120 protein-coding genes and 2 riboswitches (2 of these 122 running past the window's edge) are annotated in these 114,682 nt (G+C 45.4%); of the genes, 99 read left to right on the top strand and 21 right to left on the bottom strand.

The genetic code is table 11. The features are described from left to right. Positions 1–276: the final stretch of a PTS system mannose/fructose/sorbose family transporter subunit IID gene (locus AR1Y2_RS16760; protein WP_137329996.1), read on the top strand. 1,314 nt of this gene lie to the left of the window's left edge; 276 of the gene's 1,590 nt are visible here — the last part of the coding sequence; the start codon falls outside the window, past its left edge; it ends in the stop codon at positions 274–276. A 109-nt stretch (positions 277–385) separates the two neighbouring features. Further along, positions 386–871 (top strand): PTS sugar transporter subunit IIB, encoded by a 486-nt coding sequence (locus tag AR1Y2_RS16755; RefSeq protein ID WP_137329995.1) that lies wholly within the window; start codon positions 386–388, stop codon positions 869–871. A 334-nt stretch (positions 872–1,205) separates the two neighbouring features. On the opposite strand, the gene AR1Y2_RS16750 is transcribed toward AR1Y2_RS16755, so the two are convergent. Beyond that, positions 1,206–1,991, bottom strand: a complete 786-nt coding sequence (locus AR1Y2_RS16750; protein WP_137329994.1) for a DeoR/GlpR family DNA-binding transcription regulator — start codon at positions 1,989–1,991, stop codon at positions 1,206–1,208. Positions 1,992–2,121: 130 nt separating this feature from the next. Here AR1Y2_RS16750 and AR1Y2_RS16745 point away from each other — a divergent pair, with 130 nt between their 5' ends. From AR1Y2_RS16745 to AR1Y2_RS16660, 18 genes are all read left to right on the top strand, one after another. Then, positions 2,122–2,493, top strand: a complete 372-nt coding sequence (locus AR1Y2_RS16745; protein ID WP_137329993.1) for a hypothetical protein — start codon at positions 2,122–2,124, stop codon at positions 2,491–2,493. A gap of 15 nt (positions 2,494–2,508) precedes the next feature. Beyond that, positions 2,509–3,771, top strand: coding sequence for an aminotransferase class III-fold pyridoxal phosphate-dependent enzyme (locus AR1Y2_RS16740; RefSeq protein WP_137329992.1), 1,263 nt, complete (start codon positions 2,509–2,511; stop codon positions 3,769–3,771). Positions 3,772–4,204: 433 nt separating this feature from the next. Further along, positions 4,205–5,170 carry a sugar-binding transcriptional regulator gene (locus tag AR1Y2_RS16735; RefSeq protein ID WP_137329991.1) on the top strand — a complete coding sequence of 322 codons (966 nt, stop codon included), beginning with the start codon at positions 4,205–4,207 and terminating at the stop codon, positions 5,168–5,170. Between the two features lie 19 nt (positions 5,171–5,189). Then, positions 5,190–5,597: a transcriptional regulator GutM gene (locus tag AR1Y2_RS16730; protein ID WP_137329990.1), complete on the top strand. Its 408-nt coding sequence runs from the start codon at positions 5,190–5,192 to the stop codon at positions 5,595–5,597. A gap of 178 nt (positions 5,598–5,775) precedes the next feature. After that, the gene (srlA, locus tag AR1Y2_RS18095; RefSeq protein ID WP_137329989.1) at positions 5,776–6,297 is read left to right on the top strand and encodes a PTS glucitol/sorbitol transporter subunit IIC; all 522 of its coding nucleotides are present in this window, start codon (positions 5,776–5,778) and stop codon (positions 6,295–6,297) included. Positions 6,298–6,318: 21 nt separating this feature from the next. After that, positions 6,319–7,317 carry a PTS glucitol/sorbitol transporter subunit IIB gene (srlE, locus tag AR1Y2_RS18090; protein ID WP_137329988.1) on the top strand — a complete coding sequence of 333 codons (999 nt, stop codon included), beginning with the start codon at positions 6,319–6,321 and terminating at the stop codon, positions 7,315–7,317. Positions 7,318–7,354: 37 nt separating this feature from the next. After that, entirely contained in the window at positions 7,355–7,723 is a 369-nt protein-coding gene (locus AR1Y2_RS16715) for a PTS glucitol/sorbitol transporter subunit IIA (RefSeq protein ID WP_137329987.1), read from the top strand. A 41-nt stretch (positions 7,724–7,764) separates the two neighbouring features. Then, positions 7,765–9,084 (top strand): NAD(P)H-dependent oxidoreductase, encoded by a 1,320-nt coding sequence (locus tag AR1Y2_RS16710; protein WP_137329986.1) that lies wholly within the window; start codon positions 7,765–7,767, stop codon positions 9,082–9,084. A 96-nt stretch (positions 9,085–9,180) separates the two neighbouring features. Further along, positions 9,181–10,017 (top strand): class II fructose-bisphosphate aldolase, encoded by an 837-nt coding sequence (locus tag AR1Y2_RS16705; protein WP_137329985.1) that lies wholly within the window; start codon positions 9,181–9,183, stop codon positions 10,015–10,017. 32 nt (positions 10,018–10,049) lie between these two features. Next, entirely contained in the window at positions 10,050–10,571 is a 522-nt protein-coding gene (locus tag AR1Y2_RS16700) for a YjbQ family protein (protein ID WP_137329984.1), read from the top strand. Positions 10,572–10,587: 16 nt separating this feature from the next. Further along, positions 10,588–11,280, top strand: a complete 693-nt coding sequence (locus AR1Y2_RS16695) for a triose-phosphate isomerase (protein ID WP_137329983.1) — start codon at positions 10,588–10,590, stop codon at positions 11,278–11,280. A gap of 146 nt (positions 11,281–11,426) precedes the next feature. Beyond that, positions 11,427–12,131 carry a ComF family protein gene (locus AR1Y2_RS16690; RefSeq protein ID WP_137329982.1) on the top strand — a complete coding sequence of 235 codons (705 nt, stop codon included), beginning with the start codon at positions 11,427–11,429 and terminating at the stop codon, positions 12,129–12,131. 110 nt (positions 12,132–12,241) lie between these two features. Next, the gene (gene mutY, locus AR1Y2_RS16685) at positions 12,242–13,294 is read left to right on the top strand and encodes an A/G-specific adenine glycosylase (protein ID WP_137329981.1); all 1,053 of its coding nucleotides are present in this window, start codon (positions 12,242–12,244) and stop codon (positions 13,292–13,294) included. 50 nt (positions 13,295–13,344) lie between these two features. Continuing rightward, positions 13,345–14,160, top strand: coding sequence for a MetQ/NlpA family ABC transporter substrate-binding protein (locus tag AR1Y2_RS16680; protein WP_137329980.1), 816 nt, complete (start codon positions 13,345–13,347; stop codon positions 14,158–14,160). Positions 14,161–14,198: 38 nt separating this feature from the next. Beyond that, positions 14,199–14,978, top strand: a complete 780-nt coding sequence (locus tag AR1Y2_RS16675) for a basic amino acid ABC transporter substrate-binding protein (protein WP_137329979.1) — start codon at positions 14,199–14,201, stop codon at positions 14,976–14,978. A 24-nt stretch (positions 14,979–15,002) separates the two neighbouring features. Further along, positions 15,003–15,683 carry an amino acid ABC transporter permease gene (locus tag AR1Y2_RS16670; protein ID WP_006568355.1) on the top strand — a complete coding sequence of 227 codons (681 nt, stop codon included), beginning with the start codon at positions 15,003–15,005 and terminating at the stop codon, positions 15,681–15,683. Further along, a complete protein-coding gene (locus AR1Y2_RS16665; protein WP_137329978.1) occupies positions 15,670–16,392 on the top strand; it encodes an amino acid ABC transporter ATP-binding protein in 723 nt (240 codons plus the stop codon). Before AR1Y2_RS16670 ends, AR1Y2_RS16665 begins: the two co-directional genes overlap by 14 nt. Positions 16,393–16,540: 148 nt before the next feature. Beyond that, positions 16,541–16,783 (top strand): hypothetical protein, encoded by a 243-nt coding sequence (locus tag AR1Y2_RS16660; protein WP_137329977.1) that lies wholly within the window; start codon positions 16,541–16,543, stop codon positions 16,781–16,783. A gap of 186 nt (positions 16,784–16,969) precedes the next feature. Here AR1Y2_RS16660 and gdhA read toward each other — a convergent pair whose 3' ends face one another. Then, positions 16,970–18,304 carry an NADP-specific glutamate dehydrogenase gene (gdhA, locus tag AR1Y2_RS16655; protein ID WP_137329976.1) on the bottom strand — a complete coding sequence of 445 codons (1,335 nt, stop codon included), beginning with the start codon at positions 18,302–18,304 and terminating at the stop codon, positions 16,970–16,972. 203 nt (positions 18,305–18,507) lie between these two features. Here gdhA and AR1Y2_RS16650 point away from each other — a divergent pair, with 203 nt between their 5' ends. From AR1Y2_RS16650 to AR1Y2_RS16560, 19 genes are all read left to right on the top strand, one after another. Next, complete coding sequence (locus tag AR1Y2_RS16650) at positions 18,508–19,239, top strand: glycosyltransferase (protein WP_137329975.1); 732 nt, start codon at positions 18,508–18,510, stop codon at positions 19,237–19,239. After that, a complete protein-coding gene (locus AR1Y2_RS16645; protein WP_137329974.1) occupies positions 19,223–21,781 on the top strand; it encodes a YfhO family protein in 2,559 nt (852 codons plus the stop codon). The genes AR1Y2_RS16650 and AR1Y2_RS16645 overlap by 17 nt, the downstream gene beginning before the upstream one ends. A gap of 305 nt (positions 21,782–22,086) precedes the next feature. Next, positions 22,087–22,962, top strand: coding sequence for a DUF1002 domain-containing protein (locus tag AR1Y2_RS16640; RefSeq protein ID WP_137329973.1), 876 nt, complete (start codon positions 22,087–22,089; stop codon positions 22,960–22,962). Positions 22,963–23,025: 63 nt separating this feature from the next. Continuing rightward, on the top strand, positions 23,026–23,292 hold the full coding sequence (locus AR1Y2_RS16635) for a pro-sigmaK processing inhibitor BofA family protein (RefSeq protein WP_137329972.1): 267 nt from the start codon (positions 23,026–23,028) through the stop codon (positions 23,290–23,292). A 200-nt stretch (positions 23,293–23,492) separates the two neighbouring features. Further along, the gene (locus AR1Y2_RS16630; protein ID WP_243118789.1) at positions 23,493–25,568 is read left to right on the top strand and encodes a BglG family transcription antiterminator; all 2,076 of its coding nucleotides are present in this window, start codon (positions 23,493–23,495) and stop codon (positions 25,566–25,568) included. Next, complete coding sequence (locus AR1Y2_RS16625; RefSeq protein ID WP_137329970.1) at positions 25,562–25,837, top strand: PTS sugar transporter subunit IIB; 276 nt, start codon at positions 25,562–25,564, stop codon at positions 25,835–25,837. Before AR1Y2_RS16630 ends, AR1Y2_RS16625 begins: the two co-directional genes overlap by 7 nt. A gap of 25 nt (positions 25,838–25,862) precedes the next feature. After that, positions 25,863–27,143, top strand: a complete 1,281-nt coding sequence (locus AR1Y2_RS16620) for a PTS ascorbate transporter subunit IIC (protein ID WP_137329969.1) — start codon at positions 25,863–25,865, stop codon at positions 27,141–27,143. After that, entirely contained in the window at positions 27,144–27,860 is a 717-nt protein-coding gene (gene trpA, locus AR1Y2_RS16615) for a tryptophan synthase subunit alpha (RefSeq protein WP_137329968.1), read from the top strand. Positions 27,861–27,897: 37 nt separating this feature from the next. Next, a complete protein-coding gene (locus AR1Y2_RS16610) occupies positions 27,898–28,395 on the top strand; it encodes an A24 family peptidase (protein ID WP_137329967.1) in 498 nt (165 codons plus the stop codon). Next, positions 28,392–29,234: a hypothetical protein gene (locus AR1Y2_RS16605; protein ID WP_137329966.1), complete on the top strand. Its 843-nt coding sequence runs from the start codon at positions 28,392–28,394 to the stop codon at positions 29,232–29,234. The genes AR1Y2_RS16610 and AR1Y2_RS16605 overlap by 4 nt, the downstream gene beginning before the upstream one ends. Beyond that, on the top strand, positions 29,228–30,466 hold the full coding sequence (locus AR1Y2_RS16600; protein WP_243118788.1) for a CpaF family protein: 1,239 nt from the start codon (positions 29,228–29,230) through the stop codon (positions 30,464–30,466). Before AR1Y2_RS16605 ends, AR1Y2_RS16600 begins: the two co-directional genes overlap by 7 nt. Continuing rightward, positions 30,390–31,190: a type II secretion system F family protein gene (locus AR1Y2_RS16595; RefSeq protein ID WP_137329964.1), complete on the top strand. Its 801-nt coding sequence runs from the start codon at positions 30,390–30,392 to the stop codon at positions 31,188–31,190. Before AR1Y2_RS16600 ends, AR1Y2_RS16595 begins: the two co-directional genes overlap by 77 nt. Positions 31,191–31,192: 2 nt before the next feature. Beyond that, positions 31,193–32,494 carry a type II secretion system F family protein gene (locus tag AR1Y2_RS16590; RefSeq protein ID WP_137329963.1) on the top strand — a complete coding sequence of 434 codons (1,302 nt, stop codon included), beginning with the start codon at positions 31,193–31,195 and terminating at the stop codon, positions 32,492–32,494. Between the two features lie 36 nt (positions 32,495–32,530). Further along, the gene (locus AR1Y2_RS16585; RefSeq protein WP_137329962.1) at positions 32,531–32,692 is read left to right on the top strand and encodes a Flp1 family type IVb pilin; all 162 of its coding nucleotides are present in this window, start codon (positions 32,531–32,533) and stop codon (positions 32,690–32,692) included. Then, on the top strand, positions 32,689–34,152 hold the full coding sequence (locus AR1Y2_RS16580; RefSeq protein WP_137329961.1) for a DUF5702 domain-containing protein: 1,464 nt from the start codon (positions 32,689–32,691) through the stop codon (positions 34,150–34,152). Before AR1Y2_RS16585 ends, AR1Y2_RS16580 begins: the two co-directional genes overlap by 4 nt. A gap of 26 nt (positions 34,153–34,178) precedes the next feature. Then, positions 34,179–35,030 carry a TadE family protein gene (locus AR1Y2_RS16575; protein WP_137329960.1) on the top strand — a complete coding sequence of 284 codons (852 nt, stop codon included), beginning with the start codon at positions 34,179–34,181 and terminating at the stop codon, positions 35,028–35,030. Continuing rightward, positions 35,009–35,416 carry a hypothetical protein gene (locus AR1Y2_RS16570; RefSeq protein WP_137329959.1) on the top strand — a complete coding sequence of 136 codons (408 nt, stop codon included), beginning with the start codon at positions 35,009–35,011 and terminating at the stop codon, positions 35,414–35,416. The genes AR1Y2_RS16575 and AR1Y2_RS16570 overlap by 22 nt, the downstream gene beginning before the upstream one ends. Next, a complete protein-coding gene (locus AR1Y2_RS16565) occupies positions 35,409–36,563 on the top strand; it encodes a DUF6382 domain-containing protein (protein WP_137329958.1) in 1,155 nt (384 codons plus the stop codon). The genes AR1Y2_RS16570 and AR1Y2_RS16565 overlap by 8 nt, the downstream gene beginning before the upstream one ends. 41 nt (positions 36,564–36,604) lie before the next feature. Then, positions 36,605–37,534 carry a rhomboid family intramembrane serine protease gene (locus tag AR1Y2_RS16560; protein ID WP_137329957.1) on the top strand — a complete coding sequence of 310 codons (930 nt, stop codon included), beginning with the start codon at positions 36,605–36,607 and terminating at the stop codon, positions 37,532–37,534. On the opposite strand, the gene AR1Y2_RS16555 is transcribed toward AR1Y2_RS16560, so the two are convergent. Then, positions 37,500–38,180, bottom strand: a complete 681-nt coding sequence (locus AR1Y2_RS16555) for a sensor histidine kinase (protein WP_137329956.1) — start codon at positions 38,178–38,180, stop codon at positions 37,500–37,502. The two genes, AR1Y2_RS16560 and AR1Y2_RS16555, sit on opposite strands and share 35 nt — an antisense overlap. Before the next feature lie 166 nt (positions 38,181–38,346). Here AR1Y2_RS16555 and dnaX point away from each other — a divergent pair, with 166 nt between their 5' ends. The 15 genes from dnaX to AR1Y2_RS16485 all read left to right on the top strand — a co-directional run bounded on the left by dnaX (position 38,347) and on the right by AR1Y2_RS16485 (position 51,572). After that, on the top strand, positions 38,347–39,945 hold the full coding sequence (gene dnaX / locus AR1Y2_RS16550) for a DNA polymerase III subunit gamma/tau (protein WP_175403682.1): 1,599 nt from the start codon (positions 38,347–38,349) through the stop codon (positions 39,943–39,945). A gap of 29 nt (positions 39,946–39,974) precedes the next feature. After that, entirely contained in the window at positions 39,975–40,328 is a 354-nt protein-coding gene (locus AR1Y2_RS16545; RefSeq protein ID WP_137329955.1) for a YbaB/EbfC family nucleoid-associated protein, read from the top strand. A gap of 15 nt (positions 40,329–40,343) precedes the next feature. Continuing rightward, the gene (recR, locus tag AR1Y2_RS16540; RefSeq protein WP_137329954.1) at positions 40,344–40,940 is read left to right on the top strand and encodes a recombination mediator RecR; all 597 of its coding nucleotides are present in this window, start codon (positions 40,344–40,346) and stop codon (positions 40,938–40,940) included. Between the two features lie 828 nt (positions 40,941–41,768). Next, a complete protein-coding gene (locus tag AR1Y2_RS16535) occupies positions 41,769–42,185 on the top strand; it encodes an HIT family protein (protein ID WP_137329953.1) in 417 nt (138 codons plus the stop codon). A gap of 8 nt (positions 42,186–42,193) precedes the next feature. Then, positions 42,194–42,793: a flavin reductase family protein gene (locus AR1Y2_RS16530; protein ID WP_137329952.1), complete on the top strand. Its 600-nt coding sequence runs from the start codon at positions 42,194–42,196 to the stop codon at positions 42,791–42,793. Then, positions 42,771–43,280, top strand: a complete 510-nt coding sequence (locus AR1Y2_RS16525) for a shikimate kinase (protein WP_137329951.1) — start codon at positions 42,771–42,773, stop codon at positions 43,278–43,280. The genes AR1Y2_RS16530 and AR1Y2_RS16525 overlap by 23 nt, the downstream gene beginning before the upstream one ends. Before the next feature lie 184 nt (positions 43,281–43,464). Continuing rightward, positions 43,465–44,760, top strand: a complete 1,296-nt coding sequence (locus AR1Y2_RS16520) for a UDP-N-acetylglucosamine 1-carboxyvinyltransferase (protein ID WP_137330306.1) — start codon at positions 43,465–43,467, stop codon at positions 44,758–44,760. Between the two features lie 18 nt (positions 44,761–44,778). Then, a complete protein-coding gene (locus tag AR1Y2_RS16515; protein WP_137329950.1) occupies positions 44,779–45,417 on the top strand; it encodes a phosphate-starvation-inducible PsiE family protein in 639 nt (212 codons plus the stop codon). Positions 45,418–45,495: 78 nt separating this feature from the next. Beyond that, positions 45,496–46,686 carry a methionine adenosyltransferase gene (gene metK / locus AR1Y2_RS16510; RefSeq protein WP_137329949.1) on the top strand — a complete coding sequence of 397 codons (1,191 nt, stop codon included), beginning with the start codon at positions 45,496–45,498 and terminating at the stop codon, positions 46,684–46,686. A gap of 12 nt (positions 46,687–46,698) precedes the next feature. Beyond that, positions 46,699–48,366 carry an adenine deaminase gene (gene ade / locus AR1Y2_RS16505; RefSeq protein WP_137329948.1) on the top strand — a complete coding sequence of 556 codons (1,668 nt, stop codon included), beginning with the start codon at positions 46,699–46,701 and terminating at the stop codon, positions 48,364–48,366. A 1-nt stretch (position 48,367) separates the two neighbouring features. Further along, on the top strand, positions 48,368–49,231 hold the full coding sequence (locus AR1Y2_RS16500) for a polysaccharide deacetylase family protein (protein ID WP_137329947.1): 864 nt from the start codon (positions 48,368–48,370) through the stop codon (positions 49,229–49,231). Between the two features lie 152 nt (positions 49,232–49,383). Next, positions 49,384–49,521, top strand: a complete 138-nt coding sequence (locus tag AR1Y2_RS17915) for a hypothetical protein (protein WP_175403681.1) — start codon at positions 49,384–49,386, stop codon at positions 49,519–49,521. A 167-nt stretch (positions 49,522–49,688) separates the two neighbouring features. Beyond that, positions 49,689–50,012, top strand: a complete 324-nt coding sequence (locus tag AR1Y2_RS16495; protein ID WP_137329946.1) for a DUF4231 domain-containing protein — start codon at positions 49,689–49,691, stop codon at positions 50,010–50,012. Further along, positions 50,009–50,536, top strand: coding sequence for an N-acetylmuramoyl-L-alanine amidase (locus AR1Y2_RS16490; RefSeq protein ID WP_137329945.1), 528 nt, complete (start codon positions 50,009–50,011; stop codon positions 50,534–50,536). Before AR1Y2_RS16495 ends, AR1Y2_RS16490 begins: the two co-directional genes overlap by 4 nt. A gap of 175 nt (positions 50,537–50,711) precedes the next feature. After that, entirely contained in the window at positions 50,712–51,572 is an 861-nt protein-coding gene (locus tag AR1Y2_RS16485) for an AraC family transcriptional regulator (protein ID WP_137329944.1), read from the top strand. Positions 51,573–51,654: 82 nt separating this feature from the next. On the opposite strand, the gene AR1Y2_RS16480 is transcribed toward AR1Y2_RS16485, so the two are convergent. Continuing rightward, positions 51,655–52,698, bottom strand: a complete 1,044-nt coding sequence (locus AR1Y2_RS16480; protein WP_137329943.1) for a ribonucleotide-diphosphate reductase subunit beta — start codon at positions 52,696–52,698, stop codon at positions 51,655–51,657. 21 nt (positions 52,699–52,719) lie between these two features. Continuing rightward, the gene (locus AR1Y2_RS16475) at positions 52,720–54,918 is read right to left on the bottom strand and encodes a ribonucleoside-diphosphate reductase subunit alpha (protein ID WP_243118915.1); all 2,199 of its coding nucleotides are present in this window, start codon (positions 54,916–54,918) and stop codon (positions 52,720–52,722) included. 426 nt (positions 54,919–55,344) lie between these two features. Between AR1Y2_RS16475 and AR1Y2_RS16465 the strand changes: the two genes are divergently transcribed. The 8 genes from AR1Y2_RS16465 (at position 55,345) to AR1Y2_RS16430 (ending at position 62,262) form a co-directional block, all read left to right on the top strand. Further along, complete coding sequence (locus AR1Y2_RS16465) at positions 55,345–56,901, top strand: alpha-glucoside-specific PTS transporter subunit IIBC (RefSeq protein WP_137329941.1); 1,557 nt, start codon at positions 55,345–55,347, stop codon at positions 56,899–56,901. Between the two features lie 28 nt (positions 56,902–56,929). Then, positions 56,930–57,412 (top strand): hypothetical protein, encoded by a 483-nt coding sequence (locus AR1Y2_RS16460; RefSeq protein WP_137329940.1) that lies wholly within the window; start codon positions 56,930–56,932, stop codon positions 57,410–57,412. A 293-nt stretch (positions 57,413–57,705) separates the two neighbouring features. Then, the gene (locus tag AR1Y2_RS16455; protein ID WP_137329939.1) at positions 57,706–59,040 is read left to right on the top strand and encodes a 6-phospho-alpha-glucosidase; all 1,335 of its coding nucleotides are present in this window, start codon (positions 57,706–57,708) and stop codon (positions 59,038–59,040) included. 19 nt (positions 59,041–59,059) lie between these two features. After that, positions 59,060–59,545 (top strand): PTS sugar transporter subunit IIA, encoded by a 486-nt coding sequence (locus AR1Y2_RS16450; RefSeq protein ID WP_137329938.1) that lies wholly within the window; start codon positions 59,060–59,062, stop codon positions 59,543–59,545. Between the two features lie 139 nt (positions 59,546–59,684). Next, positions 59,685–60,482, top strand: coding sequence for a MurR/RpiR family transcriptional regulator (locus AR1Y2_RS16445; RefSeq protein ID WP_137329937.1), 798 nt, complete (start codon positions 59,685–59,687; stop codon positions 60,480–60,482). After that, positions 60,448–61,209: a MurR/RpiR family transcriptional regulator gene (locus AR1Y2_RS16440; protein ID WP_137329936.1), complete on the top strand. Its 762-nt coding sequence runs from the start codon at positions 60,448–60,450 to the stop codon at positions 61,207–61,209. The genes AR1Y2_RS16445 and AR1Y2_RS16440 overlap by 35 nt, the downstream gene beginning before the upstream one ends. A gap of 53 nt (positions 61,210–61,262) precedes the next feature. Next, positions 61,263–62,033: a DeoR/GlpR family DNA-binding transcription regulator gene (locus AR1Y2_RS16435; RefSeq protein WP_137329935.1), complete on the top strand. Its 771-nt coding sequence runs from the start codon at positions 61,263–61,265 to the stop codon at positions 62,031–62,033. A gap of 40 nt (positions 62,034–62,073) precedes the next feature. After that, positions 62,074–62,262, top strand: coding sequence for a hypothetical protein (locus AR1Y2_RS16430; protein ID WP_137329934.1), 189 nt, complete (start codon positions 62,074–62,076; stop codon positions 62,260–62,262). 21 nt (positions 62,263–62,283) lie between these two features. On the opposite strand, the gene AR1Y2_RS16425 is transcribed toward AR1Y2_RS16430, so the two are convergent. The 5 genes from AR1Y2_RS16425 to pflA form a co-directional block, all read right to left on the bottom strand. After that, on the bottom strand, positions 62,284–62,712 hold the full coding sequence (locus AR1Y2_RS16425) for a GNAT family N-acetyltransferase (RefSeq protein WP_137329933.1): 429 nt from the start codon (positions 62,710–62,712) through the stop codon (positions 62,284–62,286). Between the two features lie 180 nt (positions 62,713–62,892). Then, a complete protein-coding gene (locus tag AR1Y2_RS16420) occupies positions 62,893–64,428 on the bottom strand; it encodes an ABC-F family ATP-binding cassette domain-containing protein (protein WP_137329932.1) in 1,536 nt (511 codons plus the stop codon). A gap of 454 nt (positions 64,429–64,882) precedes the next feature. Beyond that, positions 64,883–65,518, bottom strand: coding sequence for a CatA-like O-acetyltransferase (locus tag AR1Y2_RS16415; protein WP_137329931.1), 636 nt, complete (start codon positions 65,516–65,518; stop codon positions 64,883–64,885). A 65-nt stretch (positions 65,519–65,583) separates the two neighbouring features. Then, a riboswitch (purine riboswitch) is annotated at positions 65,584–65,681 on the bottom strand. 31 nt (positions 65,682–65,712) lie between these two features. Continuing rightward, complete coding sequence (gene pflB / locus AR1Y2_RS16410) at positions 65,713–67,944, bottom strand: formate C-acetyltransferase (RefSeq protein WP_137329930.1); 2,232 nt, start codon at positions 67,942–67,944, stop codon at positions 65,713–65,715. Continuing rightward, on the bottom strand, positions 67,938–68,663 hold the full coding sequence (pflA, locus tag AR1Y2_RS16405) for a pyruvate formate-lyase-activating protein (RefSeq protein WP_137329929.1): 726 nt from the start codon (positions 68,661–68,663) through the stop codon (positions 67,938–67,940). The genes pflB and pflA overlap by 7 nt, the downstream gene beginning before the upstream one ends. Positions 68,664–68,784: 121 nt before the next feature. Next, positions 68,785–68,869: riboswitch (ZMP/ZTP riboswitch) on the bottom strand. 167 nt (positions 68,870–69,036) lie between these two features. On the opposite strand from pflA, the gene spoIIR reads away from it, so the two are divergent. The 3 genes from spoIIR (at position 69,037) to bioD (ending at position 71,655) form a co-directional block, all read left to right on the top strand. Continuing rightward, positions 69,037–69,639, top strand: coding sequence for a stage II sporulation protein R (gene spoIIR / locus AR1Y2_RS16400; protein ID WP_137329928.1), 603 nt, complete (start codon positions 69,037–69,039; stop codon positions 69,637–69,639). 790 nt (positions 69,640–70,429) lie between these two features. Continuing rightward, on the top strand, positions 70,430–70,996 hold the full coding sequence (locus AR1Y2_RS16395; protein ID WP_137329927.1) for a biotin transporter BioY: 567 nt from the start codon (positions 70,430–70,432) through the stop codon (positions 70,994–70,996). Next, positions 70,993–71,655, top strand: a complete 663-nt coding sequence (gene bioD / locus AR1Y2_RS16390; RefSeq protein ID WP_137329926.1) for a dethiobiotin synthase — start codon at positions 70,993–70,995, stop codon at positions 71,653–71,655. The genes AR1Y2_RS16395 and bioD overlap by 4 nt, the downstream gene beginning before the upstream one ends. A 42-nt stretch (positions 71,656–71,697) precedes the next feature. Here bioD and AR1Y2_RS16385 read toward each other — a convergent pair whose 3' ends face one another. Then, positions 71,698–72,330: a class I SAM-dependent methyltransferase gene (locus AR1Y2_RS16385; RefSeq protein WP_137329925.1), complete on the bottom strand. Its 633-nt coding sequence runs from the start codon at positions 72,328–72,330 to the stop codon at positions 71,698–71,700. Between the two features lie 65 nt (positions 72,331–72,395). Next, positions 72,396–73,334: an AEC family transporter gene (locus AR1Y2_RS16380; RefSeq protein ID WP_137329924.1), complete on the bottom strand. Its 939-nt coding sequence runs from the start codon at positions 73,332–73,334 to the stop codon at positions 72,396–72,398. Positions 73,335–73,512: 178 nt separating this feature from the next. Between AR1Y2_RS16380 and AR1Y2_RS16375 the strand changes: the two genes are divergently transcribed. The 17 genes from AR1Y2_RS16375 to AR1Y2_RS16295 all read left to right on the top strand — a co-directional run bounded on the left by AR1Y2_RS16375 (position 73,513) and on the right by AR1Y2_RS16295 (position 89,497). Continuing rightward, the gene (locus AR1Y2_RS16375) at positions 73,513–74,361 is read left to right on the top strand and encodes a Rossmann-like and DUF2520 domain-containing protein (protein WP_137329923.1); all 849 of its coding nucleotides are present in this window, start codon (positions 73,513–73,515) and stop codon (positions 74,359–74,361) included. Further along, positions 74,358–75,185 (top strand): 3-methyl-2-oxobutanoate hydroxymethyltransferase, encoded by an 828-nt coding sequence (gene panB, locus AR1Y2_RS16370; RefSeq protein WP_137329922.1) that lies wholly within the window; start codon positions 74,358–74,360, stop codon positions 75,183–75,185. The genes AR1Y2_RS16375 and panB overlap by 4 nt, the downstream gene beginning before the upstream one ends. Before the next feature lie 10 nt (positions 75,186–75,195). Continuing rightward, the gene (panC, locus tag AR1Y2_RS16365; RefSeq protein WP_137329921.1) at positions 75,196–76,032 is read left to right on the top strand and encodes a pantoate--beta-alanine ligase; all 837 of its coding nucleotides are present in this window, start codon (positions 75,196–75,198) and stop codon (positions 76,030–76,032) included. Between the two features lie 10 nt (positions 76,033–76,042). Then, a complete protein-coding gene (gene panD / locus AR1Y2_RS16360) occupies positions 76,043–76,432 on the top strand; it encodes an aspartate 1-decarboxylase (RefSeq protein ID WP_137329920.1) in 390 nt (129 codons plus the stop codon). A gap of 10 nt (positions 76,433–76,442) precedes the next feature. Continuing rightward, positions 76,443–77,630: a bifunctional phosphopantothenoylcysteine decarboxylase/phosphopantothenate--cysteine ligase CoaBC gene (gene coaBC, locus AR1Y2_RS16355; protein WP_137329919.1), complete on the top strand. Its 1,188-nt coding sequence runs from the start codon at positions 76,443–76,445 to the stop codon at positions 77,628–77,630. 79 nt (positions 77,631–77,709) lie between these two features. Further along, a complete protein-coding gene (locus tag AR1Y2_RS16350) occupies positions 77,710–79,203 on the top strand; it encodes a sensor histidine kinase (protein ID WP_137329918.1) in 1,494 nt (497 codons plus the stop codon). Beyond that, entirely contained in the window at positions 79,196–79,885 is a 690-nt protein-coding gene (locus AR1Y2_RS16345) for a response regulator transcription factor (protein ID WP_137329917.1), read from the top strand. The genes AR1Y2_RS16350 and AR1Y2_RS16345 overlap by 8 nt, the downstream gene beginning before the upstream one ends. An 8-nt stretch (positions 79,886–79,893) precedes the next feature. After that, positions 79,894–80,610, top strand: coding sequence for an RluA family pseudouridine synthase (locus tag AR1Y2_RS16340; protein WP_137329916.1), 717 nt, complete (start codon positions 79,894–79,896; stop codon positions 80,608–80,610). A gap of 24 nt (positions 80,611–80,634) precedes the next feature. After that, complete coding sequence (gene hisA / locus AR1Y2_RS16335; RefSeq protein ID WP_137329915.1) at positions 80,635–81,408, top strand: phosphoribosylformimino-5-aminoimidazole carboxamide ribotide isomerase; 774 nt, start codon at positions 80,635–80,637, stop codon at positions 81,406–81,408. A gap of 19 nt (positions 81,409–81,427) precedes the next feature. Beyond that, positions 81,428–81,913, top strand: coding sequence for a hypothetical protein (locus tag AR1Y2_RS16330; RefSeq protein ID WP_137329914.1), 486 nt, complete (start codon positions 81,428–81,430; stop codon positions 81,911–81,913). Positions 81,914–81,988: 75 nt separating this feature from the next. Continuing rightward, complete coding sequence (locus AR1Y2_RS16325; protein ID WP_137329913.1) at positions 81,989–83,086, top strand: carbohydrate kinase family protein; 1,098 nt, start codon at positions 81,989–81,991, stop codon at positions 83,084–83,086. 482 nt (positions 83,087–83,568) lie between these two features. Beyond that, complete coding sequence (locus AR1Y2_RS16320) at positions 83,569–84,225, top strand: class II aldolase/adducin family protein (RefSeq protein ID WP_137329912.1); 657 nt, start codon at positions 83,569–83,571, stop codon at positions 84,223–84,225. Positions 84,226–84,236: 11 nt separating this feature from the next. Continuing rightward, a complete protein-coding gene (locus AR1Y2_RS16315; protein WP_137329911.1) occupies positions 84,237–85,274 on the top strand; it encodes a zinc-binding dehydrogenase in 1,038 nt (345 codons plus the stop codon). Between the two features lie 15 nt (positions 85,275–85,289). Beyond that, positions 85,290–85,586, top strand: coding sequence for a PTS sugar transporter subunit IIB (locus tag AR1Y2_RS16310; RefSeq protein ID WP_137329910.1), 297 nt, complete (start codon positions 85,290–85,292; stop codon positions 85,584–85,586). A gap of 25 nt (positions 85,587–85,611) precedes the next feature. Further along, entirely contained in the window at positions 85,612–86,871 is a 1,260-nt protein-coding gene (locus AR1Y2_RS16305) for a PTS transporter subunit IIC (protein WP_137329909.1), read from the top strand. A 20-nt stretch (positions 86,872–86,891) separates the two neighbouring features. Continuing rightward, complete coding sequence (locus tag AR1Y2_RS16300) at positions 86,892–87,338, top strand: PTS sugar transporter subunit IIA (protein ID WP_137329908.1); 447 nt, start codon at positions 86,892–86,894, stop codon at positions 87,336–87,338. Positions 87,339–87,454: 116 nt separating this feature from the next. Further along, entirely contained in the window at positions 87,455–89,497 is a 2,043-nt protein-coding gene (locus tag AR1Y2_RS16295; RefSeq protein WP_137329907.1) for a BglG family transcription antiterminator, read from the top strand. Positions 89,498–89,543: 46 nt separating this feature from the next. On the opposite strand, the gene AR1Y2_RS16290 is transcribed toward AR1Y2_RS16295, so the two are convergent. From AR1Y2_RS16290 to AR1Y2_RS16275, 4 genes are all read right to left on the bottom strand, one after another. Beyond that, positions 89,544–90,014, bottom strand: a complete 471-nt coding sequence (locus tag AR1Y2_RS16290; RefSeq protein ID WP_137329906.1) for a hypothetical protein — start codon at positions 90,012–90,014, stop codon at positions 89,544–89,546. 79 nt (positions 90,015–90,093) lie between these two features. Continuing rightward, positions 90,094–90,831 carry a lysophospholipid acyltransferase family protein gene (locus tag AR1Y2_RS16285; protein WP_137329905.1) on the bottom strand — a complete coding sequence of 246 codons (738 nt, stop codon included), beginning with the start codon at positions 90,829–90,831 and terminating at the stop codon, positions 90,094–90,096. Positions 90,832–90,868: 37 nt separating this feature from the next. Further along, positions 90,869–92,317, bottom strand: a complete 1,449-nt coding sequence (locus tag AR1Y2_RS16280; RefSeq protein ID WP_137329904.1) for a nicotinate phosphoribosyltransferase — start codon at positions 92,315–92,317, stop codon at positions 90,869–90,871. A gap of 126 nt (positions 92,318–92,443) precedes the next feature. After that, complete coding sequence (locus AR1Y2_RS16275) at positions 92,444–92,665, bottom strand: HPr family phosphocarrier protein (RefSeq protein WP_243118787.1); 222 nt, start codon at positions 92,663–92,665, stop codon at positions 92,444–92,446. Positions 92,666–92,820: 155 nt separating this feature from the next. On the opposite strand from AR1Y2_RS16275, the gene AR1Y2_RS16270 reads away from it, so the two are divergent. The 12 genes from AR1Y2_RS16270 to AR1Y2_RS16215 all read left to right on the top strand — a co-directional run bounded on the left by AR1Y2_RS16270 (position 92,821) and on the right by AR1Y2_RS16215 (position 106,330). Further along, entirely contained in the window at positions 92,821–95,496 is a 2,676-nt protein-coding gene (locus tag AR1Y2_RS16270) for a sigma 54-interacting transcriptional regulator (RefSeq protein WP_137329903.1), read from the top strand. Positions 95,497–95,597: 101 nt separating this feature from the next. Beyond that, positions 95,598–96,014 carry a PTS sugar transporter subunit IIA gene (locus tag AR1Y2_RS16265; protein WP_137329902.1) on the top strand — a complete coding sequence of 139 codons (417 nt, stop codon included), beginning with the start codon at positions 95,598–95,600 and terminating at the stop codon, positions 96,012–96,014. Further along, entirely contained in the window at positions 96,007–96,483 is a 477-nt protein-coding gene (locus AR1Y2_RS16260; RefSeq protein ID WP_137329901.1) for a PTS sugar transporter subunit IIB, read from the top strand. The genes AR1Y2_RS16265 and AR1Y2_RS16260 overlap by 8 nt, the downstream gene beginning before the upstream one ends. Positions 96,484–96,497: 14 nt before the next feature. Further along, positions 96,498–97,262 carry a PTS sugar transporter subunit IIC gene (locus AR1Y2_RS16255; protein ID WP_137329900.1) on the top strand — a complete coding sequence of 255 codons (765 nt, stop codon included), beginning with the start codon at positions 96,498–96,500 and terminating at the stop codon, positions 97,260–97,262. Then, positions 97,255–98,097, top strand: a complete 843-nt coding sequence (locus tag AR1Y2_RS16250; protein ID WP_137329899.1) for a PTS system mannose/fructose/sorbose family transporter subunit IID — start codon at positions 97,255–97,257, stop codon at positions 98,095–98,097. Before AR1Y2_RS16255 ends, AR1Y2_RS16250 begins: the two co-directional genes overlap by 8 nt. Positions 98,098–98,124: 27 nt before the next feature. Beyond that, positions 98,125–98,925 (top strand): alpha/beta hydrolase, encoded by an 801-nt coding sequence (locus AR1Y2_RS16245; protein ID WP_243118786.1) that lies wholly within the window; start codon positions 98,125–98,127, stop codon positions 98,923–98,925. 11 nt (positions 98,926–98,936) lie between these two features. Beyond that, complete coding sequence (locus AR1Y2_RS16240; RefSeq protein WP_137329898.1) at positions 98,937–99,452, top strand: alpha/beta hydrolase family protein; 516 nt, start codon at positions 98,937–98,939, stop codon at positions 99,450–99,452. A gap of 502 nt (positions 99,453–99,954) precedes the next feature. Continuing rightward, complete coding sequence (gene ileS / locus AR1Y2_RS16235) at positions 99,955–103,071, top strand: isoleucine--tRNA ligase (RefSeq protein ID WP_137329897.1); 3,117 nt, start codon at positions 99,955–99,957, stop codon at positions 103,069–103,071. Between the two features lie 48 nt (positions 103,072–103,119). After that, on the top strand, positions 103,120–103,869 hold the full coding sequence (locus AR1Y2_RS16230) for a GNAT family N-acetyltransferase (RefSeq protein WP_137329896.1): 750 nt from the start codon (positions 103,120–103,122) through the stop codon (positions 103,867–103,869). A 365-nt stretch (positions 103,870–104,234) separates the two neighbouring features. Further along, complete coding sequence (locus AR1Y2_RS16225; protein WP_137329895.1) at positions 104,235–105,173, top strand: SpoIID/LytB domain-containing protein; 939 nt, start codon at positions 104,235–104,237, stop codon at positions 105,171–105,173. Between the two features lie 44 nt (positions 105,174–105,217). After that, positions 105,218–105,904 carry a M23 family metallopeptidase gene (locus tag AR1Y2_RS16220; protein WP_243118785.1) on the top strand — a complete coding sequence of 229 codons (687 nt, stop codon included), beginning with the start codon at positions 105,218–105,220 and terminating at the stop codon, positions 105,902–105,904. A gap of 177 nt (positions 105,905–106,081) precedes the next feature. Then, positions 106,082–106,330 carry a GIY-YIG nuclease family protein gene (locus AR1Y2_RS16215; RefSeq protein WP_137329893.1) on the top strand — a complete coding sequence of 83 codons (249 nt, stop codon included), beginning with the start codon at positions 106,082–106,084 and terminating at the stop codon, positions 106,328–106,330. Positions 106,331–106,335: 5 nt separating this feature from the next. Here AR1Y2_RS16215 and trhA read toward each other — a convergent pair whose 3' ends face one another. Further along, the gene (trhA, locus tag AR1Y2_RS16210; RefSeq protein ID WP_137329892.1) at positions 106,336–106,980 is read right to left on the bottom strand and encodes a PAQR family membrane homeostasis protein TrhA; all 645 of its coding nucleotides are present in this window, start codon (positions 106,978–106,980) and stop codon (positions 106,336–106,338) included. 214 nt (positions 106,981–107,194) lie between these two features. Here trhA and AR1Y2_RS16205 point away from each other — a divergent pair, with 214 nt between their 5' ends. The 5 genes from AR1Y2_RS16205 (at position 107,195) to AR1Y2_RS16185 (ending at position 110,838) form a co-directional block, all read left to right on the top strand. Next, positions 107,195–107,545, top strand: a complete 351-nt coding sequence (locus AR1Y2_RS16205; RefSeq protein ID WP_137329891.1) for a DUF134 domain-containing protein — start codon at positions 107,195–107,197, stop codon at positions 107,543–107,545. A gap of 1 nt (position 107,546) precedes the next feature. Further along, positions 107,547–107,933 carry a NifB/NifX family molybdenum-iron cluster-binding protein gene (locus AR1Y2_RS16200; RefSeq protein ID WP_137329890.1) on the top strand — a complete coding sequence of 129 codons (387 nt, stop codon included), beginning with the start codon at positions 107,547–107,549 and terminating at the stop codon, positions 107,931–107,933. Positions 107,934–108,076: 143 nt separating this feature from the next. Further along, positions 108,077–109,660, top strand: a complete 1,584-nt coding sequence (locus AR1Y2_RS16195) for a DEAD/DEAH box helicase (RefSeq protein WP_137329889.1) — start codon at positions 108,077–108,079, stop codon at positions 109,658–109,660. A gap of 115 nt (positions 109,661–109,775) precedes the next feature. Further along, complete coding sequence (locus AR1Y2_RS16190; protein ID WP_137329888.1) at positions 109,776–110,183, top strand: Fur family transcriptional regulator; 408 nt, start codon at positions 109,776–109,778, stop codon at positions 110,181–110,183. Positions 110,184–110,295: 112 nt separating this feature from the next. Continuing rightward, positions 110,296–110,838 (top strand): NADH peroxidase, encoded by a 543-nt coding sequence (locus AR1Y2_RS16185; protein WP_137329887.1) that lies wholly within the window; start codon positions 110,296–110,298, stop codon positions 110,836–110,838. 60 nt (positions 110,839–110,898) lie between these two features. Here AR1Y2_RS16185 and AR1Y2_RS16180 read toward each other — a convergent pair whose 3' ends face one another. The 4 genes in view from AR1Y2_RS16180 to AR1Y2_RS16165 are tightly spaced (at most 18 nt apart) and all read right to left on the bottom strand, a layout consistent with a single transcriptional unit that may run on beyond the window. Continuing rightward, entirely contained in the window at positions 110,899–111,786 is an 888-nt protein-coding gene (locus AR1Y2_RS16180; protein WP_137329886.1) for a DUF4340 domain-containing protein, read from the bottom strand. Between the two features lie 14 nt (positions 111,787–111,800). Further along, positions 111,801–113,213: a GldG family protein gene (locus tag AR1Y2_RS16175; RefSeq protein ID WP_137329885.1), complete on the bottom strand. Its 1,413-nt coding sequence runs from the start codon at positions 113,211–113,213 to the stop codon at positions 111,801–111,803. Between the two features lie 18 nt (positions 113,214–113,231). Beyond that, on the bottom strand, positions 113,232–114,098 hold the full coding sequence (locus AR1Y2_RS16170) for an ABC transporter permease (RefSeq protein ID WP_137329884.1): 867 nt from the start codon (positions 114,096–114,098) through the stop codon (positions 113,232–113,234). Further along, positions 114,082–114,682 carry the 3' portion of an ABC transporter ATP-binding protein gene (locus tag AR1Y2_RS16165; RefSeq protein ID WP_137329883.1) on the bottom strand. Its footprint extends 377 nt past the window's final position, so 601 of the gene's 978 nt are visible here — the last part of the coding sequence; its start codon lies beyond the right edge, outside the window; it ends in the stop codon at positions 114,082–114,084. Before AR1Y2_RS16165 ends, AR1Y2_RS16170 begins: the two co-directional genes overlap by 17 nt.

The raw sequence follows: 114,682 nt of genomic DNA, 5'->3' as shown, positions 1-114,682 counted from the left end.
GTCATGTCCTTCTTCACCGTCATGGGTATGTTCGTTATCGGAGGAATGATCAGCTCCCTGGTCAGCGTATCCTGCCCGCTTACGATTGCAACGGGTAAATTTTCATTTGCACTGCAAAAAGAATTGTTTGATGTGTTGATGCCGAATCTGCTGACATTCATTGCCACAATGGCCATCTTCTTTACGATCAAACGCAAAAATATGAGTGTTATCAAAGTAATCTTTGGAACTATGATTGTAGGAATTATACTTGGAGCATTGGGTATTATAGCGTAACATATTCCACATAATTTCCGTTTGACTCTTAGAATGCTTCACACCAATCATGTGGTAGATGGCATTGCCATGAGCTAGCGGAACGAGACAAAAGAAAGGTGGTTTTTATATGGGAACACTAGTATTGACCCGGATTGACAACCGTATGATCCATGGGCAGGTAGCCAGTGGTTGGATCGGAAAGTGCAGTGCCGGTAAGATTGTGGTCATCGATACGGCTACGGCAGAAAATGAAATGATGAGAGATATTCTTTCCCTTGCGGTTCCTCCGGGGATTGAATTCTCGGTTTATACAAAAGAGGACGGGGTTCTGCAGTACAAAGCAGACCAGTTCGGAAATGATAGCATAATGCTGATCTTTAAGGATATCAAGACTGCATATGAGTGCTGCAGGGAGGGCATTTCTTATCCGTCACTTCAGATCGGCGGGACCGGGGTCCGGGAGGGTGCCAAGGTCCTGGAGGGACCGATCACGGTGACGGAGCAGGAATGCAGTATGCTCAATGAACTTCAGGACAGCGGTGTGGAGATCTATCTCCAGCAGACAGTCCAGAGTAAATCAACAAAATGGAGTGATGCAAGAAAAAAGCTTTGATCGATTCTATAAGTTATTTACCACTATTTCCGTCGCGCTTTTGAAATGCGCTCCTCCAATAGTGGTAAATAACTATCGTATGTGGCGCCTTTTGTCTTGCAACAGCCATCTCCAGCAGACATTACGTCCATTTTCACCAGTTCGGAGGCCTTGCATTCGAAGGGACGTTAGTTTTTCTTCTTGAAGTAAAGACTCGTAGGCGGTGCGCATTGCGCAGTGAGGCTGTCTGAGCGTCAGCGAGTTCCGAACGGGCCGCCGGAGAGGCTTTGCTGAAAGTTAGAAAATCTTACGTCCCTGAGACAGCAAGCCGGAGAACTGGTGAAAATGTCATACATTACTCTGCAATATAAAGGCTGATCTTGTGTTCAGAAAACTGTTTGATGTCATCTTCTTGAATGCCGTTGTCAGTGATGACAGCGGTGGCATCATCCAGTTCAGCATAGTTTACATAGGACGGATGCCCGATTTTGGAGGAATCCAGGAGCACATAAGATTCTTTTGAGAGAGTCAATGCAGTGCCGGACAGTCTGGATGTATTGATGTTATCGCTGGAAAATCCGTGCTCAAATGTCATGCCGTCCGCTCCCAGAAAAGATTTGGAAAAATGAAACTGGGACAGGAAATTGACACCTAATGTACCGGCCATACTCTTGCGTTCGTCAAACAGCGTACCGCCCACCAGGATCACATTGCAGTAGGAATTCAGGATCTCAAGATTGATCAGAGAATTGGTCACTATGTTTAAACTGCTTGAAAGGGTGCTGTTCTGAAACCTAGACACAAGGGATTGGGCCATATATGCAGTGGTTGTTCCGCAGTCCATGTAGATAAAATCGGAATCTAGAATCATTTCAGCTGCATATTTGCCGATCAGCTCCTTTTCTCGTTTCATTTTCTGCTTGATGATATCGTAGTGATAGTAATTGTCAGGCTTGGCAAGAATAATGCCCCCATAGGTGCGGACTACCTTTTTCTTTTCCTCCAGCCGGCCGAAGATACGGCGGATGGTAGACTCTGAGAGGTCAAACAATTGAATGGCATCACGCGTAAGCAATTTTTCGTGAGAGCCCAGGTATTCTAGAATGCTTGACTCTATTTTCTTATTCCGTTCTTTCGACATGAGATACCTCCTTGTTCGCGAAAAGTAATTAAATCCAGTATAGCATGCGGCATAAGAAATGGCAATATCAGCCAAAAAACTGAATGAAACTGTTAATAATTGTGATGTGTCCAGAAAGGAATGAATAGTTATGACAGAAAAAGAACAAAAATTTATAGATAGAATCCGGCTGGCCGTGCAACTGGCCAATGAAGACGAAGAAGGCAGGAAACTGGCTGACCGTCTGCTGGACGGAAAGATCGTGGTGAAGATCACGGACGGGATCGCTCTGAATATTTTGATTAAAGATCATCAGCTTACATTTGTAGAATCCTCAGAACATCCGAGAGCAATTTACGAATACGGGGATGTTGATTCAGCGTTAAAGCTTCTGGACAAGAAGCTCAGTACGTATGCGGCCACGGTTCATAAGCAGCTGAAGCTCATGGGACTGTCAACATTAAACGATGCATTTGATAAAATTCTGAATCTGGCATATGAACATGCAAATGGATTGAGATAGAAGGGGGCAGTGAATATGGAAGCATATAGATATGATAAAAGCTTTGAGCTATATGACAGAGCAAATGAAGTAGTTCCATGCGGCTTGTACGGACACCTGGGGGTGGGGCGTGCCAGGCTGAATCCTATGGGCTGTTACCCGCTGTTCTCCGACCACGCTGAGGGAACCTATATCTGGGATGTGGATGGGAACCGTTTTATAGATTATGCTTGTGCATATGGACCAAATGCGCTGGGGTACCAAGATCCGGATGTGGATGCCGCCGCGCTGAGACAGAGGGAAAAAGGGAACTGTACCACCGTGGTTTCTCCGGTGATGATCGAATGTGCGGAGAAGCTGGTGGAGACCTTAAACTGCGCGGACTGGGCGTTTTTTGCCAAGAACGGCGGAGATGTGACCACTCTGGCGGTGATGACGGCCCGTCATGCCACAGGCAGGAAGAAGATCATCATGATGGAGCACGGATATCACGGAGTCTATCAATGGTGCCAGAAACCGGGTACTCCGGGAGTTCTGGATGAGGAAATTTGTAATAATCTTTATGTACCGTTTAATGACTTTGATGCCATTGAAAAGATGGTAAAGGATCATCCAGGAGAAATCGCAGGGATCCTGTCCATGCCGTATGACCACATTTCTCACTATGATAATGTGCTGCCGAAGGAGGATTATTGGCCGAAAGTCAGAAAACTCTGTGATGATCATGGCATCGTGCTGATCATTGATGATGTGCGGGCAGGCTTTCGTATGGATCTTGCAGGATCTGACCATTATTTTGGAATCAAGGCCGATCTTCTGACGCTTGGTAAGGCCATAGCCAACGGCTGGAATATGGCAGCTCTGGTTGGGCGAAAAGAGATGAGAGATGCAGTGGAGGATATGAATTATACGGGAAGCTATTGGCTGTCCGCGGTTCCTTTGGCAGCATCTGTGGCCACTCTCACAAAGATGAAAGAGATCGATGCCACAGGTATCATGAGAAAAACGGGGGAAAAACTTATATCCGGCCTGAAACAGGTAGCTGATGCCAACAAGGTAAATTTAAGCACTACCGGACTTCCGTCTCTGTTTAAAATCATTTTGAAAGATCCAGATGAATCTATGATACCCCATCAGGAGTGGATCGGTGAGATGGTGAGAAGGGGAGTTTATATTTCCCATTTCCACAACATGTTTACGAATACGGCGATGACAGACCAGGATCTGCAGTATACCTTTGACAACGCAGATGAGACTTTAAAGATGATTATAAAGAAATATCCTCAAATTTTGTTATAAAAATAAATTTCAGATATTTTATTGAACATATTGTACTATCGCAAAAAACCGGGAAGATCTTTCCGGTTTTTTTTCGTTTTTGCGGATGGTATTATCTTCTTCTGATACCAGAAAAATTTACAAAAATAAGCGAAAATTAAGGCGTATTGAACAAAGAAACGATTGAGAATGGGTTAAAAGTTTAACATATTTACAAATGAAATCGGGTTATGGGGCGATTGACTTGTGAACTAATCTGTACAAAAATATCTGTCATTTTTTTAACGAATTTTTAGAACAAATGTAAAAGTATACGTTCAGAAAAAGTCTACTTCGACATTTGTTCAACGAAATTGCATTGATAAAGATTTAAGATTTTGGTAGAGTAATTGCATGATAATTAATACAATCTAAAACATCAGGGAATGACATTAATATACACGGGAGAGAACATATGAAAAAAATAGTGGATGATTGGAGATTGATCTACAAATGCTGCAGTTTGTATTATGAGGATGATATGAAGCAGCAGGACATCAGTGATTACCTCGGGATATCCAGAGCAACCGTTTCAAGAATGCTTCAAAAAGGCAAGGAAAGCGGAATCGTAAAAGTTGAAGTCATTAATCCAGTACAATTTTCATATGGGAAGCTGGAGAAGACACTGGAGCGTAAATATGGCTTAAAGGAAGTTGTCGTGGTGGAGAGCAGTCCGCTGGACACAAAGACAGATTCCATCTCCAGGCTGTATGAGAAAGCAGCCCTGTTCCTCTCACAGTACTTTAAGGACGGGGATTATATAGGTGTATCCATGGGGTTTACGCTCCATAATGTAGCCCGGACGAACCGGGTATTCTCGAAAGAGAATCATTACCTGTTTGTTCCGATCTTGGGAGGCGTCAGTCAGGGCACAGTTTCAAAAGTAGATGTCCAGGCCAATCAGATCGCCAAGGAATTTGCCAAAAAGTTCGGCGGAACCTATACGCAGTTTCTGTCGCCGGCGGTTTTTTCCGAACGAAAGATCATGGAATATTTTTTGAAAGAAAAATCTGTTAATTATATTTTTGAAGATTTCAAGAAACTGGATACGATTGTTATGGGAGTGGGTATCCCGGAAAGCGGCGGATCTACTTTGATACAGGCAGGTTACCTCAGCAAAGAGGAGATGGATCAGTATGTAAAGCAGGGAGTCGCGGGAGACATTGCTCTTCAGTTTTTTGACAAAGAGGGGAATGCTGAACCGTTTCAGCAGTTTAATGAGAGAGTAGCAGGGATGACATTTCCGATGATTAAAAAGATCAGGAACCGCATTGCCATAGCCGGAGGCGCCAACCGTGCCGAAGCTGTAAAAGGAGCGATACGCGGGGGATATGTCAATATGCTGATCACAAATAATGAATGCGCTGAGAAGCTGCTTTGAGAAGGAGGTACATAGAAAGATGCAGGGAATTTCAGTATTTTTGTTAGTTATCTTTGTATTGTTTGTTGTGCAGGCCGTGGGCGGTTATTTTCAGGTGAAAGATTACAGAAGAGCCGTTAAGAGGGTACACCAGCTTGGAAATGTAGGCATCGGACAGAAGAAGGGAAGATTTCTTTCCGGGAATATTGTCATGATCGCATGCGATGCAGACGGAATTATCACTGGTGGAGAGATCATGGAAGGGCTGAGTTTCCTTACTAAGTTTAAACCGATCACCAAGATTCTGGATCAGGAGATGGTGGGAACCAGCATCTATGAACACCTGGACAAATTTCGGGTGATGGATAAGAAAAAGAGAAAATATTACAAAGGATACATCCGTGCTTTGGAAGCACTGGATATGAGGCTTCAGGGAACAACCCTGTAGCAGTGCTTTGGAATATATATATAGACTGGCAGGATTACAGAAAGAAGACTGACTGAACTTGTTTTGAGGGCCCAAAAGCATGTTTTAGCTTGGTTTTTCTTTTTTGGGAATTTTGTCTGACAATATTTTATATATATAGGAGAAATTGATATATTTCAATTAAGAAGGAGGAGAAAATATGGAAATCATATCTAACGCTGCCAATGGATTTATCAAGTTATTCCAAGAAGGCGGTACCACATTTATGGGATGGGTGACCGGAATCATCCCGTTGGTTGTCTGCCTGATGACAGCTGTAAACTCAGTGATCAAGCTGATCGGAGAAGAGAGGGTAGAACGCTTCGCACAGAAGCTGACCAGATTTGCAGTGCTTCGTTACACACTGCTTCCGATCATCGCGGTGCTGTTCTTAGGAAACCCGATGTGCTACACCTTCGGACGTTTCGTAGACGAGAAATATAAACCTGCTTATTATGACTCCTGTGTAAGTTTTGTACATCCTGTTACGGGACTTTTCCCACATGCGAACCCTGGCGAACTGTTCGTATACACCGGTATCTCAGCCGGAATCACAAAGCTCGGCCTGTCTGTCGGAGGACTTGCCGTAAGATACTTTATCGTCGGTGTGATCGTCATTCTGATCCGCGGAATCTTAACGGAACAGATCTACTTCAGAATGACTGGAAAAGCTAACAAATAGTCAGTGCGAGGAGGAAAAGGTATGTATAAAACAATAACGATTAAGGCCGGAGACGGCGGCTGGGGAGGACCCCTGACCATCACAGCAACTGAAAAATGCCATAAGATCCTGAGCGTGACCGGAGGAGGAATCCACCCGGTAGCACAGAAGATCGCAGACATGACCGGCGGAGAAGCGCTGGACGGATTTAAGACTACAGCACCGGATGAGGAAGTGCTGGTGGCAGTGGTAGACTGCGGAGGAACTGCAAGATGCGGAGTATATCCGAAAAAGGGTATCTTTACCGTTAACCTGATGCCGGTAGGGCAGGCGGGACCGCTTGCGCAGTACATCACACCGGAGATCTATGTATCCGCAGTCACAGAAAAGTGCATCGTGGAATCCGATTATAAAGGCGGAACAGAGACATCCAAACCAGCCGCTGCCGCAGAGGACGGACCGAAGTCCAAGGACCAGGCAAAAGAAGAGATCGCCCAGGCCAATGACGGAAAGAAACAGGGACTGATCGTCAAGATCGGTAAAGGCGTAGGTAACGTAGTCAGCAAGTTCTTCCAGGCTGGACGTGAGACCATCGAGATGATCATCAAGAACGTGCTGCCGTTCATGGCCTTCACAAGTACACTTTTGGGAATCATCAGCGCCAGCGGATTAGGAAACATCATCGCAAAGACGATCTCCCCACTGTGCAGTACCTTACCGGGAATGCTGGGAATCTCCTTTGTATGTGCGCTGCCGTTCCTGTCACCGATCCTGGGACCTGGAGCTGTTATCGCGCAGGTAGTAGGAACCCTTTTGGGAGCCCAGTTCGCGCTTGGAAACATCCCGGCCCAGTATGCGCTGCCGGCCCTGTTTGCCATCGATGCGCAGGTAGGAGCTGACTTCGTGCCGGTTGGACTGAGTCTTGGAGAATCAGAGCCGGAGACCATTGAAATGGGTGTTCCAGCTGTGCTGTTCTCAAGGATCATAACCGGACCTTTGGCAGTACTGATCGCATTCGCATTCAGTATCGGAATGTACTAAAAACAAACATACCAAAACGGAGGGATAAGGCGAACATATGAAATATCAGTCAACCATTACGGGTCTGGGACCAGACGCCCTGGCGTTTCTCTCAGATGCCGATATGAACTTTATCATTATCTTTAATGAGGATGCACCGCCCGAGCTTGCGGAACTGTCAGTCTTACATACGAAAGCAGAACTGACAGAAGAACCAGCCCCAGGAGACACCATGGTCATCTGCGGCAAAGAGTTTAAGATCAGCGCCGTGGGAAGCGAGGCACCTCATACATTAAAGGAACTTGGCCACTGTACGTTGAGTTTTAAGGGAGGAACTGAGGCAGAGCGCCCCGGATGCATCATGCTAGAAGGCAATGCATTGCTGCCGGAGGACTTGAAAGCCGGCGGCACTATTGAAATCAGGTAACAATCTAACAATCATACATAGAATTTAAGGAGATTGATGTTATGTTAAACATGGACAAAAAACTAATCAAGAGACAGGAAGAAGGAAAGATCATCAAGACTGGTATCGTAGGTGCCGGCCAGATGGGACGAGGAATGGTAACCCAGATGGTCTTAATGAACGGTATGATGCCGGCCATCGTTTCCGACATTAAAGTAGAAAACGCAGTCAACGCATTCAAATATGCAGGTGTAAAAGATGATGATATCGCAGTGGCGAAAACTCTTGCTGATGCAAACGCAGCTATGGAAGCAGGGAAATATGTAGCTTGTGAAGACGCAAACTTCGTATCCCAGGCGAACTTAGTAGAGTGTGCCATCGACGCAACTGGTGTGCCGGATGTAGGCGCAAAAGTAGCAACTGACGCGATGAAGAACAAAAAGCATGTGGTTATGCTGAACGTTGAGACTGACGTAGTCATCGGGCCTTACTTAAAGAAGATGGCAGAAAAAGAAGGGGTCATCTATACAGGGTCCGCAGGAGATGAGCCGGGAGCTGTCATGGAACTTTACAGCTTCGCAAAGGCAATGGGAATGAACGTAGAAGTCATGGGTAAAGGAAAGAACAACAAGCTTGACTACGACTGCAACCCGGACACTGTATTAGAAGAAGCAACCAGAAGAGTCATGAGCCCGAAGATGCTGTGTGCATTCAAAGACGGAACAAAGACTATGGTAGAGATGACCGCAATGTCCAACTACACAGGATTAGTGCCGGATGTGATCGGAGGACACGGACCACAGACTGCCCCTGGAACAGAAGGAATCAAAGAATTAAATGATATCTTAAAGCTGAAGAAAGACGGCGGAATCCTGAACAAACATGGAGTTGTTGAGTATGTAAACGGAGTAGCTCCTGGAGTCTTCGTGACAGTTTCTACACCGAACGAAGAGATCGCATACCAGATGGCATACCACAGCATGGGACCTGGACCGCTCTGGACCTTATACCGTCCATACCACTTATGTAACTTAGAGACACCGCTTACTGTAGCAAAAGCAGTCATTGACGGAGAAGTTACCTGCGTGCCGATCGACGGATTAGTATCAGAATGTATCACAAGAGCGAAGATCGACCTGAAAGCAGGCCAGACTATCGATGGAATCGGAGGATTCACAACACATGGATCCATCGCGGAAGCGAAAGAGTCTAACGAAAAAGGATATGTACCATTCGGACTTGTGACAAACAAGGCAGTGATGAAGAGAGACGTGAAGAAGGGCGAACTGCTTACATACGATGATGTTGAATTAGATAAGTCTACCCTGATCTATCAGTTAAGAAAAGAACAGGACGCTATGTACGGAAGAAACGTTTTATAGTCAAAGCCAAAGGCAGAACAGACTGTAGATGTGTAAGGCAGGCCGGTAAAACGGTGCCGGCTTGCCTGCACACTTAATTTAAGGAGGAAAGAGAAGATGCTGGTAACTTCAAAAGAACTGTTTAAAAAAGCGCAGGAAGGAAAATTTGCGATCCCTGCACCAAACTTCATAGACCTGGAGTCTCTCCGCTGGCATGTTGAAACAGCAGAAAGACATAATCTCCCATTAATCCTTGCATTGGCAGAGGCTCATATCGGAGAAAACATCACATTGGAAGATGCGGCTTTAGTAGGAAAGAAATATGCTGAGGAAGCAAAAGTACCGGTTGTTCTTCATTTAGATCATGGGACAACACCGGAAGTTATTAAAAAAGCAATTGATCTTGGATTTTCTTCCGTTATGATTGACGCTTCTCAGGATACTTTTGAAGAAAACGTAAGAAAGACAAAAGAAATCATTGATTATGCACATCCAAAAGGAGTGGTAGTCGAAGCAGAAATCGGCCATGTAGGAGCCGGGGAAAATTATGAGAATCATGAAACATCTGACTCTCAGTATACAACAGTAGAAGAAGCTAAGAAATTTGCGGAAGAGACAGGAGTAGACTCTCTTGCAATTTCTATCGGTACAGCTCATGGAATGTATAAGGGAATACCTGAAATCAATTTTGAAAGATTAAAAGAAATCGCTGCGGCTGTCGATACTCCGCTTGTACTTCATGGAGGATCCTCTTCAGGAGATGAAAACTTAAACCGCTGCGCAATAAATGGAATCACGAAAATTAATATCTTCTCCGACCTTCTGGTTGCGGCAAAAGAGGAGATTGACAATAATAAACCGGAAACTTATCTGGATGTAAAAGCATTGTCAAAACAGGGAATGCAGAAATGCCTGGAACACTACTATTCCGTATTTGAAACAAAAGAAGCTTAATTTCCAAACAATTAAAGGAGGAGCAATCAATCATGACTGTATATAAAGAACAAATCAGCCTGGAATCTCATGGTAAGACGCCTACATACCTTGATATTACCCCTCAGGTAAAAGAGGCGATTAAAAACAGTGGAATCAAAAGCGGAACATGTACTGTTATTTCACCGCATACAACTTGTTCAGTTTTCTTTGAAGAATTCGTCCATGACTACAACGAAGCAGGAGATGAATTCCTTCAGGAAGATTTAAACAATGTGCTGGAAAAGATCATCCCAAATCAGGATTCTAAGGATCTCTATATTTATCCAGGGGAAAAACACTACGAGGCAGTAGAGGCATGGCCGAACGCGGCAGAATATCTGCCGGACGGGGACAGAAAAGCCCTCTGGAACTGTGATGCCCACCTGAAGGCTACTATGCTCGGCTCCAGCCAGGTATTTGACGTAGAAGACGGAAAATTAGGCGTAGGATCCACAGGATATGTTTACTTTGTAGACTTTGACCGCACACGTGCCCGCACAAGAAAATGCAAGATCATTGTAATGGGCGAATAGGAAGGGATGTTTTAACATGAAGAGAGAACTTAGAGTACCATTTTTAATCGTCAATCCAAAAGCATATATTTTTGGAGAGGAATCCTTAGAGCTTGCAAAGGTCTGTGACCAGCTGGCAGAGGAATATGATATTGATATTATTTTCACCGGCCAGCATGTGGATTTAAAACAGATCGCACAGGAGACCAAAAACCTGATTGTTACCACACAGCACATGGACGGACTTGTTCCTGGAAGAGGAATGGGATTCATCCTTCCAGACGCTTTGAAGGCTGCCGGAGTAGATGCGGTGATCTTAAATCATGCAGAGCATCCGCTTCCGATCAGTGATTTGGATAAGACAATGAAACGGGCAAATGAACTGGATATGCTCACGATTGTATGCTCTGACTCTGTGGAGCAGACAAGAGCGATTGCAGAGCTTGGACCTGATGTTATGATCTGTGAGCCGACCAGCCTGATCGGTACAGGAAGCACAAGCGATGATGCTTACATTGAAGCTACAAATGAAGCTGTGAAGTCTGTGAATCCTGATATTAAGATCATCCAGGCTGCCGGAGTCAGCACCGGAGATGACGTTTACAGAGTTGTTGTGGGTGGAGCTCACGGAAGCGGCGGCACCAGCGGAATCTTAAATGCTCCTAGCCGCAAAGGCAAGATTGAAGAAATGTTAGAAGCGCTTGTGAAAGCCAAAAAAGAAATGAACTAAGATACACTATCATGTATAAATCCTCAAAAGCCGGAGAAATTGATACCTTCTCCGGCTGATTTTCTGTGCTGCGATACATTGATTGAAAAGTGTCCTAATAGTATAATGTAAAAATAAGGAATCCTTTGCTTTCGGAAAGGATCACAATGTTTTCTTTATTTTTATCCTATCTATTTCCAAGGCGCTGTCCGATCTGCCGCCATATCTTAAAAAATCCCCAAACCCTTATATGCCCGGATTGTTATAAAAAAGTGGAATTTGTCCGGGAGCCTTCCTGTTTTTCCTGTGGGAAACCTCTGGAGAGGGAGGAAACGGAGTTTTGCAGTGACTGCAGAAAACATCCAAAGACTTTTTACAGGGGAATGGCTCTGTGTCTCTATAACAATGAAGTAAGGGATTCTCTGGCTGCAGTAAAATATGAGAATCAGAGGGAGTTCACACAGTTTTATGTGGAAGAGATCAGAAGACAAAAAGCCAATCTTCTGCGAGAACTGAACATAGATCTGATCGTCCCCGTTCCCGTGCATAAGAGAAAAAGAAGACAGAGAGGGTTTAATCAGGCAACGCTGTTTGCGGAGGGGATTGGAGACATCTTAAACATTCCTGTCAGTGAGCATGTATTGACACGTATAAAGTATACAAAACCTTTAAAGGCCCTGACACCGAAAGAACGTCAAGCAGCTATGGAGCACAGCTTTTGGGCTTCCGAGGAGGTAAGAGGGAAAAGAATTCTATTGGTTGATGACATCTATACTACCGGTGCCACGGCAGAATGTTGTACCAAAGTAATGATGGAGAAGGGGGCCGAGACAGTTTACGTATTTTGTGTAGCTATAGGACATGGAGTATAAAAGGATTTTATTTTCAAGAATCTCACAGTAGAAAAATGTCGGTTTCCCTGATATAATAAACCGTCGGAGATATATGATCTTAACATCTTATTATAGAAGGGATACTGAAAATGGAATTGACAAAGGAGATCGGGAAAGCCTTGCTTTTCTGGTATGACCATAATGCAAGGATCCTGCCATGGAGAGCTGATAAGAATCCCTACCGCATATGGGTTTCTGAGATCATGCTCCAGCAGACCAGGGTAGAAGCGGTGAAGCCTTATTTTGACCGTTTCATGGAGGAACTTCCAAAGATCAAAGATTTGGCCCAGGTGGAAGAACAGAAGCTTATGAAACTTTGGGAGGGGCTTGGATATTATAACCGGGCCAGAAACCTGAAAGCTGCGGCCCAGACGATCATGGAGAAATATAACGGGGAACTACCAGCCGACTATGAACAGCTGCTTGAGTTAAAAGGCATCGGCATATACACAGCAGGCGCAATCGCTTCCATTGCGTACGATATCCCCGTCCCTGCAGTGGACGGGAATGTGCTCCGTGTGATGGCGAGACTTCTCGGTGATGATTCTGATATATTAAAAGAAAAGACAAAAAAGGACATGGCAGCCAGGGTCATGGAGATGATGCCGGATGAAAGGGCAGGTGACTTTAACCAGGCCCTGATCGAACTGGGGGCTATCGTATGTGTGCCCAACGGGGAGCCAAAATGCTGTGACTGTCCGTGGGACACAGTATGTACTGCCTATAAAAAGGACTTAATCGGGCAGCTGCCAGTGAAGAAACCAAAAAAGAAACGAAAAATTGAGAAAAGAACTGTTTTTGTTATTGAATCAGACGGTATGGTGGCGCTCCATAAAAGAGATGAAAATGGACTTTTAGCAGGACTTTGGGAATTTCCAAATGTACTTGGAAAGTGCAGCCAGGAGCTGGTGGAAGAACAGCTGGACAGCTGGGGTATGAAGGACTGTGCCTATGAATTCACCCACGAGGGGAAACATATTTTTAGCCATATTGAATGGCAGATGACAGGGGTTTTGGTATCTCTGGATGAGCCTGTGGCCTCAGACGGCCTTATGTGGGTAGAAAAGAAAGAATTAGAAGAGGAATACGCCATTCCATCGGCCTTTGAAATGTTCCGTGAGTCTTTACAATCTGCCTATTAAAGGGTACAATTACAGAAGCTATATATTATGAAAAGGTAAGGAGAGTAGCGATGAAAAAGTTAATAGCAGTGGCACTGTCTGCTGTTGTCTGTTTTGGAGTGCTTGCAGGATGCGGCAGCTCTAAAAAAGAGGACAAGACAATCGTAGTCGGTGCAAGCCCATCACCACACGCAGACATCTTAAAGGTTGCGGCAAAGGAACTGGAGAAAGACGGCTATACTCTGGAGATCAAAGAATATTCAGACTATGTACAGCCGAATAACGCATTGGGTTCAGGGGATCTTGACGCGAATTATTTCCAGCACATCACGTACCTGAAGAATTTTGCAAAGGAACACAAGCTGGACCTGACTTCAGCTGGAATGATCCACTATGAGCCATTTGGTATCTTCCCTGGAAAAGCAAAATCACTGAAGGATGTAAAAAAAGGCGCTGTAGTCGCAGTTCCCAACGACACCACAAATGAAGCGAGAGCACTTCTGCTTTTGGAAGCCCAGGGCTTGATCAAGCTGAAAGACGGGGCTACCCTGACAGCAACAAAGAAGGACATTGTGAAGAATCCGAAGAACATTGAGATCAAAGAACTGGAAGCAGCACAGCTGCCGCGTTCTCTGAAGGATGTGGATTACGCTGTCATCAACGGAAACTATGCTCTGCAGGCCGGCATGACGGTCAATAAAGATGCTCTGGCTGTGGAAGACGAAAAGTCTGTAGGCGGAGCAAAGACCTATGGCAATGTGGTTGCAGTAAAGAAAGGCAACGAGGACAAGGACTCTATTAAGGCGCTGATCAAAGCATTAAAGAGCGATGCCGTGAAGAAGTATATGGAGAAGGAATACAAAGGAGCGGTTGTACCGTTATTCTAAACCCATAATCATGAAATAAAAAGAAGAAGGAGAAGAACATGAAAAAATTTATAACCGTAGCATTAGCCGGTGTGTTAGCAGCAACCATGTTGTTTGCAGGATGCAGCAAGAAAGAAGAAGCAACGATACCTGAAAAAATCATTGTGGGAACCAATGCGGAATTCCCTCCGTTTGAGTATGTTGATGATAACAAAAAGATTGATGGTTTTGATATTGCGATGATGAAAGAAATTGCAAAACGCATGGATGTCAAGATAGAGATCAAGAATATGGAATTCAAATCTCTGATTGGCTCTCTGGAATCTAAGACAATTAATGCGGTTGCAGCCGGAATGACAAAAGATCCGGAGCGTACGGAAGCAGTCGACTTCTCTGACAGCTATTATACAAGCAGCCAGGTTATGATTGTAAAAAAAGACAGTAAGCTTAAAAAGATGACAGATCTTAAAGGAAAGAAAGTCGGTGTTCAGGAAGGAACAACAGGAGATAAGCTTGCAACGGGAGAAAACTTTGGGGAGAAACAGAAACCGGTTGTCAAAGGCGTAGACGTGAGGCGTTTTCCAAAGGGTGTGAATGCTGTTATGGATCTAAAAAACGGCGGAGTTGACGCAGTTGTCATCGATGAAAAACCTGCCATGGAGTTTGTAAAGAACAACAAGGGCTTAAAGATTGTCAGAGATAAAGCAGCAGAAGAATACTACTGCATTGCTCTTCCAAAAGGAAACGAGAAATTGGTAAAAGAGATCAATAAACAATTAAAAGCCATGAAAGAAGACGGTACATTAGACAAACTGAAGGCGAAATATATCGATAAGTAACAGGATGGAAAGGTAAGATAAATTATGAGTTTGGATTCATTTTATAAGGCATTTATCTCCGGGAAACGTTACCTGATGTACCTTGATGGTTTAAAGATGACGATTCTTGTCTCTGTACTTGCCATCCTCCTTGGTGTTGCCCTGGGAACGGTATTGGCTTTGATGCGGCTGACTGCGGAGAAAAAAGGAAAAAGTACGGTTTTATCTAAAATTGCATACGTGTACATTGACATCATAAGGGGAACACCGACTGTCACTCAGCTGATGATCATGTTCTTTGTAATCTTAAAAGGTGTGGATGGACTGATCGTGGGAACTGTGACTTTTGGTTTAAACAGTGCCGCCTATGTCTCAGAGATTATTCGCGCCGGAATCCTGGCAGTGGATCAGGGCCAGATGGAGGGCGGACGTTCTCTCGGATTGTCATATGGACAAACCATGAAAGACATTATCTTACCGCAGGCAATCAAAAATATTCTTCCCGCATTGGGAAATGAATTTATCGTATTGATCAAAGAGACAGCGATTCTGGGATATGTATCTATCGTTGATTTGAGCAAGGCAGCAGACTTTGTTATCTCCAGAACATATGAAGCGCTGACTCCGTTGATAGGGACGGCGGTCATTTATTACTTGATCGTTAAGGTACTGACCTTAGTTCTCAATGCTGTAGAGAGGAGGCTGAGACAGAGTGATAAACGTTAAAGAACTTCACAAATATTTCGGCTCCCTGGAAGTCTTAAAAGGCATTAACTGTCATATCGAAAAGGGTGAATGTGTCTGTATCATCGGCGCATCAGGATCAGGGAAGAGTACATTTTTACGCTGTCTAAATCTTCTGGAGACACCGACAAAAGGGGACATTAATATTGACGGGATCAACATAATGGAAAAAGGTTGTGACGTGGACGAGCTCCGCAGAAAAGTGGGGATGGTATTCCAGCATTTCAACCTGTTTCCTCATCTGTCTATCCTGGACAATGTGACGTTAGCGCCCATCAGGCATAAGATGATGACACCGGATGAGGCCAAGAAGAAAGCGATGGAGCTTTTGAACCGTGTTGGTGTAGGGGATAAGGCAGGAAGTTATCCGGTGCAGCTGTCCGGGGGGCAGAAACAGCGTGTGGCCATTGCAAGATCTCTTGCTCTGTCACCGGATGTCATGTTGTTCGATGAACCTACCTCAGCTTTAGACCCGGAAATGGTCGGAGAAGTTCTTGAGGTTATGAAACAGCTTGCAAAGGAAGGTATGACCATGGCCGTTGTCACCCATGAGATGGGCTTTGCAAGGGAAGTGGCTGACAGGGTTCTGTTTATGGACGGAGGGGTCATTCTGGAAGAAGGAACTCCGGAACAGATCTTTGATCATCCAAGAGAAGACAGGACAAAAGAATTTTTGAGCAAAGTTCTTTAATTCTGTTATCTCATATAGAATGTAAAACAAAAAACATGCTGTGATTTCACAGCATGTTTTTTTGTTTTACAACGAATTTGTGGTGGATGGCTGTGTACTTTCGCAAACAGTAAATATAAGGAATTTAAATATAGGAGGAATGTTATATATGAGTAAAGAAGTATTAAAGGATCTCATTAAATTTATACCGGAGGATCAACCCCTTCCTCACGAAATTCAGGCAATAGCCAGAAGTAAAAAAGAAATAGAGAATGGCGATACGGATAAGCTGAGAGAAATAATTTGTGTGCATACTGCCCATAGGGCTTTTTTATTCCATAGGGAGGTTCGCAGAGCTTTCCTATGGAACAAGAAAAGTGCCGGGAGTAAGTTTTCCCAGCACTTCTGTTAATTAAAATAGTTTTTCTCCATTGTCTCCAGTCGGCTCTGGAAAGGCCTCCTTCCGACAATGAAGAAAAAACTATCGTAGGTGGCGCCTTTTGTCTTGCAACAGCCATCCCCAGCAGACATTACGTCCATTTTCTACATGATTGGAGTGAAGCATTCTAAGAGCTGAACGGAAATCATGTGGAAAATGTCATACAATCCCCTGAGCTGTCATAGCGTCAACAACTTTTTCAAATCCTGCAATGTTTGCGCCAGCCACATAGTTACCTTCCAGACCGTAGCGTTTTGCAGCGTCATCTAAGTTGTGGAAGATATTGACCATGATGTTCTGTAATTTTCCGTCTACTTCCTCGAAGGACCAGCTTAAACGCTCGCTGTTCTGGGACATTTCCAGTGCAGATGTGGCAACACCGCCGGCGTTGGCCGCTTTACCAGGAGCAAATAAGATGTTGTTAGCCTGAAGGTATTCTGTTGCCTCCAATGTAGTAGGCATGTTGGCACCTTCCGCTACAGCATAGCATCCGTTTGCAACTAATGTCTTGGCATCTTCAATATCTAATTCGTTCTGGGTAGCGCATGGGAGAGCAACATCACAAGGGACAGTCCATACGCCTTTTCCTTCATGATACTCAGCGCTAGGGCGTGCCTTGGCATATTCTGTGAGGCGTGCGCGTTTTACTTCTTTTACGTCCTTTAATAAAGCTACATCGATACCGTCTTTGTCATAAATCCATCCTGTGGAGTCAGAGACAGTTACCACTTTGGCACCTAACTGCTGTGCTTTCTGGGTAGCGTAGATTGCTACATTTCCGGAACCGGAAATACAAACAGTGGCATCTTTCAGAGATTTACCGTTGCACTTTAGCATTTCGTCTGTAAGGTAGAGGAGACCGTATCCGGTAGCTTCTGTCCGGGCCAGGGACCCTCCGTAAGATAATCCTTTTCCTGTGAGCACACCTTCGTATACGCCGCGGATTCTCTTGTATTGTCCAAACATATAACCGATCTCTCTGGCCCCTGTACCGATATCTCCTGCAGGTACGTCTGTGTCTGCTCCGATGTATTTACAAAGCTCTGTCATGAAGCTCTGGCAGAATGCCATGACTTCTCTGTCAGATTTTCCTTTTGGATCAAAGTCAGATCCGCCTTTTCCTCCTCCGATCGGCAGACCTGTAAGGGAATTCTTAAAGATCTGTTCAAATCCTAAAAACTTGATGATACCAAGGTTTACAGACGGATGGAGTCTTAATCCGCCTTTGTAAGGCCCGATGGCACTGTTGAACTGAACACGGTAACCTGTGTTCACCTGAACCTGCCCTTTGTCATCTACCCAAGGTACACGGAATTTAAATTGGCGTTCCGGATTTACCAGACGCTCTAATAAGGCTTCTTTTTTAAACTTTTCTTCATTGGCTTCTACGACTGTGCGAAGAGATTCCAGTACTTCTTTGACTGCCTGATGGAACTCTGGTTCTGCAGGATTCTGGGCAACCACTTTCTCAATTACTTCATCAACATATGACATTGTGTATCCTCCTTAAACAATACATTAGTATTTTGCTATGCTTGGACTTTTGTCGATAACATTATACAAGAAATATTTTCAGAAAACAATAGTAAATTACTGCTTTAATGTGCTAAAGTGAATACGATGAAAGGGACAGGGAAATATTTCATGTTTTATTAAGGGTATGATATAATAACAAAATATATAGAAAGGAAAGAACTATGAAGAATTCAGTTGTCATTGCTTACTATAATGGAAAAGAGTATATAAAGGAACAGGCGGATTCTATTCTGGAGCAGCTCGGAGCCGAAGATGAGGTGATCATCTCTGTGGATTCTGACCAGGATGGTTCAGAAAAGCTGTTGAGGGATCTTGCCGAAAATGATAAAAGAGTCCAGGTCATCAAAGGGCCGGGCCAGGGCGTTGTAAAGAATTTTCAGAACGGATTGATTCACTGTACAGGAGATGTGGTCTTTTTGGCTGACCAGGATGATGTGTGGCTTCCCGAGAAAGTCCGGAAAGTCACAGCTTGTTTTGAGGACCCGTCAGTTACTGTGGTGGTGCACAATGCTTTGATTTCCGATGAAGAACTGAAAAGTTTAAATGAGACAACCTTTCAGTGGAGAGACAGCGAACCTGGATTTTGGAAGAACATAAAAAAGAATTCGTATATTGGATGCTGTATGGCTTTCCGAAGAGATCTGCTGAGCCGTCTGCTTCCGGTGCCGGACTCTATCTGGATCCATGATCAGTGGATCGGCCTGCTGTCGGAACAGCTGGGCAGATCTGTATTTATAGATGATATTCTTCTGCTATACCGCAGACATGGTGGAAATGTAACGGAACTCACCCACGGCAGTGTCATATCCATGATGAAAAAGCGATATGATATGATTATGGAAGTCAATCGGCGCATTAGGAGGTGGAAGAGAGAAGATGCCAAAAAGAAATAATTTTTACCAGCAGAACAAATATTTAATTTGGGCATTCCTTGCCCCATTCTTTATATTAGAAGGCATTGCAGTTGTGATGGGAGTACAGCCGTTTGGAGACAACTCCTTTCTGATCGTGGATGCCCTGCATCAGTACCTTCCGTTTTTTGCAGATTATCATGACAAGCTTAAGTCACTGGACAACCTTTTTTATTCCTTCCACGGAGGCCTGGGCTACAACTTTTTAGGGCTGTGGGCATACTATCTGTCCAGTCCCTTGAATCTTGTGATCGTACTGTTTCCGAAAGAGATGCTGAACATGGTCCTCAGTCATCTCTACATTATTAAGATTGCCCTTTGTGGGCTGACTGCGGCCTATTATTTCAGATCCAGGGATAAAAAAAGACAGGATATCAGCATTGTGGCATTCGGGCTTTGCTACGCACTGAGCAGCTATATTGTGGGGTACAGCTGGAATATCATGTGGCTGGAAGTCATGATGATGCTCCCGCTGATCCTTGCAGGGATGGACCGGCTCATAAAAAAGAGGGACGGCAGACTCTACTGCGGGGCGCTGTTTTTTTCGCTGCTCTGTAATTTTTACATGTCATTTATGACCTGCTTGTTTCTTGTATTATGGTATCTGCTGTATGACCATAAGAAGGTGAAGGCGTTCTTTGTCAACGGGTTGAAATTTGCCGGATATTCTCTTTTGTCGGCTATGATGGCGGGCGCGGTCCTGCTCCCGGCTTATCTGGGGATCATGAAGACCTCCTCTGCCAAGTGGGATTTCCCGAAGGATCTGTGGTACGGAAACTTTGCAGATCTTTACTGCAGACACTTTTTAGGGACCGCTCCCATCACTAACTCTGTGAATGACGGGGAGATCAACCTTTACTGTGGGATTTTGACCCTTGTTTTTGTTTTGTTTTACTTTATGGCTTCCAGGATCTCATGGAAGACAAAGATCAAGCGGGCGCTGTTGATGCTGTTTCTGTTTTTCAGTTTTAATATGCCGTTGCTCGGTTATATCTGGCATGGATTCCACAATCAATACGGAATCCCTAACCGGTTTGCATATCTGTACATTTTTTTACTGCTGATCATGGCTTACGACGGGCTGCTGGTCATAAAGAGAGAAGGACGGCAGCAGGCCTGGAAACTGTGTATTTCCTGCGGTATCCTTTGTATGTCGGTGGGCATTGCCAGCCTGCTTAACACAAAGGCATTTGACCGTAAGGTGCTGGCATTCACGACAGCAGCGATCTTTCTTTATCTTGTTGTGTTTGCGCTGTATGACAGGAAAACGCTGTCCAGACGGGGTATGGTGCTGATATGTTCTTTACTGCTTGTGATAGAAGCGGCAGGAATGGCAGTGTATGGTTTTTCAGAAAACGGCCAGGTACGGGTAAGTGAATACTTCGGCGATACAAAGAATATTCAGAAGGTGAAGAATAAATATAAGACAGGACCGGATCAGAGAATGGAACTGATCAAGGGAAGGATGCTGGATGAGAGCATCTGGCATACCCTGGACGGAGTGACGATGTTCGGTTCCACAGCCCTTGGGGATGTGGTGGACATGATGGATGATCTGGGATTTTACACCGGTGTCAATGAGTATCTGTATGAAGGGGCAACTCCGTTTACTAATAACCTGCTGGGGGTACGGTATAACCTTCTGAGAACCTCCGATACAAACACCACAGATTTTCAATATCTGGATAGGATCGGAGACATCAATGTGTATGGAAATCCTTACAATACAGCTGTGGGATATGGAATGAAAAAGTCCGCCTACAAATGGAAGTATGATGATGTAAATCCATTTTTGGTACAGAACAGACTGTCCGGCGATGCGTTTGGAGGAAATGATATCTTTCACATGATCAAGACAGAAAAGCCGAAGACAAACGCCTGCAAGATCACCCAGAGCAATGATGGGGAATATGTTTTTGAAAACACGGCCAGTCTTGCCGATAACATGACATTTGAGATTCCGGTGACGGAGGACGGCAAGCTGTATTTTCATTTTGACGGAAGCCAGGTGGAGGATACGGTAATTTACCGGAATAACGAGGTATATGTGAGCGGACGTCTGAATGCACAGTGTATCTATCTGGGGGATCTGAAAAAGGGAGATCATATCACGGTCAGTATGAGACTAAAACAAGATGACCTTATGTCCGGGGTGGTCAGGGTAACCCTTGCGTCTCTGGATGAGGATGCCATGAAAGATTTGTATGGAAAAATGCAGGAGCAGGCGTTCCAGTTGGAGGAGGCTGACAGCAGCACACTGAAGGGCACTGTGAGTATGAATGAAGATGGATTGGTGTTTTTCTCAATTCCTTATGATAAGGGCTGGAAGGTCCTCGTGGACGGTAAGGAGACAGAGGTAAACTCTCTTGGAAAAGCATTTCTCTGTGTGGATGTATCTGAAGGGAAGCATGAGATCAAACTGGAATACTGTCCGGAAGGTTTTAAGGAAGGTATCATTCTGACGGCTTTGGGATGGTTGATATTTGCATCTATCTGCCTGAGGAAACGAAAAAAATCCGTCTAAACGGAGAGGAAGCCGGGAACAGTTAAGCTCCCGGCTGGTTATGAAAAAATTTTAAAAGCCTAGCAATCAAATAAGTTTGGTTACTATGGTTTTAGTATAAGCGGAAAATGTGAGGGGAATTTGACAAGAATATGAACAAACTGTGAACAGAATGATATTTTTTATCGGCTTCCCTGTCTGTTTTTCAATGCCTGCTTTAACATCTGAGACAGAAGTGTAAGAAAAAAATAAGTTTTTTCTTGCTATTTGTGCAGAAATGTTGTGTTAAACTAAACGGGTAAGAATAATTTACGGAGGAAAATGAGATGAGAAAAAGAAAAAGTTTATTCAGAGCGGCAGCCGCAGTCATGGCGGCAGTCATGGCATTTTCATTTGTGCCGTCAAAGTTCGTCAAGGCAGACAGTGTGGACGGCGAACAGTACTTGGCATTGGGCGCTGATTTAAGTTCAAAAGAAAAACAGACAGTACTGGAGCTGCTGGGAGTAAGCGATACGGGCGGCTATACGATGATCAAGGTTACAAATAAAGAGGAACATGAATATCTGGGAGACTATTTATCCAGCAAGGTTATCGGGAGCAGGGCGTTATCATCTGTCACTGTCAAGAAGACTGACAGCGGAAGCGGGGTCAATGTGCAGACAGAGAACATTACATACTGTACTGAGGGAATGTACAAGAACGCTCTTGTGACTGCAGGGATCAAGGATGCGGATGTGAAGGTTGCCGGTCCTTTTAAGATCTCCGGGACTGCCGCGCTTGTGGGAGTCATGAAGTCCTATGAGGCTATGACAGGAAAGAAAATTCCTGAAAAGAGCAAGGATGCGGCCACGGATGAGTTGATCACTACAGGTGAAGTGGCCGAGAGCATAGGAAAAGATGATGCGGAAAAGCTCATCGCCGATGTGAAGCAGAAGGTAGCAGAAGACAATCTAAAGACACCTCAGGAAATCGGTAAGGCGATCGATGAGTCAGCAAAGGATTTAGAGATCAATCTGTCTGACGCTGACCGCCAGAAGATCCAGGAACTGATGGATAAGATCTCCGACCTGAACTTAAATGTGGATCAGTTAAAGGAACAGGCAAAGGACATCTACAATAAACTGAACGACAGCGGCTTTTTTGAGAAGGTGAAAAACTGGTTCTCAGGAGTTGTGGATACCATTAAAGGAATTTTCAGCTAATTTAAAAAAGTTGGATTAACCCTCTTTATGTCTACATACATTAGACATAAGGAGGGATTTTTTATGGATCAGAATCAGATGCTTTTGTACATAATGGTGGGAGGCTGCGGCCTCTGTGTGCTTTACGGGATATTAAAGAGGCCGTCCTACCTCCTGGTCTTGCTGGCAAGAGGAGGGTTCTGCGCGGCTCTCGTATTTGTCATCCATGTCTATTGTCAGAAAAACGGAATCCACGCGCCTGTGGACTTAAATATAGCATCCATCGGAACTGGGGCACTTTTGGGACTGCCAGGGATTGTAGTATTGTATGTATTGGGCTGTATTGTGTGAGTTTTTCTACATTGTCTTTCGTTGGCTCTGGAAGATTTCCTATTGTCTGGGAGTAGATGAAAATTTCATAGATATCATTAAAAAACTGCACGGACTTGTGCAGTTTTTTGGCGTTCAGAGTATTGCAGGACATCTTGAAAATATTTGGTTTTGCACGGATATGCGTACAATCATATAATGGTTTTAAGGAGGGAGAAACAGTGAATAATCGATTAAAAGCTATTTTCTTATTCTTAATTCAAAATGATGATCAATATGTGACAGTAAAAGAGATTTCGCAAAGGTTTTCTATCAGTATGAGGACCGCTTACAATGATTTGAACCAAATCGACGATTATCTTTGTAAAAACGGTTTTATGTCTCTGGCCAGAGAAAAGAATAGAGGGGTTATGCTCCGGATGGACAGCCATGCGAAAAGGAAACTTCAGAAGATCATATGGAGCGGACAGGACAGTAATTTTTCTCCTAGGGAACGGAGTTTTCATATTATCCGATACCTTTTGGAGTGTACTGGCTATGTTACAATTGACGAAATATCGAACCATTTTAAATATTCCAGAAATACGATTGTCAATGATCTGAGAAAAGTAAAGAGCTGGATGGATGTACATGACTTGAAATTAATGACTTATCCGTATAAGGGAATCTGTATTGAGGGCAGGGAGCGTTCAGTCAGGGCCGCATGGACAGCGTGTCTTACAGAAGAAAAGGGAGTTAAGAACCCGGCAGATGAGCTAAAGGTATTAAGGGGGAGTGAGGAGATAGATGAATCCGTAAAGATCATCCGGACCGTATCTGATCTGGAGGAAGAACTTCATATAAGGCTTTCAGATGAAGCCTACAGCCGCATTGTCCTGTGTCTCGGATTTTCTATTTACAGGATCAGAAATGGAAATGAAATAGAAATGACATTTCTGTATCCTGGCCTAGAAGAATCAAATGAGTATCGGGCCGTCTCGGATAAGAGCAGCGAGATTGAAATGGATTTTAGGATTTTGTTTCCTGAAAATGAAAAAGCGTATCTCGCTTCGCTCTTTATCGCCAGCAGCCTGCAGGATGAAAAGAACTTCGGAAAGATCGTGGACCAGTGGCTGCCCCTTCAGATCGTGGTCAGAAAATTAATCAAGGCTATGGAAGAAGAACTGAATGCTGAGTTTATGTCGGATCAGCAGCTGTTCTACGGCCTGCTGGCCCATTTGCGGCCGGCGTATTATAGGATCCTTGGAGGTATGCCGATTGACAATCCAATGTATGAATATGTGATGGAGAATTTCAGCTTGATCCATGAACGGATGATGAACCGTATTTCTCTGGCGGAGAAAGATCTTGGCGTTAGTTTTCCGGAAGAGGAGGTTTCCTTTCTGACGATCTGTTTCGCGGCAGCGCTGGAGAGACAGAAAAAGAGAAAGAAAAGACTTCCCTTGGCCATGGTGGTATGCAGCACTGGGACGAGCACATCCCAGATGCTTTTATCCCAGCTGAAAAGCAGATTTCAGATCTCGATTCTGGGTGCGTTCCCCGCTAGAAAAGTGGATGAGATTTTACAGAAACAAAAAGTGGATCTGATCATTTCCACGGTGGAACTGATTCGGGACGGAGTGAGAGTCATTAAGGTCAGTCCTGTTCTGGACAAACATGATATAGAACGGCTGAGTGATGTACTCAGCTCCATTGATACAAAGTTCAGTATAGATGAAATCTTGGAGATCATGAAACGCCATGGATCCATTTTGGATGAGGGGGGATTAAAGGAAGAACTCAGACAGTATTTTGAACAGGAAGCTGCGGAGACAATAAAGACAGGAAAGGACAGAGATCCAATGTTAATAGAAGTATTAAATAAAGACTTGATCAAGACGAATGCAGAGATTCAGACCAGAGATGAAGCGGTGAGAGAGAGCGGGAGACTTCTGTGCAGGCAGGGACTTGCAGATGAAAGCTATGTGGAGGCCATGCTCCAGAATGTAAAGGAGAACGGCACTTATATCGTCATAGCGCCGGGCATCGCCATGCCTCATGCAAGGCCTGAATGCGGGGCAAAGAAAATCGGTATCAGTCTTATGACATTAAAAGAACCGGTGGTATTTGGGCATAAGGTCAATGATCCGGTAAAAATCGTCATCGGCCTTTGTGCCGTGGATCACCAGACACATTTGACAGCACTTTCAGAACTGGTGGAAATATTAAATGATAAGGAGAAAATCAACATGATCTTAAAAGCAGAATCGCCGGAGGAGGTCATGGAGGTAGTAAAGAAAGGGGAAGCCATATGTTAAATATAGTAACAGTATGTGGAGCAGGAGTCGGAAGCAGTATGATGCTGCGCCTGTATGCGCAGCAGAGCCTGTCAGAGGAGGGGATTGAAGCCAGTGTTGAGGCGGCGGATATCGGGTCCGTCAATCCAGACGCATTCGATATTGTGATCACCACATCTGACTTCGCAGATCTTTTACATGAGTCCAGAGCAAAAATCATCAGGATTGACAACATGATGGACAAGGGATATTTAAAGGAACAGCTTTTAAGGACCTTAAAAGAGCTATAGGACGATATAAAAGAAAGGATACAATATGAATATATTAATGTACTTGATCAACAACGTCTTTAACCAGGCGGTGTTTGTCATAGGAATGGTAGTTTTTCTTGGGATGTTGGTACAGAAGACAGAGCTGTCCAAGATCATTGCAAGTACAGTAAAGACCATGATCGGGTTTCTGCTGATCAACACAGGAGGACAAACTCTCGGTGTGGCACTGTTGCCTTTGCAGCCAATGCTCATTAAGGTTTTTCATCTTCAGGTTAAGGTGCAGGATCTGGGTGCTGCCCAGGCGGAAAGTCTTGGGGATATCGGCAGTGAAATGGCTTTAATTTTTGCGCTTGGATTTCTGATGAATATTTTTCTGGCAAGGATTACGAAGTTTAAATATGTCCATCTCTCTGCACACGTGTCATTTTTCTACTCCGGTTTGATCGCAGCAGCGTTAAAGTTTGGAACTAATTTAAGTTTTCTGCCACTGGTTCTGCTGGGTGCCGTTTTGCTGGGAAGTTATATGACATTCACCTGTGCTTATGTGGCTCCGCTGATGAAAAATATCAAAGGAGGAGAAGGGTTCACCCTGGCACATTCCAGTTCTTCTGGTGTATGGCTGGCCGCAAAGATCGGCGGTCTAGTAGGCAATAAGGAACAAGATCTGGAAGATATTAAGATACCAAAGAGATTAAATTTTTTAAGGGAGATGACCATCGCTCTGACGGTTGTAATGACGTTCATGTTCTTTCTGATCTCACTGATCAGCGGTCCAGGATGGGTTATGCAGAATGTCAGTGAAGGAAGGGATATCATTACCTTTTCTCTGCTGAACGGTCTCCAGTTCGGTCTCTGGATCACAGTGATCATCACCGGTGTCAGGATGCTTTTATCTGAGATCATCCCGGCATTCCATGGCATTGCAGATAAGATCATTCCAAATGCAGTGCCGGGGCTTGATGTGCCGCTGTTGTTTCCGAATCATCCGACCTCCGTCATCTTTGGCTTTTTGGTAAGCCTAGCCGCGGGTTTTGTGGGCATGGGTATTCTGGGAGTGATGAACTATCCGGTTGTAGTTTTCCCTGCCTTGATCCCTACCTTTTTTACCGGAGCTGTCACAGCTATTTTTGGAAATTCTACAGGAGGGATCCGGGGTGCTTTTGCAGGATCATTTTTAAACGGTATGATCTTGATCATAGGACAGGCTTTCTTGCTTCCGATGATTGGAACTTATGCCCCGATCATGAGAATCCTGAGTGAGACGGATTACTGTCTTTATGGCCCCATTTTAGGCGGGATCTTAAAGCTTTTAGGAGGTATATAGATGAAGGATCTGGTATTGTACATAACAGCCGGGTACCCTGATGAGAATACGTTTTTTAAGACATTGGATCTGATGGATGAACAAAAGGTGCCCATCCTGGAGCTTGGCATCCCGGCGGAGGATCCGTTTTTGGACGGTGACATCATCAGACAGAGCCACAGGAAGGTGCTTGAAGCCGGCATTGACCCGAGACAGCTTGGGGATCTGCTGGAGAAGATCCGCAGCAGGTATCAGTTCCGGGTCATATTAATGACTTACCGGGAGGGCATCAACAGATTTCATCTGTCTAAATTGGATACAGCGCTGTATGATGGTGTCTTATGCGTGAATGAGGCCTTGACTATAGCATCTGGAATGAAGCCTGTGCAAATATATAATGAGGCGATGGATGAAAATGAGATCATGAAGCATCTGAAAGAAAATACCAACTTTGCATATGTCATGAGCGGAAGAGGGAAGACCGGTTCCTTCAGGCGCCTGCCCGAAGGATACATAAAAACGGTCAGCTTTCTAAAACAAAAGACAGATCTGCCTGTATATGTAGGGTTTGGAATAAAGACTCTGGAGGATGTGAAGAACGTCTGCAGCCACGGAGCAGACGGAGTGATCATCGGGTCCCACTTTATGAAAGTGATGAGGGATGGAGGATTCACAGAATGTAAAAATTATCTAAATATAATAAACAATTATTTACAAAAAGTTGCTTTACAGAAATAGTAAATGATTGTAAAATAAGACCATAGGAAGGAGGCCTATGGTTTTATTATTTTATCTGCTGGCAGCAGTAGTATGGGATCTGGTCCAGTTTAGGGTACCTAATTATTTTATTCTGCCGGGTCTGGTCCTGGGCATTTTGCTCCTGCCATATCATGGATTAAGTATCCCTGATGTTTTGCTGGGGAGTGTGTGTCCGCTGATCTTTTTATATCCCCTATTTGCTGTGGGAGCTTTCGGCGCAGGGGATATCAAGCTTTTTATTGTCACAGGACTTTTTCTCGGAGGTTTGAACCTATACCTTGTGGCAGCTTCTTTTTTTACCGGCGGAATTCTTGCTCTGTTTAAGATGCTGTCTGACCGGAGTCTGGTCCCGCGCTTATTCTATTTCTATTCTTATATTCTACAATGCATCAGTCAGAAGAAGATCAATACTTATTTATCTTATTCCCCTGAGAAGGAAAATAACAGAATTCATTTTACTGCGGCAGTTATGCTCGGATATTTGCTGCTGTCCGCCTGGAGGGACTGTCTATGAGCCATATGTTAGTAGGAATCTGTGACGAAGACGCTGTCTATGGAAAACGCCTGATGGAGTATATCAATCGCCAGAAGGATTATCCGCTGACGGCAGCAGCATTTACAACAACAGACGCATTAAAAGAGTTTATAAAAGATCAGGACGTAAAGGGAGTTATCCTTGAGGAGGGAATCTGTATCAGCGAAAATATACTGGTATATTATCTGAAAAAGGACCAGACAACACAGGCCTGCCGGTATGGAAACGCAAAAGAGATCGTAAAAGAGGCTTACAGTATTTTTAGCCCGGGCAGGGAGAGTTCTGCCGGGGTCACGGGGGTCTATTCTCCCACGGAGAACCGGAAACGGACAGATTTTGCCCTGCAGACTGCAAAGGAAAATAGGGCAATGTATTTTGGAATGGAATCTTATGGACGGACCCTAGAGGAAGGAGCTATGGAGAATCTTTTGTTTGCGGTCAAGGTCCGGAAGGATGGGATCGCGGATCTGGCCGTTGAATCCGCTGTCATCGTGGAAGGAGTCAAGGGCTTTGCCTCTGCACGGTGTTTTCTAGATTACCGGGAGGTCTCTGTGGAGGACTACCAGTGGCTGTTTCAGAGACTGACGGATGCAGGAATTTCAGCAGTGCTGGATATCGGAACAGCCTGTATCTATGACTTTGAACTATTCTCACTGTGTGATCAGTTGTTTCTTCCGGTCTGGGAAGAGGACATGGAGGATCCCAGGCTTCTGGGTTTTAAAGAAGTCTCAGAACAGCATCCCGTGCTTTCAACGCTTCACTGGAAGGAGGTCTTTCTATCAGAGAACAAAACCAGATACCATGCAGAGAATTGTTAAAGGAAAGGGTTCTGAGCCGGGCAGACTTGATCTGCGATATCAGCGACAGGCAGCTTTTGGAACTGATCGAGGAAGAACTATATCTGATGTCAGGGGAGACTTATCTGTCATTAAAGGACAAGTATGAACTTTTAAAGGAGGTGTACAATGCGCTGCGCAGACTGGATATCCTTCAGGATCTGCTGGAGGACGATTCCATTACAGAGATCATGATTAATGGATATCAAAATGTTTTTATTGAGGTGAACGGGAAGCTTAAAAGGTGTAGTAAGTCCTTTTCATCAGAAGAAAAACTGTATCAGGTGATTCAGCAGATTGTTGCCGGGGCCAACCGGATCGTCAATGAGTCCAATCCCATTGTAGACGCAAGGCTTCCCGACGGTTCCAGGGTCAATGTAATGCTGCCACCGGTCTCTTTAAACGGAGCGACTATGACCATCAGAAAGTTTGCCAGGGAACCGATGACCATGGATTGGCTGAGAGATAAGGGAGCCTTCTCAATTTTTACAGAACGGTTTCTTGAGATCTTGGTCAGGGCAAGATATAACATTTTTATCTCAGGCGGAACAGGCAGCGGTAAGACAACCCTGTTAAATGGGCTGTCCAACTGTATCCCGTCAGATGAAAGAATCATCACCATTGAAGATTCTGCAGAACTTAGGCTGAATGGGATAGAAAACCTGGTACGCCTGGAAATGAAAAATGCCAATATAGCAGGAGAAAACCAGATCACCATAGAGCAGCTCATCAAGGCAGCCCTAAGGTCCAGACCGGACAGGATTGTTGTAGGTGAAGTACGGGGAGAGGAGGCCCTTTCTATGTTAAACGCAATGAATACGGGACATGATGGATCCATATCCACAGGCCATGCCAATGGACCTGAAGATATGCTCAAGCGTCTGGAGACGATGGTGCTAATGGGAGTTGATATGCCTGTCTTTGCCATAAGGGGGCAGATTGCGTCAGCCATTGATATTATCATCCATCTGGGAAGAGTCAGGGACGGCAGCAGAAAGCTGCTGGAGATTGATGAGATTCTAGGAATGGAAGATGGCCAGGTAAAAATGAAAAAGTTGTTTTACTATGATCAGAAGAAAGGGCTCCTGCCTGCAGATTCACTGAAGAATACCAAAAAACTAAAGGAGTATGGTCAATATGAAGCGTATGAGGGATTATTGTCAGAGCATACGAATAGCAACGGCGGAGAAACCGGGCATAAAGAGTATTTTTAAAAGTCTGGGTACGGGAAAAGCCGTCATAGCGGCAGTACAGGGGATGATCTTGTTCTTTCTGGCAGCTTATCTGTTTTATGACCGGATCTGGCTGGGGTTCACCTATCCTGTTTTTTTCTATCCCTATATGCTTTACCGGCTCAGGGAACAAGAGAAGATACAAAAAAGGCAGTCCAGGCTGGAATTCAAGGAAATGCTGCTTTCGATTTATAACAGTCTGAGTGCGGGGTACTCTCTGGAAAACTCCATGAGAGCAGCAAGGGATGACTTAAGAGCCGTAAACGGAGGAAAAAGAAGTACGTTGGAGCAGCAGCTTTCAATTCTATGTTCCGGTTTGGAGATGAACCAGCCAGTAGAAGTGTTGATGGAAAGGATGGCATCGGAATTAAGGGTGGATGAAGCAGAGCAATTTGCACAGATATTGTGGATGATCAAGAGAAACGGAGGAAATTTGATTCAGATCATTAAAAAGTCAGTGGAGCACATGAATCAAAAGATTCAGGTGAAAGAGGAGATCCTCACAATGGTGTCCGCAAAGAAAATGGAACAGAAGATCATGTCTGTGATGCCGTTTTTCATCCTGCTGTATGTGCGTCTTATGAACCCAGGATATTTTCAGGTCTTATATGAATCTTTGGGAGGTACCCTTTTGACAACCGTCTGTTTGGCCGTTTTAGCTGGTTCCGTGTTTTGGGCAAGAAGAATTGTGGAGATCGAGGTGTAGCAATGATAGAAAGATGGATTCGCCGACTTCCGGAGAGTGTTGTCAGGAACCGCAGAATATGTGTTCAGAGTTACTTCTGCGGGACAAAGGAAGAGATGGAAATAGAGGTGTGGCGGTCATTTAGAGAACAATGGAAAAAAGTTTTATGGGCAGCGTTTGCTTTTCTGGCGGTCTTAGTTCTTGCAGCAATATCAGGTTGGCTTACAGGAAAGGAAATCGTCATTCATAGAGATACAGAAGGAGAGGAGATAAACCAAGAATTAAGTATAGATTCGGGCAGGGAAAAGGAACTATATGAGCTGAATGTCCAGCCGAAGGCTTACAGCAGGAAAGAAGAAAAAGAAGCATTCCGCGCGGGAACCGAATATGTGAAAAGGCATATGAAAGGAAAAAACAAATCATTAAATGAGGTGAGAGAATCTTTAAATTTTCCGGACAGGATTCCTGAGACCCAGATCAAGGTAAACTGGGAGACGGAGGATCTCAGTCTGGTTGACGAGCAGGGAAATGTCTTTAATGAAGATTTGAAAAGCCCAGTGATCTTAAAGACAACAGCAGCCCTATCCTATGAGGACCACACGGAGCTGGTCACAGTACCAGTCCGGGTGGTCCCAAGAGATACCGGCAGCAAAGAATCAAAGCTGGCGGGTACAAAAAAAGAACTGCAGAGGATCGAGAGAGAAAATGCTGAAAAGCAGAGTTTCACCATTCCCTCCAGAGTCAAAGGAAGCCGTGTGGAGGATGGGGAAAAGATCCAGAGCCGGCTTCCAGTGTTGGTAATAATGGGAATTCTTTTTCTGGGGCTTTTGTGGTACACAGAAGAGGAGAGGCAGAAACAGAAACGGGCAAAAGCTATAAAGGAGACAAAGGATGAATATCCGCTGATCATAAGCCGGCTGGTTTTGCTGCTGGGAGCTGGAATGACAATACAGGGGGCGGTTCATTCAATCGCCGCCTCTTATGACCAAAAACATCCTAAGTTTGTATACAGGCAGTTTTATGAGGCAGATAAAAAGATCGCTCTGGGAGCGTCTCAGACACAGGTTCTTAAGGAATTGGGAAATAGTATACAGATGCCTTGTTATAAAAAACTGGCAGTCCTTATGGCCCAGAGCCTGGTCCGGGGATCCAGGGATCTTCTGGAACGCCTGGAGGAGGAAGAGACAGCGGCATTTGCAGAACGGAAGGAAACGGCCAGACGAAAAGGTGAGGAGGCAAGTACAAAGCTTCTGATGCCTATGATCCTGATGTTGGTGGTGATTCTGACCCTCCTAATGGTGCCGGCATTTTTATCATTTTCATAGGACGAATCATAGAAAAAACAGAAAGGAGTTTAACCGATGAATAAGTTTATCAGAGATGAGTCAGGGATGGGTGTTGTTGAAGTCATTTTGATCATCGTGGTGCTCATAGGATTAGTAATTATTTTCCAGACACAGATAAAAAAAGTTGTACAGAACATATTTAAGACGATCACGTCCAAAACAGGACAGGTTCAATGAGACTGAATCAGAGAGGGAGTGTGACAGTGTATGTGAGCCTGCTGTTTCTCATATTTCTCCTGCTGTTGAGCATGTGTCTGGAAGGAGCCTATCTTTATCTGGGAAAAGGCAAGGCCGAGGGAGCCTATCTGGCATCCCTGTCCAGTGCCAGGGGAAATTATCAAAAAGAGCTGGAACAAAAGTATCATCTGTTTGGTTTGGATGTACGGTACGGAGCTCAGTTGGATACATGGATCGGTGAAACATTAAACTATGATCTGACGGCGGGAAGGGATCCCTTTTCCTTTCAGGCGGGACCGATACAGATAAGCAAAAAGATTTCTCTGGCAGACAGGCAAGGAGAGATACTGAAAAAACAGATAGAGGACTTTATGAAGTATGATATCGGCAAGGCGGGGATCAATGCCTTAAAAGAATATGTACTGAAGCTGCCGGAGAGAGAAGATACCTCTCAGGCAAAAGGCATTCTTGATCAGGCAGACCAACAGGACAGTGAGGATAATAAAAAGTCATCAGACACAGGGAAGCAAGAAGATACAAAGACCGTAAAGAAAGCCAAGGATCCAAGAAAGGGACTGGCAAGGCTTCTGAGGGAGGGAGCTGTATCCATTATTTTAGGCGGAGATGCGGAGGTATCAGAAAAGGAGATTTCTGTTGTTTATGGACACGAAAGCAGAGAAAAAGAAAAGAAGCTTAATTTCTTTCGTGCCGGGTCAGTGAGTGAGACTTTAGATGAACAGGTAAAGGATACAGCCCAGACAGGTATGAAAACGGAACTTATGTCCATAGCCTATGCATCCAAGTACTTTCACAGCTACACATCAAAAGAAAAGAAGAAAGGATTACAATATGAAATAGAATATCTGATCGCTGGAAAATCCTCTGAAAAAGAAAACTTGGGCGCAGTCTTTTCTAAACTTTTACTCCTGCGTTTTCTTCCAAACCTGATTTATGTGCAGAAGGATCCATCCAAACAGGCAGAGGCGGAAGCATTGGCCGCTTCGGTGCTGGGGATCACAGGGCTGGTTCCTGCAGTTAAACTGGCGAAGGAGCTTCTGCTCGCTGCGCTTGCTTACGGAGAATCTGTGACAGATATAAGGAATCTTACAGAGGGAAGAAAGGTTCCAGTCTGGAAGTCAAAGGACACGTGGCAGATGGAGTTTGCCGGTCTGGCGTCGCTGTCCGCTAAGAGGAGGCCTGTAAAAAAAGGGCTGTCATACTCTGATTATCTGTGTCTGCTCTTGATGATTCAGACAAAAAAGCAGGAGAAGTATCTGAGAATGATGGATCTTATAGAAGCCAATATCAAATTGGAGGTGCCGGAATTCTCGTTGAGTTCATGTTATGTTTCCTTTCAGGCAGAGACAGAAATGATGCTGAAGCCCCTTCATTTTGGAGGTGTCAGTCTCCCGGTAAAAAACAGGTATCAGTGGAAACTAAAAGAACTATCGGAATATTAAATAAGAATGAGAGGGGGAGAGCAGAGATGTTCTTGGATTGTATAAAAAAACATTTCTCCAAGCCAACAGCCAACAATATAAGATTATCAATTGAATACAGACAATCTGACAGGACATCTCTGCTCTCCTCCTCTGAGGGCAGCATGACACTGGAGGCATGTATCCTTGTCCCTATTTTCCTGTTCTTGTTCCTGGCGTTAGCCTCTGTGGGCGAAACCTTGTGGATTCATGGGCAGGTATATCACGGAGTATCCGAGGCGGCAAAGGAAGAAGCTGTATATGAATATCTGCTGCAGAAGAAAAAGACACAGTCTGTAAGGCCTGTGATTCTTAAGCAAAAGTTTCTGTCTGCTGTAAACCAAAGCGCGCTAAACCGTTCATCTCTTATTGGAGGTGCACAGGGGGTATTGTTCTCAGGCTCACGGTTTGAAAAGGATCAGGATATCTATGAGATCACAGCCCGGTACAGGATTACCTTTCGGCTGCCTTTCCTTCCTGCATTTTCAGGAGATTACCAGCAGAAGATAAGACAGAAAGCCATGACCGGCTATGTGCATACACAAAAGGAGTCGGGGGATGGGCAGGTGTATGTGACACCTTATGAGAGTGTATATCACAAAGATGTGAACTGTACGCATCTTTTACTTTCTATCGAACAGGACTCTGATGTGGAGAAATATCTGGAGAACAAAACAAAATATAGGGAATGTGAACGCTGCACTAAATATCATAAGGGTAAAGTATCAGTAGTGTTTGTTGCCAGGGAGGGGGATGCGTACCATACAGATTTAAGCTGCAGCGGACTGACAAGAACAATCAGAAAGATAAAGAAAAGCGAAGCGGAGGGAATGAAGCCATGCGAAAGATGCGGGAGGTAGATGGTTATATTACACTGGAGGCAAGTCTTTTGATACCGTTGATCTGTTTTATGCTCGTGCTGCTCAACTCCTTTTTCTTTTATATTATGGACCTGGGTATCACGTCAGGAATGGCAAAGGAGGTAGGTCTCTGCTCCATGGATGGAAACAGGGAGCGCAAACTTACAGCAGATCTGAATAAGAAGATCATGATGGGCAAAGTAAGCTCCGTAAAGGTATCTGAATCAGAAGACAAAAGGAGTATCACGGCACAGGCTCAGGTTAAGGTCCCAGTGTTGGGAAGCGTGGACTTATTTGGCCTGCATGTATTCCGCATAAAAGAACAGCAGGGATTTATGCTTCCGAAAGAAGCAGATAAGATCAGGAGGTGGAGCTTGATTGAATGAACAGTGGATCCGGGAGGGATTTGACCATTATTATGTGGTATCAAAGACAGAGGGAGAAGTCTTTGAAGAACAGGTACTTCTGTCTCATATGATCCACGGAATCCTGCCCTGTGAAGTGCGGCGGATCGAGGAAGAGGAAGCGTATTATTTTAATCTTTCTTCTTCTAATCTGTATATAGATCAGATTGGGAAGCTGGATGCCAAAAGGTTTTTTAAGGAGTTGATCTGTACAATAGAAGAAGCGCAGGATTATCTGCTGAATCCAGATCACTTGATCCTGACAGCCAGGCAAGTATATGTGAGAGAAGGAAGACCGGCACTTTGTTACGTGCCGGGTTACGGAGAGGATATCGCACAGCAGCTGAAAGAGTTTGTACAGTCCTGTACAGAACAGCTGGACTACAGAAACCGGGACCAGATCACATTTTTTTATGAACTGCATAACAGGTTGAGAAAGGGGCCTATAACTCTTGAAGAATTAAAGGAATTTGTGGACCCTCCAAAAATATCAGACGTAATGGAGAAGGAACCTTCTGTGAAAACGGAGACCATGGAATGTCAGGTACCAGTGGAGTTGTCACGGGTAAAATGTAGAAAGATAAGCTGTCCTGTTTTATTGTATATTCCGCTGCTTTCTTCGATGGCTTACTTTTCAGTCAGGGCGTGGAATGAAGGGATGACATTTCCAAATTTTAGAGGAATATTGACAGGGGCAGTCCTTTTGGCGGTAAATACCGGTTGTCTTTTGGCGGTGGCCAGAAAAAAGAAAAAGAATGTACAGACATGGGAGGAAGAAAAGGATCCTTCTGTGGGCCGGACAGAATTGTTCAGTGATGAAACTGTTCTGTTGGTTCCGGACAGGATGCCGATGCTTAGGTTATCCGGACAGAATGGTCCTGGAATTCCGGTAGAAGGCAGAGAATTTACAGTGGGTAGGCAGAAAGAGGGTGTGGACTTGTGCCTGTCCCAGCCCGGAGTCAGCAGGCGTCATTTTCAGATCCTTACGGATGGGGACGGGTATCTGATCCGGGACCTGGGCTCTAAGAATGGGACATTTGTAAATGGTGAAAGGGTTTGGAAAGAATCGGTGCTCCAAGGCGGAGATGAAATAAAAGCCGGTACAGAACAATTAGAATTTATGGTATAATTCCAATAGGATTGAAAAGGCTTTCTATTGGAGGAAATGTCATGTATCAAAGAATCTTAAATCTATTGAATATCAGGGGATACCAGAAACAGATGACTCCTCTGGGCCCATGCTATATAAAAGAAGAGATGGGAAGAAAAAAAGGGGTGTTCATGACCTATGAGCACAAGCCCGACGGAACTATGTATACGCAGGAAGAAGCCAGTCTGCTGGACGAAAAGTTGAAGCGGTATATTGGACCTAATGCCTCAGTGCTTGTGCTGATTCTGTCTGACAAGGGAAGATCTACATGGACCGACCCGGACAGGGCTTTTGAGGAACTGTATGACCCGGTATGTTTGATACTGTCAGCCGCAGGAAAAGATGAGGAGCAGTCCGACACATCCGGAGGGATCCGTTTCAGAAAACTGGGAGAATATAAGGCTACAGCGGTTATTCTGGCTATTAATATTTTTATGTATTTGTGGACACTGGCCAGCCAAGAGATCTTTAACTGGGGAGCGCTCACATGGATGCACGCACTCCAGCAGGGAGAGTTTTACCGCCTTGTTACCAGCAACTTTCTGCACAACGGATTTGATCATCTGTTTAACAACATGATTGTCTTCCTTCTCGTGGGAAGCCGGCTGGAGCCTATATTCGGCACAGGACGGTATGTGGCTTTATACTTGGGAGCCGGTATATCCGGGAGTATCGTATCTGCCGCCTACTACATGCATACCGGAGAAATGGTAGCCTCTGTCGGCGCGTCAGGAGCAATTTTCGGCCTCATCGGGGCTATGCTGTGGATACTGGTCAAAAACAGGGGATACCAGAAGGAGTTCTATGGAGGGGGCGTTGTGCTGATGATTGCAGGAAGCCTGTATCATGGTTTCTCCACAATGGGAATTGACAACGCAGCCCATATCGGGGGCTGCATTGGAGGATTCCTCCTGGCTATTTTGCTGTATCGGCAAGACCGGGGAAAATAAGCGTAAACGTGGTGCCCTGGTTTAGGGCGGAATCCATGTGGATAGAGATATCCAGATCCTTGGCAATCTCGCTGACCACAGACAGTCCGATACCGTTACCTTTCGGCTCAAAGGATACACCCCGGTAAAAGGCACGCGCCTGCTGTTCCTTCGTCATACCGATTCCCGTGTCGGAGAGGCTGCAGACAATAAAACTGCCTTCACGGCTTACATGGACAGAAATCAGAGGCTCTCTTGCAGTCTCTTTTTTTCTGTTGATCGCATTGACGCCGTTGGAGATCAGATTGTTAAAGATTTGAAGGAACTTGGTCTTGGAACCCTTGATATAATAGGGGCAAGAATCCTCTGCCTGGACGGAAAACCTGATTCCGTGCTCCTTCAGTTTGGAACTCCAGGAATATTTGATTTCCTCCAGCAGAGAGGTGAGGTCTACAGGTTCCAGGGCAGCAGAAGCATCTGACGCCGGAGTGAGCATATGGCGGACCATGTCAAACACAGAAGAAAAATCATCTTTGATGCCAGACCAGTGAAGATCTGCAAGAAGCTCCGGGTGGGTTTGTTCTATGTACTGAAGCTGGCTGTAGATTAAAGTCAGAGAGTTTTTCAATTCATGGGAAAATGTTGTCAATTCATTTTGATTCTTCATAATCACTCTTCTTTCTATTACAAATTTCATGCAACGACAACTATAAGTTTATATGGGAGCTTGTGTAAAAGGCAACGGAAAACAGGGGCAAAAGTTCGACGATTTTTTTCCTTTTCCATTTTCAGAGGTTATGATACAATAAGGAAATGATGCAGGAGGAAAGAATATGTCATATATGGCTTTATATCGAAAGTTCCGGCCGTCGACCTTTGATGAGGTCAAGGGACAGGATCATATCGTCACAACGCTGAAGAATCAGCTGGAAGCCGGACGTATCGGCCATGCCTATCTGTTCTGTGGAACCAGAGGGACCGGTAAAACGTCGGTTGCAAAGCTGCTCGCCAAGGCAGTGAACTGTGAGCACCCGGTGAATGGAAATCCATGCGGAGAATGTGAAAGCTGCCAGGAGATCCAGGAAGGCAGTTCCATGAACGTGATGGAGATTGACGCGGCGTCCAACAACGGCGTGGACAATATCCGTGATATCAAGGAACAGGTGCAGTATTCCCCGGCTTCTGGAAAATATAAAGTGTTTATTATTGATGAGGTGCATATGCTTTCCATGGGGGCATTTAATGCCCTGCTTAAGACTTTGGAGGAGCCGCCGGAGTATGTGATCTTTATCCTGGCCACAACAGAGGTTCACAAGATCCCGATCACGATCTTGTCCCGGTGCCAGAGATATGATTTTCACCGGATAACGGCTGATATCATTGCTGATCGGCTTATGGAACTGATGTCGGAAGAGCAGGTGGAGACAGAAGAAAAAGCCCTGAGATATGTGGCCCGGATGGCAGATGGATCCATGCGTGACGCCTTGAGTCTTCTGGACCAGTGCATTGCATTTTATCTGGGGAAAAAGCTCACTTATGAAAATGTCCTGGAGGTTCTTGGCACTGTGGATATCAGTGTCTATGCAGAGCTGCTGGACTGTATACTTGCAAATGATGTGACCGGGGTCATTGGGATCATAGGCAGGATTGTAGAGCAGGGAAGAGAACTCACCCAGTTTATCACCGACTTCATATGGTATTTGAGAAATCTGCTCCTGGCAGGCAAGGGTGACGCATCCATGGAAGCACTGGAGATCTCTTCGGAACAGCTGGGATTGATGCAGCAGAAAGCGGCCCAGGTCAATGAAGAGACTGTAATCCGGTATATCCGTATCTTGTCAGAATTACTGAACCAGATCCGGTTTGCAACATCCAGAAGGGTACTGGTGGAGGTGGCCATGATCAAAATGTGCCGTCCCCAGATGGAGACAGATATGACCAGTATTCTGGAACGGATGCGTATGATGGAAGAATCACTGGAGAAGATAAAGACCCAGGGAGTTACTTTGTCGGCACAGCCTCCGGCTGAGAAGTCCGAACCAAACCCTCAGAAAGCAGAGAAAACACCAGAGCAGATACTGGATGAAAGGCTTCCGAAGGCGAGAGCCCAGGAACTTAAGGAGATCATCAAACATTGGAAGCAGGTAAAGCTTGCCCAGCCTCCGATGATAAAGAATCTGCTGTCCAAGGGTATTCTGACCGCGGATGAATCCACAGAGGTACTGAGACTCATGTTTAAGCCTGAGGGCAGCATGAATATGGGGAAGGACTACTTCCAGAGACACCCGGAAAAGATTGAGGTTCTTGAAACGGAGCTTGCTCAGAGATCGGGGTTCCAGGTAAAGATTGAGATCGGAGAACTGGAGTCCGTGAAAAACGAGGACACCATTAATTTGGATTGCATTCACATGGATGTGACGATAGAAGAATAAAAAGATATTTATTTCAGGAGGTATAAGAGATGGCAAAAAGAGGCGGATTTCCGGGTATGGGCGGAAATATGAACAATCTGATGAAGCAGGCACAGAAGATGCAGAAGCAGATGGAAGAAACTACAAAAGAACTTGAGGAGACCACATATGAGGCAACTGCCGGAGGCGGAGTTGTAAAGGTAGTGGTATCCGGTAAAAAAGAAGTTGTAGGTGTGAGCCTGGACGAGGAAGTAGTTGATCCGGACGATATTGAAATGCTGGAAGACCTGATCGTGGCGGCTACCAACGAGGCACTCCGCAAGATGGAGGAGGACTCACAGAGCAAGATGGGGAAAATCACTGGAGGACTTGGCGGAGGACTCGGAGGCGGATTCCCGTTTTAAGGATGGATAATTGATATGGATTATTACAGCAGTCAGATCACAAAATTGATTGAGGAACTGGGGAAGCTTCCGGGTATCGGACCTAAATCGGCCGGGAGGCTTGCTTTCCACATTATTAATATGCCGCATGACCAGGTGAAACATTTGTCTGAGAGTATTTTAGATGCTAAGGAAAATGTTCATTACTGCAGAGAATGCTGCACCCTGACAGATCAGGACATCTGTCCTATCTGTTCCAGCAGCAAGCGGGATCACAGTACGATCATGGTAGTGGAGAGTACAAGGGATCTGATGGCCTATGAAAAAACAGGAAAATATGAGGGTATTTACCACGTTCTGCACGGAGCCATTTCTCCGATGCTTGGAATCGGGCCTTCAGACATCCGGCTGAAAGAACTGATGGCCAGACTTCAGGGGGATGTAAAAGAGCTGATTATTGCTACCAACTCAAGCCTTGAAGGAGAGACCACGGCAATGTATATAAGCAAGCTTGTGAAGCCGACCGGCATCAAAGTAAGCAAAATTGCCAGCGGAGTACCAGTGGGCGGAGATTTGGAATATATTGATGAGGTTACCCTTCTTCGGGCACTGGAAGGAAGAACTGAATTATGAAAGGAAAAAGAGCAGCCGGGCAGGCTGCTCTTTTTCTGTAAGTAACTTTAAAACTTTAAAACAATAAGGAGAGGATTTTCATCCTCAAGAGGGGTAGGATTTGAAAGTATTTAAAAATGTTTAACTACTTTACATTTCTTATTCTACTGAATAAATGTGAACAAATCGTGAACAAACTGTGGATAAAGTGAAAAATGAAGGTAAAGTTTTCAGAATATTTAGAATAAAATAAGAAGAAAACAAAAAACACTGTATACATATTTAAATTGCTTGACAATATCGGCGTTGTTTTTTATAATAAAACCATAAAGAGGAACGAGTTAACGGATTTCTTAAAAGAGTCGATGGGAGGCGATATTGTTTGGATATTATGTCGCAAGACATAGAAGACATTCTATATACAATAAGTAATAAATTTCATACAGTGAGCCTTCAGAATATAGGATAAGTTGTCCAGTATAGATTTTATACAAAGATCGGAGAGACAGGACAGGTAGAGCGTCAATCGAAGAATCAGTTGTATATAGAAGAGAACGGAATAAAAAGAAATGAAAGATCAAGAAGTTTGATATGTGAGTCGCAAAGACTCAGAGTTCGGATTGATTGAGAGATTGAAGGGAATACAGAAGTTGTGTATGGCATGTATGAAATAGGGCGTTTCGAATAAAAGCCTCCGGTTAATTACAATTAAATATTTAAAAGGTGAGTCGCAAAGACTCACCTTTTTTTGTTGCGCGAATACTATAGTAATAATTTCACACTTCATTTTTGGATTCTTGAAAAAGGCCTATAAATAAGATACAATACAAACCAAAGGAGATGAAAATTATGAAGAAACAGGATTGTATATTTTGCAAGATCATAAGCGGGGAAATACCCTCAGCCACAATTTATGAGAACTCGAAGTTTAAGGTGATCATGGATATTGCTCCGGCCAACAAGGGGCATGTGCTGATCCTGCCAAAAGAACATTTTGATAATATCTACGATATAGACACTGCAACTGCCGGGCAGCTGTTTGAACTTGCAGCTTTGGTGGCAAGGGCGTTAAAGACAGTGCTTGACTGTGACGGAATGAATATTCTACAGAACAATGGAACTGTGGCAGGCCAGACTGTTTTCCATTTTCATATGCATATCATCCCGAGATATGAAGGGGATACCGTGAGTATGGGATGGAAAGAACTCAGCTATGGGGACGGAGAGATGGAACAGCTCAGGGAAGCAATCAGGAAAGAACTCTAGGAGGCGGCATGTCAAAGATATCTTGGAAGCCGGGCAACATGATCTATCCGCTGCCTGCAGTTATGGTAAGCTGCGGATTGGAAGGAGAGCCGGACAACATCATCACTGTGGCATGGACTGGAACCATCTGCACGAACCCGCCGATGACCTATATTTCTCTGAGACCAGAGAGGCACTCCTACCACATAATTGAAAAAAGCGGTGAGTTTGTCATCAACCTGACAACCAAAGAGCTCGCCAGGGCCACAGACTTCTGTGGTGTGCGTTCTGGAAGAGATCTGGATAAGTTTAAAGAAATGGGCCTCACAAAGGAATATGGTCATCTTTCACATGCACCCTGCATAAAAGAAAGCCCGGTGAATATTGAGTGCCGGGTTGAGGAGATTTCTCCCCTAGGATCTCATCATATGTTTACGGCGCGTGTGGTTAATATCATGGTGGACGATAATTATATGGAAGAAAACGGACGGTTTGCCCTTGAAAAAACCAATCCTCTGATCTATTCCCATGGAGGATATTTTGAGACGGGAAAACAGATCGGAACTTTTGGATACTCCGTGAAGAAGAAAAAAAGGAAGAATAGAAATGATAAGCCAAAAAGGAAATAACTACATTTTAATCGGGATGCCGGGGGCTGGCAAAAGCACGATCGGGGTTTTGCTGGCTAAGTCATTAGGGGCTGAATTTATTGATACAGACCTGGTCATCCAGCAGAAGACAGGAAAGCTCCTGAAGGATATTATCAGTGAGGAAGGAAATGAGACATTCAAACAGATCGAGGAGGATGTCAATGCGTCAGTTGAAGCTGAGAACTCCGTGATCGCCCCCGGGGGAAGCGCCATCTACAGCCAAAGAGCGATGGATCACTTTAAGCAGATCGGTACCGTCATTTACCTGCAACTGAAGTTTGACACAGTGGCTGAGCGGCTCGGCGATCTGGCAGACAGGGGTGTAGTGCTGGACAACGGCCAGACCCTTTGTGATTTATACCATGAAAGAATACCTCTCTATGAAAAATATGCAGACATTACGGTTGATACCGATGATTTAAAGATTGGGGAAGCCTTAGAAAAAGTGTTGGAAAACTTAATATAGTGTGATATACTGATAAATATGCGAGTAAGCGGCATGGAACTTCTGGACTTATGCCAGGGTATTTTGTGCCTGCCTGAGGGTATGTATTGAAAAAGATACGCTTATTTTTTAGCAGAATGGATAGATTATTGATAGAGAATGAATGATTCGATTGATTGAATAGAGTTTTATATAGAGGTGTATGATGGAACAATATATCATTAAAGGCGGAAACCCACTGGTAGGAGAAGTTGTTATCGGAGGCGCGAAGAATGCTGCCCTGCCTATCTTAGCAGCAGCAGTTATGACGGATGGAACGTGTGCTATTGAAAATATGCCGGACGTTAGGGATACAAATGTTTTGCTCCAGGCGATGGAAGGCATCGGAGCAACAGTAAAAAGATCAGGAAAACATGAAGTGGTGATCAGCGGAAGCGGCATGAATGCGGATTGCGATGTAGATAACGAATATATCAGAAAGATCAGAGCATCTTACTATCTGATCGGTGCTCTTTTAGGAAAGTATAAAAGGGCGAGAGTAGCTCTCCCAGGAGGCTGTGAGATAGGCAGCAGGCCCATTGACCAGCATATCAAGGGCTTTAAGGCGTTAGGCGCCAGGATTGAGATTGAAAATGGTATGATCACGGCCACTGCAGATGAACTGATCGGCTGCCACATTTATATGGATGTGGTATCTGTCGGTGCGACCATTAATGTTATGATGGCGGCAGCTTTGGCTAAGGGCAATACAACGATTGAAAATGTGGCAAAAGAGCCGCATGTTGTTGACGTTGCCAATTTTCTGAACAGTATGGGTGCCAGCATCCGCGGAGCAGGTACGGATGTGATTAAGATCAAGGGTGTGGAGAAACTCGGAAACTGTGAGTATTCCATTATTCCGGACCAGATCGAGGCGGGAACATTCATGACAGCGGCTGTTGCCACAAAAGGTGACATCACGATCAAAAATGTCATTCCCAAGCATCTGGAAGCCATCAGCGCAAAACTCGAAGAGATCGGAGCGCAGGTGGATGAATTTGATGACGCAGTCAGAGTCGTAGCCACCAAACGGCTGGATTCAACCCAGATTAAGACCCTGCCTTATCCAGGATTCCCGACAGATATGCAGCCTCAGATGGCCGTGTCATTAGCTCTGTCTAACGGGACCAGTATTGTTTCAGAGAGTATTTTTGAAAACCGTTTCCGCTATGTGGATGAGCTGACCAAGATGGGAGCCAGGATCCAGGTGGACGGAAGAACAGCCATCATCACCGGAGTTAATCTATTTACCGGTGCAGATGTTTCAGCACCCGATCTGCGTGCAGGGGCAGCCCTGGTCATTGCGGGTCTTGCGGCTGACGGATACACTACAGTCAGCGATATCGGCTATATTTACCGTGGATATGAAGGTTTTGAGAAGAAGATCCAGAACCTCGGCGGAGATATCAAACTGGTGAACGATGAGAAGGAAATCGCCAGATTTAAGCTGCGTATCGTATAAATTAAGGGGGAATTGCCGGTGCGACAATACCTGAAAAACGAAGTGTTTAAGATATCCAAATGGATAGAGTTTTATTTATCAGCCCTGATTACCATTGCGGTTATCGGCGGCGGAGTGTGGATGATCAAGGATCTGATCGCCATTTTATCAGGCAATCCAGAGTCTGATGCGATTTATCAGTTTGTACTCAATGTGTTTAACCTTGTGATCTGCGTGGAGTTCATCAAGATGCTGTGTAAGCACACGGCTTCTACACTGGTGGAGGTCCTGATGTTCGCCATAGCCAGACAGATGATTGCACAGCACACAAGTCCGATGGAAAACCTGCTCTGTATTTTTTCTATAGCGGTTCTCTTTATTATAAGGAAGTATTTCCTGGACCGTCTTGAGGATATTGACAAGACCGTATTTTTGCCGAATCAGAAGATTGCAAAGGTGAATGAACTGGTACATGTGAATATTCCGGAGGAATATAAGGGTGAGTCAATCGGAGAAGCGGTGCTCAAGGGCATTGATCTGGAAAATGAAGAAGTAACATGTGGGCATTGCTATTATTTCCCTGGCGGAGCGCTCCGCGTATCCAAAGTTGTCGCAGGACAGGTGAAGGAAGTGGAAGTTATCCGCAGCAGAAATGTAAACATTATGCCGAACTTATGATGTTAAATTGAAGTAGGTCCGACCAGTTCGGGCCTTTTTCGATACATATGAATATCTTTAGAAGCGAAAGGAGCATTTATGGAAAAAATACTATTCACATCAGAATCTGTCACTGAAGGACATCCGGACAAGGTCTGCGACCAGATTTCAGATGCCATTTTAGATGAACTTTTAAAACAAGACCCGATGAGCCGGGTAGCGTGTGAAACCTGTACCACCACAGGGCTTGTGATGGTTATGGGTGAGATCACGACCAACGCTTACGTGGACATTCAAAAGGTTGTGCGCCAGACACTTACAGATATCGGTTATACAAGGGCAAAGTACGGGTTTGATGCCAGCACCTGTGGTGTTATCACTGCCATTGATGAACAGTCCAAGGATATTGCGCTCGGTGTGGACAAGGCATTGGAGGCAAAAGAATCTGACATGTCAGATGAAGAACTGGATGCCATTGGGGCAGGAGATCAGGGAATGATGTTCGGTTTTGCCACAAATGAGACTGAAGAATACATGCCGTATCCAATTTCCCTTGCCCATAAGCTGTCAAAGCGGCTTACGCAGGTGCGTAAAGAAGGGATACTTCCTTATTTAAGACCGGACGGTAAGACCCAGGTCAGCGTGGAATACGATGAGAACGGAAAACCGCTCCGCCTGGAGGCAGTTGTACTGTCCGCGCAGCATGATCCTGAAGTGGAACAAGACCAGATTCATGAGGACGTCAAGAGAGAGATTTTTGATAAGGTGCTGCCGGCAGAGATGGTAGACGAACATACGAAGTTCTTCATCAATCCTACCGGACGTTTTGTCATAGGAGGCCCTCAGGGAGACGCGGGGCTTACAGGAAGAAAGATCATCGTGGATACTTACGGTGGATATGCAAGGCACGGCGGGGGAGCGTTCTCCGGCAAGGACTGTACAAAGGTAGACCGGTCTGCAGCATATGCGGCGCGTTATGTGGCAAAAAATATCGTGGCTGCCGGGCTGGCAGATAAGTGTGAGATCCAGCTGTCCTATGCCATCGGAGTGGCACACCCTACTTCCATCAATGTGGATACTTTCGGAACAGGAAAAATATCAAGCGAAGCTCTTGTGGAGCTGATCAGAAAGAACTTCGACTTAAGACCGGCAGGAATCATCAAGATGCTCGATCTGAGAAGACCGATCTACCGTCAGACATCCAACTATGGACATTTCGGAAGAAACGATCTGGATCTTCCGTGGGAACGCCTGGACAAGGTCGATATATTGAAAGAACAAGCTCAATAAAAGGACGGTGTCATGACATACGATCTGGTATTTAAAAATGGAACAATTGTAGACGTCAAAAAAAAGACTTGCTTTCAGGCAGATCTGGCCGTATCAGATGGGAAGATCGCCGCAGTCGGGGATTTCACCGGAGAAAAGGAGATCGACTGCACGGCAAAAGTGCTATGCCCGGGATTTATCGATGCCCATGTGCACATAGAGTCCAGCATGGCGGCACCGTGTGAGTTTGCCAATGCAATCCTTCCCCACGGGACGACAACCGTGATCGCAGATCCACATGAGATGGTCAATGTCAGCGGAAATGAAGCTGTGAGATATCTTCTGGGTGCCACCGAAAATCTTCCCGTTTCGGTCTATGTGATGCTTCCGTCATCAATTCCTTCCACTCCGTTTGAAACTAATGGGGCAGATTTCACGTCTAAAGATATGGAGACGTGGATTGGACATCCAAGAGTGCTCGGCCTGGGAGAGGTCATGTGTTATCCGGATGTCCTGGCTGGAAGTAAGGAGATCATGGATAAGATCGCTCTCTGTAAGGATAAGGTCATAGACGGCCATGCACCGGGACTGACAGGTGAAGATCTGAGAAGGTATATAGAAGCGGGAGTCATGACAGACCACGAATGTACATCATTTGCGGAGGCAGAAGAAAAATGGAAAGCCGGCATGAAGATTCTGATCAGAGAGGGCAGTGCGGCCAGAAATGTGGAGGCCATTGTGACGGGCTTGGTTGAAAAAGGTCTCAGCACAGAAGAATTCCTCTTTTGTACGGACGACAAGCATCTGGACACCATTGAGCAGGAAGGCCATATCAGCTTTAATGTGAAGAAAAGCATCCGGCTGGGCCTGAAGCCAGAGGAGGCCATAGCTATGGCAACCTGGAATACTGCACAGACCTACGGACTCCAAAACATCGGATGCCTGGAAAAGGGGTATGACGCTGATATCGTCGCATTAGATTCCCTGGAGGATTTCAACGTTCTCCAGGTCTATAAAAAAGGTGTCTCTTCACAGGAGATGCTTTCAGAGGGGAAAGAAGCGGATACGGATTACGGGGCCATGCTTCACACAGTGAATGTAAAGCCGTTTCAAAAGAATCAGCTTTTGCTGCGCACACAGGGGAAGGTACCTGTCATAGGGCTGGTACCGGGACAGATTATTACAAAGTATCTGATGGAACAGGTTCCGTCAGAGAATGGGCTGTTTCAGCCAGATTCTGTGTATTCTAAGCTGTGCGTGTTTGAACGCCACCGGGGAACCGGGAATATTACAGCTGCACCGTTAAAAGGATACGGTATCACTGGAGGAGCCATTGCCACCTCGGTAGCCCACGACTCGCACAATATCATAGCGGCGGGAGACAGTGATGAGGATATCATCAAAGCAGTGGAAATCATTCAGGATATGCAGGGGGGCTATGCGCTGGTGAGAAATGGTGAAGAGGCGGGAAGGCTTCCGCTTCCCATTGCAGGACTTATGAGCACATGGCCGGCAAAAAGAATACAGGAGCGGATTGACGCTATGGTACAGACAGCAAGAATGATGAACATATCAGAGGATTGTGATCCGTTTATTACACTGTCCTTTATGGCGCTTCCGGTGATTCCGGAACTCCGCCTTACGGACAAAGGGTTAGTCGATGTAAGTAACTATCAGATCATAAAGGACAAAGGAGAATAGAATGAGCAGAAGAAGGAGAACAAGAAGGAGATGGAATAAAGCCGGAATCGCTGTATGGATTGCTTTGGCAGTAGTAATCGCTGCGGGAGGCCTCTGGTTTATCCGCTCTGGAAAGACAAATTACACAAGTGTAAATGACGGAATCGGGGAGATGACAGCTAAGGCTAATGAAGGCCTGATGGATAAGGGTACAGGAGAAGAATTAAAAGAATCTCTGTATGTGCCTAGAAAAATTGACAAGGCGAAAAAGCTGATCGCTTTTTCTTTCGATGACGGACCGGCCAGGGAAAACACAGACAGGATCGTTAAAGCTTTGGATAAAAACGATGCCAGGGCAACTTTCTTCATGCTGGGGCAGAATGCAAAGCTATACCCAGAACTGGTGAAAGAAGTCATGGATTCCGGAAATGAAGTGGCAGGACATTCATGGAACCATCCTCAGCTTACGAGGATCGGAGCTTCTGGGGTTCAGCTCCAGATGGAGAAGATGAACGGCGCCATTTCTAAGGTGACTGGATCCGATGTGGGACTGCTACGGCCACCGTATGGTGCCATCAACGATACTGTTAAGGCAACGGTAGACGCGCCTTTGATCTTGTGGAGCATTGACACATTGGATTGGAAAACTTTGAATACCAATGCCACAGTCAACACGATCTTAAAACAGGCCAAGGACGGGGATATTGTCCTGATGCATGATATTCATAAACCTTCTGTGGCGGCAGTGGAAAAGGTCCTGCCTCAGTTAAAAGCGAAAGGATTTGAAGTGTGCACAGTATCTGAACTGCTGGAGGCAAAAGGGATCAAGATAGGCAAGGGAGACGTAGTCATCAGCGCGAACCAGATCAACAAATATAAAAAATAGATTACATAATCAGTGATTCACCTGCTGTAGATGGTGATTCACATTGGAGTCATTGAAATTACCGGATGGAGTTTATATAATAAATGTAACCGGATGGAGCACATCCACGCGGAAGACAGACGGTGATTGCAGACGGCTGCAGGTGATTAGATATGAAGGGCAGAAGCCGGTTTACGGCTTTTGCCCTTGTTTTATTTCCTAGAGGGGCTGGGGAGATGAGGCGGACCCATCTGCTTTGCCCTGTCATGGGATGGAAAGGGGGCGGATATGAGTTTTGCTTTGGACAATGATATGGATTACATTCATTATTCAAGGGAGAGTATGGGAGAAAGCCATGCAGGTGCCAGATTTTATCATCTAGCCTGCGGGTATGCAAAATCTGCGGAATCGTGCAGAATCAGGTATTATCTGCTGTCAGGCATCTCCATCTGTCTGCCGCCTCTGATCCTGGTGGCCAATGCGTTCGGCGAGCTCATTTGGAAGGGACAGTATCCTGCATATGGCCGTGGCCGTGCTCTCAGGTCTGGCAACCATCGTGGGAGGTTTCCTCGCACTGGGAAAGTACCATGAAAACTGGATCAGCCGCAGAAGGTGTGTGGAGCTTCTGAAAGCAGAGGGAAACAAATACATAAACCATGTAGTCCCTTACAATGTAAAGAACCGGGATAACTTGTTTGTCCTGAACATGGAGAACATTGTCCTGAATGAGAACAAGACATGGACCAAAGGAGAGAACGGTCCGCAGGAGGAACAGAGAGAAAAAAAGGAGGATACAGAATGAAAAAAGCAGTGATTTCAGTGGGACACAGTATCTTAAAAAACGGCATGTGTACATCGGCCAGCGGCGTTGTCAATGAGTACCAGTACAACAAAAAGCTTGCACCTCTTGTGAAAGATTATCTGGAAAAGAACGGATGGACTGTAGATGTGATCGTATGTCCAGAAAAGAAATTTGCATCAAAGACAGAAGAGAAGTCTTATAAACTGCCATTGATCAATCAAGGTGGATATGACCTGGCAGTGGAACTGCATTTAAACGCCAGCGACGGGGCCGGACACGGTGCGGAAGTCTACTATAAGACAGAGACGGGGAAGGCATATGCGCAGAGAGTGCAGAAGAAACTGGCCACGGTGTTCCGGGACAGAGGCGCCAAAAAGGACGACCATCTGTATTTTCTGAATGGTACAAAACCGGCTGCTATCCTTGTGGAAAGCTTTTTCTGCGACAATAAGTCTGATTGTGAATGTGGAAAAGATATAAAAAAAGTGGCACAATTAATTGCGGACGGTATCGCCGGAAAATGAGTGTAACTTTCTATGGAAGTATTTACCCCCTGCCACAAAACCATTGATAATACAGACAGTTCTGTTAATATGAAAGAGAACTGTGTCGTACCGGAAGCTTCTCTTTTCAGTGCATAGAATGAGAGGAAAGTTTCACGGTGCAGGTGTATTCTTTTATTGCAGGAAGGAGATAGAAATGGAGTGGATTAAGAGACTGAACCAGGCGGTATCCTATATTGAGGAGCATTTATCGGAGGAGATAGACTATGAGGAACTTGCTAAGATCGCATGTTGTTCCACCTATCACTTTCAGAGAATGTTTTCCTACATTGCAGACGTGCCGCTTTCAGAGTATATCCGCAGGAGGCGGATGTCCATGGCAGCGGCGGATTTAAGCGGCGGAAAAGAAAAAGTCGTGGATATAGCCTTAAAGTACGGCTATGACTCACCCACAGCTTTTAACCGGGCGTTTCAGAGTATTCATCACGTTGCGCCTTCGGCGGCGAGAAAAAGCGGAATTATCTTAAAATCCTATCCTCCTATCAGTTTTCAGATCACAATAAAAGGAGATGTAGAGATGAATTACAGAATTGAGACAAAAGAAAGCTTTCGTATTATCGGAGTGTCAGCGCCGATGGACAAAGATGTGGAAAAAAACTTTCAGATAGTGCCGGGGCTGTGGACAAAAGCTGCGGCAGACGGAACCGTACAGAAACTGGTCTCCAAGATCGGAAAAGAACCGCAGGGGATCCTAGGGGTCAGCGCATGTGTGGGCAGCCTGGAGGATTGGAAATATCTCATAGCGGTTTCCAGTGAGGATCCGTTGGAAGAGGGATGGGACGAGTACACGGTGCCTGCAGCCACATGGGCTATATTTAAAGGGAAGGGCAGTATGCCAGGATCTATCCAGCAGCTGGAAAAAAGGATCGGCACTGAGTGGCTTCCCAACTCTGGATATGAATTCGGAGAGGCGCCTGACATTGAATTGTATCTGAACGCAGACCCTGAAAATGCAGAGTATGAGGTCTGGGTACCGGTAAAAAAGAAAAGTGAATAAGCAGTAAAAAGCCAGAAATCCGGAGAAAGATCAAAGACGATTCTTTCCCCGGATTTTTGTGATTGCAAAGATCTTAAACATATTAAAGGTCATCGATCAAAGCGGTGCTTTTTGCATATGCGGTACTCTTTGCCTCAAAAAAGTCGGTCTTAATCATGTTGGCATTGGAAAACTGGCTCACCCAGGACATAGATTCCGGTTCTTTTTCCCTGCCTGGATAAACAGGAGCAAAGCCGAGATTCTGGCACCTTAAGTTTCCAAGATACTGAATATATTCTGTCACCATTTCTTTTGAGAGCCCCTTAATGTCATTGCCGATCACATAGTGACCCCAGCGGATTTCCTGCTCACAGCCCTTTTTGATCATTTGGCGGTAAACCTTTATATGGCCGTCGTCAAATAAAGAGGGCTCTTCTTTTTTCAGTTCCAGCAGGATATTTTTAAACAGCCATAAATGGGTGTTCTCATCCCGGTTGATATACCGGATTTCCTGCACTGAACCAGGCATGCGGTGGTTCCTTCCCAGGTTATAAAAAAACATAAAGCCGCTGTAAAAATAAATTCCTTCCAGGATATAGTTGGCGATCAATGTCTTGACAAAGGACTCAGCATTTTTATATTCCTGAAATTCATTATAAAGATCTCCGATAAACTGGTTTCTCTCAAGCAGGTAAGGATCCTCCTTCCATTGGTACAGGACATGATCCCTCTCCTGAGGTTCACAGATTGTATCCAGCATATAGCTGTAACTCTGGCTGTGCACGGCCTCCTGAAATGTCTGGATAGATAAACATAGGTTTACCTCATTGGCGGTGATATATCCGCTGACGTTGGGAAGGTTGGCGGTCTGGATACTGTCTAAAAAAATGAGGAACGATAGGATTTTGTCATAGGCACGGCGTTCCGGTGCCGGAAGCTGTTTATAATCCTTCATGTCAGATCCCAGGTTGATTTCCTCAGGGATCCAGAAATTATTCATGGCCTGGCGGTACCAGCTGCTGACCCATGTATACTTCATATGGTTGAAATCATTCAGATTGGTTGTATTGCCGTTGATCATCCGGCGTTTTAAAACGTCGGTGTCCCCCTGGGGATTAAACAAAGGTCTTTTCATAAGTTCTGCCATTTCTTTTCTCTCTTTCTATGCTCATGAAGAACAAACTTCACAATCTTCCACCTCCAGGCTTTTGGAGCGCATGTAATAAATCGTCTTTACCCCCTGTTCCCAGGCCAGAATGTAAAGGTCCAGAACCTTACGGAAGGTGTATTCATTTGTTATATATAGATTCATACTCTGGGCCTGGTCAATGTGTCTTTGGCGGACTCCACACGCGCGCACCGTCCATGTCTGGTCGATATAATGGGCGTTTTTATAATACCAAAAGGTATCCATGGAAAGTTCAGGGGCCACTCTTGGGACAAGGCCGTATTTTTTTTCCTCTAAAAAGTACCGATTCATGACAGGATCCAGACCTGCTGTGGTTCCCGCAATGATACTTGTGCTGCTGGTAGGAGCTGCAGCAAGCAGATAACCGTTTCGCAGGCCGTGTTCCTGGATGCGGTCTTGAAGCTCTTTCCAGCGTCCGTTTACTAGATTTCTCTTTGAAAAATAAGCGCCTGTCTGCCAGTCACTTCCCTGATAGTACGGATAGCTTCCTTTTTCCTGCGCGATCCGGCTGCTGGCCTCCAGGGCGGCATAGTGGATATCGGAGAACACCTTTTCCGCAAATGTAAGATGGTCCTCGCTCTCCCACTGGATTTTATGTTTTGCCAGCATATGGTGGTATCCGCTGACACCCAGTCCCACGGGACGGTATCTTTTGCTGTTGATCTCAGCAAAAGGAACCGGAAAATAATTCAGGTCAATGACATTGTCAAGGGCCCTGACAGCGCTCTCAGTCACGTATGCCAGCTTGTCATAGTCCGTGACAGGCAGGTTGCCAAGTGAAAGGCTCGCCAGATTACACACCACAAAGTCACCGGGCTTGGTGACAGTCACTACGACCTCCTCGCCGTCAATGATCTGGATTTTCTGCTCCGTCTGTTCTGAGGCACTCATGTTCTGGGCAATCTCGGTACATAGATTGCTGCAGTAAATGATGCCTTTATGCTGGTTGGGATTTGCGCGGTTTACATGGTCTCTGTTGAAGGTAAACGGAGTCCCGGTTTCCGCGGCACTTTTTATGATCATACGGACGATCTCTTTTATAGGAATTACACGTTTTTTAATCCGTTCATCCCGGACACAGTCCAAATATTTTTCCGTCCATTCACTGCCCCAGCAATCTTCCAGAGAATATCCTTTTACGGTGAGGATCTCATGGGGACACATTAAATACCAATCTCCTTCTATATTATCCCGTGCCTGTTCCCAGAAATAATCGGGATAACACACTGCGGGGAAGACGTCATGTGCCTTCATGCGCTCATCTCCGTTGTTTGTTCTGAGATTTAAGAATTCCGGAAGATCCCTGTGCCACACATCAAGATAGACGGCCACGGCGCCCTGGCGCATTCCAAGCTGGTCCACCGCGACAGCAGTATCGTTTGCCAGACGGATCCAGCGGATCACACCTCCGGCGGCTCCCTGAAAGCCCCGGATAGAGCTTCCGCTGGCCCGTACCTTGCCGAAATAAAGCCCCATGCCGCCTCCGAACTTGCTGACTTTGGCAAAGCTGTCGATGCTTTTGTAGATGCCGTCCAGGCTGTCCGGCACAGTGTCAATGAAGCAGGAAGAGAGCTGATGATACGGTTTTCTGGCATTTGACAGGGTCGGTGTGGCCATGGTGACTTGTAAAAGACTCAGCATGTCATAAAAACGTTTCACCCAATGGGATCGATCCTTTGTCTCCTTCATAGCCAGGTGCATGGCAATTCCCATAAACATTTCCTGGGGTGTCTCCAGAGGGTTCCCCTGATGGTCACGTATTACGTACCGGTTAAGCAAAAGCTCCAGGCCTGAGTACTGAAACAGGTCATCTCTCTCGGGCCGGATCCAGGAAGAAAACAACTGGATATCTTCCTTAGAATAATGGCCTAAAATATACTCTCCGTATAAGTTTTGTTCCGTTAAAAATAAGATCTTTTCATAGAAGCTGTGAATGTGATACTCTTCCAAATGAATTTGAACCTGAAGTTCAAATTCAAGCATCTTGATCCGTGCCGCAATGTTCTCCCATTTGGGGGCTTCCTGGGAAGTGAGCTCTGCCGCGGCCTTCACAAGAAGCAGGAGTTTTTCCTGATCCCTGGTGCCTTGCTTTAGAAAGCTCTGGAATTTTTCATATAAAAGTTTAAGGCTGTATTCTTCCTGTGGGAACTCTTTTTGTATGGATGTAAGAAGTTCCATAACAGAAATTTCTTGTGAACGAAAGGCTCCGGATATCTTTTTTGTGAAATAGAAGGTGCCGTTAAGGTCCTTGGAAGTTTTCTTGTTTTTCATATTCATTGTTTCCCTTTCAACTATATGTAGGATGATAAAGCTATCTTAACACAAGATATTGAACTTGACAACGGAAATCAAGAATAAATCATATCGAAATAGAGACGGAAAAATATACCTCCTGGGAAATTTCACAGGAATTGTGCAGCTTCCTTGTTTGATAACCCCTCTCCCTAAAGTCTTTGTATATATTGATTACATTTTCAAGGTCTGTTAGGATGAATTTGTTGAAAATAACAACACAGCAAAAACAGCAGATTCCGGCTGATGTGTTGTGCTCAAAACCTTGGCGCCGGGCTTTGAGGTCAGTTGACAAAGAAAGGATGAAAAATTATGATGCAGAAAATTCAAAAATTCGGCGGGGCGATGTTTACTCCGGTTCTCTTGTTTGCCTTTGCAGGTATTGTCATAGGGATCGGAACTCTGTTTACCACAGAGACGATCATGGGAAGCCTTGCTGCTCCGTCCAGTATGTGGTACAAGTGCTGGAATGTACTCCTGCAGGGCGGCTGGACCGTCTTTAACCAACTACCACTGTTGTTTGTGGTCGGACTGCCGATCGGAATGGCAAAGAAACAAAATGCCCGGTGCTGCATGGAGGCACTGGTACTCTATCTTACCTTCCACTATTTCCTGAGTACCATTCTCTCTCAATGGGGAGGAGTTTTCGGTGTTGATTTTGCACAGGAAGTTGGCGGCACAAGCGGACTTACAATGATTGCAAACATTAAAACCCTGGATATGGGGATGATGGGCGCCCTTGCGATTGCGGGGATCGTTATTTATTTACATAACCGTTTCTTTGACACGGAACTTCCTGAGTGGCTGGGAACTTTCAGCGGTTCTACTTTTGTGTTCATGGTCGGATTTTTTGTTATGGTTCCGGTAGCAGTGCTTGCAGCATTCTTATGGCCCAAAATACAGCTTGGTATGTTTGCATTCCAGGGATTTGTCAAAGGAGCCGGTGCTCTGGGTATCTGGGTATTCGTTTTCCTTGAGAGGGCATTGATCCCATTTGGCCTGCACCATATTTTATACTCACCGTTCTATTATGATAATGTGGTCGTGCCTGGAGGTCTTTATTCATACTGGGCAACCAAACTGCCAGAGATTGCAGCATCAACTGCATCTTTAAAATCACTCGTGCCAGTAGCTGGATTTACATCTACAGGTTTTTCAAAGATTTTCGGATGTCCGGGAATTGCGCTGGCCTTCTACTCAACAGCAAAGAAAGAAAAGAAAAAGAAAATTTTAGGCTTATTGATTCCGATCACCCTGACTGCTATTTTCTGTGGTGTTACAGAGCCGATTGAGTTTACATTCCTGTTTGTGGCTCCAGTATTGTTCGTTGTTCACGCACTGCTGGCTGCGACCTTGTCAACCACCATGTATCTGGCAGGTATCGTAGGAATCCACTCTGGCGGAGCTATAGAGATGGCATCCCTAAACTGGATTCCACTCATGGGAAATCACTGGAAACAATATTTACTTTTACTTGTTATTGGGCTTGTATTTACTGGAATTTATTTTGTAGTGTTTAAGTTCCTCATCCAGAAGTTTGACTTTAAGACACCGGGACGTGAAGATGACGACGAAATAAAATTTGCGTCCAAAGAAGAGTACCGTGAAAAGAAAGGTTCCAAAGAGGAACAAAAGGTCCAGTTTGCCAATTTGATCTTAGAAGGTCTGGGAGGCAGGGACAACATTGTGGATGTGACAAACTGTGCAACAAGACTCAGGGTCAATGTAAAGGATGAGACTTTATGCAAAGATGACCCATATTTCAAATCCATCGGAGCCCATGGCTGTTCTGTCAACGGAAAGTCATACCAGGTGATCATCGGCCTGAAGGTACCGAGTGTGCGGGATGATTTTGAAAGTTTACTGTAAAACAAAGATTTAGAAAGCAGGGATGAGAATGATGAATGTAAGAACCAGCGGTTTAGACAGGTATTATAATATAGCAAAGGTGCTCCTTTGCCTGACGCCTTTTGTCTGTCTTGCGTATCTGTCTATGGGTGCGGCAAGGACGGGAGGATCCATATCAATGGCCATAGGGGAAGATCCTAAATTGGCTGTTATGTTCCTGGTATCAATGATCAACCCATTTATCGCATACCTTTTGATCTTTATGCAGAAACGGCTTGCCCTGGACGCTGGTTATGCGGCCGTCAACCTGTCCCTGCTGATCGCAGCGCAGATGCTGCTCCAGAACGTATGGTATATTCTCCTTTTGGGATTCCTTCTGTACAAAACGTTAAAGACTTATGGAATCACACTGAGAGAAGCCTTTAAGAAGGAATGGAACAATAAATTTTTGGGAACCGTATCCGGAAGCCTAGTGGTCATGGCGTTAGCAGGTATCTGCCTATTTGCCACAGTTAGGATCGCAATGCATTGATAGAAAGTCCTGCAGAAGAATTCAATTCTGCAGGGCTTTTTTTCGTGAAGGACCATGGAGGTTACCAGACTTTCTCTACGATAGTTATTCTCCATTGTCGGAAGGAGGCCTTTCCAGAGCTGACTGGAGATAATGGAGAATAACTCTTGGGAAAATTCACAGGTTTTGTTCCATGAAACGGAAGCAAAGACCACTCCCTAAACCCTGTAAATGTATTGTCACCGCAGGCTTTCCGGGTGTACTATTTGGTCAGCGAAGAAAACAACAAAGCAAAAGCTAGGAGGATGTTGATTATGGAAAAGCAGAAATATGCAGTTACAGTGGCAGGCGGGGGAAGTACTTTCACACCGGGGATCGCACTGATGCTCTTAGAGCACATGGACCGTTTCCCGATCAGAAAGATTATGTTTTATGACAACGATGCCGAGAGACAGGAAACAGTGGCAAAGGCATGTGAGATTTACTTAAAAGAGCATGCGCCGGAGATTGAATTCGGATATACGACAGATCCTGAGACAGCGTTTACGGACATTGATTTTGTACTGGCACATATCCGGGTAGGAAAATATGCCATGAGGGAACTGGATGAAAAAATTCCGTTAAAATACGGGGTACTTGGACAGGAAACCTGTGGACCGGGAGGTATTGCTTACGGAATGCGTTCCATCGGAGGAGTGATCGAGATTCTTGACTATATGGAGCAGTATTCACCGGATGCATGGATGCTGAACTATTCAAATCCGGCGGCAATCGTGGCAGAAGCGACCAGAAGGCTGCGTCCGAACTCTAAGATCCTGAATATCTGTGATATGCCGATTGATTTGGAAGAAAAGATGGCGAACATGGTTGGACTTTCCTCCAGAAAAGAAATGCAGGTGGGATATTACGGACTGAATCATTTTGGATGGTGGCATAAGATCTATGATAAGAATGGAAACGACTTAATGCCTCAGATTAAGGAACATATGAAGGCGAATGGTTTTGCGGATGCATTGTCTGACACAAATCAGCATGTGGATGAGAGCTGGGTACATACGTTCCAAAAGGCAAGAGATGTGTATGCAGTAGATCCTGACACAATCCCGAACACTTATCTAAAATATTACCTGTTCCAGGATTATGTAGTGGAAACTTCTAATGCAGAATACACAAGAGCCAATGAGGTCATGGACGGCAGAGAGAAATTTGTCTTTGGAGAGTGCGAACGGATCATTGCAAATGGAACCAGCGAAGGCTGTGCATTTGAGGCAGATGCCCACGCAACCTACATTGTTGATCTTGCATGTGCCATCGCAGAAAATACACAGGAAAGATTCCTTTTGATTGTTCCTAACGAAGGGGCAGTGGAAAACTTTGACCGCACAGCTATGGTTGAGATTCCTTGTATCGTGGGATGCAATGGTTATGAAAAGATCTGTCAGGGAGCAATTCCACAGTTCCAGAAAGGTCTTATGGAGCAGCAGGTCAGCGTAGAAAAACTCACAGTGGAAGCATGGATCGAGGGAAGTTACCAGAAGTTATGGCAGGCACTGACACTGTCAAAAACCGTTCCGAGCGCAAGAATCGCAAAACTGATTCTGGACGATCTGATCGAAGCAAACAAAGACTTCTGGACGGAATTGAAATAAAAATAAATGGAGGTATGGGATGTTCGGATTTTTGAAAGGTAAAAAGAAAGGGGATAAAGTCTTTTATTCCATGGTAACAGGAAAGAGCATTGATCTTTCTGAGGTAGATGACGACATGTTCGCAGGCAGAGTATTAGGCGACGGCATCGCTGTGGAGCCGGAGGAAGATACCTTTGTGGCTCCCTGCACGGGAACGGTGACTACAGTGACGGACACAAAACATGCCATAGGACTGGAAAATGAAGACGGTGTTCAGGTTCTGATCCACATCGGGCTGGACACAGTAAAACTGAACGGCAAAGGCTTTGACACTTATGTGGAGGCCGGACAGAAGGTAAAGGCGGGGGATCCGCTGGTGAAAGTGGACCGAAAAATGTTAAAGGAAGAAGGAATTCCGGACGTTTCCATGCTGGTGTTTGTTGAGCCCAACGGGCATAAGCTTTCCAAGTTCTATACAGAGCAGAAGGTGGAAGCAGGAACAAGCGCTCTGGTCGAATATGAATAAAGAAACTTAAATGCAAGGCAGATATCGTTTGGTATCTGCCTTAAGTTATGTCCGTGGACAAAATGGAAAAAATAGAGTAAAATTGGAATCAGATTCAGGAACAGAAAGACGGCGGAAATGATAAAGGGCAGGGGGCTTTATGAAATTAGACGAACTGGTGAACAGCCACTACAGTCAGCTCAACGAGAATGATCTGTACATATGGAACTACATATCCTCACATAGAAAAGAGTGTGAGAAGCTCGCCATAGACCAGCTGGCCTTTAAGTGCAGTGTCTCCAGGACTACAGTTTTGCGGTTTGCCCAGAAGCTGTCCTTAAAAGGCTACGGTGAACTGAAAGTTTTCTTAAAGCTTGACAATCAGGAGGCCAAGGAGAACATTGGCCATGTGGACATGGTGTGCCATTCCTACCAGCAGGTCATTGACAGCATGAAGGACAAAGACTGCACCGAGATCCTAAAGGTATTTGACCGTGCAAGGAATATTTATGTGTACGGAATCGGCATGATCCAGTCATCCATTAAGAAAGAATTAAAGCGTACGTTCATGATGAGCGGGAGGCTGATCTACGACCTGAGCGGATACGAGGAGGCGGAAAAGCTTCTCAGCCTGGTGACCGAGGATGACTTGTTTATCATCATATCTGTCTCCGGAGAAAATGAGTTCATCAACAATTTTACAAGAAATTTAAAGATCCGGGGTGTGCCGGTTTTGTCCATTACCAAGCTCAGGGAAAACACACTGGCCCATATGGCCGACTATGCACTCTATGTGACTGACACAGTGTTTTCGCAGCCGTTCAGCCAGATAGAATACGATTCCCTGACATCATACTTCATTTTAATTGAGATCTTATTTTTAAAATATATGGAGTATCAAACCAAAAAAGAGGAGAAGGCGGATGAGACTGGAGACGCTGATCGAAGAAAACTATGACAAATTAAATGAGAATGATATGAGTATCTGGAACTATATCCTGCGCCATAAGGAGGAATGCCAGACCATGTCCATCCAGGAGCTTGCAAAGCATTGCCATGTGTCCCACACCACGGTTTCCCGCTTTACCCACAAATTAGGAATGGAAGGGTTCGGTGAGCTGAAGATCTTTTTAAAATGGGACAGCAGGGACCAGGAGTCCTTTGATGCCAGGGAGATCGAACGTGTTTACCAGGATTATATTAAGACGCTGGACATGATGATGGACAGGGACTGCTCCGATGTCCTGGAACTGCTGTCAGAGGCCGGACAGATCTACGTTTACGGCAGCGGTGCGGTCCAGAAGAATGCGGCCAGGGAATTAAAAAAGAATCTTCTTTTCCTGGACTATCTGTGCAATCTCATTGAGGGCAGGGAAGAGATCAAGATGGTACTGGAGATCGTGAGAGAAGGGGATGTGTTCTTTTTGTTTTCCCTGTCCGGTGAAAATGCATTTGTCAATGAACTGGCCGGAAGGCTCAGGGCCAAGGGGGTCAGAATCATTTCTGTGACAAAGGTGGGCAATAACGAGCTGTCACGGCTCAGCGATATCAGCCTGCAGTTCTACGCCCATCCGGTTATGAAAGGCAGATATAATTCCGATGTGTATATGACGGCCCAGTTTTTTGTCGTCAACGAATTTCTGCTGCTCAAGGGTCTTGAGTATCAGGAAAACGAAGGCCGGTAGTATGCCGGGCCGGGATATGGTAGAATAAAATAAAAAACAGGTGGAGACAGAGCATGTTTGTAGAAGAAAGACAGCAAAAGATTCTAGAGCTTTTGCATGAAAATCAAAAAGTAAAAGTGAAAGAACTGAGCCAGATGTTTAAAGTGACGGAAGACTGTATCCGAAAAGATCTGGCCAGCATGGAAGGCCGCCATCTTTTAAAACGCGCTTATGGGGGTGCCGTTTTGGCGGAAAGCCAGCATCCGGGGCACACCAATGCGGTTTCTTCCAGAAAAGAAAAAAATCTCAAAGAGAAACAAAGGATCGCAAAAAAGGCGGTAAAGCTCATAAAGGACGGGGATGTAGTGTTTCTGGACACCTCTACGACGAATCTGGAGCTGGCAAGGGAGATCATCAGAACAAAACGGCAGGTCACAGTAGTGAGTTGTATGCTGGATATCGCCAATGTGTTTGCGGCGGGCGGCAGTACTGGTTTTATCCTTTTGGGAGGGGAATTCAACCGCTCCCAGATAGGATTTCTAGGGAACCTGACACTTTCTATGATGGAAAACTTCAGGTTCGATCTTTGTTTTATGGGAGTTGTGGGAGCGGATGTCATGGAAAACGCCATCACAACCTACGTTCCGGAGGACGGGGCCATGAAGCAAAGTGCCATTAGCAAAAGCCGCAGAAGCTACCTGATGATGGAGACAAAGAAGTTTGATTTCCAGGCTAACTATGTATTTGCGGATTTTACTCAGATCGATGGTGTCATCTGTGAAACAGAGCCCTCAGAGCAGGTGAGGGCAGCTCTTAAAGAGTTTGGAACAGAAATCATTGTGTAACATTTTCTATATGATTTTTGAGTAATAGAAGGAGTGAGGTGTGAAGCAGTTTGAAACAAGAACCTATAAAAGATTAGGAGCTTTAACAGGCGGCATAACAGGAGTTATCGCTATGATCTTCTCAGTGTGCATGGGAAGAAATCTGTTGGGTGCTGTTTTACTTATCATCTTCATTTGTGCAGGTACCATCATCGGAAGTCAGGTTGACAAGAAGCATGACGTGCAGTAATTAAATGAAAGCAGGCCCATCTCACAGATCGATTGCCATCCCGCCGCCATATTTCTCATTGGGGAGCCTGGAGAACCCAAGCTTTTCATAAAACATCTCTTTTCCTTTATTTGCATAAAGGCTGCATGTGACAATCGTATGGGGAGAAGATTTCTCCTTTATAAACAGGAGTACATCTTTGATCAGCATTTTTCCGATGCCGTATCCCTGATACTCAGGGTGGACGATGACATCTGTGATATATGCATCGGTTCCATAATCAAAAAGCAGACGGGTCAGGCCGATGCATTTGCTGCCGTCATATGCAGCAGTGATATAGGTGGTATTCTTTAATATGTTTTCAGCCTGAGTTATGCTCAACGGCTGGAAGTCCACCTGTCTGCGGAGGGATAAAAAATCAGAAACGGAAAGTTCCTGAGATATTAAGATGTCGGTTTTATTTATGCACATATAGTCCTCCTCAAACATTGATAAAGTATGACATGTTCCACATGATTTCCGTTCGGTTCTTAGAATGCTGTAGAAAATGGACCTAATGTCTGCTGGATAGGGATGACGGCTAAGCAGAAGGTCCCATTCTACGATGATTTTTTTCTGTTATGCTTATATTACTACATCTCTGCTATAAAGTCATTTTATCATTCCCACACAGATAATACGGTCCGCCCAGTCCCGGTAAAAGGATTCCTCGTGGGATACGAGCAGTACTGTACCCGGAAAGTTTTCCAGGGCAGCCTTCAGGGCCTCCTTTGCCTGCACGTCCAAATGATTTGTGGGCTCATCCATGATCAAAAAGTTGCAGGGTCTCAAGGTCAGCAGGCACAATTTAACCTTGGCCTGTTCGCCGCCGCTTAATGTGCCTATCTCCTGCCTTGCATGCTGGCTGGAGATACCGCACCGGGCCAGATGCTGTCGGACCTTTTTTACCGGAAGGGCGGGATCATGATCTGATACGGTCTGGACCGGTGTCCGGGATGGATCCTGCCAGACTAGGTCCTGTTCAAAGTATCCTAAAGTGACCTGTTCTGAAAAAGAAAATGTTCCGTGAAGAGCCTTTATCTGTCCAGTCAGGGTTTTCAGCAGTGTGGATTTTCCGATCCCGTTGAAACCTGTGATCACAAGTTTCTGCCCTCCTTTTACAGCAAATGAAAGACCGGAGAGCAACGGATACTCATAACCCACTGCCATATTTCTGACGGATAAATGATCCGCATTGGTCACGGGCAGAGTGGAGAAGTTAAAATGCGGGCGGGGTGTTGTCAAGGCAGGGTCATCTAATCGGTCGATCCTCTCAAGCTGTTTCTGGCGTCCTTTGGCCATCTTAGATTTCCTTCCCGCAATGTTTCTGCGGATAAAATCTTCTGTTTCTTTGATCCTTTTCTGTTGGGCAGCATAACGGCGGACAGACTCTTCCTGTAAAAATGTTTTCTTCTTTAAGAACTCAGAGTAGGTTCCATAATATTTTGTCAGGCTTTTGTTTTGCAGATCACATATGCGGTTGACGGTCTTCTCCAAAAAGTCATTGTCATGGGAGACCACCATAAAGGCATTGGATAGCCCTGAGAGGTAGTCTGACAGCCATGTCACATGCTCTTTATCTAAGAAGTTGGTGGGCTCATCCAGCAGCAGGACAGAGGGCTTTTCTAATAGAAGCTTCGCAAGGATCACCTTTGCGCGCTGCCCGCCGCTGATCTGTCCAACCTTGCGGTCAAGGCCTAAGGGGAGCAGACCCAGACCGGATGCCACCTGTTCAATCCGGGTGTCAGTCTGGTAAAAATCTCTCGTCTCCAGCTGCTCCTGGTATCGGGCAGCACGGGAGAGAGATTCTTCATCTCCTGAGGCCGCCTGTGCATACAGAAGATTCATCTGTTCTTCCATGGTATACAACTCATGGAAAGCTGATCTCAAAAAGTCTGCAATGGTGATCTCAGACTCCATGTGCGCATACTGGTCCAGGCATCCATAAGAAGCCTTCGGTTGCCAGATGACACGGCCTGAGTCAGGAGTGATCTGTCCGGTACAGATGTTTAAAAGGGTGCTCTTTCCTGCCCCGTTGGGGCCTACAATTCCAACGTGTTCTCCCTTGTTAAGCTGGAATTCTGTATTTTCAAATAATATTTTATCACCAAAGATATGGGATAATTCTTTAATCTCTAATAAACTCATAATCGTATGGTTCCTTTCTGATAAGCGGGTGGCAAGCATTATAATTAATATAAAAAAGGCAGAAGACAAAGATACACACATGGATCTCGCCTTCTGCCGGACATAAAAGTCACTATGTTATAGAAACAACAAAAGGCTGCGGACAAAACATTGTCCGCAGCCTGTATCATGGGGGTCCTCCGGGAAGACGGGTAACAAAATAAGGACTGCTGGTGCAGCCGATCCTTTTGCTTAATCTGTCTCCCGATGAAATCTTAAAGCTTACCGCCGTACTCTGCACAATGTTTCATCGTTCTGAATTGTACAGAGCTGTTTCGCCTTGTAAGCTGGTCTGTCATGTTAACGCCCATGTTATTTCTCCTTTTATCAAAAATTTCAATGCCAAAACTATAGCACGCCCGATTTTCTCTGTCAAGTCTTTACGTCCTTGAATCGCCTATGTCTTAATATTGGGCTATGGCTGACAGATTGCAAGAATATGTTTGTCCAATAATTTATAGAAGTCAGCAATGTGTATCCCATCAACTAGGCCATGATGGCACAGCACAGAGACAGGCATCATCACCTTACCTTCCTGAACAAAATACTTTCCCCATGTGATTCTTGGATTACTATCTGCTGGAATAGGTACAGGCTGAACAAGAGAGGTGTAAGAAATCCAGGGCAACGAGGAAATAAAAATCTTGCCGCATATATCATCATCTTCGTTTATAGTTCTATTCTGCTTTGCGGCCTCCTGTTCCCGGACCGCATAAGGTAGAAACTCTGAAAAAGGGACAGTACTGTCAAGGGTACAATAGCAATAGGTACCGTCCTCTAATGCCAGCGTATGAGATGTTTTGCAGTTATCAAATTCTATGATTTTATGATGGAGTATCCGCTGCCTAAATTCCGGAATACCATTTGCCGCTTTTGAAACGCAGTAGCAGATGGTAAGAAAAAACGGGAGATTTTCTGCTTTTGTCGTATTTAATAAACTTGTAATATCAATGTTTACGGTCAGTCCAACATATGGGTAACTTAAACTGTTAAAATATTCAAAATGCTCTTTTCTCTTGCAATCTTCCATTCTTAAGTATTTGTAATCCATTCAAACCCTTCTTTCTTTTAAGGTACTCTAATATGATGTAACAAAAACTGCCGTAAATAGCTGATGATCATAATTCAATGAATTATAATCAACTATTTACGGCAGTTGGTAGAAACGCTCAACCATATTATGAGCTTATATAATTGCTATATATATCATATATCCCATTAGCCTTATCGTCAATACAGGCAGACTTACATTCCTTCGTGGAAAGTTCTTCTTACGACCTCTTCCTGCTGCTCTCTGGAAAGCTTGTTAAAGTTAACCGCATATCCAGAAACACGGATGGTCAGTGTCGGGTATTTGTCCGGGTTCTCCATGGCATCGATCAATGTCTCACGGTTAAATACATTGACATTCAGGTGATGGGCTCCCTGTACAAAGTATCCGTCCAGGATGTTTGCAAGGTTTTCTTCTCTCTGGTCCTGATCTTTTCCCAAAGCTTCCGGTACGATGGAGAAGGTGTTGGATACACCGTCCTGGCACACGTCGCGATAAGGGATCTTGGCAACAGAGTTTAAGGAAGCCAGGGCACCGCTGTTGTCGCGTCCGTGCATTGGGTTTGCCCCAGGAGCGAGAGGCTCCCCTAATTTTCTTCCGTCTGGTGTAGACCCTGTCTTCTTACCGTACATAACATTGGATGTGATGGTAAGTGCGGACAATGTATGGATCGCATTTCTATAGATTGGGTGTTTCTTTAATTCCTCAGAGAATAAAGTCACAGTATTTACAGCCAGATCATCTGCCCGGTCATCATCGTTTCCGTATTTTGGGAATTCTCCTTCGGTCTCAAAGTCCACAGCCACGCCGTTTTCATTTCGTACTGGCTTCACAGTAGCATATTTGATCGCTGATAAAGAATCCGCTGCGATGGAAAGCCCCGCAACGCCGTATGCAGCGATACGTTCCAGGTTTGTATCGTGCAGTGCAAACTGGCTTGCCTCGTAAGCGTATTTATCGTGCATGTAATGAATGATGTTGACAGTATCTACATACAATTCTGCCACATAGGCCAGAACCTTTTTATAGTTTGTCCAAACCTTGTCATAATCCAGTACGTCATCAGTGATCGGTTCAATTCCAGGGATAACTTCAATGCCTTTCTTCTCGTCGATACCGCCGTTGATAGCGTATAACAGAGATTTGGCAAGGTTGCAGCGAGCACCAAACAGCTGGGTCTGTTTTCCGACCTTCATTGCAGATACACAGCAGGCGATAGCGTAATCGTCTCCGTAGATCGGGCGCATAACGTCGTCGTTTTCGTACTGAATGGAATCTGTATCAATGGAAACCTTGGAGCAGAACTTCTTGAAGTTTGCTGGAAGCTTCTCAGACCAGAGTACGGTCAGGTTTGGCTCCGGTGCGGTTCCCAGGTTGTACAGAGTGTGGAGGTAACGGAAAGAAGTCTTAGTTACCAATGGTTTGCTGTTAATGCCGATGCCGCCGATAGACTCTGTGATCCAGGTAGGATCACCGCCGAACAGCTCATCATATTCCGGCGTTCTTAAATGTCTCACAAGACGCAGCTTGATAATAAACTGGTCAATCAGTTCCTGTGCTTCTTTTTCGGTCAGAACTCCGCTTTCAAGGTCACGCTGGATGTAAATATCAAGGAAGGTAGAGGTACGTCCGAGGGATGTGGCAGCTCCGTTGTTTTCCTTTACACCGGCGAGATAAGCCATGTACAAGGCCTGTACTGCTTCTTTCGCGTTAGATGCAGGCTTGGAGATGTCAACTCCGTAGGACGCAGCCATTTCTTTGATATCCCCTAAAGCGCGGATCTGTTCGGATACTTCTTCTCTTGCGCGGATACGTTCTTCACTCATCGGTCCGTCCAGGGCATCCAGGTCACGTTTCTTTTCTTCCACAAGATAATCAATTCCGTAAAGAGCGACACGGCGGTAGTCGCCGATGACACGTCCGCGTCCGTATGCATCCGGAAGACCAGTTAAAAGTCCTGCAGTCCTTGCAAGTCTTGTGCGCTGCGGATATGCATCAAACACACCTTCATTATGTGTTTTGCGGTATTCATTGAAGTGGCGGTCAATTTCTGGATTCAGCTTATATCCATACTGTTCCAGGGAAGAATGGGCCATCCTTTTTCCGCCGTATAAGTTGACGATACGTTTCAGGGGCGCATCTGTCTGGAGACCGACAATGACTTCATTTTCTTTGTCGATGTATCCAGGGGCAAAGTTTGTAATGCCGGAAATAATGTCAGTTTCCACATCTAAAACGCCGCCTTTTTTTGTCTCCTCTGAGAGCAGTTCTTCGCATTTGTTCCACACTTTTTGAGTTCTATCGGTAACACCTGCCAGGAAGGTGTCATCACCTTCGTACAATGTATAGTTTTTCTGGATAAAATCCCTTACGTTCGTTTCCTTAGTCCATTTTCCTTCTTTAAAGCCGTTCCATTGGTTTAACATTGTTTTCCTCCATATTGATTAAAATAGGTTTCCTGAAAGTGTCTGGTTTGTTCCTTGTCCATTGCCGGAACATTTGAGAGAGGATAAGAAAGATTCATCACCTCATATTTATTGATGCCGAGCAAATGATAGGGAAGCAGTTCTACCTTTTCCACGTTGGGTATTCGGTCTATGTATGCTTTTAATTCCCTCATGTGTTCTTCGCTGTCCGTAAGCCCCGGAACCACTACATGCCGGATCCAGATCTTTGTGCCGTTTCGTTTTAATGCCTCTAAAAATTCATCAAAACGGTCCATAGGCCTTCCGGTCATAGACTCGTATGCCGGTTTTGTTATTTCTTTGAGATCCAGAAGTACAAGATCTGTGTAAGAAAGAATCTCGTCGTAATTTCCCTGTCCAACGCCGGCGGTGTCAATGCATGTATGAATTTCTTCCTGTTTGCAGAGTTTTAATGTTTCCAGTAAAAACTCCGGCTGCATCAGCGGCTCTCCACCCGAAAAGGTTACTCCGCCGTTCTGCTTAAAGTACGGTTTGAAGCGGGAGATCTTTTTGACCAGCGCTTCCGGGGTCAGTTCTTCACCACCTGTAAATTCCCAGGTGTCTGGGTTGTGACAGAACTTACACCGGAGGGCACAGCCCTGAAAAAAGATCACGGTGCGGATGCCGGGGCCATCGACTAATCCCATGGATTCCATGGAATGGATGTGTCCAACAATCATAGGAACCTCCTGTAAAAATGTTGATTGGCTGCCTGGTGTGCATACTGCCTGCAGGGCTTTTTTATTTCATAGGGAGGTTCGCAGAACTTTCCTAATGGAATAAAAAAAGCCGCACGTCCAGGCAAAGTGCCCAGACGGTCGGCTAAAAATTCGTTGTCATACTTCCTGTGGTAAACTCCACTTGTCCGTCAGTCATATGACTTATGACTTTAAAATACTATACCTGACACCAGGATGTCAACCCCGGATTTGAAATTTGGTGTGTTAAATTTTTAGCCAGCTCCATCGTAACGCGGCATTTCCTACTTGTCCACTGGGTATCTGATAAAAGTTTTCATGTTTAAAATTTAGAAAATCCGGGCATGTTCATAGTATGAAGAAAAAATCAAAGATCTGGATGCTGTTCCTGGCCGCTGCCGTGATCCTCGGCGCTGTATGGTCAAAAGGAAAAGATGACAGAGTGAATGAAAATATAAAGCAGAAAGTTGTGCGATTCCATATCCGCGCAAACAGCGACAGCAAAAAAGACCAGGCTGAAAAGCTGCTGGTCCGGGATCAGGTCGTAAAGTATTTAAAGCCGTATATGGAACATGCAAAGACAAAGGAAGAAGCCGAGAAAGTATTGGCCAGCAAGAAACAGGAAATTGCAAAAGTGGCTAAGACTACATTAAAGAAAAACGGAAGGGAGCTCCCGGTGAAAGTGTATATGACCAGAGAAGAATTCCCCCAAAAAGATTACGGAAGCTATGTTTTTCCAAAAGGTACTTACGATGCGCTGAGAATCGATCTTGGAGATGCTGCAGGCCATAACTGGTGGTGCGTGATGTTTCCGGATCTCTGCATTACAAAGGAGAGTGAGGCAGCCAAAGACAAAAAGACCAGAAAAAAACTGGAGCAACAGGTGGGGGAAAAAGGAGTGAAGAAGCTGGAGAAGAAAAAAAAGAAGCTGCCATGGTTTTTGCAGTGGCTGGAGTGATAAGGTAATATTTACTAAATATTCTCACAAAAATTAACTAATCCAATAGTTGAAATTTCTTGTAAGAGTTGGTATAATAAAGTTACAAAAGTTTTAATTTTTTATAACAATACAAGATATTTCCAACATACGACTGACCTATGTGAACGGAAACTTTGACCAATGTTTTAACAATCTTACTGGATGTGGGCGGCGATACGGACCGCTGCCTGTCTCTTCAAAGGAAGAGGAAAAGAGAAGGAGATGGTATGGGTGAGGAAGAGTTCAAGGAGACACGAAGTTTGGGAAGTGAAGTATTTCTATAAGTCTTTGCTGCTGATAACCGCAGGGATCGTAATGCTGGTGGCTTTCCGGTTATTATTGAGATAACTGCCGAGGATACATATCAATTAAGAAGAGGGAATTTTACGGGTGTATTCCGTAAAATACCTTCTTTTTTTTCGTTTCATCCGGGAACCATAAATACAAATAGAGAAATGAAATGCAACTTTTTCGTTTTTTCAGGCGTCTAATTTATCAAGATAGATGTAAGGAGAGAGTACAGATGAGAAATAAATGGAACAAAGAAAAAACAAAGGAAATGAAAGACTTTTACAGATCCATCTTATTGATCTCACTGGGGATCACCATGCTCTTGATCTTTCAGGTCATGCTGATGTAGCGGATTTGCGAGATGTATTGTAAACCAAATAATCAAAAATAGTTTACAATAGAAAGGCGAAATGATACAATAAGCGGGTTACGAAATGAGTTTAACGAAAGGAAAGGGGAAATCGTTTTGAGAAAAACTATGGAAACCCGATGGATTGTGTTGTGCGGTATGTTTGCTGCCCTGACTGCGGCTGGAGCATTCATTCAGATCCCGGTGCCGTTTATGGACTATTTTACTCTTCAATTTTTATTTGTACTGCTTGCAGGGATGCTTCTCGGCCCAAGGTACGGGAGTATTTCTATGGGAATTTATGTCCTTGTGGGACTTGCCGGGGTTCCTGTTTTTGCGGCGGGAGGAGGCATACAGTATATGCTGCGGCCAAGCTTTGGATATCTCATTGGATTTATTGCCGGGGCCTGGATCACGGGAATTCTTTGCGGCAGGCAAAGGAGGGAGGGACTCAGAGCATATTTGCCTGCTGCTTTCGCAGGGATGGCTGTTACCTACTTGATCGGATTCAGTTATAAGTATATGATTTTGAATACATATTTAGGGCAGAAAACACCATTTGCTGCTGTGATACTGTCTGCATTTCCCCTGGATCTGCCGGGAGATGCATTGCTGTGTGTGGCCGCCTCTGCATTTGCAGAAAGGGTAAAAGCATACCTGGGCACAGACCTGTTAGGGGAGGGCCATAGAGTATGAAAAACGGTATTTTTGTGACGGCGACTGGCACAGATATAGGAAAGACATATATTTCTGCCTTGCTCGTAAAAACTCTGCGCAGGCAGGGGATCGACGCTGGGTACTTCAAACCGGCCTTAAGCGGAGCTGTCTGGTCAGAAGACAGGCTGGTGCCGGGGGACGCGGATTATGTGTGCAGGAAATCGGGGCTTTCTGGTCCGCCGGACCAGTATGTGGCATACGTCTATGAACCATCGGTCTCCCCACATCTGGCGGCTAAAATGAGCGGAAGGCCGATTGAGAAAGATGTGGTCTCACAGAGTTTTTTGGAGATTCAGAAGAGGTTTGACTATGTGGTGGCTGAAGGCTGTGGCGGAATTGTCTGTCCGCTGAGGGCAGATGATGATGAGATGATGATGCTCACCGATGTGGCAACTCTGACAGGGTTTCAGCTGTTGATCGTGGCGCCTTCCGGACTGGGTGCCATCCAGGCAGCCGTGACCACGGCAGAATATGCGGCGATGAAAGGTTTTGAGATCTGCGGAATCGTGATGAATCATTTTAAAAGAGGAGATCTGATCCATGAGGACAACCGGTATCAGATTGAGCGTTTGACAGGTATAAAAGTGACCGGTGTGGCTGATGACGCAGAGGAAATAGATGTCAGCTGCTTTTTGTGAAAACAAAAAATTCCCTCAAATCAAATGAGGGAATTTCATAAGTTATGCCTCAGAAGGCAAAGCCTCGGATTCCGGCTTTTTTGCCGAGATCATGAGCAGTTTTTTTAGTTTATGTACCCGGAACTTTGTGAGTCCGGCAGCTTTAAACATACCCAGGATCTCATGGGTAGATGGCCGTTTGACCTTACAGGACGGAAGTACCTTGTCCGCAATGTTCCCGGAAATCCTTATGAGCTCGGGGAAGGCCACGACACCGATATAGAGACGTCCTCCCGGGGTCAGCAGTCTGGCAGCTTTCTGGATGAATTCCGCCTGGTTGGGGAAATGGTGGAATGCACTGCACACGGTGATGATACGGAACGTGTTGTCTTCAAAATCCAGATCATCGCTGCTTGCCACCTGGAAATGCAGATCCGGGAAGTCGGCGCTGGCTCTGCGGATCATCTCCTCAGAAACATCCACTCCGTACCCCTCGGCATTTCTCCAGCGCGTCAGACCGGACAGCAGGGTTCCTGTGCCGCAGCCTACATCCAGTATCTTGTCGTTGTCCCGAACGCAGATCTTTTTGATCATTTCCTGCTCCAGGGAAACAGACATCTTGCCGCTGATGGTCTTCTCATATTTTTCAGCTTTTTTATTGTAAATCTTTGCAGAACGTTCTTTTACATCTTTCATAAGCACGCTCCTCTCTTTCCTTGGTTATTTCTCTTATTTTTCTATTGTCCTTCACAATGATTATATCAGATAAAGGAAAACATCCGCAACAAATAAACCCATAATGTGAGACTGACGGACGATAATACGGTTGCGGCTACCACAATGCTGGAAGTCAGGGCATGGTCGTTGTCCATTGCTTTGGCCATGACATAGCAGCTCACCGTGGTCGGAGAGCCCAGCATAATCAGGATAGCGATCAGTCCTTCTCCACGGAATCCAAAATAGACGGCCGGGGGAAGGAAGATAAGTGGCAGGATAAAAAGCTTAATGGCAGCAGCGGTCATGGTAGGACCAAGCTTCCTTAAGGCCTTGGCTCCCTCAAAACCGGCCCCCACGCAGAGCAATGCCACAGGCGTAGCCGTCACGGCCAGTTCATTGAGGCATTTGTCGATCACGGGAGGGAAATCCACAGCCAGGTAAGAAAACGGAAGACCGGCCAGGATCCCCAAGATGATCGGATTTCGAATGATATTTTTAAAAGCGGACCTAAAACTGCCGGAGCCGGAGCCGGGTCCACGCACGGTCAGCACAATGACAGAGAAAATATTATACAGAGGGACGCTGGCTACGATCATCAGCGGTCCCATCGTGGAGTGTCCATAAATATTTTCAATAAATGCGATACCAAGGATCGCTGCGCTGCCTCGGAAAGAGGCCTGTACAAAGGCCCCGATCATAGTCTTGTCCTTTATCAACAATTCTGCAAGGATCCAGATACCTAAAAACATCAGAGTGGTTACGATCATGCAGAACAGAAAGTATTTTAAGTTGAATGCCTGTTTTAAAGGAGCGCTGGAAATATCGCGGAACAAAAGTGCGGGAAGCGCTGCATTGAATACAAACTTGTTGGCTGTGTTTACAAAGTTTTCGTTAAACCATCCCTTCTCTTTCAGGAGCCATCCGAGGAAGATCATAAAAAAGACGGGGACAGTAGAATTTAAGCTGAAAATAAAATCGTTCATAGGTTTCCTCCGGGAGAGATTATAGCAAATAAAAAAGAACAATTCAAACATTGTATTTTTCCTTGCTTATTCAAATATGAGGTGATATAGTACCCTTGGATGGTATTCCGTAGAGAAATCATACCAGTGAACAAATTTTTAAAGGACATCACCTCATAAAGGCAGGTGATATTTCCGTATGAAAGCAGGATTTATCGGAGCAGGCAAAGCAGGCTGTTCCTTAGGCAGGTATTTCGTACATTTTGGTATCCCGGTAGTGGGGTACTTAAGCCGCAGCGGGGAGTCAGCCCGACAGGCGGCCAAAGAAACAGGCACAATACATTTTGATACGTTTGACAAATTATTATCAATGTGTGATGTTCTTTTCATTACGGTTCCCGACAGCCAGATCGCAGGCGTGTGGGAACAGCTCAGAACTTTTCCGGTCCGGGAAAAGTTTATCTGTCACTGCAGCGGATCTCTAAGTTCCGCTATTTTCTCTGAAATAACCGAAGCAGGGGCTTACGGCTATTCTATCCATCCAATGTTTCCATTTAACAGTAAAACAACTTCATATGAAGAACTCAGCAAGGCTTTATTTACTCTGGAAGGTGAGCAGGCGCACAAGGATCAGATGCTTTCTTTTTTGAGTCCGCTTCCCAACCGGATTGTAGAGATCCAGGCGGAGAAGAAGGTCCGTTATCATGCAGCGGCAGTTATGGCATCCAATCAGATGGCAGCCCTGATGAACCAGGCTTTGAACCTTTTACAAGACTGTGGTTTTACCCCGCAGGAAGGGCTTGCCGCCCTTGCACCTTTAGTACGGCAGAATCTTGAGAATATTCTTGATTCAGGCCCCAAAGAGGCTCTGACAGGCCCGGTGGAGCGCAATGATGTATCCACGGTGACGAGACATTTGGGTGCCCTGTCCGGGGAGGAAAAGGAGATCTATGTTCCTCTTTGCAGGGAATTGGTCAGGATTGCAAAAGACAGGCATCCGTCCAGGAGTTATGAACATATGGAGAGAATATTGGAGGAAGAACATTGAAGAACACAGTCAGTACATTTCAGAAGATGAAAGACAATGGGGAGAAGATCTCCATGCTCACAGCCTATGACTATTCTACGGCAAAGTTGTTTGACGAGGCAGGCATCCACTCTATTCTTGTGGGAGACTCTCTCGGAATGGTCATGCTTGGCTACGATACGACGATCCCGGTCACTGTGGATGACATGATCCATCACGGGGCTGCAGTGGCAAGAGGTGCGAAGAACGCCCTTGTGGTAGTAGATATGCCGTTTATGTCCTATCAGACCTCAGTCTATGATGCCGTGGTAAATGCGGGAAGGATTATGAAAGAGACAGAGGCCACAGCAGTAAAGCTGGAGGGAGGAAAGGATGTATGCCCGCACATTGAAGCCATTGTGAAGGCATCGATCCCGGTCGTGGCGCACATAGGGCTGACCCCTCAATCTGTCAATGCTTTCGGAGGCTTTAAGGTACAGGGAAAGAGTGAAGAGGCAGCCAAAAAGCTTCTGGAAGACGCCCTCGCAGTTGAGACAGCCGGAGCATTTGCGGTGGTGCTGGAATGTGTTCCTGCAAAGCTTGCCGCACTTATCTCAGAGAAACTTCATATTCCGACCATCGGTATCGGAGCCGGGGCCGGATGTGACGGGCAGGTCCTTGTCTATCAGGATATGCTGAACATGTACGGGGATTTTGTTCCGAAGTTTGTGAAGCAGTTCGGTAATGTAGGGCCGGCTATGAAGGAAGCAGTAGTGGAATATATCAAGGCCGTTGGGGACGGGACATTCCCGGAGGAACGGCATACATTTGCCATCAGCGATGATGTGATAGAAAAGTTGTATTAAGGAGAGAGCCATGAAGATTGTCAAGACTATAAATGAAGTGAGGAAGCAAGTAAAAGAGTGGAAAAGCCTGGGACAGAGCGTAGGGATGGTGCCGACCATGGGGTATCTCCATGAAGGGCATAAGAGCCTGATGGACTGTGCCAGGAAAGAAAACGACAAAGTGGTTGTGAGTATTTTTGTGAACCCGATGCAGTTTGGCCCCACAGAGGATCTGGCTGAATATCCGAGAGACCTTGAACACGACGCAGAGATCTGCGAGAGCGCCGGGGTTGATCTGATCTTTCATCCGGAACCGGAAGAGATGTATGCAGATGATTTCTGCTCCTTTGTTGACATGGACACTCTGACTGAAGGGCTCTGCGGAAGGACCAGACCGGTTCATTTCCGGGGTGTTTGTACCGTGGTCACAAAGTTGTTTAATATCGTAACTCCGGACAGAGCATATTTCGGACAAAAGGACGGACAGCAGCTGGCTGTCATAAGACGGATGGTGCGGGACCTGAATATGGATATCCAGATCGTGGGATGCCCTATCGTCAGGGAAGAGGACGGTCTTGCAAAGAGTTCCAGAAATACATATCTCTCACCGGAGGAGAGAAAGGCCGCATTGATCTTAAATCAGGCAGTCCGCCTGGGGGCAGAGATGGCAGAGACGGAGAAGGACGCTGCGAAAGTGGTCCTTGCTATGAAGGAAAAGATACAGTCAGAGCCTTTGGCAAGGATTGATTATGTGGAGGCTGTGGACGCTTTGTCCATGCAGCCGGTGGAGAGGCTCACTGGTGGATGTATGCTCGCTATGGCAGTCTATATAGGAAAAACCAGATTGATCGACAACGTGTTAGTGTAAGGAGAAGATTATGAAGCTTACTATGTTAAAAGGAAAGATCCACAGGGCAACGGTCAGGCAGGCGGAGCTTGACTATGTGGGCAGCATTACTGTGGACCCAGAACTTCTAGATGCGGCAGGTATTCTGGAATATGAAAAGGTAGCCATCGTTGATATCAACAACGGGAGCAGGTTTGAAACCTATACCATCGCCGGAGAGCCGGGAAGCGGGATGATCTGCCTGAACGGGGCGGCGGCCCGTTGCGTTTCCCAGGGAGACAAGATCATCATTATGTGCTATGCTGAGTTGACACCGGAAGAAGCGAAAGAACACAAACCAAAAGTGGTATTTGTGGACGACAACAATAAGATCACCCGTCTGACCAGCTATGAAAAGCATGGCCGGCTGGAGGATATGTAGGAGAAAGATTATGCTGAGTGGAAAAACAATTGTCCTGGGCGTCACAGGCAGTGTGGCGGCCTACAAAATGGCGAATATGGCGAGTATGCTCATAAAAAGAGGATGCGAAGTCCATGTCATCATGACAGAAAATGCGACGAATTTTATCAATCCCATCGCATTTGAATCACTGACCAACACCAAATGCCTGGTGGAGACTTTTGACCGGAATTTTCAATTTCATGTGGCCCATGTGTCTCTGGCAAAGAAGGCGGACCTGATGCTGATCGCCCCGGCTTCTGCCAATGTCATCGGGAAGATCGCAGGAGGCATCGCCGATGATATGCTGACCACGACAGTGATGGCGTGCAAGAGCCCGGTACTGATTGCTCCGGCCATGAATACAAATATGTATGAAAACCCGATCCTGCAGGATAATCTTGAGAAACTCAGGACCTACGGCTACACGGTCATTGAACCAGCCAGCGGACATCTGGCCTGCGGTGATACCGGCGCCGGCAAGATGCCGTCGGAAGAAATTCTTATGGCCTATATAGAACGGGCGGTGGGACGACCGAAGGACCTTGCGGGAAAGAAGGTCCTGGTCACGGCAGGACCCACAAGGGAAGCAATCTGCCCGGTACGCTATATTACCAACCATTCCACGGGAAAGATGGGGTACGCATTGGCAAAGACAGCCATGCTCCGGGGAGCGGATGTGACTCTGGTCACAGGTCCTGTAGAGATGGAACCTCCGATGTTTGTAAAAACAGTCCCGGTTGTGAGCGCATCGGATATGTATGACGCTGTCATGGCAAGAAAAAAGGACCAGGATATCATCATAAAGTCCGCTGCTGTGGCAGACTACACACCTGCCCAGGTAAGTGATGAAAAAATAAAGAAAAGCGATACGGATATGTCGATCCCGCTCGTGCGGACAAAGGATATCCTGCAGGAGCTTGGGCATACCAAAGAAGAAGGCCAGTTTATCTGCGGATTTTCAATGGAGACCCAGAATATGCTGGAGAATTCCAGAAAGAAACTGGAGAAGAAGCAGATCGATATGATCGTTGCCAACAATTTAAAAGAGTCCGGCGCCGGCTTCGGCACAGACACCAATGTGGTGACTTTGATCACCAGAGAGCAGGAGAAACAGCTTCCTATCATGTCCAAAGAGGCAGTGGCGGATGCAATTTTAGATTTTATTAAAACTTCATAAAACTTTAGACAAACTCTCTTTTTCCCACCTTCCTATGATATAATAGAACTACCAAATGCATCAGGAAGGTACGGGGGTCATGAAAGTAGTGAACAAAGTCAGAATTATATTTTTGCCAGCGATTATACTGCCGATTTTTTTAATGGTAGTATCAATCGCTGCTTTAAGTGTAGGGTATATCCGGACAACCAATGAAAACATTTATTCCAACGGTATCGAGGGGTTTGCCAATCCGTTAAAGACTATGAACAACGAGACAAAGGCCAGCTTTAACGATCTGAAGAGGAGTGCCATTGAGAACCCGGAGAACTTTGAGAGTGAAGAATACTTAAACCGAATCAATGAAGCGTTAAAGAACAAAGAGTCTTATCTGATCGTCAGAAAAGGGAAGACCATTGTCTATCGGGGATCTAAAGAGGACCACACGGAGACCGAGAAGAAGCTTCCCAGATTCGGCAGTGACATCAGCAGCCAGGACAGCGGTGTTTTCCTTGGAAGACCGGAGAATTTTCTCGTGAAGCAGCAGGATTTCCGTTATGCGGACGGCAGCAAAGGCTCCGCTTTTATCCTGACCGATCTGGAGACGGTCCTGCCCCACTATAAGAATATCATCAGTCAGGTATTTTTCTCCATTGTGGCGATCCTGATCCTCACCAGTTTTCTGCTCTCCTGGTTTATGTACTCGGAGTTTATACGTCCGCTGAAGAAACTGAAAGAGGGAGCCGACCGGATCAAGGAGGGAAACCTGGACGACGATGTGGAGATTAACAGCAAGGATGAGATCGGCGAGCTCTGCGCTTCCTTTAATGCTATGAGGGCGGAATTAAAAGAGTCCATCGAGGCAAGGATCATCTATGAAAAGCAGAACCGGGATCTGATCAGCAACATTTCCCACGACTTAAAGACTCCGATCACGGCCATCAAAGGATATGTGGAGGGGATCATGGACGGTGTGGCGGACACTCCGGAGAAGATGGACCGCTATATCAAGACGATTTACAATAAGGCCAATGACATGGATGTACTGATCAATGAGCTTTCCTTATACTCTAAGATCGATTCTAACATCATTCCTTATAACTTCAGAAAGATTGACATCAATGCCTATTTTAAAGATTGTGTGGATGAGATCGGATCGGATCTGGAGCAAAAGGGCATGATGTTCTCATACAGCAATTACTGCTCAGCCAATGTGGCAGTGATGGCTGACCCAGAACAGTTAAAGCGCGTGATGAACAATATCATCAACAATGCATGCAAGTATACCAACAAGGCAAAAGGAAAAGTCAGTATCACCTTAAAGGAGTTAGACCGTAAGATTCAGGTTGCCATCAAAGACAACGGCATCGGCATCTCCAGGGAGGATCTGCCGAATATCTTTAGAAGGACTTACCGGGCAGATATGTCCAGGAATTCTGCCGGCGGCAGCGGACTGGGACTTTCCATCTGCAAGAAGATCATTGAAGAGCATGGGGGAGAGATATGGGCGGAGAGCAAGCTGCGCTCCGGCACCACAATATTTTTTACATTAAACAAGATTGTAGACACCCAGGAGGAAGAGAAAAATGAGTAGAGTTTTAATTGTAGAAGATGAACTGGCTATCGCAGAGCTTGAGAAGGATTATCTGGAACTCAGCTCCTTTGAGGTTGAGATAGAGACAGATGGGGAGAAGGGGTTGAAGCTGGGCCTTTCGGAGGATTTTGACATGATCATCCTGGATATCATGCTTCCCGGCATGGACGGCTTTGAGATCTGTAAGCAGCTGCGGGAGAAGAAGGACATTCCGATCCTGATGGTATCCGCCAAAAAAGAGGATATTGATAAGATCCGAGGCCTGGGCCTGGGAGCGGACGACTATATTACAAAGCCCTTCAGCCCAAGTGAACTGGTGGCCAGAGTCAAGGCCCATCTTGAGCGCTACCGCCGCCTGGTATCCAGCAACTGCCAGGAGAATGATATCGTCGAGATTCGGGGGCTTAAGATCGACAAGACAGCGAGAAGAGTCTATCTGAACGGGGAAGAGAAGGCATTTACCACAAAAGAGTTCGATCTGCTCACATTTCTCGCCAGTCATCCGAATAGGGTGTTTACAAAAGAAGAATTATTTAATAAAATTTGGGATATGGAATCCCTTGGAGATATTGCCACGGTCACCGTGCACATAAAGAAGATTCGGGAGAAGATTGAACTTAACACCGCAAAGCCGCAGTATATTGAGACTATATGGGGCGTGGGATACCGCTTTAAGATGTAGGAGCAGCCATGAGAAGAAAAAAAGATGTAAAGATACTTTATCGAGATAACCACATCGCCGTATGTGAAAAGCCCGCCGGTATGCCCACAGCCGACGACAAGACAGGGGATATGGATGTGTTCCACAGTCTGAAGAACCAGCTTTTTTATGAAGAGAACCTGGACAGAGAGCCGGAGCTGTATATGATCCACCGCCTGGACCGCCCTGTGGGAGGCGTCATGGTGTTTGCCAGAAGCAAGGAGGCTGCGGCGGAGTTAAGCCGCCAGGTCAGGGAGCATATCTTTGAGAAGGATTACCAGGCAGTGGTAAACGGATGGCTTCCGGAGGAAGACGGAGTATTTACGGATTATCTGAAGAAGAATGAAAAGAAGAACGTGTCCGCTGTCGTGGAAGAAGGAACACCGGGAGCCAAGAAGGCGGAGCTTTCTTACGAAGTGCTGGATATGGTGGAGACAGGAGAAGGAAAGTTTTCCTACTGTCTGATTCATCTATTGACAGGAAGGCACCACCAGATCCGGGTCCAGTTCGCAAGCAGGGGATTCGGGCTTTTCGGAGATACGAAATACAACCCAAAGTTCCAAAAGACAAAAAAGCAGTATGAAGAGATCGGTCTCTATGCCACCAGGATTAGTTTTCTCCACCCTGAGACCGGAGAAGCCTGCACCTATAAGGCGGAGCCTTATGGCAGGGCTTTCCGTATGCTGGAGGAGCTGGATTCCTGGTAGAGGTAAGAAAAGAGGATAAAACACATGAAATTCAGACCATGCATTGACATACATAATGGAAAGATTAAACAGATTGTGGGCGGCAGCCTCTTAGACCGGGGAGACTGCGCAGAAGAAAATTTTGTTTCGACACATGACGGAAGTTTTTATGGTAAACTATATAAAAAGCATCAGCTGTCCGGAGGACATATCATTATTCTGAACCCCAAAAGCTCGGAGTATTATGAAGCTGATGTAAAGGAGGCACTGTCCGCACTCCGTGCATTTCCGGGTGGGCTTCAGGTCGGAGGCGGCATCACGGATGAGAACGCAGCCTTTTTTATAGAACAGGGAGCCTCTCATGTGATTGTGACTTCGTTTGTATTCTCTGACGGAGCTGTTCGGTTTGACAGGCTTAGAAACCTTGCGCAGGCAGTGGGACGGGAGCATCTGGTTCTGGATCTGAGCTGCCGCAGGAAGAATGGAGAGTATTATATCGTTACCGACCGCTGGCAGAAGTTCACGGATGTGGTTCTCACAGAGGACCGGCTGAAAGAGCTTGAGAAATACTGCACAGAATTCCTGATCCACGGGGTTGACGTGGAAGGAAAAGGACAGGGCATAGATGAAGATCTGGTGCGCATCCTTGGTGCATATTCAGGGAATCCTGTGACATATGCGGGAGGTATTAAGGATTTTGAAGACCTTGAATTGATCAAAAGAGAAGGAAAAGGGAAAGTAGATGTGACAATCGGCAGCGCCCTGGATCTGTTCGGCGGGCCGATGGAATTTGAGAGAGTCCTCAGTCACTGTGATTAATATTGGAGGAATAAAAAATATGAAACTATGGTATGAAGCTAGCAATTTTACGATTCAGCCCCACTGGGTCATCCCGTTTGCGATTTTGGGGGTGATCGGGTTGATCCTGGTCCTTGCTTCTAAAAAGTCATTTTTTAAACTGCTGGGAGGCGTATGCCTTGTGATCTGCGCCGTAACAGCCTTAAGATTCTGTTACGGTTATGTGAGGATCATTCACACGTATAAACAGGGAGATTATAAGACTGTGGAAGGATATGTGGAGAACTTTATCCCGGCTTCCAAGGGAGGAGAGACCAACGAAGATACGGAGCAGGAGAGCTTCGATATCAGAGGCGTCCATTTTTCCTATGGGGACCGTTTTATCAAAAAGTTCGGATACCATCTTCCGTCCACCCAGGGAGGATATATCAAGAAGGATGGCCAGTATTTAAGGATTGGTTATATTGACACAGAAGATCAGGGATATGTTATTGTAAAGATCGAAGAACGCAGAGCGAAAAAATAAAGGAACTAAAAAGCTGTGCCGCCCGAATAGGGAGGTGCAGCTTTTTGTGGCTTTTCAAAATGACAGGAGGTGTCTATGAAAAAAGTTGTCGTTGCCGGATGTCTGTGTCTGGATATCACGCCGGAGTTTTATAACAGCAAGGATGGGGAGAAAAAAAGCGCGGCCCAGTGGTTTCTCCCGGGAAAGCTGATGCAGGTAGGGGAGGCCTCCATTCACACCGGGGGAGCTGTTGCAAACACCGGACTTGCCTTCCGGCGCTTTGGCGCTGACGTGTCTCTCATGGGGAAAGTGGGGGATGACGCTTTTGGAAAACTGGTGTTGAATCTGCTTGATCAGTACGGAGGAAGCCGCGGAGTTGCCGTTTCAGGGGACTGCTCTACAGCATACACGGTGGTTCTGGCCCCTCCAGGGATCGACCGGATTTTTTTCCACAATGCCGGAGCCAATGATGTTTTTGGATTAGAAGACCTGGACTTTGGGGAGATCGCACAGGCAGATTTATTCCATCTTGGCTATCCGACCATTATGAGGCGGATGTTTGAGCACCCGGAGGAGCTGCTGGAGATTTATGGCCGGGTAAAGGAGCTTGGAGTAAAGACATCGCTGGATTTAACAGCTATTGAGGAGGACAGTGATGCGGCAAAAGCGGATTGGCCGTCACTGTTTCAGAAACTACTTCCCATGGTAGATTACTTTGTACCCAGTGCGGAGGAAATCTGTTTTCTCATCGACCGGGACATGTATAACCAATGGACGGAAAGAGCAGCAGGAGGTGATCTGACAGAAATTCTTGATATAGAGAAGGATATCAGGCCTCTTGCAGAGCGGCTGCTTACATGGGGAGCAGGAGCAGTTCTGATCAAATGCGGAATCAAGGGACTGTATCTTAAGACCGGCCAAAACCGGGAACTGCCGGAGGACTGGAAGGAGCTGGAGCTGTTTGAGCCCAGCTACCGTGCAGACAGGGTCCGCTCTGCCACCGGCGCGGGAGATGTCAGCATCGCAGCATTCCTCACCGGACTGTTGGAAGGAAAAGAGCCCAGGCGCTGTCTTTCACTGGCGGCCGCCGCAGGAGCCTGCTGTGTCACAGAGTTTGACTCACTGAGCGGCCTGCTTACTATGGAGGAGATGGAAGAAAAGATCGACCGGGGATGGGAAAAATATACCCAGTAGGGCACACCGTATTTTATACCCTCCGGGTGGGCGTGCTCTGCACGATAAGGTATGACATTTTCCACATGATTTCCGTTCGGCTCTTAGAATGCCTCACTCCAATCATGTAGAAAATGGACGTAATATCTGCTGGAGAATGTTGCTGCAAGACAAAAGGCACCACTTTACGAAAGTTATTTACCACTATTGGAGGAGCGCATTTCAAAAGCGTGACGGAAATAGTGGTAAATAACTCATAATAATTGAGGCAATACAAGGAGCCGGGAAGGACCCTGTCATTTTGGGAAAAATGGCAGGGCCTTTTTGCGTCTGCAGGAATAAGTTTCTTCCAGGCCATGGAAAGATTTTGTATCATCTTGTTAAAAATGCTTCCGCAGTGCAGAAAGGTATTTGTATTGAGAGGCAGAACCTGTGTGGATATACTTAACACATAGTCATTCATGAATGCTGTCAGACAAACCAAGCACTGAAGGAGAGAAGAGATGAGAAATAGGGCAAATGAAATAAAGAAGGAGATCGTACTTTACTCCAAGATATTAGATGAAAAAGGGCTGGTAAACAGCCTGGAAGGCAACCTGTCCATCATGGACAGAGAGTCAGGCCTGTTATATATTACCCCGTCCGGAACGAGAAAACGTTTTTTAGATGAGGATATGGTGGCTGTGGTAAAAGGCCAGGAGCAGGTAGGGGGAAGTGTGAAAAAATCCAGTGAGTACCTGCTGCATGAGGCAGCGCTGAAGGCCAGACCGGATTGCAGTGCTGTGGCACATCTCCATGCGCCGTATCTGACGGCTTATGCTTACTGTAATAAGACCGTCAGGATCAAGTGTTCCACTACATTTTCACTTGTATTTGAGGAAATCCCATGCCTGCCCTACGGTGAGGCCGGAACCGTACATATTGCGGACGGGATTGAGGAGGCTATAAAAGACCATGACTTGATCCTGCTTGGCAACCATGGCTGTGTGGCAGTGGGAAAAACACTAGAAGATGCAGTGAAAATAGTGGAGGCAGCAGAAGAGGTGTTAAAAATTTACCAGTTGACAAAACAGATTGGGCAAGTAGAAGATATACCGGATGACAAACTGGAATCACTGTATGAAAATCATCCGGGGAGCAGACGAAACCATTATAAATAGGAGGGAGCATCATGAAAGCAGCATTAATGTACGGCCCCGGGGATATCCGGGTAGAAGAGATTGAAAAACCAGCGTGTCCAGAAGGGGGATTCTTACTGAAAGTCATGGCCATCGGCCTGTGCGGCTCCGATATCCGCAATCTGACCACAGATTCAAGAAAAGGGGACTACCCGCATATTTATGGGCATGAGATCGTGGGCGTTATTGAAGAAGTCTCTCCGGGGATGACAGAGCATAAGAAAGGGGACCGGGTCTATGTGTATCCGGTGGATCACTGTCTTAAATGTGAGGAATGCAGGAGCGGACACAGTGAAAACTGCAGCAATGCAGGGGACTATACCTCCAGGCAGGGCGGATTTGCGGATTATGTGCCGGTGACAAAGGAGCAGGTAGAGAGAGATTCTGTTTTCCTTATACCGGATGAAGTAAGCTTTGAGAGTGCCTCATTGGGAGAACCCCTGTCTTCTGTTTATGCATGCCAGGATAACATCAACGTGGGATTTGGGGATACGATCGTCATCATAGGGGCCGGACCCATCGGCTGCTTCCATGCACAGCTGGCAAAGCTTAGAGGAGCGAAAAAGGTGATCATGATTGAGATCAATGATTCAAGGCTTGAGATGGCAAAACAGTTTGGGGTCGATGAGACAGTTAACAGCACCATGGAAGATCCCATTGAGGCAGTCAGGCGCATGACTGGGGGAAAAGGAGCGGACAAGGTCATCTCAGCCAACCCTTCCACACAGGCGCAGGCCCAGTCCATATTTATGGCAAGAAAGGGAGGCATCATCGTATTCTTCGGGGGAACAGCAAAAGGAGCCATGACAGAGCTGGATACCAACTATATCCATTACAACAATCTTTGGATCTACGGACACTTCGGCGCCAGCAGCATCCAAGTGCAGAAATCTTTTGAGCTGGCAATCTCGGAAGACTTTCCAACAGAAAAGTTTATCACGCACATTCTGCCCTTGGAGGAGATCAATAAGGGAATCGAATTAACCAGATCAGGGGAAGCGGTCAAAGTTGTATTGCTTCCGAACCAATAAAAGGAGGACCGGACTATGGCAAAAACATTATCAATCTTGGTTGCATGCGGAAGCGGGGTTGCTACTTCCACCGTTGCCCAGGAGGCAGTAAAACAGATCTGCAGTGAGGCGGGGATCCCTGTAAAGATCGTAAAGAGCACTATGTCAGAAATTCAGTCAAAGCAGGACGATGTGGATCTCATCATGGTGACGACAAACTACCGGAAGCCGGTGAACAAACCGTTGATCAAGGTCTTTGGGCTCATCTCAGGGATCGGCGAGGATAAGATCAAAGAGGAGATCGTCACTGCATGCAGGGCGCTCTTAGACTGAAAAACAAAGAGGGAAGGAGAAGATTATGGATATTTTATTAAAGATTGCTCAGACAATGATCAATATGGGAGCCGTATCGCTGCTGCCCATTATGATCCTTATCCTAGGACTGGTGTTCCGTATGAAGTTCGGAGCCGCGTTAAAGGCAGGACTCTTTGTAGGGATTGGGTTCCAGGGCCTGAGCCTGGTCGTAAGCCTGCTCACAACAGCCATCCAGCCTGTATCAGAGTATTACCAGAAGCTGGGGTCCGGATTTACTACGGTGGATCTTGGTTTTGCCGCCACAGGAGGGGCAGCCTGGACCGTGCCGTTTGCGCCTTTAGCGGTGCCGCTGATCGTGCTGGCCAACTTTATTCTGATTTTTATATTTAAGCGGAAGGTGTTAAACGTTGACATCTGGAATTACATACACTTTTTAATTCCTGGAGCGCTGGCATATGCCCTGTTCCACAGTGCGGCTATCGGTTTGGCGGTTACCGTGGGAATGTCAATTATTTCAGTGCTGGTGGCAGAGCTCATCGCGCCGAAATGGCAGGAGTTCTTCGGACTTGAAGGCACGACCTGCAGTACATTTTCGTTTATCACATTTATGTATCCTTTATCATGGCTGATCAATAAGATCTTTGATAAGATTCCGGGATTGAAGGATCTGGACATCAGCATGGACTGGCTGGAGAGCAAATTAGGAGTATTCGGGGAATCATGCTTTGTAGGATTTATCGTGGGAATATTTTTAGGAATCCTGACCCATCAGCCGATTGAGAATATCCTTGGGATCGGTATGGGCATTGCCAGTGTTCTGATCCTGATCCCGAGAATGGTTTCGATCATGATGGAAGGGATCACACCGATCGGAAACGCGGCCAGCAAATTTATGAAACGCCATCTGGGAGAAGATGCAGAGTTATGGATTGGTATGGATGTTGCATTGGGACTGGGAGATCCGGCCTGTGTCACATGTACTGCCATCTGTATCCCTATCACCATTGCCCTTGCATTTATTATCCCCAATATGACTTACTTCCCGATCGGACTGCTGACCATCGTCTGCTATACCACGGTGTTTTGTGTCATGGCCAGCAAGGGAAATCTTGTGAGAAGCCTGGTCTGCTCCATTGCCTGTATGTTTATCATCGCGTTCTGCGCAAACCAGTTTGTGCCAGAAGCCACGGCAATGTTCAGCGTCACAGGCCTGGACTTAAAAGGAGGACTTGCAACCGACGGATTCTTTGGATTTGATCTTGGAAATGTATTCATCTGCCTGCTGCACAGGCTGATCGGATAGGACTTAAAGAGGTGACAGGAATGAAATCAAAAAATACTTATCTTGTTGTGGAAGGCTCTGCAGAAAACTGGAAAGAAGCCATCGTTTTATGCGGGGAATACATGATGAAAAACGGAAGTGTAGAACGTGAATTTATAGACTCTTGTATTGAACGGGAAAAGGAATATCCAACGGGACTCCCTTCCGCCATACCAGTGGCAATCCCGCACAGCAAAGTAAAGGGCATCCATGAAAACTGTATTTGCTTTCTGAGGCTTAACAAGCCTGTAAGATTCTACCGTATGGATGACAGCGAAGAATTTGTGGAGACCCGGCTGGTGTTTAACCTAGCCATAAAGCAGGCCGAAGAGCATTTAGAATTTTTACAGAAATTAATGCAGTTTGTGATGAATGAACAAGTCATATCCAAGTGTAACAAACTGCCTCTGGAGGCAGTCAGGGAATTATTTCTGGAGGAACTGGAATAATAGAATATGGCATTGCGGGAGACTGCAATGCCTGTTCTTAATTCTAATGGACTGAGAGGCTCAGGAGTTGAAGTGGATATATCCACTTTGTGATCTATAAAAGGAGTAGAAGAAAGATGCGAAGGCGAAGTACAGAGATTATACAAAAAATAATCAGAGACAGTGACCGCACGCTGACTGTGAGAGAGCTGGCTTCCCATTATGGCATATCCCAGAAAACACTCAAGAATGATATCAAAGAGATCAACCAATTCCTGCGGACGATCCCTGTGGGTGAGATCAGAACCACAGAGGAAGGAAAGCTGATCTTAGGAAGTGATTTTGATGAAGATGTGGTGGAAAATTATCTCTATGAGATGGATGCATATATGTACAAGCTATCACCGAAGGAACGGCAGATCTATATCTTGATGGAACTGGCGTCATCCCAGACATATATCACCATGCAGCATATTGCGGAGGAACTGTATGTGAGCCGCATTACCATTGTAAACGATATGGAAGTGATAAAAGAGAGTATGAAAAGCTTTCAGGGAAAACTGATCCTGGACTCGGGAAAAGGAATGCTGCTTAAATTCCAGGAAAAGGAAAGGATCAGCATCCTGGTTGAATTATACCGCTCCATCGCTATCAATGTGGAAAATGAAGGTTTCTTTCAGCGCATGATCTTAAACCGCATGGAGATCAAGCATAGTTTTTCCATCCTCTTTGAGTATATGCAGGAGTACATGAAGGTCAGCAATCTTGTGTTCATCGAGGATGTATTTTACGATATCGTGCTGTATCTGTTTGTGGTATTTAATTTCTGCAGGAGGGAAGGCAGAGCAGTCACAGGCAGGACTCCTCTGTCGGGGATTGACCATATGATCCTCTATGCAGGCCATATGCTGGAAGTGACTGTTACCGAAGATATGATGAAGGGATTCAGGGAGTATATCGCGGACCATAAGCTGTATTCTTTTGTAAAGACGGTGGATGAGATCGAACTCTACAAAGTCATCATGAATTTTGTGGGAAAGATTGACCAGGAGATGAACCTTGATTTGGTGAGTGATACAAAACTGATGGACTCTCTCCTGATGCATATAAGGAGCATAAAAGACTGGGGAAACTATGAGGTGGAGCTGCCTAAGGAATATGATTCCTCTATCAATTATGAAAGGCTGGAGGAATTGGTCAGTCAATATGCCTATATACTGGAGGGGTTTCTCTCATATCACCTCAGCGGCAACATGAAAAAATCAATAGTGATCCATATCTGTGTGGCGATCATCAGAAACCGCCGCTATCTGCCCAAGATTTCCGTGGTTATCGTCTGCCCGGGAAGCATGGCCACCGGAAAATATTTAGAGGCGCAGATAAAAAACTATTTTGATTTTAACATTATCGGCGTGCTGGCGGCCCACGAAGTGATCGGACGACTGAAATACAACGCGGAGCCTGTGGACTTTATCATTTCCACCGTACCGATCCACACAAAGGAATATCAGGTCATAAAGGTACACCCGTTTCTGCAGATGGACGATCTAAATCAGATCCAGAGGCTCACATTTCAGAAGCACACTTTAAAACCAGCTACAATGCAGCATAAAACAGAGGTCCTATTAGGCCAGATCCGCACGATCATAGAAGACGAGGAGCTGGCAGACACGCTCTGTAAGACCATCGGCGGGGTGATCAAAGAGTATCAGAGGGAAAAAGGAAAAGAAAGAGTGAATCCTCTCATGGAACTCTTAAGAGAAGATATGATCGAGATAGAAGAAGCCTCCATGCCCTGGAGGGAGGCCATGCACCGGGCAGCCGCGCCTCTGGAAGATCAGGGATATATATCCGCTGAATATATTAAAAAGTCTATTCAGAACGTGGAAGAATACGGGGATTATATTGTGGTGAGCCGGGGAGTGGCCCTGGCCCATGCGGGCAGAGAGCACGGGGTATATAAAGATGGTTTGAGCCTTCTGGTAATAAAAGAGGGAGTCATTTTTACGGAATCAGAAGATCCGGTATATCTGTTGTTTTGTTTTGCCTGTGTCGGAGAAGAAGAATACCTGGAGTTGATCAAAAGGATCATTCAGCTTGGAAGGGCAGAAGGAAAAATAGAGGAAGTGCTGGCTCTTGCCGGCACCAAGGCGGTTTATGAATATATGACAGCAGAATAATGGGCAAAAAAATACAGACAGAAGTGCAAGTCTTCTGTCTGTATTTTTATTTCTTGCCTGATAAATTGCGGGATGCTTCAATCGTTTTCTTCTTAAACTTCTTAAAGAACCCTTTTGTTTCCTGCGGCGGTGCTACATTCCGCAGGTTATGAATTTCGGTAATATATATGCCGCTGACTTTGGCTTTGATCTCAGCCTTTACTGGCACTTGGTCATAAATCAGTTCATCACATAACAATGGAGTGATTTTTGGTCCGATCTTTACTTTGACCACAGGTACTTTGGCGATCTTGGCACGTTTCGGAATCTGGTCAATGACCATTTTCGGAAAACCTGCTTCTGTCATCTTCATCTTCTTTTTATCAATGACCAGCATTGAATACATCTGTGCTGCACTTTCCAGCTGTTCGCGCTGGACTTCCTGCTTTTTCTGAAGTTTGTTTCCTACAAAATACAGAATGGCAAGAACAGCAAGAACTACGACCGCGATAATCAATAAAACCATCCATACTTGCATTTCTTTCTTCCTCCTGGCTCTTTACATCTTTAACTTCACGCCTTCACACGGCATGCCTAAATGACATTATATCATCTTTTCAGGCCATTGTCTTATGTTTTTTTCTCATTTCGATAATTTCTTCACGAACTGCGGCGCCCAGGTGTTTCTGTGTCTGGCGGTCCAGCTGGTCAGGGTAGATCGGCGGACCAAATGTAATATGCACTTCAGTTGGTTTTACTGTATATTTTTTATTATTCTCCAGGATATCTGCTGTTCCGGAGATGGCCATAGGGACAACGGGAACATTTGCTTTCAGGGCCGGTCTTAAGCTTCCCTCCTTAAAGGCGTGGGGTTCCTCATCCTGGCTTCTGGTCCCTTCCGGGAAGATGACCATGGAAAAACCGTTCTTCAGATACTCTGTCCCTTTGTTGATGGTCTTCATACCCTCTTTTATATTCTTCCTGTCCAGGAACAGGCAGTTGATGAACGTCATCCAGTGGCTCAGGCACGGAATTTTGCCCATCTCGTTCTTGGCAAAAAAACCGGCTCCGTGTGGAGTGGCCACGTAGCTGCACAGGATGTCATAGTAGCTGCTGTGGTTGCCCACAAAGAGGACTGCGGTGTCCTCTGGGATATTTTCACGGCCGTCCACAATGACCTTTGTTCCAGCAAAACGCAGGCAGGTCTTAAAGGCATTCATGATCATTGACTGAGCCTTTTCGGCTCTGCGGTGCTCCTGTCCAGTCCTGTTCCAGTGGTCAAACAACGGGTATAGGGGAAAGGTCAGAGTCAAAAAGAAAAACAGATATATAATATCAGCAAAAAAACGAATCATAGAGATTCTCCTTTCAATACTTTGACATATTTAAAACTTATACTTTTTGGGATAACAGCTGATTCTTCAGATCATACAAAGGCTTTGACAAATCCACATATACGTTCTGTGGGTTCACCAGACGCCTTGTCTCGTCCCAGAGAGTATTCAGCTCGCCGGTGCAGTAATCCCTGATCTCCATGGCGGAAGGGTTTTCGTATACACACTGTCCTTTCAGGAACACTGGAACGAGAAGTTCTCTCAGTGTATAGGTTCCACCTATGATCGTTGACTTCTTCCATGTGGCGGTCGGATCGAAGATCACCAGATCTTCTTTGGAGGAATAAGACTCTTGCGTGAGACAGATCAAATCCGCGCGGATCTTTCCCGTGGTCTTATCGTAAATCCTGTAAACCGTCTTATTGCCGGGGTTGGTTACTTTTACAGGATTCTCTGAAATCTTTATTTTTGCTTTAAACTTTTTCTCATCCTTATGCTTTGCAGCTGCCAGCTTATAGACGCCGCCAAAGGCAGGGCAGTCGGAAGAGGTGATCAGTTTCGTGCCTACTCCCCAGGAAGTGATCGGTGCACCCTGGAGCTTCAGGCTCTGAATCAGGTTCTCATCCAGGTCGCTGGAGGCAGAGATAATGGCCTCAGGGAAGCCGGCCTCATCCAGCATTGCCCGGGCTTTCTTGGACAGATAGGCCAGATCCCCGCTGTCTAGGCGGATGCCGATCTTTTTAGGCTGGATGCCCTGTTCCCTCAGTTCTTTGAATACACGGATCGCATTGGGGACACCGGATTTCAGGGTGTCGTAAGTGTCTACCAGCAGCATGCATGCATCCGGATATAAGGTGGCATAGGTTTTAAATGCGGTGTACTCATCCGGGAAACTCATGATCCAGCTGTGGGCATGGGTACCCAGCACCGGAAGATCAAACATCTTCCCGGCGAGGACGTTGGAAGTGCCGTCACATCCTCCGATCACTGCGGCTCTTGCCCCGTAAGTGCCTGCGTCTGCACCCTGGGCACGTCTCAGGCCGAATTCCATCACACCGCTGCCGCCGGCCGCATAGACCACGCGGGAGGCTTTTGTGGCGATCAAACTCTGATGATTGATGATATTTAAGATGGCAGTCTCAATGAGCTGGGCCTCCATCATCGGTGCGATCACCTTCAGCAGAGGCTCCATGGGAAATACAACAGTACCCTCCGGTATGGCGAAAATATCGCCGGTAAAATGGTATCCTGCAAGGTATTCCAGAAAATCTTCGTCAAATATGTCAAGGCTTCGCAAGTAGTCAATATCTTCATATGAAAAAGACAGATTTTTGATATAGTCAATGACCAGGTCAAGTCCGCAGGCAATGGCATAGCCGCTGCCGGATGGGTTGTCCCGGTAAAAGACATCAAAGATCACAGTCTCATCATTGCCGGACTTATAATATCCCTGCATCATGGTCAGTTCGTACAAGTCCGTCAGCAATGTAAAATTTCGAGTCATCATCCCCCGAATCTCCTTTGTGTAGTTAGTTTCTGACTAATCGTCATATTTATTATATTATATCATAAATAGTGGAGAAAAATCCAATGTATCAGAGTTCTGTTTCCAGTATTGTCAAGAGCTGCTGTTTTACGGATTCTTCATCCGGCCCCTCAACCGTAATCGATAATTCGTCTCCGCATCCGGCCCCCCCAGGGCCATCAGATCAATCGGGTTCTGGGCGGCAGCCTCATTTCCATTGCAGGAAAGGAGAATGGAACAGCCGGTACTTCTGGATAAAGCGATGATGGACACGCATGGACGGGCGTGAAGTCCGTTATGTGCTTCAATCTTATAAGAAAGTGTTTGCATGAGATAAAACCTCCAAATGTTACCTGATTAATTTTGGTATTTTGATATAATCTTATTACTTTCTATGGTAACATATTGTGAAAGAGAAAATCCATAAAATTGTATGGATATCACGAATTTCATAATGAAATGATACGATAGCTGGAGGGAGAGCTATGGAGAGAGAGAAAAAGACCAACAAAGAAAGACTTTTTGAACAGATCGAGAAGAAAGCAAGAGGAGAAAAGCAGGGAGTTGATGCCTCTCGGCTTGCCGAATATCTGGGCATTCCAAGAAATCTTGCCAGCAGCCTGCTCAATGAATTGGCAGCGGAAGGAAGGATCAGAAAGATTAAAACACGGCCGGTTCTGTTTTACTGTGATGTTTTGGAAAAAGAAGAAAGAGACGAAGAGAATCCATTTCATGGATTTATTGGTTATGACAAAAGCCTGAAAGACCAGGTAGATAAATGCCGTCTCGCCGCAAGCTATCCTAACAGGGGAATGCCGGTCATGATTCTGGGACCCAGCGGTGTTGGGAAGAGCCTGCTGGCGGAATACATATACAGATATGCAAAATATAAAAATCTGATCCCTGAGGACGCACCGTTTGTTGTCTTAAACTGTGCGGATTATGCCAACAATAAAGAACTGTTGTCATCTATTTTATTTGGTTACAAAAAAGGAGCGTTCACCGGCGCCTCGGAAACTACAGAAGGACTGTTCCAAAAAGCAGATAAGGGCTATTTATTCCTGGATGAATTTCACAGGCTGCCGCCAGAAGGACAGGAAAAACTGTTTCGTTATATTGACAAAGGGGTGGTGGCGAAGATTGGTGACAGCAGCCAGGAATCCAAAGTGGATGTGCGATTGATCTTTGCTACCACAGAAGATATTAGTACAATGCTGGACACCTTTATACGAAGAGTCCCGGTGATGATCGAGATCCCTCCTTTTTCAGAGAGAACCATTGAGGAGCGGTTTCAGATCATCTGCAGCCTGTTTTCACAGGAAGCGGAGACGATGGACTGTACATTCCGGGTTAGCAGCAATGTAATCAACCAGCTCTTGATGCTGGATCTAAAGGGCAATATCGGAAGCCTGAAAAATGCAGTAAAGCTGTGCTGCGTTGGCGCATTCTGCAGGGAAGACGGAGACATGGTGAAAGTAAGTGTCCGGGATCTGAGCGATCATTACCGCTTTGAACGGGGAAAGTCCCAGATACAGTACATCACGGAAGCAGTCGTGATAGACAAGGATTGGAAACCCAAAGAGACAGCCAGGTTGAAGGTAGAGAGGGTTCAAAACAGCTTAGACTTCGGTGAAGTTTGGCGGCTTTTGGGAAGATTCCAGAATCATGGTATTTCTCAGGAGCGTTTCCGGTCCAAAGTCTATAAGATGCTGGAAGGTTTCACTGGAGGGGTAATGGACCTGAGCGGTGATGAGATGACAGAGGGCATCTATCAAGGGGCTATTGAAAAAATCTTGTATTACCTGCAGAACAACTATGGCCTGCAGTATAATGGGACTATGGTGACTGTATTGAGTAGAACCCTGCTCTTGTTCAGCAGAGATTTAAGTTATTCGGAAGAAGAGGTGGAAGCTCTTAGAAAAACCGAAGAGCTGATCCGAAGGCAGTTGTACAGATGTTATAAGATGAGTGCCATATTTTATGAAATGGCCAGACAGACCATTGACTATGAGGCATGCCCACAGATGATCCGTATTTTTGTTGCATTATATTTTTTCTGCAGGATGGATATACAAAATGATCTGAGCAATGCGGTCATAGCAGCACACGGACATGCCACTGCATCCAGTATTGCCAGCATGGCAAACCGGATGTTTGGACAGTATATTTTTGAGGCTTTTGATATGCCGTTCGATATAGAGAAAAAAGAGATTGTAAAAAAGGTCAAGTCTTACTTAAAGCGGGTGGACACATCCAAAGGGCTCCTGCTGTTTGTGGATACAGGCTCACTGCTGGATATTGCAAAGGATATCCAAAATGAAGTTGAGGGTGACCTGGGGATTATTAATAATATCACTACCCAGATGGCCATGGAAGCAGGGGAGAGAATCCTAAGGCGGGAAGGAATCCATTTTATCGTGGAGCAGGTTGTCAAAAATAATGTGACCAATTTTACTTATATCAAACAGAGAAAAAAAGCTGACGCTATAGTAGTATGCTGCATTACAGGCATCGGAACGGCAATCAAGATCAGGGATATGTTAAGAGAGAGCTTTCGGGAGACGGAAGTGGAAGTGGCTGCCTGCGAATACCAGGAGCTGGTCTCTAAAAAGTCCCAGTGCGGAGTATTTCACAAGTATAATGTCTTATTTGTCATTTCCACTATTGAGTTGGAGATCCAGGATGCACATACGCTGCTTTTAAATGATCTTGTGACAGAGAAAGGGAAACATCTGATAGAAGAAGGGTTAAGAGAAAAGTATCCGGAAAAGGTGATAAGACAGGTGATGACAAACATCATTAAGGGCTTCAGCATGAGAAATATCATCGGACAGCTTACGATCCTGAATCCGGATAAAATCATCCTGGATGTGGAGGAGGCGGTGGAAAAGATAGAAGCGGTTCGTAATACTGCATTTTCTGTAGATCTGAAAAAAATGCTGTATATTCATATCTGCATCATGGTGGAACGATTGATCCTGGAAAAAGGAAGACTTCCCCAGGGAGATGAATCCGTGTTTGAGAAGTGTCACCCGGATTTCATAAAAAGTGCAAAAAACAGCCTATCTGTCATTGAATCCAAATATAATGTGTCAGTAAACCTGAGGGAACTAAAATTAATTTACGAATTGATTACTGGAAAAAGCGGAGGTCCTGCATAGAATTGCAGGGCTTCTTTTTTTATGTCCTATTTAGTTGGCACAGCGTTTGCTATATAGAGTTATATAAACTTATTACAGCCACATGCAAAAGGAGGACTGAGATGATAGGAATGGTCATAGCGGCACACGGGGGATTCGGGAAAGAGCTTCTGAACAGTGTATCACTGGTTGTCGGACCTGTTTCGGATTGCGCTTCATGGTCCCTGAATCCCGGGGATAACATTGAGAGGACAGGACTTAAACTACAAGAACTTTTAGAAACACTGGATAAAGGGGAAGGAGGAATCGTTTTTACAGATATCTGGGGAGGTACACCGGCTAATCTGGCGCTGAAATACTCCAGAAACAAAAAGATCAAAGTAATCTCCGGAGCAAGCCTGCCGATGTTACTGGAATTTATGGACATACGAGAGGAACTGGGACTTCAGGAAACTGCAGTCCGCTGCGTAGAAGCAGCAAGAAAAGGGTCCGTCATCATTAGTGACCTGTTTAATGAAAGGAGGAAGGAAAATGGCTGAGGTTCAGATCGCAAGAATTGATTATCGCCTGATACATGGGCAGGTGGTGACAAAATGGATGAAGGCTTACCCGGCAAAACGAATCGTCATCGTGGATTCAGAGCTGGCTCAGGATGATTTTATGGCGGATATTTATATGATGGCCGCGCCGGCAGGTACAAAAGTAGATGTAGTGGAAACAGAACGGGCGGCAAGTTTTCTGAAAAATATCAAAGGAAGCGTATTTTTATTATTTAAAAATGTGGAATCCTGTTATCAGGCTTTTTTTGACGGAGTGTCGTTTCCAAAACTGGTAGTGGGAGGGATTCCCACGGATGCGGGGAAGGTACTGGTTTACAGCAGTATTTATATGAGCTCGTCTGAATACGAAAAACTGGAACAGATCAGCGGAGCCGGGATCGAGGTTATCTTACAGTCAACGCCGGATGACTCCCATGCAGAGCTGTCAAAGATTAAAGAAAAACTATAAGAAGGAGGATTCATATGGACGTACAAACGATTGCAATGGCTGTTGCCATGGGTTTACTATACTGGATTGCCAACGGGTATCTGGGATATACCTTTTGGATCTCAGTGGGTACACCGTTTACTATGGGACTTGTGGCAGGTTTGATCTACGGGGATGTGGCAACTGGTATTATCCTTGCTGGAAGCATTAAACTGATCTACCTGGGGGTATTTGCTCCGGGCGGGCAGCTTCCGGCTGATGAAGGGATTGCCGCAGCGTGTGTGATTCCCATAGCATTAAAGACAGGAATGGCACCGGAAGTGGCTATTTCGCTGGCAGTGCCGGTGGGGCTGTTAGGGGCTTTCCTTTATAACTTAAAAAAGATTGTCAACTGCATGTTTGTTGTAAAGGCAGACAAATATGCGGAAGAGGGAAATACAAAAGGGGTCTGGCGCTGTGCCAGTATCTGGCCGTTCCTTTTAAGTTCCCTGCTATTTTTTCTCCCAGTTTTTCTCGTAAACATCTTTGGAGCGGATGTAGTGAAGCCTGTCTTAAATGCCATACCTGAGTGGCTGATGCATGGACTGGAAGTTGCGGGAGGAGTGCTGCCTGCTGTCGGATTTGCAATGATCATCTACATGATTGGAAAAGCAAAATATATTCCGCTGTTCCTGATCGGATTCTATCTTGTGAAAATCTCAAATATCAATACGCTGGTTGCGGGAGTGTTTGCGGTCTGCATCGCTGTCACAATGATCGTGATGAAGCGGGAAGTAAAGGAGGAGATAGCTGATGAGTGAGAAAATAAATATAAAAGAAGCAGTGGAAGTAGAAAGCAGGGAAGATTCTGTTCTTACAAAAAAAGACATTGACAAGGCATACTTCCGCTGGTGGCTGACAGCGGAGATCAGCGCCAATTACGAGAGAATGCAGGGACTTGCGTATGGGGCCAGCATGATTCCTGTTTTAGAAAAATTGTATCCAAAAAAAGAAGAACTCTCAGAAGCATTAAAAAGGCATCTTGCTTTTTTTAACACGGAGGCCACTTGGGGAAGCATGATCTTTGGCAGCGCTATTGCCATGGAGGAGGAGAGGGCAAAGCATAAGGAGATGCCGGGAGAGATGATCACCAGTTATAAGACCGGACTGATGGGACCGGTAGCTGGAATCGGAGATACCGTGGATCTGGCTACAATTTTTACTTTGGTAAGTGCGTTCTGCTGCAGCTTCGCGGTAAAAGGAAGTCTGGCTGCTCCGATCATCATGTTTCTGTTAGGCACAGCAATGTATGTGGAGGGCCTTATTTTTCACAGACTTGGTTATAAGATGGGACGATCCTCTGTCAAAAATATTATGTCCTCAGGCACCTTAAAGGATGTGATAAACGGTGCAAATATGATCGGTATGTTTATGATGGGTGCACTGTCAGCAGGATTAGTCAGTCTGTCCACTGTAGCAAAGACCAAATCTTTTAATCTACAGGAGACTTTAGATTCTATCGCACCGGGTATACTGCCTCTTCTTGTGATATTCCTGGCATATTACGGACTGAAGGGCAGAAAGATGTCTGCGCCGAAGATTGTTATTCTTATCATCCTCATATGTGTTGTAGGATCCTTAGTGAAAGTCTTATAAGAAAGAAGAGGGGGCGGTAGTATCAGTTTGATCAGCTGTAATTTTTATTCCAGAGCACTGAAACGCAGTACACGGTTTTTTGCAGCTTTGCCAAAAGAAACAGTCAGGGGAAAGCTACAGGTGCTCTATCTGCTTCACGGGGGAGGAGATGATGAGACCAAGTGGATCCGCAGGGTTCCGATTGAAAGGATCTTCTCCGGATGCAAGGTCCTGGTCATTATGCCAGACGGAGGTCTCAGTTACTATACAGACACGGTCTGTGGAGAACATTACTGGACCTATTTAAGCCAGGAACTGCCGGAAGTGGTGAAAACCTATTTTAACGTGTCTGAAAAAAGAGAAGATACATTTGCGGCGGGGCTGTCCATGGGTGGATACGGGGCAATGAAGCTGGCGCTGCTCAAACCGGAGAATTTTGCAAAAGCAGCGTCCTTTTCTGGGAGCCTTGATATGGTGAGGGAGATCAAGGTTGTTTTGTCCGACACAAAAGAACGAAAAGAGTTTCTCGGTGATTATGAAATGGATGAAACCTTTTATACATCTATCTTCGGAAACCTGGATCGGGTAAAGGGAAGTCCTGCAGATATATATTATCTATTAGAACAGCATAGAGGGAATATTGAAATCCTTCCAGAAATATATCAGTGTTGCGGTACGGAAGATTTTCTTTATGGATTTAACCTGATCTTTCGGGATAAGTTAAAGGAAATGGGAGCCAGGGCTGTATTTGAGCAATGGAGCGGAGGCCATGACTGGGTGTTTTGGGAGGAGGCTCTCCGGCGTGCGGTGCGGTGGTTTTCATTTAAAAAAGAGTATATACTTTGTTAGGAGGGATGAGTTTGGCATTCATACTCTGCGATTTTTATTCAAAAGCCATGGGCAAAGATACCGGGATAGATATGATCTTTCCTGAATATGGACAAATCGGTGAGGACAAGATAAGGCTTTGTCTTCTGCTGCATGGCCAGGGACAAGATGCCTCTTTCTGGATCAGGCGTACAGATATTGAGCAGACCGCCGGGGAGCAGAATCTGGCAGTTGTCATGCCGCAGGTGGCGGAAAGTTTTTTTACTCCGATACCAAATGAAAAAAACTTCACGAGATTCCTGAGGGAAGAACTTCCGGATTTTTTAATACAGACATTCCCATTTTTATCTGAAGACGCAAAAGACCATCTGATCGTTGGAAACGGGAAGAACAGTATGGGGAAAATCCGGGAGACCGTGGAAGCTGGATGTTCTTTTTATGACAGCGGGAAATGCCTGCCCTGTGATTTTAAGAGTGAGGACCTTAGGGATCTGTTGTCTCAATGGCAGACCTGCGCGGATAAAGAGGAAAATCCGGAAGGTAGTTGACATTTAAAAAAACCTATACTAAAATAAACACAAACAAAAATTTTTAAAATAAAACGTTGACAGAGACAGTACTTATGCTGTAAAAGCAGAGAGCGAGTCAGGGACGGTGGGAGCCTGATGCAAGTAGCACATAAGGAATATCACTCTTGAGTTGCAAGCTGAACAAAGTAAGCTGTGCCGGCATCCTCCGTTATCAGGATAACATATGATAGTATGTGAAATAGGTGGTATAGAATCAACAAGTGTTGTCCTATTTTAGGACAGCACTTTTTTTTATTCCATAGGGAAGTTATCCCTATGGAATAAAAAACGCTCCGCGAGGATCGCACTGCGGCGGTAAGGATTTATGTCGCCAATGCGACCCGCCGCAGGCGGAGAATCCCGCTTGCGGGATTCTTTCTTGTTCCATAGGAAAGTTCTCCTTATGGAATAAAAAAGTCCTACGGGCGTTATGCACACAAATGCGTAAGGAAATCATCAATAATAAAAGGAGAAATAAGCGATGTACAAAAAAGTATCTTCCGACTTGAATTTTGTTGACCGCGAAAAACAGACAGTAGAGTTCTGGAAAGAACACAAGATCTTTGAAAAGAGTATAGAAGAAAGAAAAGGGGACGACACCTACACCTTTTATGACGGACCTCCCACGGCCAACGGAAAGCCTCATATCGGACATGTTCTGACACGTGTTATTAAGGATATGATCCCCCGCTACCAGACAATGAAGGGGCATAAGATCATCCGGAAAGCCGGATGGGATACCCATGGTCTGCCGGTAGAGCTGGAAGTGGAGAAAAAGCTTGGGCTGGACGGAAAAGAACAGATTGAGGAATACGGTCTGGCTCCGTTTATCAAAGAATGTAAGGAAAGTGTCTGGAAGTATAAGGGTATGTGGGAAGATTTCTCAGGTGTGGTAGGCTTCTGGGCAGACATGGACGACCCATATGTCACTTACCACAACGACTATATTGAGTCTGTCTGGTGGGCGTTAAAACAGATCTGGGACAAAGGGCTTCTTTATAAAGGATATAAAATCGTGCCTTACTGCCCACGCTGCGGAACTCCGCTTTCCTCCCATGAAGTAGCACAGGGATACAAAGATGTCAAAGAGAAGTCAGCCATCGCAAGATTCAAAGTAAAAGAGGAAGAGGCCTACATCCTGGCATGGACAACAACACCATGGACCCTTCCCTCTAACGTGGCTCTCTGTGTGAATCCAAATGAAACCTATGTAAAAGTAGAAAATGACGGATACACTTATTATCTCGCAGAAGCATTGTGCGACACTGTTCTCGAAGGAGAATATAAGGTATTAGAGACATACAAAGGGACTGATCTGGAACACAAGGAATATGAGCCGTTGTTCCCGTTCGTCACACCAAAAGAAAAAGCATATTATGTGACCTGCGACACCTATGTAACACTGACCGACGGTACCGGAGTGGTGCACATTGCCCCTGCGTTTGGTGAGGACGATGCCCAGGTGGGAAGAAAATACGGACTGCCGTTTGTACAGCTTGTGGACGAAAAAGGTGAGATGACAAAAGAAACTCCTTGGGCCGGTACCTTCTGCAAAGATGCAGATAAACTGATCCTTAAGGATCTGGAAGAGAGAGGGCTTTTATTTGCCGCTCTTGATTTTGAGCACAGTTACCCTCACTGCTGGAGATGTGATACTCCGCTGATTTACTACGCAAGAGAATCCTGGTTCATCAAGATGACGGATGTGAAAGACCAGCTGATCAAAAACAACAATACCGTCAACTGGATTCCGGAGAACATTGGAAAAGGACGTTTCGGAGATTGGCTGGAAAACGTCCAAGACTGGGGTATTTCCAGAAACCGTTACTGGGGAACACCATTAAATGTCTGGGAGTGTGAGTGCGGACACCAGCATGCCATCGGTTCTATTGAAGAATTAAAGAGTATGTCTGACAATTGTCCGGATGACATTGAACTCCACCGCCCGTATATTGATGACGTGACTGTCAAGTGTCCAGAGTGCGGAAAAGAAATGCACCGGGTGGAAGAAGTCATCGACTGCTGGTTTGATTCAGGATCTATGCCGTTTGCGCAGTGGCACTATCCATTTGAGAACAAAGATGTCTTTGAGGAGAACTTCCCTGCGGACTTTATCTCAGAGGCGGTGGATCAGACAAGAGGATGGTTCTATTCTCTCCTGGCAATCTCAACCCTGCTGTTTGACAAAGCTCCTTATAAAAATGTCATCGTGCTGGGCCATGTCCAGGATGAGAATGGACAGAAGATGTCCAAGTCCAAAGGCAATGCAGTTGATCCTATGGAAGCTTTAAAGGAACACGGCGCGGACGCCATCCGCTGGTACTTCTACACAAACAGTGCACCGTGGCTTCCGAACAGATTCCACTCCAAAGCTGTGACAGAAGGCCAGAGAAAGTTTATGGGAACTCTGTGGAACACCTATGCATTCTACGTTTTATATGCGGAGATCGACCAGTTTGACCCGACAAAATACAGCTTGGATTATGACAAGCTTCCGGTTATGGACCGCTGGCTCTTATCCAAATTAAACTCTTTGGTGAAGACCGTGGATGAAAACCTGGGCGCTTACAGAATCCCGGAAGCCGCAAGGGCTCTCCAGGAATTTGTCGATGAGATGAGCAACTGGTATGTGAGACGCTGCCGTGAGAGATTCTGGGCAAAAGGAATGGAGCAGGATAAGATCAATGCCTATATGACACTCTATACAGCACTGACCACCGTCTGCAAGACTGCGGCTCCGATGATTCCGTTTATGACAGAAGAGATTTACCAGAACCTTGTAAAAAGCGTAGATGCTCAGGCTCCTGAGAGCATTCATCTGTGCGACTTCCCGTCCGTGGATGAAAGTATGTATGACAAAGAGCTGGAAGAAAACATGGACGCTGTCCTGAAGATCGTTGTTCTTGGGCGCGCGTGCAGAAACAGTGCCAGCATCAAGAACCGTCAGCCGATTGGTCAGATGTACGTGAAGGCTCCGGCCGAGCTTCCAGATTTTTATCAGGAAATCATCCGGGAAGAATTGAACGTGAAAACCATCGAGTTTACTGAGGATGTTTCAAACTTTACCACTTATAACTTTAAACCTCAGTTAAAGACTGTGGGACCAAAGTATGGAAAACTGCTGAACGGTATCCGCAAGCATCTGACGGAACTGGATGGAAACAAGGCCAAAGCAGAGTTGGATTCCAAGGGAGCGTTAAACTTTACCGTGGATGGTATGCCTGTGGAGCTTGCAGAGGAAGACCTGCTCATTGAAATGGTGAAACAGGAAGGCTTTGTGACAGAGGCAGACAATGAATTTACGGTAGTGCTGGATACAAATCTGACAGAGGAACTTCTGGAAGAAGGTTTCATCCGTGAGATCATCAGCAAAGTACAGTCTATGAGAAAAGAAGCAGGCTTTGAAGTCATGGATAAGATTACGATCTCCTATGAAGGAAATGAAAAGGTAAGCGGCCTGATCTCCAAAAATAAAGATACGATTATGGGAGATGTGCTGGCCACAGGCATTGTGTCAGGAGCTGTGGCAGGCTTTACAAAAGACTGGAACATCAACGGAGAAAAAGTGACTCTCGGAGTGGAGAAAAACGAAGTTTAACATCTTGCCGTGTACGGCAAAGACCTTTTATGAGCGGGGAGGATGCACATGGACGCCGATTTTGTAAACCTGATCCCGGAGAATCTTGACAGTGAGCATTTATGCTGCATCATCCGCAGCCGGAAACCCCATCCAGGGGTTGAGGCAAAGCGGCAATGGCTGTCAGAACGGCTGGGGGAAGGACATGTTTTCCGCAAATTAAATGAAAAAGCTGTGGTTTTTATCGAATATGCTCCCCTTGAAACTGCCTGGGTTCCCATAACTGGAGACAATTATTATTATCTCTACTGCTTATGGGCTTCCGGCAGCCATAAAGGAAAAGGATACGGGAAAGCCCTGATGGAGTATTGTCTGGACGATGCCAGGAAGAAGGGGAAATCCGGCGTCTGTATGCTGGGAGCGAAACGGCAGAAAGCCTGGCTTTCTGACCAGTCATTTGCGAAGAAGTATGGTTTTGAGGCTGTGGACTCAACGGATCAAGGGTATGAACTGCTTGCCCTTTCCTTTGACGGAACAGTGCCGGAGTTTACAGAGAGTGCCAAAAAGCAGGTAATTGAAAACAAAGAACTGACTATCTATTATGACATGCAGTGCCCCTTTGTTTATCAGACCGCCAAGACGGTGAAGCAGTATTGTGAGGCCAATGACGTACCTGTCTCTTTCATCCAAGTGGACACTCTGCAAAAGGCAAAGGAACTGCCCTGCGTTTTTAATAACTGGGCTGTATTTTATAAAGGAAAATTTGAGACGGTCAATCTGATCGATGCCGGCTGGTTAAAGAGACTGCTCAAAAAATAATAACAGGGTTCCGGCATCCTGAAAAAAGGGAGGTACACAGCATTTGTGTGTCTCCCTTGTTCATTTATTTTCATTGTCTCCAGTTGACATTATGTCCACTCATCGAAAGTTATTTACCACTATTTCCGTCGCGCTTTTGAAATGCGCTCCTCCAATAGTGGTAAATAACTTTCATGGAGCAGCCCCTTTTGTCTTGCAACAGCCATCTCCAGCAGACATTACGTCCATTTTCACCAGTTCGGAGGTTTTGCTGAAAGTTAGAAAATCTTACGTCCCTGAGACAGCAAGCCGGAGAACTGGTGAAAATGTCATACTTTCTGTCTGTCTTGAATAAAATAATAAGACGGACAGGAAGGAGGATTTTAATGAGAAATAAATTGTCCTACCTTTTCTTTTTGCTGTTTCTGTTCTGCAGTGTCCCATATCTGCTGACAGTGGTGCTTTCAGGAAAAGAAGAAACAAAACCTGTGGATTTTCAGACCCACAGCAGCGGCTATACAGTGACGGTGAACGGGAAAGCCATGGATTTGGAGACATATCTGCTGGGTGTCCTGCCCACACAGATCTCTATGGATAATGAAAAGGAAACTCTAAAAGCCCAGGCCGTGATCCTGAGAACAGATATCATGCGGAGAATGGACGGCAGAAAAGATGTCAGCCAGGATTCACTGCCATATAGATATGAGGAAGACAAAAATCTGGAGGAAAAGCTGGGAAAGCAAAAATATAAGATCACAGACCAGTCAAGGAAGCAGGCAGTGGGTGAGACGACCGGAGAAGTCATTACCTGTGAGGGCAAGTACATACAGCCGTATTTCCACGGCATCAGCGTGGGGACCACGCTCAGTGCCAAGGAGTGGTTTGGGAAAGATATCTCTTATCTCCAGGAAAAAGACAGCTTAAAGGATGTGGAATCTCCGGAGTATATGACAGGGATTCCTGTGACATATAAGCAGGTTGTGACTCAGTTAGAAAAAGAAAAAAAGATCAAGCTGACAGTGGAGGAGGCCAAAAAGTCCATCAGGATCAAAGAAAAAACAGGAAACGGATATGTGAAGCAGGTGCAGATCGGGAAATATGTCATGTCCGGAGAAGCCTGGGCCAAATGTTTTCAGCTGAATTCCACCAATTTCTATCTGGAGCCGTATGACGGAAAACTCAGAATGGTTGCGCTGGGAAAAGGTCTTGGATTGGGAATGTCCCAATACGGGGCAAACGAGCTTGCGAAGGATCAAAAAAGCTATAAAAAAATATTAAAATATTATTACACAGGAATTCAGATCACAAAATTGTCCGATCAGTGAATAAAGCCTCAGAATTCGGTAAAACTATCCCTGAGGTGATGAAAATGAAAGGACATAACCGGGACGTCTCTTCCCCATTAAAGAAATACTATGCGGTGATGCTGGTAGGACTGGCCCTTTTTATCGGGATCATGACATATTACAGCATAGAATTTAAAAATAAAAGAGACTTAGCAAAGCAGCAGGTAGACTTGAACAAAGATTCTGTCGGTGTCAATAACGGAGCCACCGAGGGAACCACAGAAGCAACAACAACCGAAGCGACAGAGGCAGAGACTGAGAAAACCACAGAGACAATGAGCCAGAATACGGTATCATATGATGGAAAGACAAAGCTCGCCTGGCCGCTGACAGGAAACGTTTTAATGCCTTACAGCGTGGATTCCACAATCTATTTTGAATCCCTGGACCAGTACCGGGTAAATAAAGGAATCATGATCGAGGCAAAAGAGGGAATGGCAGTCAAAGCCCCAAAAAGCGCAAAAGTCGAAGAAATCCGTAAGACAGAAGAATTTGGACAGACTGTACTCCTTGATTTAGGAGACGGCTACACAGCTCTCTATGGACAGCTGAAAGACCTGGCTGTGAAAGAGGGGGATTCGGTTACAAAGAACCAGATCCTCGGCAAAGTAGCGGCTCCTACAGACTGCTTCACATTGGAAGGTGCCAACGTGTACCTGCAGATGGAAAAAGACAAGAAGACAATTAATCCAACCAGTTATTTAGAATAGTGGAACAAAGATCTGAAAATATCGTATACTATATAAGAAGCAAAAATAACAGTCAATGTTTTTTCTACTTTACTTTGCTTTTTCGAGTATCTTACTTTTCACATCTTTGGCTGCTGTAGAAGAAAGGCTGCCGCTTCGGCAGCTTTTTCTTCGAATAAAATACGAAGGGATATACCAATGAAGTGCTATACATATGTTTTAAAGTGCAGTGACGGGAGTCTCTACACAGGATGGACCAATGACATTAAAAAACGTCTGAAAGCCCACAATGAGGGCAGAGGCGCCAAGTACACAAGAGGCCGGACACCGGCAGAGCTTGTGTACTTGGAGGAATTTGATACAAAAGAGGCGGCCATGAGAAGAGAAGCCGCCATAAAGAAAATGAGCCGGGCAGAGAAACTGAAACTGCCCGGCTTAAAAGTGTAATATTCTTAAACAAAGAACATCATGATCAGATGGCATGCGCTGCCGCCCATGACGAACAGGTGAAAGATCTCGTGCAGTCCAAAGTTTTTCCAGTGGTTTTCAAACCAGGAGAGCTTCAGCGCGTAGATGATGCCGCCCACGGTGTAGATGATGCCACCGGCAAGAAGGAGGCCGAAGCACAGGGCAGACAGCTTGTGGAACAGCGGAGCAATGGCTATGACACAAAACCAGCCCATGGCGATGTACATAACGGATGACACCCACTTGGGACAAGTCACCCAGAACATCTTAAAAATAATTCCCAGGATAGCGATGATCCAGATGGCTGTGAGAAGCCCGTATCCAATCCTGCCGCCCAGTACGATGGTGCAGATCGGGGTGTAGGAGCCCGCGATCAAGATAAAGATCATGGCATGGTCCAGCTTTTTTAATATCTTCATCACATGCTCCGAAGAATAAATGGAGTGGTAAGTTGTGCTGGCCGCATACAGACCCGCCATACTCAGTACAAAAATTGTCAGAGAGGCAATACGGACAGTATTATGGGTGGGAATGCTGTTGATGATCAAGGGGATCCCTGCAACAATGGACAAAACCATTCCGATAAAGTGTGTGATAGCGCTTCCGGGATCTTTCAGTCTAAACTTCATAATGTAAACCTCCGATATATACTTGGGTCATAAAATATTATATGTAGTAATCAAAACTATATTCGATGTATTTATATACTACTACTACACTATGTCCATTTCAAGGACTTTTCTTATATTTATAAAATGTTAAGATTTTATTTGACATATGTCATTAATGTGGTATGATTATAAGTGACATATGTCAAGAATAGTTCGGTAAAGGAGGGAATGGATGCCAAGACCAAGAAAATGCAGACGAGTCTGCGCAATGCCGGAGAACCAAGGGCTTGAGCCGCTGGGAGGCCGGGAGAACTGCTGCGGGAGCAGGATCGTGATGAGTATTGACGAATATGAAGCCATTAGACTCATTGATTGGGAAAAGCTTACGCAGGAGCAGTGTGCAGTGCAGATGGGGATTGCCAGGACAACCGTCACAGGTATCTACGAATGCGCCAGGACCAAACTTGCGGACGCTCTTGTTCACGGAAAGGTTTTAAAGATACAGGGGGGAGATTACACCCTGTGTTCTGAAAATAAAAAAGAATGCAGCAGACACTGCTGTAAAAAAGAAAAGGAGAAATAACATGAAAGTTGCAGTAACTTATGAAAACGGAGATATTTTTCAGCATTTTGGCCACACAGAGCAGTTTAAAATTTATGAGACGGCAGACGGAACAGTAAAGAACAGTGAAATTGTATCTACAAATGGAAGCGGACACGGTGCTTTGTCTGGATTTCTAAAAGAACACGGAGCGGATACCTTGATCTGCGGAGGCATCGGCGGCGGAGCACAGGAAGCCCTGAAAGAGGCAGGAATCACTTTTTACGGAGGAGTTTCCGGTGATGCGGACCAGGCAGTGGAAGATCTGCTCAAAGGCTGTCTTGCTTATGACGAAAATGTTATGTGCAGCCACCACGGAGAAGAACATCAACATGGAAGCTGCGGGGAACACGGCTGCGGCCGTCATTAATTGTCGAGAGACAATCGCATAGTCTTCTTGACGTTGAATAGGAAAATATGTTATAGTGGATAACGTTGTTGCTCTGGATTGTCAGCATGCCTGACAACCCGGAGCATTATTTTTGATTGAAAGAGAAAGATACAGAGGAATTTATGGACGCAGTAAGATTTGATGAATTAAACATTGACGATAAAATATTAAAAGCAGTAAAAGAGATGGGGTTTGAAGCAGCCTCACCGATCCAGGGAGCAGCGATCCCTGTGGTCCTTGAGGGTAGAGATATTGTAGGTCAGGCACAGACCGGAACAGGAAAAACAGCAGCCTTTGGTATCCCGCTTTTAGAGAAGCTGGATCCGAAACTGAAAAAGCCGCAGGCCATGATCTTGTGCCCTACAAGGGAATTGGCGATCCAGGTAGCAGATGAGATCAGGAAACTGGCGAAATTTATGTCAGGGGCAAAAGTGCTCCCGATTTATGGAGGACAGAATATCACCAACCAGATCCGTTCTTTAAAAACAGGAGCGAATATTATAGTAGGAACGCCGGGCCGTATCATGGACCATATGCGCCGCCATACCTTAAAATTAGAAGATTTAAAAATGATCGTTCTGGATGAAGCGGACGAAATGCTGAACATGGGATTCAGGGAAGATATAGAGAGTATCCTGGTAGAAGTGCCGGAAGAACGCCAGACACTGTTGTTCTCCGCTACCATGCCAAAGGCAATCCTGGATATTACGAAAAAGTACCAGAAGAATTCCAAGCTGATCAAAGTTGTGCGCAAGGAATTGACCGTACCAAACATTGAACAGTTTTATTATGAAGTCAGGCCAAAACAAAAAGTAGAAGTTCTCTGCCGTCTGTTGGATATGCATTCTCCGAAGCTCTCCATCGTATTCTGCAATACAAAGCGTATGGTAGATGAAGTGACAGGGGAGTTGAAAGGCCGTGGATACTTTGCGGAAGGACTTCACGGAGATTTAAAACAGAGCCAGAGAGACCGCGTCATGAAGAGTTTCAGGGGCGGACGTGTGGATATCCTCGTGGCAACCGATGTGGCGGCCAGAGGGATTGATGTGGACAATGTGGATGCAGTCTTTAACTATGACCTTCCTCAGGACGATGAGTTTTATGTACACCGGATTGGAAGAACCGGGCGTGCGGGAAGAACAGGAAATGCATTTACCTTTGTGGCAGGAAAAGAAATCTATAAGTTGAGAGATGTACAGCGATACTGTAAAACAAAGATCAAGGCAAGACCGATCCCAAGTTTAAATGATGTCCAGGCAACCAGAGCAGAAAAGACTCTGGAAGAGATCACGGGGCTGATTGAAGAAAATAATCTGGACAAATATGTGGATATGCTGGATGAATTCATCAATGAGACAGATTACACTGCATTAGAGATTGCCGCGGCATTCTTGAAAAAGCAGATTTCTGAGAATGAAGAAGAAGTCCGTCAGGGAGATGATTTTGGGGACACCGGCGCCGAAGAAGGAATGGTGAGATTATTCATCAATATCGGTAAAAAGAAAGGTGTCCGTCCGGGAGACATTCTCGGAGCCATCGCAGGAGAATCCAGTATTTCCGGAGATTTGGTAGGAGCCATCGATGTCCATGACCAATATACCTTTGTGGAAGTGCCGAAAGAAGTCGCAAAAGACGTACTGTATGGCATGAGCCATGCTAAGATCAAAGGAAAGAGTGTCAGCATGGAACCGGCAAATAGAAAATAAACAAAAAGCACTATGTCAGAATTTTTTCTGCATAGTGCTTTTTTCTATTGACAATGTACATATGGTATTCTATACTAAAAACAGTAACAATTATTATTATGAGAGGAGGAGACCTATGCAGCCGGCAACAAAAAAAAGCAAGCAGAGGGATGCTATCATCAGATTTTTAATGGGCAGAAAAGACCATCCGACTGCGGATACGATATATGTTAATATTAAAGAAGAATTTCCGAACATCAGCTTAGGTACGGTTTACCGCAACCTGGCACTGCTGTCAAGCCGGGGTGATATCTTAAAGCTGAGTTATGACGGCGGGGCAGACAGGTACGATGCCAACGTTGATCCGCACTATCATTTTATATGTAAAGAGTGCGGGGAAGTTATCGACCTTGAGATGGATCCCATCGATCATGTGAATACGATCGCAAGTGCCCACTTCAAAGGTCGTGTAGACGAGAATGTCACTTACTTCCGTGGAATCTGTGAAAAATGTTTAAAAAAAGATATTGACAATACAAAATAGCGGTGGTATTATTAAGACAACAAGAAAACAGTAACAGTTACTATTATCTGAACTCGCTTTCTTGAATAGAGTAGAAACAGTAAAATAAATAAATTAAAAGGAGATCATTATTATGAAGAAATGGGTTTGTACAGTATGCGGATATGTTCACGAGGGAGAAACAGCACCAGAGAAATGTCCAACATGCGGAGTTCCTGCAGAGAAGTTCAAAGAGCAGACAGGAGACAGAGAATGGGCAGCTGAGCATGTAGTCGGAGTGGCACAGGGAGCCAGCGAAGACATCATGGCAGACTTAAGAGCAAACTTTGAAGGAGAATGTTCTGAAGTAGGTATGTACCTTGCAATGAGCCGTGTGGCACATAGAGAAGGATATCCGGAGATCGGATTATACTGGGAAAAAGCAGCATTAGAGGAAGCAGAGCATGCAGCAAAGTTTGCTGAACTGCTTGGAGAAGTATTAACAGACAGCACAAAGAAAAACCTTGAGATGAGAGTTGACGCAGAAAATGGAGCAACAGCAGGTAAGTTTGACCTTGCCAAGAGAGCAAAGGCAGCGAACTTAGATGCGATTCATGACACTGTACATGAAATGGCAAGGGATGAAGCCCGCCACGGAAAAGCTTTTGAAGGTTTATTAAAGAGATATTTCGGTTAAGAATAAATTATAAAAGGAGACTGCCTCATCGCAGTCTCCTTTTTAGTGCGTCATAGAAGCTTAAGGCTCCAGGATATTTTTTACCACATCTGCATCGCTTAAGTAGACCATCTTTGATCCTTTCAGCTGCACATAGTAGTTTTCTTTGTCCTTATCTTTTGAGCCGATATAAAGGGTGAGATTTTTGGTTTTCTTTGAATCCGTATCCTTATAGGTGATATCCACCGAGATGCGGGATTTGCTGTCAAGCCCATACTTGGACAGCTCTTTGTCTTTCACTGAATAATTCTGGCAGTCTCCGAAGGTGAATACCCCAAGACCCCCGGCGATATTGTCCATATCAGTTTTTGATTTGGATGTGTAGGTCTTTTTCTTGCCACTGCCAGTTATTACGACCTTTTTCAGATTTCCGCTGCTTAAGGACGGGAAAGTATCGGTTTTCATCATATCCTTAAGGGAGTAGGATAGGTTGGAGAGCAGATCAGCGGATACCGTATAAATCTCTGATTTATCATCTAGGGTCAGATAATAGTTGTCCCCAGAAGCATTTCCAATGTAATACGTCGTTTTGGTTCCCTCTTTATCCTTTACCTTAATGGTATATGCTGGCTTTTCCAGGCCGTAGTCTTTCAGGCTGTCCCCATTCTTGAGCCTGCGCACTGCCGTTATCTTTTGAAACTGGGATGCCATGGTGTTTAGATAGCTCTGTTCCAGCGGATATGCGCTGTCTTTTTCATAGTACCAGGTCCCGTCCTTTTTTACAAAAGACAGATCCTGTCCGTTGTTGTAGGAGATGGACGTGATGGCCTTCATATTCTTTACAGTCAATTGTCCAGAAGAAATTTTTCTCGCTGATTGGTTTTTCTGGTAAAAGGTGATTCCGGCATACAGGGCTAAAAGCCCTGCAAATACCAGAATCAGGATCATCAATGTTTTTTTCTGTCTCATAGTGGTTCCCTCCTTTACCTTCTTCTGCGCCTGAACCAGATTACAAAGCCTCCGGCGATGACCACAAAAGGAATCACAAAGATGATCAGGATACTGAAAATACCCGGATGGGCGATGGTGTTATATGTTACCTGAAGACTCTTTGGCGAGATGGATATATTGTCAGCATTGTCCAGGTTAGCTGTGACGGAATTCATAAATAACGTAAGGTTTTCAAGTGTCGAGAAGGACTGTGTGACCTGTTCGTCAATGAGCATATTGCTGCCGAAGACTGTCAGCCGGCTCTCCTTTTTTTCCTTCTTGCCGCTGCTGTTTTTGACAGTGACCGATTCCGTGGAAGCCGCGCCAAGTATATAGGTTCCCTGTGTCTGTTTTTTCTCGGTGACGGCATAACCGCTGTCAGAAGTGGTCATAAAGGACTCTACACTGATCGTATCGCGCGCTGGGTCTGTCTGTGTCATACCTTTTGAGTTGATCATAAGCACGGAATTTGATGAAATACCGGAGGCCATATCGTCGCTCACAGATAAATTCGGTATGAGATAATAATAATTTCCCTGATAGCAGCGGTCTCCGTCTGCGATATATCCGTTTGCAACTTTTAGCCCATAATCTTCAAGGAGTCCGTTGAGGCGGGGCATCTTCTTATTTGTATAAGTCAGAAGCGTCATGACCTTCCCACCCTTTTTTAGATAAGAAGACAACACTTTGGCCTCATCCTTCGTCAGATCACTGGTCGGTCCGTTGAGGATCAGAAGATCGCAGTCCTTAGGTATGGAAGAGGCAGTCAGGAGATTCAGTTCTGACGTAGAGATCCTGGATTTTTCCATCAGGCTGGTAACGGAGGAGGAGAGAGCGGCCTCCCCGTGTCCGGAAGTGTAATAGGCCTTATATTCCTTTGTGTTGGTCACATAATTCACAGCACTGGTCAACTGTCCGTCTCCGTCAAACTGGGTAGCAGAAGTGGACGTATTATAATAGGAAGATTCAGTGACTAGAATATCGTCGAAAGAGATCGAAGTCTGCCGGCCTGTTTTCTCGCAGGATACGACAATGCTGTTCTTTTCCGTATCATATTTTGTCAGTGCGGAAGGGTGCAGTACGGGGTCGATCCATTCCATTTTCAAATGGCCGGAGAGAGACACGTATTTGCTGATGAATGTTTTGATGCGGTCGTCAGTGCTGCTTTTCTCCGCGATCACATAAAAGGTTACATCGTTCTCCAGATTCTTTATTAGTTTTTGGCTTTTGGATGAGATCTCATAGATATTGGTATCACTGATATCAATCTGCCGAATCTTTTGGGGCAGCTGGCCCACAAGAAGGTTAAACAGGATTACGATACCAATGACTACGGCAGTGACGGCAACACTGTAGGAGCCCTTTCTGGAATCCTTTGTCTGAAACAATTTTTTTATTTTTTCCAATTCAATTCCCCCCCCCCCCTAACTCCATCGTCTTTTCTGAAATGTCTGTATGGTCAAGAAAACAAAAAGAATGATGATGGAGAGATAGTATAAAAGCCCTCCGATATCAAAAATGTAATTCTGGGCAAAATTATAGAAAACGTCGGTCAGGACAAAATGCTCCAGTATGTCATGGATCAGATTTTCAAAGATGGATGATTTTATAAAATATACCGCGATGGTTATGGCCACTCCGGCGATCTCCACAGTACCGGCGATCACCTGATTCTTTGTTATATGAAAGATTAGGCCGGCGGCCAGTGTCAATACAATGATGAGGACGATGACACTGCTTAAGGCGCTGGTGGGGACATAGTTTAAAAGGTTTTCCAGCATATATAGAAAAAACAAAACCCCGCATGTGCTGATCGCCGCAATGACCGGACTCTCAGTCAGAGAGGATAAAAACATGCCGATCCCGATAAACACACAGCCCAGAAGGTAAAATGCCAGGATGGAAGTATAGTCCACCAGTAGATGGGCATTTCCCTGTAACTTAATGATCAATGGAAACAGGCAGTAGATCAGACATGGGATAGCGAAGACGGTGATCATCGCAAAGTATTTGCCCAGGATGATCTTGGGCAGGGATACAGGGGAGGTAAGCAGAAGCTGATCTGTTTTATTTTTTCGCTCTTCGGCGAAGCATTTCATAGACAGCACCGGGATTGTAATCAAAATAGCAAATATAACACCGGACAGAGAATAAGCAAAATAGGGATATCCGCTGCTTAAGTTATATACCATGAAATACACACCGCCGATGATGGTGAGAAATGCCACAAAGGCACACCCGATCATAGAGGTAAAATAGGAACGGAGTTCCCGCTTATAAATTGCTTTCATCTTCGATCTCTCCTTCCTGATCATCACTATCTGTATCGGTTAACTCAAGGAAGATGTCTTCCAAAGTTGTTTTGGAAATATAAATCCTGGTGACCGGTATCTGTTCCGCTGCAAAGGCCATGGAAATATCCTGGCAGATCTTCTGGCTGTCTTCTGACAGTTCCAATACCAGATCACAGGAATCACCGGTATGTCCTTTCCAGGAGATATTTTGGATACCGGGGATGGTATCCAGCACGGATTGTATCCGGGAAGGATCTGACATGACTGTGAGTTCAATGTTGTCTTTCCCGCGGGACATATGTTCCAGCTGAGCAGGGGTTCCCTCGGCGGCCAGCCGTCCTTTTGAGATAATGAGCACGTAATCACAGATCTCCTGGACCTCCGCCAGGATATGGGAACTTAAGATCACTGTATGATCCTTGGCCAGTGTACGGATCAGCTGCCGGATCTCGATGATCTGTTTTGGATCCAGTCCCACGGTTGGTTCATCCAGGATGATGATATCAGGAAAACCGAGAACTGCGGCGGCAAGACCGGTCCTCTGGCGGTATCCTTTGGACAGGTTGCGGATCAGACGATGT

It is taken from the genome of Anaerostipes rhamnosivorans, from assembly GCF_005280655.1.
GTDB classification, from domain to species: Bacteria; Bacillota; Clostridia; order Lachnospirales; family Lachnospiraceae; genus Anaerostipes; species Anaerostipes rhamnosivorans.
This window is presented reverse-complemented; position numbering and strand designations above follow the sequence as displayed.

Coding starts and splice junctions, on each gene's coding strand:
- AR1Y2_RS16755 (WP_137329995.1), top strand. CDS start 386: ATGGGAACACTAGTATTGACCCGGATTGACAACCGTATGATCCATGGG.
- AR1Y2_RS16750 (WP_137329994.1), bottom strand. CDS start 1,991: ATGTCGAAAGAACGGAATAAGAAAATAGAGTCAAGCATTCTAGAATAC.
- AR1Y2_RS16745 (WP_137329993.1), top strand. CDS start 2,122: ATGACAGAAAAAGAACAAAAATTTATAGATAGAATCCGGCTGGCCGTG.
- AR1Y2_RS16740 (WP_137329992.1), top strand. CDS start 2,509: ATGGAAGCATATAGATATGATAAAAGCTTTGAGCTATATGACAGAGCA.
- AR1Y2_RS16735 (WP_137329991.1), top strand. CDS start 4,205: ATGAAAAAAATAGTGGATGATTGGAGATTGATCTACAAATGCTGCAGT.
- AR1Y2_RS16730 (WP_137329990.1), top strand. CDS start 5,190: ATGCAGGGAATTTCAGTATTTTTGTTAGTTATCTTTGTATTGTTTGTT.
- srlA (WP_137329989.1), top strand. CDS start 5,776: ATGGAAATCATATCTAACGCTGCCAATGGATTTATCAAGTTATTCCAA.
- srlE (WP_137329988.1), top strand. CDS start 6,319: ATGTATAAAACAATAACGATTAAGGCCGGAGACGGCGGCTGGGGAGGA.
- AR1Y2_RS16715 (WP_137329987.1), top strand. CDS start 7,355: ATGAAATATCAGTCAACCATTACGGGTCTGGGACCAGACGCCCTGGCG.
- AR1Y2_RS16710 (WP_137329986.1), top strand. CDS start 7,765: ATGTTAAACATGGACAAAAAACTAATCAAGAGACAGGAAGAAGGAAAG.
- AR1Y2_RS16705 (WP_137329985.1), top strand. CDS start 9,181: ATGCTGGTAACTTCAAAAGAACTGTTTAAAAAAGCGCAGGAAGGAAAA.
- AR1Y2_RS16700 (WP_137329984.1), top strand. CDS start 10,050: ATGACTGTATATAAAGAACAAATCAGCCTGGAATCTCATGGTAAGACG.
- AR1Y2_RS16695 (WP_137329983.1), top strand. CDS start 10,588: ATGAAGAGAGAACTTAGAGTACCATTTTTAATCGTCAATCCAAAAGCA.
- AR1Y2_RS16690 (WP_137329982.1), top strand. CDS start 11,427: ATGTTTTCTTTATTTTTATCCTATCTATTTCCAAGGCGCTGTCCGATC.
- mutY (WP_137329981.1), top strand. CDS start 12,242: ATGGAATTGACAAAGGAGATCGGGAAAGCCTTGCTTTTCTGGTATGAC.
- AR1Y2_RS16680 (WP_137329980.1), top strand. CDS start 13,345: ATGAAAAAGTTAATAGCAGTGGCACTGTCTGCTGTTGTCTGTTTTGGA.
- AR1Y2_RS16675 (WP_137329979.1), top strand. CDS start 14,199: ATGAAAAAATTTATAACCGTAGCATTAGCCGGTGTGTTAGCAGCAACC.
- AR1Y2_RS16670 (WP_006568355.1), top strand. CDS start 15,003: ATGAGTTTGGATTCATTTTATAAGGCATTTATCTCCGGGAAACGTTAC.
- AR1Y2_RS16660 (WP_137329977.1), top strand. CDS start 16,541: ATGAGTAAAGAAGTATTAAAGGATCTCATTAAATTTATACCGGAGGAT.
- gdhA (WP_137329976.1), bottom strand. CDS start 18,304: ATGTCATATGTTGATGAAGTAATTGAGAAAGTGGTTGCCCAGAATCCT.
- AR1Y2_RS16650 (WP_137329975.1), top strand. CDS start 18,508: ATGAAGAATTCAGTTGTCATTGCTTACTATAATGGAAAAGAGTATATA.
- AR1Y2_RS16645 (WP_137329974.1), top strand. CDS start 19,223: ATGCCAAAAAGAAATAATTTTTACCAGCAGAACAAATATTTAATTTGG.
- AR1Y2_RS16640 (WP_137329973.1), top strand. CDS start 22,087: ATGAGAAAAAGAAAAAGTTTATTCAGAGCGGCAGCCGCAGTCATGGCG.
- AR1Y2_RS16635 (WP_137329972.1), top strand. CDS start 23,026: ATGGATCAGAATCAGATGCTTTTGTACATAATGGTGGGAGGCTGCGGC.
- AR1Y2_RS16625 (WP_137329970.1), top strand. CDS start 25,562: ATGTTAAATATAGTAACAGTATGTGGAGCAGGAGTCGGAAGCAGTATG.
- AR1Y2_RS16620 (WP_137329969.1), top strand. CDS start 25,863: ATGAATATATTAATGTACTTGATCAACAACGTCTTTAACCAGGCGGTG.
- trpA (WP_137329968.1), top strand. CDS start 27,144: ATGAAGGATCTGGTATTGTACATAACAGCCGGGTACCCTGATGAGAAT.
- AR1Y2_RS16610 (WP_137329967.1), top strand. CDS start 27,898: ATGGTTTTATTATTTTATCTGCTGGCAGCAGTAGTATGGGATCTGGTC.
- AR1Y2_RS16605 (WP_137329966.1), top strand. CDS start 28,392: ATGAGCCATATGTTAGTAGGAATCTGTGACGAAGACGCTGTCTATGGA.
- AR1Y2_RS16595 (WP_137329964.1), top strand. CDS start 30,390: ATGAAGCGTATGAGGGATTATTGTCAGAGCATACGAATAGCAACGGCG.
- AR1Y2_RS16590 (WP_137329963.1), top strand. CDS start 31,193: ATGATAGAAAGATGGATTCGCCGACTTCCGGAGAGTGTTGTCAGGAAC.
- AR1Y2_RS16585 (WP_137329962.1), top strand. CDS start 32,531: ATGAATAAGTTTATCAGAGATGAGTCAGGGATGGGTGTTGTTGAAGTC.
- AR1Y2_RS16580 (WP_137329961.1), top strand. CDS start 32,689: ATGAGACTGAATCAGAGAGGGAGTGTGACAGTGTATGTGAGCCTGCTG.
- AR1Y2_RS16575 (WP_137329960.1), top strand. CDS start 34,179: ATGTTCTTGGATTGTATAAAAAAACATTTCTCCAAGCCAACAGCCAAC.
- AR1Y2_RS16570 (WP_137329959.1), top strand. CDS start 35,009: ATGCGAAAGATGCGGGAGGTAGATGGTTATATTACACTGGAGGCAAGT.
- AR1Y2_RS16560 (WP_137329957.1), top strand. CDS start 36,605: ATGTATCAAAGAATCTTAAATCTATTGAATATCAGGGGATACCAGAAA.
- AR1Y2_RS16555 (WP_137329956.1), bottom strand. CDS start 38,180: ATGAAGAATCAAAATGAATTGACAACATTTTCCCATGAATTGAAAAAC.
- dnaX (WP_175403682.1), top strand. CDS start 38,347: ATGTCATATATGGCTTTATATCGAAAGTTCCGGCCGTCGACCTTTGAT.
- AR1Y2_RS16545 (WP_137329955.1), top strand. CDS start 39,975: ATGGCAAAAAGAGGCGGATTTCCGGGTATGGGCGGAAATATGAACAAT.
- recR (WP_137329954.1), top strand. CDS start 40,344: ATGGATTATTACAGCAGTCAGATCACAAAATTGATTGAGGAACTGGGG.
- AR1Y2_RS16535 (WP_137329953.1), top strand. CDS start 41,769: ATGAAGAAACAGGATTGTATATTTTGCAAGATCATAAGCGGGGAAATA.
- AR1Y2_RS16530 (WP_137329952.1), top strand. CDS start 42,194: ATGTCAAAGATATCTTGGAAGCCGGGCAACATGATCTATCCGCTGCCT.
- AR1Y2_RS16525 (WP_137329951.1), top strand. CDS start 42,771: ATGATAAGCCAAAAAGGAAATAACTACATTTTAATCGGGATGCCGGGG.
- AR1Y2_RS16520 (WP_137330306.1), top strand. CDS start 43,465: ATGGAACAATATATCATTAAAGGCGGAAACCCACTGGTAGGAGAAGTT.
- metK (WP_137329949.1), top strand. CDS start 45,496: ATGGAAAAAATACTATTCACATCAGAATCTGTCACTGAAGGACATCCG.
- ade (WP_137329948.1), top strand. CDS start 46,699: ATGACATACGATCTGGTATTTAAAAATGGAACAATTGTAGACGTCAAA.
- AR1Y2_RS16500 (WP_137329947.1), top strand. CDS start 48,368: ATGAGCAGAAGAAGGAGAACAAGAAGGAGATGGAATAAAGCCGGAATC.
- AR1Y2_RS17915 (WP_175403681.1), top strand. CDS start 49,384: ATGAAGGGCAGAAGCCGGTTTACGGCTTTTGCCCTTGTTTTATTTCCT.
- AR1Y2_RS16495 (WP_137329946.1), top strand. CDS start 49,689: ATGCGTTCGGCGAGCTCATTTGGAAGGGACAGTATCCTGCATATGGCC.
- AR1Y2_RS16490 (WP_137329945.1), top strand. CDS start 50,009: ATGAAAAAAGCAGTGATTTCAGTGGGACACAGTATCTTAAAAAACGGC.
- AR1Y2_RS16485 (WP_137329944.1), top strand. CDS start 50,712: ATGGAGTGGATTAAGAGACTGAACCAGGCGGTATCCTATATTGAGGAG.
- AR1Y2_RS16480 (WP_137329943.1), bottom strand. CDS start 52,698: ATGGCAGAACTTATGAAAAGACCTTTGTTTAATCCCCAGGGGGACACC.
- AR1Y2_RS16475 (WP_243118915.1), bottom strand. CDS start 54,918: ATGGAACTTCTTACATCCATACAAAAAGAGTTCCCACAGGAAGAATAC.
- AR1Y2_RS16465 (WP_137329941.1), top strand. CDS start 55,345: ATGATGCAGAAAATTCAAAAATTCGGCGGGGCGATGTTTACTCCGGTT.
- AR1Y2_RS16460 (WP_137329940.1), top strand. CDS start 56,930: ATGATGAATGTAAGAACCAGCGGTTTAGACAGGTATTATAATATAGCA.
- AR1Y2_RS16455 (WP_137329939.1), top strand. CDS start 57,706: ATGGAAAAGCAGAAATATGCAGTTACAGTGGCAGGCGGGGGAAGTACT.
- AR1Y2_RS16450 (WP_137329938.1), top strand. CDS start 59,060: ATGTTCGGATTTTTGAAAGGTAAAAAGAAAGGGGATAAAGTCTTTTAT.
- AR1Y2_RS16445 (WP_137329937.1), top strand. CDS start 59,685: ATGAAATTAGACGAACTGGTGAACAGCCACTACAGTCAGCTCAACGAG.
- AR1Y2_RS16440 (WP_137329936.1), top strand. CDS start 60,448: ATGAGACTGGAGACGCTGATCGAAGAAAACTATGACAAATTAAATGAG.
- AR1Y2_RS16435 (WP_137329935.1), top strand. CDS start 61,263: ATGTTTGTAGAAGAAAGACAGCAAAAGATTCTAGAGCTTTTGCATGAA.
- AR1Y2_RS16425 (WP_137329933.1), bottom strand. CDS start 62,712: ATGTGCATAAATAAAACCGACATCTTAATATCTCAGGAACTTTCCGTT.
- AR1Y2_RS16420 (WP_137329932.1), bottom strand. CDS start 64,428: ATGAGTTTATTAGAGATTAAAGAATTATCCCATATCTTTGGTGATAAA.
- AR1Y2_RS16415 (WP_137329931.1), bottom strand. CDS start 65,518: ATGGATTACAAATACTTAAGAATGGAAGATTGCAAGAGAAAAGAGCAT.
- pflB (WP_137329930.1), bottom strand. CDS start 67,944: ATGTTAAACCAATGGAACGGCTTTAAAGAAGGAAAATGGACTAAGGAA.
- pflA (WP_137329929.1), bottom strand. CDS start 68,663: ATGATTGTTGGACACATCCATTCCATGGAATCCATGGGATTAGTCGAT.
- spoIIR (WP_137329928.1), top strand. CDS start 69,037: ATGAAGAAAAAATCAAAGATCTGGATGCTGTTCCTGGCCGCTGCCGTG.
- AR1Y2_RS16395 (WP_137329927.1), top strand. CDS start 70,430: ATGGAAACCCGATGGATTGTGTTGTGCGGTATGTTTGCTGCCCTGACT.
- bioD (WP_137329926.1), top strand. CDS start 70,993: ATGAAAAACGGTATTTTTGTGACGGCGACTGGCACAGATATAGGAAAG.
- AR1Y2_RS16385 (WP_137329925.1), bottom strand. CDS start 72,330: ATGAAAGATGTAAAAGAACGTTCTGCAAAGATTTACAATAAAAAAGCT.
- AR1Y2_RS16380 (WP_137329924.1), bottom strand. CDS start 73,334: ATGAACGATTTTATTTTCAGCTTAAATTCTACTGTCCCCGTCTTTTTT.
- AR1Y2_RS16375 (WP_137329923.1), top strand. CDS start 73,513: ATGAAAGCAGGATTTATCGGAGCAGGCAAAGCAGGCTGTTCCTTAGGC.
- panC (WP_137329921.1), top strand. CDS start 75,196: ATGAAGATTGTCAAGACTATAAATGAAGTGAGGAAGCAAGTAAAAGAG.
- panD (WP_137329920.1), top strand. CDS start 76,043: ATGAAGCTTACTATGTTAAAAGGAAAGATCCACAGGGCAACGGTCAGG.
- coaBC (WP_137329919.1), top strand. CDS start 76,443: ATGCTGAGTGGAAAAACAATTGTCCTGGGCGTCACAGGCAGTGTGGCG.
- AR1Y2_RS16350 (WP_137329918.1), top strand. CDS start 77,710: ATGAAAGTAGTGAACAAAGTCAGAATTATATTTTTGCCAGCGATTATA.
- AR1Y2_RS16345 (WP_137329917.1), top strand. CDS start 79,196: ATGAGTAGAGTTTTAATTGTAGAAGATGAACTGGCTATCGCAGAGCTT.
- AR1Y2_RS16340 (WP_137329916.1), top strand. CDS start 79,894: ATGAGAAGAAAAAAAGATGTAAAGATACTTTATCGAGATAACCACATC.
- hisA (WP_137329915.1), top strand. CDS start 80,635: ATGAAATTCAGACCATGCATTGACATACATAATGGAAAGATTAAACAG.
- AR1Y2_RS16330 (WP_137329914.1), top strand. CDS start 81,428: ATGAAACTATGGTATGAAGCTAGCAATTTTACGATTCAGCCCCACTGG.
- AR1Y2_RS16325 (WP_137329913.1), top strand. CDS start 81,989: ATGAAAAAAGTTGTCGTTGCCGGATGTCTGTGTCTGGATATCACGCCG.
- AR1Y2_RS16320 (WP_137329912.1), top strand. CDS start 83,569: ATGAGAAATAGGGCAAATGAAATAAAGAAGGAGATCGTACTTTACTCC.
- AR1Y2_RS16315 (WP_137329911.1), top strand. CDS start 84,237: ATGAAAGCAGCATTAATGTACGGCCCCGGGGATATCCGGGTAGAAGAG.
- AR1Y2_RS16310 (WP_137329910.1), top strand. CDS start 85,290: ATGGCAAAAACATTATCAATCTTGGTTGCATGCGGAAGCGGGGTTGCT.
- AR1Y2_RS16305 (WP_137329909.1), top strand. CDS start 85,612: ATGGATATTTTATTAAAGATTGCTCAGACAATGATCAATATGGGAGCC.
- AR1Y2_RS16300 (WP_137329908.1), top strand. CDS start 86,892: ATGAAATCAAAAAATACTTATCTTGTTGTGGAAGGCTCTGCAGAAAAC.
- AR1Y2_RS16295 (WP_137329907.1), top strand. CDS start 87,455: ATGCGAAGGCGAAGTACAGAGATTATACAAAAAATAATCAGAGACAGT.
- AR1Y2_RS16290 (WP_137329906.1), bottom strand. CDS start 90,014: ATGCAAGTATGGATGGTTTTATTGATTATCGCGGTCGTAGTTCTTGCT.
- AR1Y2_RS16285 (WP_137329905.1), bottom strand. CDS start 90,831: ATGATTCGTTTTTTTGCTGATATTATATATCTGTTTTTCTTTTTGACT.
- AR1Y2_RS16280 (WP_137329904.1), bottom strand. CDS start 92,317: ATGATGACTCGAAATTTTACATTGCTGACGGACTTGTACGAACTGACC.
- AR1Y2_RS16275 (WP_243118787.1), bottom strand. CDS start 92,665: ATGCAAACACTTTCTTATAAGATTGAAGCACATAACGGACTTCACGCC.
- AR1Y2_RS16270 (WP_137329903.1), top strand. CDS start 92,821: ATGGAGAGAGAGAAAAAGACCAACAAAGAAAGACTTTTTGAACAGATC.
- AR1Y2_RS16265 (WP_137329902.1), top strand. CDS start 95,598: ATGATAGGAATGGTCATAGCGGCACACGGGGGATTCGGGAAAGAGCTT.
- AR1Y2_RS16260 (WP_137329901.1), top strand. CDS start 96,007: ATGGCTGAGGTTCAGATCGCAAGAATTGATTATCGCCTGATACATGGG.
- AR1Y2_RS16255 (WP_137329900.1), top strand. CDS start 96,498: ATGGACGTACAAACGATTGCAATGGCTGTTGCCATGGGTTTACTATAC.
- AR1Y2_RS16250 (WP_137329899.1), top strand. CDS start 97,255: ATGAGTGAGAAAATAAATATAAAAGAAGCAGTGGAAGTAGAAAGCAGG.
- ileS (WP_137329897.1), top strand. CDS start 99,955: ATGTACAAAAAAGTATCTTCCGACTTGAATTTTGTTGACCGCGAAAAA.
- AR1Y2_RS16230 (WP_137329896.1), top strand. CDS start 103,120: ATGGACGCCGATTTTGTAAACCTGATCCCGGAGAATCTTGACAGTGAG.
- AR1Y2_RS16225 (WP_137329895.1), top strand. CDS start 104,235: ATGAGAAATAAATTGTCCTACCTTTTCTTTTTGCTGTTTCTGTTCTGC.
- AR1Y2_RS16220 (WP_243118785.1), top strand. CDS start 105,218: ATGAAAGGACATAACCGGGACGTCTCTTCCCCATTAAAGAAATACTAT.
- AR1Y2_RS16215 (WP_137329893.1), top strand. CDS start 106,082: ATGAAGTGCTATACATATGTTTTAAAGTGCAGTGACGGGAGTCTCTAC.
- trhA (WP_137329892.1), bottom strand. CDS start 106,980: ATGAAGTTTAGACTGAAAGATCCCGGAAGCGCTATCACACACTTTATC.
- AR1Y2_RS16205 (WP_137329891.1), top strand. CDS start 107,195: ATGCCAAGACCAAGAAAATGCAGACGAGTCTGCGCAATGCCGGAGAAC.
- AR1Y2_RS16200 (WP_137329890.1), top strand. CDS start 107,547: ATGAAAGTTGCAGTAACTTATGAAAACGGAGATATTTTTCAGCATTTT.
- AR1Y2_RS16195 (WP_137329889.1), top strand. CDS start 108,077: ATGGACGCAGTAAGATTTGATGAATTAAACATTGACGATAAAATATTA.
- AR1Y2_RS16190 (WP_137329888.1), top strand. CDS start 109,776: ATGCAGCCGGCAACAAAAAAAAGCAAGCAGAGGGATGCTATCATCAGA.
- AR1Y2_RS16185 (WP_137329887.1), top strand. CDS start 110,296: ATGAAGAAATGGGTTTGTACAGTATGCGGATATGTTCACGAGGGAGAA.
- AR1Y2_RS16180 (WP_137329886.1), bottom strand. CDS start 111,786: ATGAGACAGAAAAAAACATTGATGATCCTGATTCTGGTATTTGCAGGG.
- AR1Y2_RS16170 (WP_137329884.1), bottom strand. CDS start 114,098: ATGAAAGCAATTTATAAGCGGGAACTCCGTTCCTATTTTACCTCTATG.